General features: G+C 70.1%; 106 protein-coding genes and 1 pseudogene (2 of these 107 only partly in view). 62 read left to right on the top strand and 45 right to left on the bottom strand.

Features of this window, described 5'->3' with window-relative positions; genetic code table 11:
* Positions 1 to 432, bottom strand: the beginning of a protein-coding gene (locus OG963_RS18225) for a LacI family DNA-binding transcriptional regulator (RefSeq protein ID WP_093772843.1). Its footprint begins 639 nt before the window's first position; only the first 432 of its 1,071 coding nucleotides appear in the window; its start codon is at positions 430 to 432; its stop codon lies off the left edge, out of view.
* 146 nt (positions 433 to 578) lie between these two features.
* On the opposite strand from OG963_RS18225, the gene OG963_RS18220 reads away from it, so the two are divergent.
* The 3 genes from OG963_RS18220 (at position 579) to OG963_RS18210 (ending at position 3,147) form a co-directional block, all read left to right on the top strand.
* Entirely contained in the window at positions 579 to 1,049 is a 471-nt protein-coding gene (locus tag OG963_RS18220) for a MarR family winged helix-turn-helix transcriptional regulator (RefSeq protein WP_030915187.1), read from the top strand.
* Between the two features lie 86 nt (positions 1,050 to 1,135).
* Positions 1,136 to 2,554, top strand: a complete 1,419-nt coding sequence (locus OG963_RS18215) for an MFS transporter (protein WP_256223433.1) — start codon at positions 1,136 to 1,138, stop codon at positions 2,552 to 2,554.
* A 41-nt stretch (positions 2,555 to 2,595) separates the two neighbouring features.
* Positions 2,596 to 3,147: an isochorismatase family protein gene (locus tag OG963_RS18210; RefSeq protein ID WP_030915192.1), complete on the top strand. Its 552-nt coding sequence runs from the start codon at positions 2,596 to 2,598 to the stop codon at positions 3,145 to 3,147.
* A 37-nt stretch (positions 3,148 to 3,184) separates the two neighbouring features.
* Here OG963_RS18210 and OG963_RS18205 read toward each other — a convergent pair whose 3' ends face one another.
* Genes OG963_RS18205 through OG963_RS18190 form a run of 4 tightly spaced genes read right to left on the bottom strand, consistent with a single transcriptional unit; the run spans position 3,185 to position 7,026 of the window.
* The gene (locus tag OG963_RS18205) at positions 3,185 to 3,961 is read right to left on the bottom strand and encodes a succinate dehydrogenase/fumarate reductase iron-sulfur subunit (RefSeq protein WP_093772841.1); all 777 of its coding nucleotides are present in this window, start codon (positions 3,959 to 3,961) and stop codon (positions 3,185 to 3,187) included.
* Positions 3,958 to 5,871: a fumarate reductase/succinate dehydrogenase flavoprotein subunit gene (locus OG963_RS18200; protein WP_093772839.1), complete on the bottom strand. Its 1,914-nt coding sequence runs from the start codon at positions 5,869 to 5,871 to the stop codon at positions 3,958 to 3,960. Before OG963_RS18200 ends, OG963_RS18205 begins: the two co-directional genes overlap by 4 nt.
* Positions 5,872 to 6,750, bottom strand: coding sequence for a hypothetical protein (locus OG963_RS18195; protein WP_030915201.1), 879 nt, complete (start codon positions 6,748 to 6,750; stop codon positions 5,872 to 5,874).
* Between the two features lie 9 nt (positions 6,751 to 6,759).
* Positions 6,760 to 7,026, bottom strand: coding sequence for a hypothetical protein (locus OG963_RS18190; RefSeq protein WP_030915204.1), 267 nt, complete (start codon positions 7,024 to 7,026; stop codon positions 6,760 to 6,762).
* Positions 7,027 to 7,308: 282 nt separating this feature from the next.
* Between OG963_RS18190 and OG963_RS18185 the strand changes: the two genes are divergently transcribed.
* The 8 genes from OG963_RS18185 (at position 7,309) to OG963_RS18150 (ending at position 18,917) form a co-directional block, all read left to right on the top strand.
* A complete protein-coding gene (locus OG963_RS18185) occupies positions 7,309 to 9,645 on the top strand; it encodes an ABC transporter family substrate-binding protein (RefSeq protein ID WP_371799241.1) in 2,337 nt (778 codons plus the stop codon).
* 290 nt (positions 9,646 to 9,935) lie between these two features.
* Positions 9,936 to 10,619 carry a hypothetical protein gene (locus OG963_RS18180; RefSeq protein ID WP_319330252.1) on the top strand — a complete coding sequence of 228 codons (684 nt, stop codon included), beginning with the start codon at positions 9,936 to 9,938 and terminating at the stop codon, positions 10,617 to 10,619.
* A gap of 138 nt (positions 10,620 to 10,757) precedes the next feature.
* On the top strand, positions 10,758 to 12,629 hold the full coding sequence (gene typA, locus OG963_RS18175) for a translational GTPase TypA (RefSeq protein ID WP_093772835.1): 1,872 nt from the start codon (positions 10,758 to 10,760) through the stop codon (positions 12,627 to 12,629).
* A 406-nt stretch (positions 12,630 to 13,035) separates the two neighbouring features.
* Entirely contained in the window at positions 13,036 to 14,676 is a 1,641-nt protein-coding gene (locus OG963_RS18170) for an ABC transporter substrate-binding protein (protein ID WP_030915215.1), read from the top strand.
* Positions 14,677 to 14,842: 166 nt separating this feature from the next.
* Positions 14,843 to 15,775: an ABC transporter permease gene (locus OG963_RS18165; RefSeq protein ID WP_030915217.1), complete on the top strand. Its 933-nt coding sequence runs from the start codon at positions 14,843 to 14,845 to the stop codon at positions 15,773 to 15,775.
* Positions 15,768 to 16,712 carry an ABC transporter permease gene (locus OG963_RS18160; protein ID WP_030915220.1) on the top strand — a complete coding sequence of 315 codons (945 nt, stop codon included), beginning with the start codon at positions 15,768 to 15,770 and terminating at the stop codon, positions 16,710 to 16,712. The genes OG963_RS18165 and OG963_RS18160 overlap by 8 nt, the downstream gene beginning before the upstream one ends.
* A gap of 11 nt (positions 16,713 to 16,723) precedes the next feature.
* Positions 16,724 to 17,782, top strand: coding sequence for an ABC transporter ATP-binding protein (locus tag OG963_RS18155; RefSeq protein ID WP_030915222.1), 1,059 nt, complete (start codon positions 16,724 to 16,726; stop codon positions 17,780 to 17,782).
* The gene (locus OG963_RS18150; RefSeq protein ID WP_093929450.1) at positions 17,775 to 18,917 is read left to right on the top strand and encodes an ABC transporter ATP-binding protein; all 1,143 of its coding nucleotides are present in this window, start codon (positions 17,775 to 17,777) and stop codon (positions 18,915 to 18,917) included. The genes OG963_RS18155 and OG963_RS18150 overlap by 8 nt, the downstream gene beginning before the upstream one ends.
* A 199-nt stretch (positions 18,918 to 19,116) precedes the next feature.
* Here the strand turns inward: OG963_RS18150 and OG963_RS18145 are convergent, their stop codons facing one another.
* The 5 genes from OG963_RS18145 to OG963_RS18125 all read right to left on the bottom strand — a co-directional run bounded on the left by OG963_RS18145 (position 19,117) and on the right by OG963_RS18125 (position 25,220).
* Positions 19,117 to 20,205 (bottom strand): ABC transporter ATP-binding protein, encoded by a 1,089-nt coding sequence (locus OG963_RS18145; RefSeq protein WP_093772831.1) that lies wholly within the window; start codon positions 20,203 to 20,205, stop codon positions 19,117 to 19,119.
* 26 nt (positions 20,206 to 20,231) lie between these two features.
* Positions 20,232 to 21,197 (bottom strand): ABC transporter ATP-binding protein, encoded by a 966-nt coding sequence (locus OG963_RS18140; protein ID WP_234322008.1) that lies wholly within the window; start codon positions 21,195 to 21,197, stop codon positions 20,232 to 20,234.
* Between the two features lie 71 nt (positions 21,198 to 21,268).
* Complete coding sequence (locus tag OG963_RS18135) at positions 21,269 to 22,249, bottom strand: ABC transporter permease (protein ID WP_030915235.1); 981 nt, start codon at positions 22,247 to 22,249, stop codon at positions 21,269 to 21,271.
* 83 nt (positions 22,250 to 22,332) lie between these two features.
* Complete coding sequence (locus OG963_RS18130) at positions 22,333 to 24,117, bottom strand: ABC transporter substrate-binding protein (RefSeq protein WP_030915238.1); 1,785 nt, start codon at positions 24,115 to 24,117, stop codon at positions 22,333 to 22,335.
* A gap of 74 nt (positions 24,118 to 24,191) precedes the next feature.
* Positions 24,192 to 25,220, bottom strand: coding sequence for an ABC transporter permease (locus tag OG963_RS18125; protein WP_176902143.1), 1,029 nt, complete (start codon positions 25,218 to 25,220; stop codon positions 24,192 to 24,194).
* Positions 25,221 to 25,660: 440 nt separating this feature from the next.
* Between OG963_RS18125 and OG963_RS18120 the strand changes: the two genes are divergently transcribed.
* The 5 genes from OG963_RS18120 to OG963_RS18100 all read left to right on the top strand — a co-directional run bounded on the left by OG963_RS18120 (position 25,661) and on the right by OG963_RS18100 (position 31,415).
* Complete coding sequence (locus tag OG963_RS18120) at positions 25,661 to 27,301, top strand: ABC transporter substrate-binding protein (RefSeq protein ID WP_093772829.1); 1,641 nt, start codon at positions 25,661 to 25,663, stop codon at positions 27,299 to 27,301.
* Positions 27,302 to 27,395: 94 nt separating this feature from the next.
* Positions 27,396 to 28,319 (top strand): ABC transporter permease, encoded by a 924-nt coding sequence (locus OG963_RS18115; RefSeq protein WP_030915247.1) that lies wholly within the window; start codon positions 27,396 to 27,398, stop codon positions 28,317 to 28,319.
* On the top strand, positions 28,312 to 29,286 hold the full coding sequence (locus OG963_RS18110; protein ID WP_030915250.1) for an ABC transporter permease: 975 nt from the start codon (positions 28,312 to 28,314) through the stop codon (positions 29,284 to 29,286). The genes OG963_RS18115 and OG963_RS18110 overlap by 8 nt, the downstream gene beginning before the upstream one ends.
* A gap of 13 nt (positions 29,287 to 29,299) precedes the next feature.
* Complete coding sequence (locus OG963_RS18105) at positions 29,300 to 30,277, top strand: ABC transporter ATP-binding protein (RefSeq protein WP_030915253.1); 978 nt, start codon at positions 29,300 to 29,302, stop codon at positions 30,275 to 30,277.
* A complete protein-coding gene (locus OG963_RS18100; RefSeq protein WP_371799240.1) occupies positions 30,267 to 31,415 on the top strand; it encodes an ABC transporter ATP-binding protein in 1,149 nt (382 codons plus the stop codon). The genes OG963_RS18105 and OG963_RS18100 overlap by 11 nt, the downstream gene beginning before the upstream one ends.
* Before the next feature lie 162 nt (positions 31,416 to 31,577).
* Here OG963_RS18100 and OG963_RS18095 read toward each other — a convergent pair whose 3' ends face one another.
* Complete coding sequence (locus OG963_RS18095; protein ID WP_371799239.1) at positions 31,578 to 33,710, bottom strand: prolyl oligopeptidase family serine peptidase; 2,133 nt, start codon at positions 33,708 to 33,710, stop codon at positions 31,578 to 31,580.
* 204 nt (positions 33,711 to 33,914) lie between these two features.
* On the opposite strand from OG963_RS18095, the gene OG963_RS18090 reads away from it, so the two are divergent.
* The 10 genes from OG963_RS18090 (at position 33,915) to OG963_RS18045 (ending at position 42,525) form a co-directional block, all read left to right on the top strand.
* Positions 33,915 to 34,109, top strand: coding sequence for a hypothetical protein (locus tag OG963_RS18090; RefSeq protein WP_030915260.1), 195 nt, complete (start codon positions 33,915 to 33,917; stop codon positions 34,107 to 34,109).
* Between the two features lie 63 nt (positions 34,110 to 34,172).
* A complete protein-coding gene (mshB, locus tag OG963_RS18085) occupies positions 34,173 to 35,126 on the top strand; it encodes an N-acetyl-1-D-myo-inositol-2-amino-2-deoxy-alpha-D-glucopyranoside deacetylase (protein WP_093929446.1) in 954 nt (317 codons plus the stop codon).
* Complete coding sequence (locus OG963_RS18080; protein WP_319328717.1) at positions 35,123 to 35,569, top strand: DUF6113 family protein; 447 nt, start codon at positions 35,123 to 35,125, stop codon at positions 35,567 to 35,569. Before mshB ends, OG963_RS18080 begins: the two co-directional genes overlap by 4 nt.
* A gap of 430 nt (positions 35,570 to 35,999) precedes the next feature.
* A complete protein-coding gene (locus OG963_RS18075) occupies positions 36,000 to 37,868 on the top strand; it encodes a hypothetical protein (protein WP_093772819.1) in 1,869 nt (622 codons plus the stop codon).
* 182 nt (positions 37,869 to 38,050) lie between these two features.
* A complete protein-coding gene (locus OG963_RS18070; RefSeq protein ID WP_093772817.1) occupies positions 38,051 to 38,986 on the top strand; it encodes an ABC transporter ATP-binding protein in 936 nt (311 codons plus the stop codon).
* The gene (locus OG963_RS18065) at positions 38,983 to 39,738 is read left to right on the top strand and encodes an ABC transporter permease (protein ID WP_037821734.1); all 756 of its coding nucleotides are present in this window, start codon (positions 38,983 to 38,985) and stop codon (positions 39,736 to 39,738) included. The genes OG963_RS18070 and OG963_RS18065 overlap by 4 nt, the downstream gene beginning before the upstream one ends.
* Entirely contained in the window at positions 39,735 to 40,913 is a 1,179-nt protein-coding gene (locus OG963_RS18060) for a sensor histidine kinase (protein WP_319328722.1), read from the top strand. Before OG963_RS18065 ends, OG963_RS18060 begins: the two co-directional genes overlap by 4 nt.
* Positions 40,910 to 41,521: a response regulator transcription factor gene (locus OG963_RS18055; RefSeq protein WP_030915281.1), complete on the top strand. Its 612-nt coding sequence runs from the start codon at positions 40,910 to 40,912 to the stop codon at positions 41,519 to 41,521. The genes OG963_RS18060 and OG963_RS18055 overlap by 4 nt, the downstream gene beginning before the upstream one ends.
* A 93-nt stretch (positions 41,522 to 41,614) precedes the next feature.
* Positions 41,615 to 42,016, top strand: a complete 402-nt coding sequence (locus OG963_RS18050) for a VOC family protein (protein ID WP_371799238.1) — start codon at positions 41,615 to 41,617, stop codon at positions 42,014 to 42,016.
* Positions 42,013 to 42,525: a DUF664 domain-containing protein gene (locus tag OG963_RS18045; RefSeq protein WP_371799237.1), complete on the top strand. Its 513-nt coding sequence runs from the start codon at positions 42,013 to 42,015 to the stop codon at positions 42,523 to 42,525. The genes OG963_RS18050 and OG963_RS18045 overlap by 4 nt, the downstream gene beginning before the upstream one ends.
* 79 nt (positions 42,526 to 42,604) lie before the next feature.
* Here the strand turns inward: OG963_RS18045 and OG963_RS18040 are convergent, their stop codons facing one another.
* On the bottom strand, positions 42,605 to 43,141 hold the full coding sequence (locus OG963_RS18040) for a hypothetical protein (protein ID WP_093772811.1): 537 nt from the start codon (positions 43,139 to 43,141) through the stop codon (positions 42,605 to 42,607).
* A complete protein-coding gene (locus OG963_RS18035; protein WP_093929443.1) occupies positions 43,138 to 44,409 on the bottom strand; it encodes a hypothetical protein in 1,272 nt (423 codons plus the stop codon). Before OG963_RS18035 ends, OG963_RS18040 begins: the two co-directional genes overlap by 4 nt.
* 188 nt (positions 44,410 to 44,597) lie before the next feature.
* On the opposite strand from OG963_RS18035, the gene OG963_RS18030 reads away from it, so the two are divergent.
* The 3 genes from OG963_RS18030 to OG963_RS18020 all read left to right on the top strand — a co-directional run bounded on the left by OG963_RS18030 (position 44,598) and on the right by OG963_RS18020 (position 46,618).
* On the top strand, positions 44,598 to 44,981 hold the full coding sequence (locus OG963_RS18030; protein WP_093772807.1) for a hypothetical protein: 384 nt from the start codon (positions 44,598 to 44,600) through the stop codon (positions 44,979 to 44,981).
* A 143-nt stretch (positions 44,982 to 45,124) separates the two neighbouring features.
* Complete coding sequence (gene bla / locus OG963_RS18025; RefSeq protein WP_256328053.1) at positions 45,125 to 46,087, top strand: class A beta-lactamase; 963 nt, start codon at positions 45,125 to 45,127, stop codon at positions 46,085 to 46,087.
* A 75-nt stretch (positions 46,088 to 46,162) separates the two neighbouring features.
* Positions 46,163 to 46,618 carry a GNAT family N-acetyltransferase gene (locus OG963_RS18020; RefSeq protein ID WP_093772805.1) on the top strand — a complete coding sequence of 152 codons (456 nt, stop codon included), beginning with the start codon at positions 46,163 to 46,165 and terminating at the stop codon, positions 46,616 to 46,618.
* Position 46,619: 1 nt separating this feature from the next.
* Here the strand turns inward: OG963_RS18020 and OG963_RS18015 are convergent, their stop codons facing one another.
* Positions 46,620 to 47,339, bottom strand: a complete 720-nt coding sequence (locus tag OG963_RS18015; RefSeq protein WP_093772803.1) for a class F sortase — start codon at positions 47,337 to 47,339, stop codon at positions 46,620 to 46,622.
* Between the two features lie 146 nt (positions 47,340 to 47,485).
* Complete coding sequence (locus tag OG963_RS18010) at positions 47,486 to 48,556, bottom strand: hypothetical protein (RefSeq protein WP_371799236.1); 1,071 nt, start codon at positions 48,554 to 48,556, stop codon at positions 47,486 to 47,488.
* Between the two features lie 579 nt (positions 48,557 to 49,135).
* On the opposite strand from OG963_RS18010, the gene OG963_RS18005 reads away from it, so the two are divergent.
* Positions 49,136 to 51,187, top strand: coding sequence for a translation factor GTPase family protein (locus OG963_RS18005; protein WP_093772799.1), 2,052 nt, complete (start codon positions 49,136 to 49,138; stop codon positions 51,185 to 51,187).
* A gap of 125 nt (positions 51,188 to 51,312) precedes the next feature.
* Entirely contained in the window at positions 51,313 to 53,682 is a 2,370-nt protein-coding gene (locus tag OG963_RS18000) for an ATP-binding domain-containing protein (RefSeq protein ID WP_371799235.1), read from the top strand.
* A gap of 55 nt (positions 53,683 to 53,737) precedes the next feature.
* Here OG963_RS18000 and OG963_RS17995 read toward each other — a convergent pair whose 3' ends face one another.
* From OG963_RS17995 to OG963_RS17940, 12 genes and pseudogenes are all read right to left on the bottom strand, one after another.
* On the bottom strand, positions 53,738 to 55,435 hold the full coding sequence (locus OG963_RS17995) for an IclR family transcriptional regulator C-terminal domain-containing protein (protein WP_371799234.1): 1,698 nt from the start codon (positions 55,433 to 55,435) through the stop codon (positions 53,738 to 53,740).
* A gap of 188 nt (positions 55,436 to 55,623) precedes the next feature.
* Complete coding sequence (locus OG963_RS17990; RefSeq protein WP_093772793.1) at positions 55,624 to 56,802, bottom strand: 4-hydroxybenzoate 3-monooxygenase; 1,179 nt, start codon at positions 56,800 to 56,802, stop codon at positions 55,624 to 55,626.
* Positions 56,803 to 56,807: 5 nt separating this feature from the next.
* The gene (pcaD, locus tag OG963_RS17985; protein ID WP_093772791.1) at positions 56,808 to 57,980 is read right to left on the bottom strand and encodes a 3-oxoadipate enol-lactonase; all 1,173 of its coding nucleotides are present in this window, start codon (positions 57,978 to 57,980) and stop codon (positions 56,808 to 56,810) included.
* A 222-nt stretch (positions 57,981 to 58,202) separates the two neighbouring features.
* A complete protein-coding gene (gene pcaB / locus OG963_RS17980) occupies positions 58,203 to 59,621 on the bottom strand; it encodes a 3-carboxy-cis,cis-muconate cycloisomerase (RefSeq protein ID WP_371799233.1) in 1,419 nt (472 codons plus the stop codon).
* A complete protein-coding gene (pcaG, locus tag OG963_RS17975) occupies positions 59,608 to 60,174 on the bottom strand; it encodes a protocatechuate 3,4-dioxygenase subunit alpha (protein WP_093772787.1) in 567 nt (188 codons plus the stop codon). Before pcaG ends, pcaB begins: the two co-directional genes overlap by 14 nt.
* A complete protein-coding gene (pcaH, locus tag OG963_RS17970) occupies positions 60,174 to 60,944 on the bottom strand; it encodes a protocatechuate 3,4-dioxygenase subunit beta (RefSeq protein ID WP_093929435.1) in 771 nt (256 codons plus the stop codon). The genes pcaG and pcaH overlap by 1 nt, the downstream gene beginning before the upstream one ends.
* A gap of 58 nt (positions 60,945 to 61,002) precedes the next feature.
* Positions 61,003 to 61,218 (bottom strand): annotated as a pseudogene (locus tag OG963_RS17965) (3-oxoadipyl-CoA thiolase); the annotation flags it as partial.
* Positions 61,215 to 61,871, bottom strand: a complete 657-nt coding sequence (locus OG963_RS17960) for a CoA transferase subunit B (RefSeq protein WP_319328753.1) — start codon at positions 61,869 to 61,871, stop codon at positions 61,215 to 61,217. The pseudogene OG963_RS17965 and the gene OG963_RS17960, both read right to left, overlap by 4 nt.
* Positions 61,871 to 62,635, bottom strand: a complete 765-nt coding sequence (locus tag OG963_RS17955) for a CoA transferase subunit A (RefSeq protein ID WP_093772781.1) — start codon at positions 62,633 to 62,635, stop codon at positions 61,871 to 61,873. Before OG963_RS17955 ends, OG963_RS17960 begins: the two co-directional genes overlap by 1 nt.
* Before the next feature lie 213 nt (positions 62,636 to 62,848).
* Positions 62,849 to 64,189 (bottom strand): aromatic acid/H+ symport family MFS transporter, encoded by a 1,341-nt coding sequence (locus OG963_RS17950; protein ID WP_256328048.1) that lies wholly within the window; start codon positions 64,187 to 64,189, stop codon positions 62,849 to 62,851.
* Positions 64,190 to 64,596: 407 nt separating this feature from the next.
* Positions 64,597 to 65,472: a transglutaminase-like domain-containing protein gene (locus tag OG963_RS17945; RefSeq protein ID WP_093772779.1), complete on the bottom strand. Its 876-nt coding sequence runs from the start codon at positions 65,470 to 65,472 to the stop codon at positions 64,597 to 64,599.
* Positions 65,473 to 65,498: 26 nt separating this feature from the next.
* Positions 65,499 to 66,500 carry a GNAT family N-acetyltransferase gene (locus OG963_RS17940; protein WP_362269900.1) on the bottom strand — a complete coding sequence of 334 codons (1,002 nt, stop codon included), beginning with the start codon at positions 66,498 to 66,500 and terminating at the stop codon, positions 65,499 to 65,501.
* A gap of 117 nt (positions 66,501 to 66,617) precedes the next feature.
* On the opposite strand from OG963_RS17940, the gene fdxA reads away from it, so the two are divergent.
* Both fdxA and dapC read left to right on the top strand, forming a co-directional pair.
* Complete coding sequence (gene fdxA / locus OG963_RS17935; RefSeq protein WP_018956287.1) at positions 66,618 to 66,938, top strand: ferredoxin; 321 nt, start codon at positions 66,618 to 66,620, stop codon at positions 66,936 to 66,938.
* A 150-nt stretch (positions 66,939 to 67,088) separates the two neighbouring features.
* Positions 67,089 to 68,186 (top strand): succinyldiaminopimelate transaminase, encoded by a 1,098-nt coding sequence (gene dapC, locus OG963_RS17930; protein WP_093772775.1) that lies wholly within the window; start codon positions 67,089 to 67,091, stop codon positions 68,184 to 68,186.
* Positions 68,187 to 68,305: 119 nt separating this feature from the next.
* Here the strand turns inward: dapC and OG963_RS17925 are convergent, their stop codons facing one another.
* Positions 68,306 to 68,791, bottom strand: coding sequence for an ATP-binding protein (locus tag OG963_RS17925; protein WP_093772773.1), 486 nt, complete (start codon positions 68,789 to 68,791; stop codon positions 68,306 to 68,308).
* A gap of 285 nt (positions 68,792 to 69,076) precedes the next feature.
* Complete coding sequence (locus tag OG963_RS17920) at positions 69,077 to 70,036, bottom strand: hypothetical protein (RefSeq protein ID WP_256328047.1); 960 nt, start codon at positions 70,034 to 70,036, stop codon at positions 69,077 to 69,079.
* Positions 70,037 to 70,097: 61 nt separating this feature from the next.
* Between OG963_RS17920 and dapE the strand changes: the two genes are divergently transcribed.
* Both dapE and OG963_RS17910 read left to right on the top strand, forming a co-directional pair.
* Positions 70,098 to 71,177 carry a succinyl-diaminopimelate desuccinylase gene (gene dapE / locus OG963_RS17915; protein WP_093772771.1) on the top strand — a complete coding sequence of 360 codons (1,080 nt, stop codon included), beginning with the start codon at positions 70,098 to 70,100 and terminating at the stop codon, positions 71,175 to 71,177.
* Between the two features lie 85 nt (positions 71,178 to 71,262).
* On the top strand, positions 71,263 to 72,012 hold the full coding sequence (locus tag OG963_RS17910) for a TIGR00730 family Rossman fold protein (protein WP_030915368.1): 750 nt from the start codon (positions 71,263 to 71,265) through the stop codon (positions 72,010 to 72,012).
* A gap of 132 nt (positions 72,013 to 72,144) precedes the next feature.
* On the opposite strand, the gene folP is transcribed toward OG963_RS17910, so the two are convergent.
* On the bottom strand, positions 72,145 to 73,017 hold the full coding sequence (gene folP, locus OG963_RS17905) for a dihydropteroate synthase (RefSeq protein WP_030915371.1): 873 nt from the start codon (positions 73,015 to 73,017) through the stop codon (positions 72,145 to 72,147).
* Between the two features lie 104 nt (positions 73,018 to 73,121).
* On the opposite strand from folP, the gene OG963_RS17900 reads away from it, so the two are divergent.
* Together OG963_RS17900 and OG963_RS17895 are read left to right on the top strand one after the other, a co-directional pair.
* On the top strand, positions 73,122 to 73,637 hold the full coding sequence (locus OG963_RS17900) for a hypothetical protein (RefSeq protein WP_319328767.1): 516 nt from the start codon (positions 73,122 to 73,124) through the stop codon (positions 73,635 to 73,637).
* A complete protein-coding gene (locus OG963_RS17895; protein WP_030915377.1) occupies positions 73,634 to 74,224 on the top strand; it encodes a DNA-3-methyladenine glycosylase I in 591 nt (196 codons plus the stop codon). Before OG963_RS17900 ends, OG963_RS17895 begins: the two co-directional genes overlap by 4 nt.
* A gap of 7 nt (positions 74,225 to 74,231) precedes the next feature.
* Here the strand turns inward: OG963_RS17895 and OG963_RS17890 are convergent, their stop codons facing one another.
* Positions 74,232 to 75,044, bottom strand: coding sequence for an enoyl-CoA hydratase-related protein (locus tag OG963_RS17890; protein WP_319328772.1), 813 nt, complete (start codon positions 75,042 to 75,044; stop codon positions 74,232 to 74,234).
* Between the two features lie 312 nt (positions 75,045 to 75,356).
* On the opposite strand from OG963_RS17890, the gene OG963_RS17885 reads away from it, so the two are divergent.
* Complete coding sequence (locus OG963_RS17885; protein WP_003966491.1) at positions 75,357 to 75,524, top strand: DUF3117 domain-containing protein; 168 nt, start codon at positions 75,357 to 75,359, stop codon at positions 75,522 to 75,524.
* A gap of 116 nt (positions 75,525 to 75,640) precedes the next feature.
* Here OG963_RS17885 and OG963_RS17880 read toward each other — a convergent pair whose 3' ends face one another.
* On the bottom strand, positions 75,641 to 76,306 hold the full coding sequence (locus OG963_RS17880; RefSeq protein ID WP_030915381.1) for an O-methyltransferase: 666 nt from the start codon (positions 76,304 to 76,306) through the stop codon (positions 75,641 to 75,643).
* Positions 76,307 to 76,487: 181 nt separating this feature from the next.
* On the opposite strand from OG963_RS17880, the gene sigE reads away from it, so the two are divergent.
* The 5 genes from sigE to OG963_RS17855 all read left to right on the top strand — a co-directional run bounded on the left by sigE (position 76,488) and on the right by OG963_RS17855 (position 81,488).
* The gene (sigE, locus tag OG963_RS17875) at positions 76,488 to 77,249 is read left to right on the top strand and encodes an RNA polymerase sigma factor SigE (protein WP_176902140.1); all 762 of its coding nucleotides are present in this window, start codon (positions 76,488 to 76,490) and stop codon (positions 77,247 to 77,249) included.
* A complete protein-coding gene (locus tag OG963_RS17870) occupies positions 77,246 to 78,238 on the top strand; it encodes a zf-HC2 domain-containing protein (RefSeq protein ID WP_371799232.1) in 993 nt (330 codons plus the stop codon). The genes sigE and OG963_RS17870 overlap by 4 nt, the downstream gene beginning before the upstream one ends.
* A 110-nt stretch (positions 78,239 to 78,348) precedes the next feature.
* Complete coding sequence (locus OG963_RS17865) at positions 78,349 to 80,127, top strand: trypsin-like peptidase domain-containing protein (protein ID WP_371799231.1); 1,779 nt, start codon at positions 78,349 to 78,351, stop codon at positions 80,125 to 80,127.
* A gap of 106 nt (positions 80,128 to 80,233) precedes the next feature.
* Positions 80,234 to 80,710, top strand: coding sequence for a sec-independent translocase (locus OG963_RS17860; RefSeq protein WP_030915392.1), 477 nt, complete (start codon positions 80,234 to 80,236; stop codon positions 80,708 to 80,710).
* A gap of 118 nt (positions 80,711 to 80,828) precedes the next feature.
* Positions 80,829 to 81,488: a hypothetical protein gene (locus OG963_RS17855; RefSeq protein ID WP_030915395.1), complete on the top strand. Its 660-nt coding sequence runs from the start codon at positions 80,829 to 80,831 to the stop codon at positions 81,486 to 81,488.
* A 109-nt stretch (positions 81,489 to 81,597) separates the two neighbouring features.
* Here OG963_RS17855 and OG963_RS17850 read toward each other — a convergent pair whose 3' ends face one another.
* Genes OG963_RS17850 through OG963_RS17840 form a run of 3 tightly spaced genes read right to left on the bottom strand, consistent with a single transcriptional unit; the run spans position 81,598 to position 84,611 of the window.
* A complete protein-coding gene (locus OG963_RS17850; RefSeq protein ID WP_030915398.1) occupies positions 81,598 to 82,731 on the bottom strand; it encodes an Mrp/NBP35 family ATP-binding protein in 1,134 nt (377 codons plus the stop codon).
* 43 nt (positions 82,732 to 82,774) lie between these two features.
* Complete coding sequence (locus tag OG963_RS17845) at positions 82,775 to 83,347, bottom strand: DUF1003 domain-containing protein (RefSeq protein ID WP_093772765.1); 573 nt, start codon at positions 83,345 to 83,347, stop codon at positions 82,775 to 82,777.
* Positions 83,337 to 84,611, bottom strand: coding sequence for a magnesium transporter MgtE N-terminal domain-containing protein (locus tag OG963_RS17840; RefSeq protein WP_030915403.1), 1,275 nt, complete (start codon positions 84,609 to 84,611; stop codon positions 83,337 to 83,339). Before OG963_RS17840 ends, OG963_RS17845 begins: the two co-directional genes overlap by 11 nt.
* 201 nt (positions 84,612 to 84,812) lie before the next feature.
* On the opposite strand from OG963_RS17840, the gene OG963_RS17835 reads away from it, so the two are divergent.
* Complete coding sequence (locus OG963_RS17835; protein WP_093772763.1) at positions 84,813 to 85,583, top strand: hypothetical protein; 771 nt, start codon at positions 84,813 to 84,815, stop codon at positions 85,581 to 85,583.
* Between the two features lie 16 nt (positions 85,584 to 85,599).
* On the opposite strand, the gene OG963_RS17830 is transcribed toward OG963_RS17835, so the two are convergent.
* Positions 85,600 to 86,124 (bottom strand): hypothetical protein, encoded by a 525-nt coding sequence (locus OG963_RS17830; RefSeq protein ID WP_093772761.1) that lies wholly within the window; start codon positions 86,122 to 86,124, stop codon positions 85,600 to 85,602.
* A gap of 13 nt (positions 86,125 to 86,137) precedes the next feature.
* Positions 86,138 to 87,253 (bottom strand): magnesium and cobalt transport protein CorA, encoded by a 1,116-nt coding sequence (locus tag OG963_RS17825; RefSeq protein WP_030915411.1) that lies wholly within the window; start codon positions 87,251 to 87,253, stop codon positions 86,138 to 86,140.
* Positions 87,254 to 87,661: 408 nt separating this feature from the next.
* Here OG963_RS17825 and OG963_RS17820 point away from each other — a divergent pair, with 408 nt between their 5' ends.
* Entirely contained in the window at positions 87,662 to 88,246 is a 585-nt protein-coding gene (locus tag OG963_RS17820) for a suppressor of fused domain protein (RefSeq protein ID WP_030915414.1), read from the top strand.
* An 88-nt stretch (positions 88,247 to 88,334) separates the two neighbouring features.
* On the opposite strand, the gene OG963_RS17815 is transcribed toward OG963_RS17820, so the two are convergent.
* Positions 88,335 to 89,567, bottom strand: a complete 1,233-nt coding sequence (locus OG963_RS17815) for an MFS transporter (protein ID WP_371799230.1) — start codon at positions 89,565 to 89,567, stop codon at positions 88,335 to 88,337.
* 157 nt (positions 89,568 to 89,724) lie between these two features.
* On the opposite strand from OG963_RS17815, the gene OG963_RS17810 reads away from it, so the two are divergent.
* From OG963_RS17810 to OG963_RS17800, 3 genes are all read left to right on the top strand, one after another.
* A complete protein-coding gene (locus OG963_RS17810) occupies positions 89,725 to 90,369 on the top strand; it encodes a DUF6758 family protein (RefSeq protein ID WP_093772757.1) in 645 nt (214 codons plus the stop codon).
* Between the two features lie 128 nt (positions 90,370 to 90,497).
* Positions 90,498 to 91,364, top strand: coding sequence for a PHP domain-containing protein (locus tag OG963_RS17805; RefSeq protein ID WP_030915424.1), 867 nt, complete (start codon positions 90,498 to 90,500; stop codon positions 91,362 to 91,364).
* 143 nt (positions 91,365 to 91,507) lie between these two features.
* A complete protein-coding gene (locus OG963_RS17800) occupies positions 91,508 to 92,113 on the top strand; it encodes a MarC family protein (RefSeq protein ID WP_078852621.1) in 606 nt (201 codons plus the stop codon).
* 77 nt (positions 92,114 to 92,190) lie between these two features.
* On the opposite strand, the gene OG963_RS17795 is transcribed toward OG963_RS17800, so the two are convergent.
* Positions 92,191 to 92,343, bottom strand: a complete 153-nt coding sequence (locus tag OG963_RS17795; protein WP_093772755.1) for a hypothetical protein — start codon at positions 92,341 to 92,343, stop codon at positions 92,191 to 92,193.
* A 210-nt stretch (positions 92,344 to 92,553) separates the two neighbouring features.
* Here OG963_RS17795 and OG963_RS17790 point away from each other — a divergent pair, with 210 nt between their 5' ends.
* The gene (locus OG963_RS17790) at positions 92,554 to 93,450 is read left to right on the top strand and encodes an NYN domain-containing protein (RefSeq protein WP_030969626.1); all 897 of its coding nucleotides are present in this window, start codon (positions 92,554 to 92,556) and stop codon (positions 93,448 to 93,450) included.
* Between the two features lies 1 nt (position 93,451).
* Here the strand turns inward: OG963_RS17790 and OG963_RS17785 are convergent, their stop codons facing one another.
* Positions 93,452 to 94,300: an alpha/beta fold hydrolase gene (locus tag OG963_RS17785; protein WP_093772753.1), complete on the bottom strand. Its 849-nt coding sequence runs from the start codon at positions 94,298 to 94,300 to the stop codon at positions 93,452 to 93,454.
* Between the two features lie 139 nt (positions 94,301 to 94,439).
* A complete protein-coding gene (locus OG963_RS17780) occupies positions 94,440 to 96,281 on the bottom strand; it encodes a DEAD/DEAH box helicase (RefSeq protein ID WP_093772751.1) in 1,842 nt (613 codons plus the stop codon).
* A 474-nt stretch (positions 96,282 to 96,755) separates the two neighbouring features.
* On the opposite strand from OG963_RS17780, the gene OG963_RS17775 reads away from it, so the two are divergent.
* The gene (locus OG963_RS17775) at positions 96,756 to 97,490 is read left to right on the top strand and encodes a ferritin-like fold-containing protein (RefSeq protein ID WP_030915437.1); all 735 of its coding nucleotides are present in this window, start codon (positions 96,756 to 96,758) and stop codon (positions 97,488 to 97,490) included.
* 60 nt (positions 97,491 to 97,550) lie between these two features.
* Here the strand turns inward: OG963_RS17775 and OG963_RS17770 are convergent, their stop codons facing one another.
* From OG963_RS17770 to OG963_RS17755, 4 genes are all read right to left on the bottom strand, one after another.
* Positions 97,551 to 97,820, bottom strand: coding sequence for a hypothetical protein (locus OG963_RS17770; protein WP_093772749.1), 270 nt, complete (start codon positions 97,818 to 97,820; stop codon positions 97,551 to 97,553).
* A gap of 232 nt (positions 97,821 to 98,052) precedes the next feature.
* Positions 98,053 to 98,280: a DUF3107 domain-containing protein gene (locus tag OG963_RS17765; RefSeq protein ID WP_030915442.1), complete on the bottom strand. Its 228-nt coding sequence runs from the start codon at positions 98,278 to 98,280 to the stop codon at positions 98,053 to 98,055.
* Between the two features lie 124 nt (positions 98,281 to 98,404).
* On the bottom strand, positions 98,405 to 99,046 hold the full coding sequence (locus OG963_RS17760; protein WP_030915445.1) for a TetR/AcrR family transcriptional regulator: 642 nt from the start codon (positions 99,044 to 99,046) through the stop codon (positions 98,405 to 98,407).
* Positions 99,047 to 99,214: 168 nt separating this feature from the next.
* Positions 99,215 to 99,430, bottom strand: a complete 216-nt coding sequence (locus OG963_RS17755) for a hypothetical protein (protein WP_030915448.1) — start codon at positions 99,428 to 99,430, stop codon at positions 99,215 to 99,217.
* A gap of 110 nt (positions 99,431 to 99,540) precedes the next feature.
* Between OG963_RS17755 and OG963_RS17750 the strand changes: the two genes are divergently transcribed.
* The 12 genes from OG963_RS17750 to moeZ form a co-directional block, all read left to right on the top strand.
* Positions 99,541 to 100,506, top strand: coding sequence for an alpha/beta fold hydrolase (locus tag OG963_RS17750; RefSeq protein WP_093772745.1), 966 nt, complete (start codon positions 99,541 to 99,543; stop codon positions 100,504 to 100,506).
* 8 nt (positions 100,507 to 100,514) lie between these two features.
* On the top strand, positions 100,515 to 101,915 hold the full coding sequence (locus OG963_RS17745) for a DUF3152 domain-containing protein (RefSeq protein ID WP_093772743.1): 1,401 nt from the start codon (positions 100,515 to 100,517) through the stop codon (positions 101,913 to 101,915).
* Positions 101,916 to 102,082: 167 nt separating this feature from the next.
* Positions 102,083 to 102,178: an Ms4533A family Cys-rich leader peptide gene (locus OG963_RS17740; RefSeq protein ID WP_319328797.1), complete on the top strand. Its 96-nt coding sequence runs from the start codon at positions 102,083 to 102,085 to the stop codon at positions 102,176 to 102,178.
* Between the two features lie 230 nt (positions 102,179 to 102,408).
* The gene (locus OG963_RS17735; protein WP_093772741.1) at positions 102,409 to 104,133 is read left to right on the top strand and encodes an ABC transporter substrate-binding protein; all 1,725 of its coding nucleotides are present in this window, start codon (positions 102,409 to 102,411) and stop codon (positions 104,131 to 104,133) included.
* 2 nt (positions 104,134 to 104,135) lie between these two features.
* A complete protein-coding gene (locus tag OG963_RS17730; protein ID WP_093772739.1) occupies positions 104,136 to 105,119 on the top strand; it encodes an ABC transporter permease in 984 nt (327 codons plus the stop codon).
* The gene (locus OG963_RS17725) at positions 105,116 to 106,105 is read left to right on the top strand and encodes an ABC transporter permease (RefSeq protein ID WP_030915463.1); all 990 of its coding nucleotides are present in this window, start codon (positions 105,116 to 105,118) and stop codon (positions 106,103 to 106,105) included. The genes OG963_RS17730 and OG963_RS17725 overlap by 4 nt, the downstream gene beginning before the upstream one ends.
* Positions 106,102 to 107,790: an ABC transporter ATP-binding protein gene (locus tag OG963_RS17720; RefSeq protein WP_319736606.1), complete on the top strand. Its 1,689-nt coding sequence runs from the start codon at positions 106,102 to 106,104 to the stop codon at positions 107,788 to 107,790. Before OG963_RS17725 ends, OG963_RS17720 begins: the two co-directional genes overlap by 4 nt.
* 190 nt (positions 107,791 to 107,980) lie before the next feature.
* Positions 107,981 to 109,762: a DUF3492 domain-containing protein gene (locus OG963_RS17715; protein ID WP_093773375.1), complete on the top strand. Its 1,782-nt coding sequence runs from the start codon at positions 107,981 to 107,983 to the stop codon at positions 109,760 to 109,762.
* 334 nt (positions 109,763 to 110,096) lie between these two features.
* Entirely contained in the window at positions 110,097 to 111,533 is a 1,437-nt protein-coding gene (locus tag OG963_RS17710; RefSeq protein ID WP_371800304.1) for a hypothetical protein, read from the top strand.
* 145 nt (positions 111,534 to 111,678) lie between these two features.
* Positions 111,679 to 112,644, top strand: coding sequence for an NAD(P)-dependent oxidoreductase (locus OG963_RS17705; protein WP_030915473.1), 966 nt, complete (start codon positions 111,679 to 111,681; stop codon positions 112,642 to 112,644).
* Positions 112,632 to 113,486, top strand: coding sequence for a spherulation-specific family 4 protein (locus OG963_RS17700; RefSeq protein ID WP_093772735.1), 855 nt, complete (start codon positions 112,632 to 112,634; stop codon positions 113,484 to 113,486). Before OG963_RS17705 ends, OG963_RS17700 begins: the two co-directional genes overlap by 13 nt.
* An 84-nt stretch (positions 113,487 to 113,570) precedes the next feature.
* Positions 113,571 to 113,772, top strand: partial view of an adenylyltransferase/sulfurtransferase MoeZ gene (moeZ, locus tag OG963_RS17695; RefSeq protein WP_093772733.1) — the 5' end (the start) only. Its footprint extends 977 nt past the window's final position; only the first 202 of its 1,179 coding nucleotides appear in the window; it begins with the start codon at positions 113,571 to 113,573; its stop codon lies beyond the right edge, outside the window.

Raw genomic sequence — 113,772 nt, 5'->3', positions numbered from 1 at the left:
CGGCACGGTCTGCGCCAGCACCGCGAAGCCGTCGACGCGGCCGGCCACCTTCGCGACAAGGCTCTCGGGTCCGCCCTCCAGCGACGCGGCGATCAGCAGCGCGTACCCGTGTCGCCGTGCCGCGCGTTCCATGCCGCGGATGATCTGGTCGGAGTAGAGCATCACCGCGTCGTCGGCGTCGCTGTCGGCCTCCGCGTCGGCCTCGGCGTCGGGGTCGGCGTAGTCGGGGAAGCAGAGCCCGAGCACCCCGGTGGTGCGGCTGGCCAGGCCCCGCGCGTTCCCGCTGGGTACGTATCCGAGCTCGCGGGCCGCGTCGAGAACCCGCTCGCGGGTCTGGGCACGCACGGAGTCGGGGTTGCGGTAGACCCGCGAGACCGTCGCAATCGAGACGCCCGACCGCTCTGCGACGTCGTACACCGTTGGGGCACTCACCCGAACCGACCCGTCCGCTTGTTCTTCCGTACCTGCACATTTTGAAAGCGCATTCACCCTAGATCGCGCGCCGCGCCGCGAGCAAGGCCACCGAGAATAGACAGGCAACCTTGCAAGATGGCCTGTACATCTTTTACGGTGGGCCCATGCAGGAGTCATCGTCCGAAACCACCGCCGCAGAGCCGGGCGGCGAGCCCGGCGCGGAGCAGGTCGCGACGCAGCTGGCGTCCGTCGTCAGCCGGCTGCTGCGCCGGCTGCGCACCACATCGTCGGACAGCCTGCTCACCCCGACCCAGCGTTCGGTGCTCGCCCGTCTCGACCAGGACGGCCCGACCACCACGGCCGCGCTGGCCCGTGCCGAGTACGTGCGGCCCCAGTCCATGCGGCTGACCCTCGGGGCGCTGGAGAGTCAGGGTCTCGTCGAGCGGGCGCCGGATCCTGCCGACGGCCGGAAGTCGGTCATGTCCATCACGGACGTCGGCCGGACCACGCTCGGCGCGGTCCGGGCCGCCAAGCACAACTGGCTCGCCGAAGCGATCGCCGCCGAACTCGACGGGGCCGAGCGCCGTACCGTCGCCGAGGCCACGGCTCTCCTGGACCGCCTGGTCGAGCGGTGACCGCCCCGGAGCCGATGGCGGCGGAGGCGGCCGCGGTGAGAGTGAAAGTTCGAGTGACATGCGACCGGTCGGCCCCGGAAGCGACCGTGGCGGACACCTCCGCCGCCGGCCGCCTCCCGGCCACTTCCTCCGGCCGTCCCGCAGTCACCGGCCCCGGTTTCAGCGCGCGCCTCACCGCGCCGCTGCTCCTCGGCTCCCTGCTCAACCCGCTCAACACCACCATGATCTCCACCGCCCTGGTGGCGATCGCCCACACCTTCGGCATCGGGGCCGCCGACACCGCCTGGCTCATCTCGGTCCTCTACCTCGCCAGCGCCGTCGCCCAGCCCGTTCTCGGCAAGCTCGCCGACGCCCTCGGCCCCCGGCGCGTCTTCCTCGCCGGTCTGGTCGTCGTGATCGCCTCCGGTCTGGTCGGGACGTTCGCGCCGGGTTTCGGCTGGCTCATCGCATCCCGGTTGCTGCTCGGCATCGGTACGTCGGCCGCCTACCCGGCCGCCATGGCGGTGCTGCGCGACGAGTCCCGGCGGATCGGCCGCGCCACCCCACGTCCCGTCCTGGCCCGGCTCTCCTTCGCCGCGCTCGGCAGCGCCGCCATCGGGCCCACGCTCGGCGGGCTGCTCGTCATGGTCGTCGGCTGGCGGGGCATCTTCGCCGTCAACGTGCCCGTCGCCCTCATCGCACTCGGCTCCGCGCTGCTCTGGATCCCGGCGGATCCGCCGCGCACGCGTGAGGCCGACGGCCGCGTGCCCCGCGTCGACCTGGATCCGCTCGGCATCGGCCTCTTCTCCACCGCCTTGACCGTGCTGGTCTTCTTCCTGCTCGATCTCGCCCACCCGATGTGGTGGCTGCTCGCGCCCTTCGCCGCGCTGACCGGTGTGCTGGTGTGGTGGCAGCTGCGCCGCCCACGGCCGTTCATCGACCTGCGGATGCTCGCGAGCAACGCAGCGCTCGCCCGGACGTATCTGCGGCACGGACTGAGCTACCTGTTGATCTACTGCGTGATGTACGGATTCACGCAGTGGTTGGAAGAGGCACGCGGCTACTCCTCCGGCCACACCGGACTGCTGATGCTGCCGATGTCACTCGCCGCACTGGTCTGTTCGCTGCTCGGGGCCCGGACGAAGGGCATCCGCGGCCCACTCGCGCTGGCCTGTGTGCTGCTCACCGTCGGGTCCGGGGTGCTGATGTTCCTCTCCGGTTCCGCGCCGCTCGCCGTAGTGCTGCTCGCCGGGGCCTGCTTCGGCATCCCGCAGGGGCTGATCGGTACGAGCAACCAGGCCGCCGTCCAGGCGTACGCGCCGCCCGAGAGCATCGGGTCCGCCGCCGGACTCCAGCGCACCGCCCAGTACATCGGGGCCATCACCGCGTCCAGCCTGATCGCCCTCGCCTACGGCCGGTCGGCGAGCGACAGCGGGCTCCATCTCATGGCAGCGGTCTCGGTCGTACTCGGCCTGCTGCTGATCGTCCTGACCGTCACCGACCGCGCCCTGCGCACCCGCACCTGACCACCACAGGCACCATCCATCCCCCTCAGAGGAGCGCCATCATGACCGCCACCACCCTGGACCCGAAGACCGCCCTGGTCGTCGTCGATCTTCAGAAGGGCATCGTCGCCCTCCCTACCGCCCACCCCGCCGCCGACATCATCGCGAACTCCGCGACCCTCGCCGACGCGTTCCGCGCCAAGGGTCTCCCGGTCGTTCTGGTCCGGGTCACCGGCGGCGCCCCCGGCCGCACCGAGGGCGCCCCGCGTTCCGGGCAGCCGGCCGCCGATTGGGCCGACATCGTCCCCGAGCTCGGCCCGCGCGACGGCGACATCGTGGTCACCAAGCAGCAGTGGGGCGCCTTCTACGGCACCGACCTCGACCTTCAGCTGCGCCGCCGCGGTGTCACCCAGGTCGTGGTGACGGGCATCGCCACCAGCATCGGCGTGGAGTCCACCGCCCGGGCCGCGAACGAGCACGGCTACAACGTCACCGTCGTCACGGACGCGGTCACCGACATGGACGGCGGCGCCCACGACAACAGCATCGAGAAGATCTTCCCGCGGCTCGGCGAGACGGACACCACCGAGGCGGTCGTCAAGCTGCTCGGCTGAGCCCCCGTCGAGCGGGCCGGGCTCGGCGCGAGCGCGGTCAGGGGGCGTCCCGGCGTCGGCCGATCTTGTTCCCCAGCCACACCAGTGGGTCGTACTTGCGGTCCACCGCGCGCTCCTTCAGCGGGATCAGCGCGTTGTCCGTGATCTTGATGTGCTCGGGACACACCTCCGTACAGCACTTGGTGATGTTGCAGTAGCCCAGCCCGTGCTCCTCCTGCGCCGTCGCCTTCCGGTCGAGTCCCGACTCGGCAGCGGCGTCCAGGGGGTGCATGTCCAGCTCGGCGACCCGCATCAGGAAGCGCGGTCCGGCGAACGCCGTCTTGTTCTCCTCGTGATCGCGGACCACGTGGCAGGTGTCCTGGCACAGGAAGCACTCGATGCACTTGCGGAACTCCTGCGAGCGGTCCACATCGACCTGCTGCATCCGGTAGTCGCCCGCCTTCACCCCTTCCGGCGGTACGAAGGCGGGCACTTCCCGCGCCTTGATGTAGTTGAACGTCACGTCCGTCACCAGATCGCGGACCACCGGGAACGCCCGCAGCGGAGTGACGGTGATCGTCTCCTCCCGGCCGAACACCGACATGCGGGTCATGCACATCAGCCGCGGCCGTCCGTTGATCTCCGCACTGCACGAACCGCACTTGCCCGCCTTGCAGTTCCAGCGCACCGCCAGATCGCCCGCCTGGGTGGCCTGGATCCGGTGGATGATGTCGAGGACGACCTCCCCGTCGTTCACCTCGACCGTGAAGTCCTCCAGGCCGCCGCCGTCGGGGTCCCCGCGCCACACCCTGAACCGTGCGTCGTAGCTGCTCACTCGTACAGCTCCTCTTCGGCGAGGTACTTGACCAGCTCCTCCTTCTCGAAGAGGGAGAGCAGATCCGGGCGGATGGGTTCGGTCGTCTTCCGTACGAGCTCGATCTGACCGCCCGGTCTCACGGCGGCGTCGTCGGCCAGCCGGCACAGCAGATTGGCCGGCCGCCAGGAGCGCTCCATCGTCGGACAGTCCTCGCGGGTGTGACCGCCGCGGCTCTCCGTGCGCTCCAGGGCCGCCCGGGCGATGCACTCGCTGACCAGCAGCATGTTCCGCAGGTCCAGCGAGAGGTGCCAGCCGGGGTTGAACTGCCGGTGCCCCTCGACGCCGGCGCGGTGCGCCCGTACCCGCAGGGCGGCCAGCTTCTCCAGGGCCTGTTCCATCTCGGGTGCCCGCCGGATGATGCCGACCAGGTCGTTCATCGTCTGCTGGAGTTCCTGGTGGAGGGTGTACGGATTCTCTGCCGTCGCCCCGTCCGCCAGGCTCTCCGCACTGAACGGACGCAGGGCCTCCGCCGCTGCCTCGTCGATCTGCTCGTCATCCACCTCGGGGGCGGCCGACAGTCCGGCGGCGTACCCGGCGGCGTGCAGTCCGGCCCGCCGGCCGAAGACCAGCAGGTCGGAGAGGGAGTTCCCGCCGAGCCGGTTGGAGCCGTGCATGCCGCCCGCGACCTCGCCCGCGGCGAACAGGCCGGGCACGGCGACAGCCGCCGCGGTGTCCGAGTCGACGGCGATTCCGCCCATCACGTAGTGGCAGGTCGGGCCGACCTCCATCGCCTCCGCCGTGATGTCGACATCCGCCAGCTCCTTGAACTGGTGGTACATCGAGGGCAGCCGCCGCCGGATCGTCTCTGCCGGCATCCGGGTCGACACATCCAGGAACACGCCGCCGTGCGGTGAGCCACGGCCCGCCTTCACCTCTGAGTTGATGGCGCGGGCGACCTCGTCGCGCGGCAGCAGCTCGGGCGGGCGGCGGTTGTGGTCCGGGTCCTCGTACCAGCGGTCACCCTCCTCCTCCGACTGCGCGTACTTCTCCTTGAACACATCGGGTACGTAGTCGAACATGAACCGCTTGCCCTCGGAATTGCGCAGTACGCCGCCGTCGCCGCGCACCGACTCGGTGACGAGGATGCCCTTCACCGACGGGGGCCAGACCATGCCGGTCGGGTGGAACTGCACGAACTCCATGTTCAGCAGGGGTGCGCCCGCCAGCAGCGCGAGGGCGTGGCCGTCGCCGGTGTACTCCCAGGAGTTCGACGTCACCTTGAAGGACTTGCCGATCCCGCCGGTGGCGAGGACGACCGCGGGGGCTTCGAGGACGAAGAAGCGACCGGACTCCCGCTCGTAGCAGAAGGTCCCGCTGACCCTCTCGCCGTCCTTCAGCACTCGGGTGACGGTGCACTCCTGGAAGACCTTCAGCCGGGCTTCGTAGTCACCGTGTTCGCGGTAGTCCTCCTGCTGCAGCGAGACGATCTTCTGCTGGAGGGTGCGGATCAGTTCCAGGCCGGTACGGTCCCCGACGTGTGCGAGCCGCGGGTACTCGTGGCCGCCGAAGTTGCGCTGGGAGATCTTTCCGTCCGGCGTACGGTCGAAGAGCGCACCCCAGGTCTCCAGCTCCCAGACCCGGTCCGGCGCCTCCTTGGCGTGCAGCTCCGCCATCCGCCACTGGTTGAGGAACTTCCCGCCGCGCATGGTGTCGCGGAAGTGCACCTGCCAGTTGTCCCCGGAGTTCACGTTGCCCATGGAGGCGGCGATTCCGCCCTCCGCCATGACGGTGTGCGCCTTGCCGAAGAGCGATTTGCAGATCACCGCGGTACGGGCGCCGCGCTCCCGTGCCTCGATGGCGGCGCGCAGACCGGCGCCTCCGGCACCGACCACGACGACGTCCCACTGCTGCCGTTCGAGCTCTGTCATTCAGAAAAACCTCGGATCGTCGAAGGCGCCGGAGGCGACGAGATACACGTAGAAGTCGGCGAGCGCCACGCTGATCAGGGAGGACCAGGCCAGCAGCATGTGATGGGCGTTGAGCCGGCCCACCCAGCCCCACAGCCGGTAGCGCACGGGGTGTTTGGAGAAGTGCCGCAGGCGGCCGCCGATGATGTGCCGGCAGGAGTGGCAGGACAGGGTGTACGCCCAGATCAGCGCGATGTTGACCAGGAAGATCAGGGAGCCGAGGCCCATGTGGCCCCAGGCGTAGTGCTCGTCACGGAAGGAGAGCACGGTGTCGTACGTGAGGATCCCGGCGACCGGCAGCGCGGCGTAGAAGAAGTACCGGTGGATGTTCTGCATGATCAGCGGGAAGCGGGTCTCGCCGGTGTACGTCGTGTGCGGCTCGGCGACCGCGCAGGCCGGAGGTGAGGCCCAGAAGCCCCGGTAGTAGGCCTTGCGGTAGTAGTAGCAGGTCAGCCGGAAGCCGAGCGGGAAGATCAGGATCAGCAGGGCGGGGGAGAGGCCCCACCAGCTGCCGAAGATCTCCCAGTTCGGGCCGTGCCGCATGGGGGCGCAGTTCTCCGCCAGGCAGGGCGAGTAGAACGGCGACACATAGGGGGCGGCGTAGTAGTCCGCGTTCGAGAAGGCCCGCCACGTCGAGTAGACGATGAAGGCGAGGAGCCCGCCCGCGGTCACCGCGGGCGCCAGCCACCAGCGGTCGGTCCGCAGATGCCGGGCGGCGATGGCGGCACGCGAGGCGCCGTGCACACCGGACGGCCGGGCGCGTGCGCCGCGCCGGGCCGGCCCCTTCAGTTCTGGTGGTTCCGTACCTGGTTCCGCACTTGGTTCCGTTCCGGTGGCCAAGGAACTCTCCTAGGGGGCGTGCCTGCCTCGGACGCCCAGACCCTCGTCGTCCGAGTCCGTCCACAGGGTGGCGTCGTACGGCGCCTCGGTGATCGTGATGACGTCGGTGACCGTGACGGCGTCGTCGGCGGGTTCGGTGCCACCGGCGGCTCCGGGCGGCCGCGGACCGGCTTCGGCCGTGCGCAGTTGCGCAAGGCTCCGCTCCAGCCGTCCGACGGTGCGGGCCAGGTCGTCGAGACAGTGCTGAACAGCTGTCAACTCGTCGTGCAGTGACATGACTTGCTCTCACCTCCGCGGTCGCGGGTGGCAATGCTCATGCGCATGCGAGTGTCGCGCGTCACATCTCCTTTGGGAAGAGAGCGGGCCGTTCCGTCTTGATCGGACGCTCCGCCGCCCGGGTGAGGTTCAGGGTCGGTGCGCCGTGTCTGCGCCGACTCTCGCGCGTGGGCACCTTCAGTGGATGAGCGGAATCAGTGTGATCAACTGCAAATGCCACTAAAAGCACAATCCGGCCCACCCGCGTGCGGGTGGGCTGGGCCGGCCCCGGAGGTATCAGCCATGTCCCAAGTCGGCGTCCCGCGCGGGACAGTCCGAAAGCGTCGCGTGTTCGCGCTCCTCGCGACGGGTGTGCTCACGATCCCCGCATTGGCCGGGTGCACCAGTTCGGACAGGGTGACCACCGTCGCCATCGTGGTGCCACAGGATGTCGCCGCCGCCGGCCGGGATGCGGTCGCCGACGGAGGCACGGTCAACTGGGCGATCGACGCGATGCCCACCACCTTGAACGCCTTCCAGGCGGACGCCGACGCCACGACCACGCGCATCACCGGGGCCCTGCTGCCGACGCTCTTCCCGCTGGACACCAAGGGCACCCCCCACATGAACTCCGACTACCTGGAATCGGCGAAGATCATCGAGCGCGAACCCAAGCAGGTCGTGCTCTACCGGCTCAACCAGCAGGCCGTCTGGAGCGACGGCCGGGAGATCGGGGCCCCCGACTTCGTCGCCCAGTGGCGCGCGCTGAGTGGCAAGGACTCGGCGTTCTGGACCGCCCGCAACGCCGGCTACGACCGGATCGAGCGGATCGAGCGCGGCAAGACCGACACGGAGGTCCGGGTCACCTTCGCCAAGCCGTACGGGGACTGGCGCTCCCTCTTCTCCCCGCTGTACCCGAAGCAGGTCACCAGCTCCCCGGCCGCCTTCAACGACCGAGCGCGCACCACCCTCGCGGCCACTTCAGGACCGTTCCGGCTGCGCAGCGTGAACAAGGGCGCGGGCACCGTCACCCTGACCCGCAACCCGCACTGGTGGGGCAGCCCGGCCAAGCTCGACTCGCTGGTCTTCCGGGCGGTCAAGCCGCAGGACCGGGTCCAGGCGCTGGTCGACGGCAAGGTCGACGTCGCCGACATCGACGCCGCGGCGGCGCACCGGGTCGTGGCAGCGGGGCGCGACAAGGGAGGGAACGGCCAGCCGCTCACCCACGGCCCGGGCTCCGAGATCGGCCCCGCCGCCGCACTGCGCTCCTGGGCCCTGGCGCACGGCTCCGACGAGAAGGCCGCGGCGGCCGCCCGGGCGAGCCGGGAGAAGACCCGGAAAGCCGCGGAGGTGTACGCCACCGAGCAGGACGGGCTGCGTGACTACGTCGTACGCAAGTCGCTGGAGCCCGCCTACACGCAGCTGGCGCTGAACGGAGAGTCCGGGCCGCTCGCCGACGAACGGGTACGCCGCGCGGTGGCCCGCGCCCTCAACCGTCAGGAGCTCGTCGACATCGTACTGGGGCCGCTCGGCCTGCCCGCCGCGCCGCTCGGCAGCCACCTGGCGCTGGCCGGGCAGCCCGGATACGAGGACAACAGCGACGCACTCGGCGAGCAGGACACCAAGAAGGCGCAGGCGCTGCTGGCCGACGCCGGCTGGACCCGGGGCGGCGCGGTGAAGAAGTCCGACGGCACGAAGGCGGGCAGCAAGGGCGAGAAGGTGAAGGGAGGCGAGCACGGCAAGGCGCAACCGACCGACAAGGCCACGAAGGCCGGCAAGAGCGACGACAACAAGCCCGGCGACGACAACAAGCCGCGCGAGGACGAGGACATCAGCCCAGGCCATGTCCTCGCGCCCGCCCCGGCCGCCGCCGTCCAGAGCGCCGCCCTGCTGCGCCAGGCCGATGCCTTCACGACCGCCCGTGCGGTCGCCGACACCGGCACCGCCGAGAGCGCCCGCGGCAAGGTCACCGGACAGAACCGCGGGCCGGGCGGTGCCGCCGGTGCCTATGCCCCCATGGGCACCGCGGCGCCGCAGGCTCCGGCCAAGGCCGCCGACTCCGTCCGCGACACGCTGGGCAAGGACGGCAAGTCGCTGACCTTGCGTTTCGTCCTGCCGTCCGGTCCCGGCTCGGAGTCTCTGCGGGCTGTCGGGGAGAAGATCTCGAGCATGCTCGATTCGATCGGCATCGGCACGGAGATCATCAAGGTGGCGGACGCCGGCTACTTCAAGGACCACGTCGCCTCGGGGGACTACGACCTGGCGCTGTACTCCTGGCCCGCCACCGCCTACCCGGCCACCGACGACCGGCCCATCTTCGCCAAGCCGGTGCCCGCCACCGACGGTTCGCTGCTCGTCGAGCAGAACTACACCCGCGTCGGCACGGACCACATCGACCAGCTCTTCGACGAGGCGCTCTCCGAGCTCGACGAAGGCGCCGCCCGGGACCTGCTGAAGCAGGCCGACGCCCGCATCTGGGCCACCGCTGCGTCGATCCCGCTCTATCAGCGTCCGCAGCTGGTGGCCACCGACCGGAAGCTCGTGAACGTAGGTGCCTTCGGCTTCGGAGTGCCCCACTACCAGGACATCGGTTTCAAGAAGCCGCAAGCGGCCGGTTCCCCCGCGAATCGTAAGAAGTAGCAGGTCAGAACCTCAATTGAAGCTCAGAACTGGCTCAAGTCCCTTGCCCGCCACGGTCCCGGCGGGCAAGGTCATGAGCACCTGTTGACCCGGGTAGCCGCTCCATCCCCCCACCTCTGAGAGCCCCCCACCCCGGAGCCCCAACTCCTAGCCCGCACCTCAGAGCCCCGCAGCTTCGGAGCCCCACCTCTGAAGCTGCTCAAGTCCAGAGTCCGTTCACCCCGTCCCGGGGACCATGGCCATGACCACCGGTGAAATTCACCGGAAGACATGACCACGGGGGCGGAAACATGAAGAGGACACTGGCGGCCGTAGTTGCCGCTGCCGTCATGGCGACGGGCGTGAGCGCCTGTACGTCGAGTGACGGAACCACCCGCGAGAAGCCGCGGCCGGAGGGGTCGGCGACGGCCGCAAGGACCGGCAAGGGCAACGTTCCCGTCACGGAATCACGGCCCCGGCCCTGCAAAGGTGGTACGTACACCTGGTTCAACACCCAGCGTCGGTGGGTGCTCAACGGGGTCACCGAGCCCCAGCACTTCACCGGCGCCAAGGGCGCCGAGTTCACCGTGCCGATGCGCCGCCTCCGGACGGACATGGCGTCCGTCCGGACCGAAGGGACCGGCGGGACCTCGCAGGACGACGCCGTGCTGCTCGCGCTCGGCGTTCACCTCGGTCTCGCGGAGAAGGGGGACGAGACGTCGGGGCTGGCCGAACCGGGGGAGTATGCGCCGGTCGACAAGGCCGGTGGTGAATACAGCGGGGCAGCCGGTCACCTCGTGGAGTTCAGCTCGCTACAGCTGATCGAGACCGATTTCCGCCACTCCTGCGGTCGTGGCAGGCAGCGGCAACATACCGTCGGGCACGTGGTGAACTGGACCTCCTCGGGAGGCGGAGACATCGCATGTGAGACGCCGCTGCCCGAGCAGGCATCGGCAGCGGCCCGCGAAGCCGTGCGCCTGTCATGTCACGGCTAACACCTGCCCGGGAAGCCGCAACGGCGTCAGCCCCGTACCATGGGGAGTAGCCGTGGCGTGTCCGCCCGGCGGGCGTACGAGGACTTGAGACCGACTAAGACGCCTGATCCCACGATCCGAGAGAAGCGCAAGCCACCCATGCCCACGCGCCACGACATCCGTAACGTAGCCATCGTCGCCCACGTCGACCACGGCAAGACCACGCTGGTCGATGCCATGCTCAAGCAGGCCGGCGCCTTCGCCGCGCACGCCGCCGAGCACCTCGACGACCGCATGATGGACTCGAACGACCTGGAGCGTGAGAAGGGCATCACGATCCTCGCCAAGAACACGGCGGTGAAGTATCACCCCAAGGACGGCGGGGACCCGATCACGATCAACATCATCGACACCCCCGGCCACGCCGACTTCGGCGGCGAGGTCGAGCGCGGTTTGTCGATGGTGGACGCGGTCGTGCTGCTCGTCGACGCTTCCGAGGGCCCGCTCCCGCAGACCCGCTTCGTGCTGCGCAAGGCGCTCGCCGCGAAGATGCCGGTGATCCTCTGCATCAACAAGACGGACCGCCCCGACTCCCGGATCGCCGAGGTCGTCGACGAGACGTACGACCTGTTCCTGGACCTGGACGCGGACGAGGACCAGATCGAGTTCCCGATCGTCTACGCCTGCGCCCGTGACGGCGTCGCCTCGCTGACCAAGCCCGAGGACGGCACCGTCCCGGCCGACAGCGAGAACCTGGAGCCGTTCTTCAGCACGATCCTGTCGCACGTCCCGGCCCCGGAGTACGACGACGAGGCGCCGCTGCAGGCCCACGTCACCAACCTGGACGCCGACAACTTCCTCGGCCGTATCGCGCTCTGCCGTGTCGAGCAGGGCGAGCTGCGCAAGGGCCAGACCGTCACCTGGATCAAGCGTGACGGCACGATGTCCAACGTTCGCATCACCGAGCTCATGATGACCGAGGCGCTCACCCGCAAGCCGGCCGAGAAGGCGGGCCCGGGCGACATCTGCGCGATCGCCGGTATCCCGGACATCATGATCGGCGAGACGCTGGCCGACCCCGAGAACCCGATCGCGCTGCCGCTGATCACGGTCGACGAGCCGGCCATCTCGATGACCATCGGGACGAACACCTCGCCGCTCGTCGGCAAGGGCGGCAAGGGCCACAAGGTCACTGCCCGCCAGGTGAAGGACCGCCTCGACCGCGAGCTGATCGGTAACGTCTCGCTCCGCGTCCTGGACACCGAGCGCCCCGACGCCTGGGAGGTCCAGGGCCGCGGTGAGCTCGCGCTGGCCATCCTCGTCGAGCAGATGCGCCGTGAGGGCTTCGAGCTCACGGTCGGCAAGCCGGAGGTCGTCACCAAGCAGGTCGACGGCAAGACGCACGAGCCGATCGAGCGCATGACGATCGACTCCCCCGAGGAGCACCTCGGTGCGATCACGCAGCTGATGGCGACCCGCAAGGGCCGCATGGAGACGATGACGAACCACGGTTCGGGCTGGGTCCGCATGGAGTGGATCGTCCCGTCCCGCGGTCTGATCGGCTTCCGTACGGAGTTCCTGACGCAGACCCGTGGTACGGGCATCGCGCACTCCATCTTCGAGGGCCACGAGCCGTGGTTCGGCGAGCTGCGCACCCGCCACAACGGTTCGCTGGTCGCGGACCGCTCGGGTTCGGTGACCCCGTTCGCGATGGTCAACCTGCAGGAGCGCGGTGTCATCTTCACCGAGGCCGGCACCGAGGTCTACGAGGGCATGATCGTCGGCGAGAACTCCCGCGCCGACGACATGGACGTGAACATCACCAAGGAGAAGAAGCTCACCAACATGCGTGCGGCCTCCGCCGACACCACGGAGAACGTGGTGCCCGCCCGGAAGCTGTCGCTCGAGCAGTCCCTGGAGTTCTGCCGCGAGGACGAGTGCATCGAGGTGACCCCGGAGACCGTGCGTATCCGTAAGGTCGTCCTGGACCAGAAGGAGCGCGGCCGCACCGCGTCGCGCGCCAAGCGCTGATCTCGCACGACCCATTGACACCAGGCCCGGGCCCCCGCAGACACTGTGGGGGCCCGGGTTTTTCGTCAACCCGTTTTCCTGTCCGAGGTGTCCGGATATCGTGCGTCGCTCTCCGGAACATGTGTTAACGGTCCGTTTCGCGGGTGTCTGTCTGGGATCGCTTTGTCCGGATTTCGGTCAACCATGCCTGGTCGATGTTGTCAAACCGAGACCCTTTAAGTGTGGTTTACAGCCCGGGCGTACTTAATAGTTGGCTCCATTGAGCTCGGGTCAATGGGTCACGCACTGTGGGGAGTGCCGACTCACGAGCACACTCGAGGCACTGAAACGATCACCGTCAGGGGTGTCGGTGTATCACGCCAGTGCCTTTCTTGTAGTCAAAAGTGGACTCATGAGGAGGAAACCCATGCGTGGTGCCAAGAGCGCCAAGTGGGTCGCGGGAGCGGCCATCATCGCCCTGGCTGCGACCGCCTGTGGTGGCGGCAGCGACAGTGGCAAGGGTAAGGACGATGGCGCCAAGGGTGCTGTCAACGCCAACGGCATCTTCTCCGTCGAGGTCGGCGAGCCGCAGAACCCGCTGCAGCCGGCGAACACGATGGAGTCGAACGGCAGCATCGTCACCGACGCGATCTTCTCGCAGCTGGTCGACTACGACCCGGCCGGCAAGCTCGTGATGGTCAACGCCGAGTCTGTCGACACCAAGGACAGCAAGCTCTGGACCGTCAAGCTCAAGAAGGACTGGAAGTTCCACGACGGAACGCCGGTCACCGCCGAGTCCTACGTCAAGGCGTGGAACTGGGCCGCGAACATCAAGAACGCCCAGACCAACGCGTCCTGGTTCGCGGACATCAAGGGCTTCGGCGACGTCCACCCCGAGGACGAGAAGGCCAAGCCCAAGGGCGACGCCATGTCGGGCCTGAAGGTCGTCGACGACTACACCTTCACCATCGAGCTCAACGCCCCGCTGCCGTACTTCGCGTACAAGCTCGGCTACACGGTCTTCTCGCCGCTGCCCGAGTCCTTCTACGCGGACCCGAAGGCCGCCGGTGAGAAGCCGGTCGGCAACGGCGCGTACAAGTTCGTCAGCTGGGACCACAAGAAGCAGATCAAGGTCGTCCGCTACGACGACTACAAGGGTCCGGACAAGGCGAAGAACGGTGGTGTGATCTTCAAGAACTACACCACCCTCGAGACCGCCTACGAGGACCTGAAGTCCGGCAACGTCGACGTGCTGCGCCAGATCGCGCCGAAGGACCTCCCGGTCTACCGGTCCGACCTCGGTGACCGCGCGGTGGACAAGCCGTACTCCGCGATCCAGACGCTCGGTGTCGCCATGTACACCAAGCAGTGGAAGAACACCGACCCGAAGGTCCTGCAGGGCCTGTCGATGGCGATCGACCGCGACACCATCACCAAGACGGTGCTCCAGGGCACCCGCGAGCCGGCCACGGGCTGGGTCGCCAAGGGTGTTCTCGGCTACCAGCCGAACGTCGCGGGTGACGTCACCACGTACAACCCGACGAAGGCCAAGGCTCTCATCAAGGAGGGCGGCGGTGTTCCGGGTAACAAGATCTACATCCAGTTCAACGCCGACGGCGGTCACAAGGAATGGGTCGAGGCTGTCTGCAACAGCATCACCCAGGCGACCGGCGTCGCGTGCGCCGGCGACTCGAAGGCCGACTTCCAGGCCGACCTGGACGCCCGTGACGCCAAGCAGGTCAAGTCGTTCTACCGCGGCGGCTGGGTGCTCGACTACCCGGTGAACGCGAACTTCATCAGCGACCTGTTCCGTACGGGGGCGGCCGGTAACAACGGCTTCTTCTCCAACAAGGACCTCGACAAGAAGATCAAGGCCGCGGACTCCGCCGCCACGCTCGACGAGTCGGTCAAGGGGTACCAGGAGATCGAGAAGGAGCTGGTCAACTTCATGCCGACCATCCCGCTCTGGTACTACAAGGTCAACGCCGGTTACTCGGAGAAGGTCCAGAACGTCCAGTACGCCCAGGACGGCGACCCGATCCTGACTGAAGTTCAGGTCAAGAAGTAACCACCGACGTAGTCCGCGGGCCGGTGCGGGACCGACACTGACATCGGTCCCGGACCAGCCTGCACGCCGTGGCCGGGGGGCCCTTTCCCGTCACCGACGACCCCACAGGGGCTCGGTGACGGGGGAGGGCCCGTCGGCTGCCGCTTGCCACTTACATGGAGGCACCATGGGGCGCTATGTCGCACGACGACTGCTCCAGATGATCCCGGTCTTCATCGGGACAACCCTGCTCATCTTCCTGATGGTCTACACACTGCCCGGCGACCCCGTGCGGGGACTCTTCGGAGACAAGGGTGCTGACCCTGCCACCCTGGCCGCCATGCGGCACCAACTGGGGCTGGATCAGCCGATCCTGCAGCAGTACTGGAATTACATGACAGGCATCGTCCTGCATTTTGATTTCGGCACTCAGATAGCCAGCGGTCGTCCGGTCACGGACGTACTCGGTGACGCGTTCCCCGTCACCCTGCGACTGGCCGCCATGGCGTTCCTCATCGAGATCGTTCTCGGTATCGGCCTCGGCATGGTCGCCGGGCTGCGTGCAGGCCGTCTCGCGGACAACGCGGTCCTGGTCGTGACGCTGCTGATCATCTCGATCCCGGTCTTCGTCCTCGGCTTCATCGTCAAGTCGGTGTTCGCGTTCCAGCTCGGCTGGATCGCCCCGAACGTCTCGAACGAGGCGACGTGGAGCGAGCTGATAGCACCGGCCGTCGTGCTCGGATCGCTCTCCCTCGCCTACGTGGCGCGACTGACGCGTACGACGATGGCCGAGAACCTGCGGTCGGACTACATGCGTACTGCCGTGGCCAAGGGACTTCCCAAGCGCCGCATCGTCGGTGTGCACCTGATGCGCAACTCGCTGATCCCCGTCGTCACCTTCCTCGGTACGGACCTGGGTGCCCTGATGGGCGGCGCGGTCGTGACCGAGGGCCTGTTCAACGTGAAGGGCATCGGCGGCACCATCTACGAGTCGATCGTCCGTCGCGAGGGCACCACCCTGGTGGGCCTGGTCACCGTCCTGGTGCTGGTCTACCTCTTCATGAGCCTGCTCGTCGACCTGCTGTACGCGGTCCTGGACCCGAGGATCCGTTATGCCTGACGTGATCAAGACCGCACCCGCGACCGAAGACCCGAAGACCGCAGTGGCGGAGCCGGTGGCCGTCAAGGCCGAGAAGGCCCGCAGCCTCTGGGGCGACGCGTGGGTCGACCTCCGCTCCAACTGGTACTTCGTCATCTCGTCCGTCCTCATCGTGATCCTGCTCGTGATGACGGCGTTCCCGGGGCTGTTCACCGGCGTCTCGCCCACCTTCAGTGACCTGGCGCACCACTTCCTCGGCAAGCCCGAGCTCGGCAAGGTCGGTTCGGCCGAGTGGCTGGGTTACGACGGCCAGGGCCGCAGTGTCTACGCGCGTGTAATCTACGGCGCCCGGGCCTCGGTGACCGTCGGTATCTCCGTCACCCTGCTGGTGACCGTGTTCGGTGGCCTGATCGGCATGGTGGGCGGCTACTTCGGTGGCTGGGTCGACGCGCTCCTGTCCGGGTTCACCAACATCTTCCTCGGACTGCCCTTCCTGCTCGGCGCCATGGTGGTCCTGCAGGCGTTCACCGACCGCACCGTCTGGAGCGTCACCCTCGCCCTCGCGTTCCTCGGCTGGACGCAGATCGCGCGTGTCATGCGCGGTGCCGTGATCACCATCAAGCAGGCGGACTACGTCCAGGCGGCCAGAGCTCTGGGCGCGACCACGTCCCGGATCCTGTTCAAGCACATCCTGCCGAACGCCATGGCCCCGGTGATCGTCGTCGCGACCATCTCGCTGGGTGTCTACATCTCGGCCGAGGCCACCCTGTCCTACCTGGGTCTGGGGCTCGCCGACCCGGCGATCTCATGGGGTGGCGACATCTCCGCCGGCGCCAGCCAGATCCGGGTAGCGCCGCACATCCTGCTCTACCCGTCGATCATGCTCAGCATCACCGTTCTGGCGTTCATCATGCTCGGCGAAGCCGTCCGCAACGCCCTCGATCCGAAGTCGCGATAAGGAGGGCGTACGTGACTACCATCGACAAGACCGCCGAAGTCCCGTCCCCGCGCTCGGGTGACGACCACGTCGGCCCGCTGCTCGAAGTCCGTGACCTGCACGTGGAGTTCCACACGCGTGACGGTGTGGTCAAGGCCGTCAACGGCGTGAACTACAGCGTGAACGCAGGGGAGACGCTCGCCGTTCTCGGTGAGTCCGGCTCCGGCAAGTCCGTGACGGCGCAGGCCATCATGGGCATCCTCGACATGCCGCCGGGCAAGATCCCCCAGGGGGAGATCCTCTTCCGCGGCCAGGACATGCTGAAGATGTCCTACGAGGAGCGCCGGCAGATCCGTGGCCAGAAGATCGCGATGATCTTCCAGGACGCGCTCTCCTCGCTGAACCCGGTCCTCACCGTCGGCTACCAGCTCGGCGAGATGTTCCGGGTCCACCAGGGCATGTCCAAGAAGGACGCGCAGGCCAAGGCCATCGACCTGATGGACCAGGTCAAGATCCCGGCCGCCAAGGCCCGCGTCTCGGACTACCCGCACCAGTTCTCCGGCGGTATGCGTCAGCGCATCATGATCGCCATGGCGCTGGCCCTGGAGCCGGACCTGATCATCGCGGACGAGCCGACCACCGCGCTCGACGTGACCGTGCAGGCCCAGGTGATGGACCTCCTCGCGGAGCTCCAGCGCGAGTACAACATGGGTCTCATCCTGATCACCCACGACCTCGGCGTCGTCGCCGACGTCGCGGACAAGATCGCCGTGATGTACGCGGGCCGGATCGTCGAGACCTCCCCGGTCCACGAGATCTACAAGCGCCCGGCACACCCGTACACCAAGGGTCTGCTGGAGTCGATCCCGCGGCTGGACCAGAAGGGCCAGGAGCTCTTCGCGATCAAGGGCCTGCCGCCCAACCTGCTCCGTGTGCCCACGGGTTGTGCCTTCAACCCGCGCTGCACCATGGCACAGGACATCTGCCGTACGGACATCCCGGCCCTGCGCCCGGTGACCGAGCAGGACGGCACCGAGCTGGTCGGCCGCGGCAGCGCCTGCCACTTCTGGAAGGAGACGATCCATGGCTGACATCAACAAGGAGCCCGTGGACGCCACCCCGAACGTCACCGAAGTGGAGACGGTCGACGCGGCCACCGAGGCGGAGGCCGTTGCCGCCATCGAGGCGCCGGTGTCGCAGGGCGAGCCGATCCTCCAGGTCCGCAACCTGGTCAAGCACTTCCCGCTGACCCAGGGCATCCTGTTCAAGAAGCAGGTCGGTGCGGTCAAGGCCGTGGACGGAATCTCGTTCGACCTGTACCAGGGCGAGACGCTCGGCATCGTGGGTGAGTCCGGCTGTGGCAAGTCCACGGTCGCCAAGCTCCTGATGACGCTGGAGCGGGCCACCGCCGGTGAGGTCTTCTACAAGGGTCAGGACATCACCAAGCTGTCCGGCCGCGCGCTGAAGGCCGTGCGCCGGAACATCCAGATGGTGTTCCAGGACCCGTACACCTCGCTCAACCCGCGGATGACGGTCGGCGACATCATCGGGGAGACCTTCGAGATCCACCCCGAGGTGGCCCCCAAGGGCGACCGGCGCCGCAAGGTGCAGGACCTCCTGGATGTCGTGGGTCTCAACCCGGAGTACATCAACCGCTACCCGCACCAGTTCTCCGGCGGTCAGCGCCAGCGCATCGGCATCGCCCGCGGCCTCGCGCTCAACCCGGAGATCATCATCTGCGACGAGCCGGTCTCCGCGCTCGACGTGTCGGTGCAGGCCCAGGTCATCAACCTGATGGAGAAGCTGCAGGACGAGTTCAACCTCTCCTACCTCTTCATCGCGCACGACCTGTCGATCGTCCGGCACATCTCGGACCGGGTCGGCGTCATGTACCTCGGCAAGATGGCCGAGATCGGTACGGACACGCAGATCTACGACCACCCGACGCACCCCTACACCCAGGCGCTGCTGTCGGCGGTCCCGGTTCCGGACCCGGAGGCCCGTGAGGGCCGCGAGCGGATCATCCTCACCGGTGACGTCCCCTCGCCGGCGAACCCGCCGTCCGGCTGCCGCTTCCGCACCCGCTGCTGGAAGGCCCAGGACAAGTGCGCGACGGAGGTGCCGCTGCTGGCGATCCCCGAGCGCTTCAAGTCCTCGGACACCCAGGCCGCGCACGAGTCGGCGTGCCACTTCGCCGAGGAGAAGGACGTCGTGCACGCGGCGTAGTTCTGCTCGTAGGCGCAGTCACGAAGGCGCCCGGAACCGATCGGTTCCGGGCGCCTTTCCCATGTCCCGGGGACCGGGCTCGCAGGTGGCTCGGGTCAATGGGCCGACGTGCTCGGTTCCTCGGGCCGAAGAGGCCGGGCGGACGACGGACCGATCGGATCCGTCTCCGCCCGGCCGTCTCCGGGCGAGGGCAGGGGTGTCAGCCCCCGGCCTTGGGGTTCTCGGTGTTCTTCCCGGCCGGGCTCGGCGTGCCCTGGGCCGTACGCGCCCGCGGGACGGACGACACGGTGCCGGGGCCCTCCGGGTGGTGGCAGGCCGTCAGATGGCCGTCCCGGCTGCCCTCGATGCGAACCAGCGGCGGCGTCTCGCTCGCGCACTTGTCGGTCGCCTTCCAGCAGCGGGTGCGGAACCGGCAGCCCGACGGCGGGTCGACCGGAGACGGCACGTCGCCGGTCAGCCGGATCCGCTCACGGGCCGGTACGTCGTCGGCGGTCGCCTCGGGTACGGCGGAGAGCAGCGCCTTCGTGTACGGGTGGCGCGGGTTGCCGTACAGATCGTCCCGGTCGGCGATCTCCACGATCCGGCCGAGATACATCACCGCGACGCGCTGCGAGAAGTGACGCACGACGGCGAGGTCGTGCGCGATGAACAGGAACGCGATGCCCAGTTCCTTCTGCAGCTTCTGCAGCAGGTTCACCACCTGCGCCTGGATCGACACGTCCAGCGCCGAGACCGGCTCGTCGGCGACGATCAGCTTCGGCTCCAGGGCGAGCGCCCGGGCCACCCCGATGCGCTGGCGTTGACCGCCGGAGAACTCGTGCGGGAAGCGGTTGTAGTGTTCCGGGTTGAGCCCCACGGTCTCCAGCAGTTCGCGTACGCGCGCCTCGCGGCCGCCGGCCGGGTCGATGCCGTTGATCTCCATCGGTCCGGCGACGATCTTGCCGACGGTCTGCCGCGGGTTCAGCGAGGCGTACGGGTCCTGGAAGATCATCTGGATCTCGGAGCGGACCGGCGCCAGCTCGCGCCGCGAGGCATGGGTGATGTCCTGCCCGCGGTACGAGATCTTGCCGCCGGTCGGCTCCAGCAGTCGGGTGACCAGCCGGCCCGTCGTCGACTTGCCGCAGCCGGACTCGCCGACCAGGCCCAGGCTCTCGCCCTCGGAGACCGTGAAGTCCAGTCCGTCCACGGCCTGAACCGCGCCGACGGTCCGCCGGATCGGGAAGCCGCCCCTGATCGGGAAGTGCTTGGTGAGTCCGGCGACGTCCAGGAGGGGATCGGTGCTGCTCATAGTGGGGAAGTCCCGTCTCTTGTACGTCAGTTGGGCCGGGTGCCGGCGAAGTCGGCGAAGAACTCGGTGCGCTGCTCCGCGGTGAGGTGGCAGGCGGCCCCGCGCCCGGCCACCAGCTCCAGCGGGGGCTGGTCGGTCGCGCAGCGCCCGCCGCCGACCTGCTCGGTGAACGAGCACCGTGGGTGGAACCGGCAGCCGGTCGGCGGGTTGAGGAGGCTCGGAGGGGTGCCGGGGATCGGCGACAGCGGTACGTCCACCGGTCCCTCGAGGGTCGGCATCGACCCCAGCAGGCCCCAGGTGTACGGGTGCTGGGGCGCCCGCAACACCTCCTTCTTGGTGCCGCGCTCCACACACCGCCCGCCGTACATCACCAGCACGTCGTCCGCGATGTCGGCGATGACGCCGAGGTCGTGGGTGATGAAGATGATCGACGTGCCGGTCTCCTGCTGGAGCTCCTTGAGCAGGTCGATGATCTGGGCCTGCACGGTGACGTCCAGCGCGGTGGTGGGCTCGTCGGCGATCAGCAGCTCCGGGTCGCAGACCAGCGCCATGGCGATCATCGCGCGCTGGCGCATACCGCCGGAGAACTGGTGCGGATAGTCGTCGACCCGCAGATCGGGCTGCGGGATGCCCACCTTGGTGAGCATCTCGATCGCCCGGGCCCGGCTCTCCCGCTTGGAGGCGCCGGTGTGCTTGCGGTACGTCTCGGAGATCTGCATCCCGATGGTGTGGTACGGCGACAGGGAGGCCAGTGCGTCCTGGAAGATCATGGCCATCTTGTTGCCGCGCAGCCGCTCCAGCTCCCGCTCCGAGGCGGTGAGCAGGTCCTGCCCGTCGAGCAGGATCTCCCCCTCGATCTCGGTGTGCTCGGGGTGGTGCAGGCCGAGGATCGTCAGGTTGGTGACGGACTTGCCGGAACCGGACTCGCCGACGATGCCGAGCGTGCGGCCCCGTTCGACGTCGAACGACAGCCCGTCGACGGCCCTGACCATGCCGTCATCGGTGGAGAAGTGCACGCGCAGATCGCGTACGGAGAGGAAGGGGGTGCTCACTGGATCTCTCCCTAGGCGAGGCGGACGCGTGGATCGATGAGGGCGTAGACGGCGTCGACGATGATGTTGAAGACGACGATCGCTGCTGCCGCGACCAGGACGACGCCGAGCAGCAGCGGCAGGTCGTTGTCGAGGACGGCCTTGATGGAGAGTGCGCCGATACCGTGCAGTCCGAAGGTCTTCTCGGTGATGATCGCGCCGCCGAGGAGCAGGCCGAGGTCCAGTCCGAAGATGGTGACGATCGGCCCCATGGCGCCGCGCCAGGCGAACCGGAAGAAGACGGTACGCCGGGACAGGCCCTTGGCGCGTGCCGTGCGCACATAGTCCTCGCTCAGCGTCTCGACGAGCTGGGAGCGGGCCATGCGTGTGTAGTTGGCGGTGAAGATGAGCGCCAGGACGAACCACGGCAGCAGCAGTCCCTGGAACCAGCCGGCCGGGTCCTCGGTGAAGGGGACGTCCTTGGGCCGGCTGAGGATGTGCCACTGGTCCGCCAGGTAGTACATGGCGACGACACCGACGATGTAGATCTGCATCGACGAGAAGATGAGGGAGGCCGAGGAGGCCACCTTGTCGACCGCTTTGCCCTGCCGGACCGCGGCCAGCATGCCGGTGCCCACACCGAAGATCACGAAGATGACGGCGCTGCCCACCGAGAGGGAGAGGGTCGTCGGGAAGCGGTCGATGATCGTGCCCAGGACCGGCTCACGGTTGTGGAAGGAGTACCCGAGGCACGGCGCGGGGCAGTGTCCGAAGGCGGTGTAGTCCCGGCCGACGAAGACGGCTCGCAGCCAGTGCCAGTACTGCACGGGCAGCGGGTCGGAGATGCCGAGGTTGCGCTTTACCAGTGCCAGCGTCTCGGGCGTGCACACCTTGCCGCAGGCAACGCGGGCCGGGTCGCGGGGTGCGACGTAGAAGAGGACGAAAGTGATGGCACTGATGATCAGCAGGATGACCAGTGCGCCGATTGCCCGGCGGATGAGGAAGCGGAACATGGCGATGGGTTTCCCTGGCAGACGCCGACGAGGGGGAGGGGAGCGGGGCGCCGCAGGGGCGCCCCGCCTCGGGAGTGTGGACGTCAGGCCTTCACGAACAGCTTGTAGAAGACGGCCGAGGACCACAGCGGGTGGAACATGGCGCCGCCGACCTTCGAGCCGTACAGGTAGAAGCGGCGCTGGAACGTCTCGGGGATGATCGGCGCCTCCTCCGTCATGATCCGCTTGTCCAGCGCTGCCCAGGCCTTGCCGGCCGCGGCCGGGTCGGCGATGGTGACGTTCTTCTTGATGGCCGCGTCGACCCAGTCGACCTTCAGCTGCGAGATGTTGTTGGAGCCGTTGGCGATGGTGCCGCCGTCGAACAGCGGCTGCACCAGCGTGTAGCCGGTCGGCCAGTCCGGGGACCAGCCGAACCACATCACGTCGAACTTGTTGTCGATCTGCTGGACCTGGTCGTAGTAGCTGGTCGAGTCCAACGGCTTGATGACCGGGTCGAAGCCCGCCGCCTTGAGGGCGTTCTCGATGACGACCTTGGTCTTGTCGTAGGTGTTGCTCTGCGGGAAGGCGTAGACGACCTTCTGGCCCTCCTTGCCTGCCTCCTTCAGCAGCTTCTTGGCCGCCTCGGGGTCGCCCTGCGGCTTCTTCAGCTTGCCGTAGACGTCGTCGTGGGCGTAGCCGAGGATGTCCGGGCTGAGGATGGACGTCGCGTAGTCACCGGCCGACGGGCCACCGTAGATCTTGCGGATCTGCTCCAGCGGCCAGGCGTGGATGAGTGCCTGACGCACCTTCAGGTCGGTGATCCGCTTGGTGTTGATGGCGTAGTAGTAGATGCCGGTCAACAGGCCGTTGAAGGTGCGCTTCTTCAGCTCGGGGTCGGTCAGCACCTTCTGGATGCGCTCGGCCGGGACACCGCTGTACGCCATGACCGCGTACTGGTCGTCGCCGTCGTCGGCGATCATACGGTCCGTCGCCGGGAGCGATTCCGGACCGAACTCGTAGACGAAGCTGTCCGGGTAGGCGTTACGGATCGAGTCCGTGTTCGGGTCCCAGTGCGGGTTGCGCACCAGCGTCATCGACTTGTCGACGGCGTGGCTCTTGACGCGGTACGGACCGCAGGAGACCGGGTCCTTGTCGTACCTCTCCTTGCTGTCGCCCTTGACCGGGACGGCACCGTAGGAACTCATCGCAAGGGTGAAGTTGAAGTCCGGACGGGCCTCGGCGAGCTTGAAGGTGATGGTCTTCGCCGCGGTGTCGGTGACGACCGAGTCGAGGTGCTTGCCGCTGAACGGGCCCTTGTACTTCGACCGGAAGTCGGTGCTGCCGGTCAGTGCGGTCTGGGCGTACCCGGCACCCTCGGTGGTGAAGCTGGCGAAGCCGCGCTCGATGCCGTGGCGCACGTCCTCGACGGTGAGCTCCTTGCCGTCCTCCCACTTCAGACCGTCCTTCAGCGTGAAGGTCCAGGTCTTTCCGCCGTCGCCGATGGTGCCGGCGTCGGTGGCGAGGTCACCGACGAGCTTCATCGAGCCGTCCGGCGCGATCCTGTAGCCGGTCAGGCAGCGGATGAAGAGGTCACCGACCGCGGAGTTCCAGGAGAAGTAGATGCGCTGCGGGTCGAGGTGGGAGAAGTCGTCCGGGGCGATGCCGCGGATCGTGCCACCCTTCTTCGCCCCCTCGACCTCGGGTGCGGGACCGGTGGAGTCCTCCTTGGTGCCGACGACGACGGCACCGGTGTACTTGTCGGCACCGCCGTGCCCGCCACCCTTGTCGCCCTTGCCGGCCGTGCTGCCGCTGCTGCAGGCGGAGAGGACCATCGAGCCACCGGCCGCGACCGACGTGGCGATGACGAAGTTTCTGCGGGAAAGGGACATGGCTTCCTGCCCTGGTCGATGGAGAGAAACGATGGATCCGGCGGGCCCCGTCGCCCGGTCGGAGGACGTACGGTTCAGCGCTTGGTCTTCGGGTCCAGTGCGTCACGCACCGAGTCGCCCAGGAGGTTGAAGGCGATCACGAAGATCACCATCGTGACGCCGGGGAAGAGCATGAACGTGATGTCGCTCTGGTAGACGTCCGATCCACGCTGGATCATCACGCCCCAGTCGGGTGTCGGGGAGGTGAGCCCGACACCGAGGAAGGCGAGGCCCGCCTCGGCCGTGACGTATGCGGGCAGCGCGAGCGTCGCCTGGATGAGGATCGGCGTCCAGAGGTTGGGGAGCAGTTCCTTGAAGATGATCCGCGCCGGCGATGCGCCGGTGACCTTGGCCGCCTCGATGAACTCGCGCTCGCGCAGGGCGAGTACCTCACCGCGCAGCAGACGCGCGATGGACGCCCAGCCGAAGGCGGTCATCACCGAGATGAGACTGACGACGGTCAGCCAGACCGGGGTGTTCTCCTCCGGCGAGACCAGGATCGAGATCATCACCGGCCAGAAGGCGATGAAGAAGAGCGTGGAGGGGAAAGCCAGCAGGATGTCGATGACCCGGCCGACGAGGTAGTCGGTCTTCCCGCCGAGATAGCCCGCCGTGATGCCGACGGCGATTCCGATGGCCGTCACCAGCAGCGTCGTGGCCGCCGCGATGAGCAGCGAGTTACGCATGGCGTAGAGCAGGAACGTGAAGACGTCCCGGCCGAGTCCGGGCTCGACACCGAACCAGAAGTCGCTGCTGATACCGCCGTTGGGCAGGACCGGGGAGCCGAAGTCGTCGAGCAGACTCGTGTCGTTCTGGCCGTACGTCGTGTACGGATCCTTGCCGTACAGCTTGGCGATCAGCGGGGCGCAGAGGGCCACCACGAAGAAGGCGATGACCACGTAGGCCGAAATCATGCCGGTGCGGTCGCGCTTGAAGCGCCGCCAGGCCAACTTTCCCGGTGAACGGCCCTCGCCGCCCTTGGGAGCCGAAGGATCCGGCGTCGACAGCGACTTCGCATCCACCACCTCAAGAGGAGCGGTTGTGTGCGGGGTTGGAATCGTCATGGTGCTCCTGGCCCGAGGGTCGAAGGACTCCGCAGGGCAACACCTACGGGCTACTCGGACTTTTTCAACGCAATTCACGGAGGGTCAATGAATGTCCGGTCGACTTGAGGTGCTCTTTGGAAGTTTGACGGATGCATGACCAGTGGTTGCCCTTCGATTTGCTGTTCCTTGACCTAATCGAAAGGATGTTCGGCACATGCGAGGAGGAACCCGGCAATGAGTCCGATATGCGGGCGGCGGCGTCTCGGAATTCGTACATCCGCCCAATCGGATGCTCGGGTGATGCGCGTTCGATGCGTGGCCGTTATCAGTCCGCTGCTCACCGGAATGCGCCCGCGGCGATCCCGCGGCGCTCGGATGGGTGGTGTAAATGTGCGGAAGGTATGCGATCAGGTGATATTTGACTCCACGTGAGACGGAGCTCGATGAGGAGGCATTCCATGCGCGGAGCCACACAGGCCAAGTGGGCCGCATGTGCCGTGACCGTCGCCCTGGCGGCGACGGCCTGCGGTGGCGGCGGCGGGGGCGGTGGCGGTGGTGGCGGTGGTGGCGCCAATGGGATCGTCAGCTCCTCGTGGGGTGACCCGCAGAACCCGCTGGAGCCCGCCAATACCAACGAGGTGCAGGGCGGCAAGGTCCTCGACATGGTCTTCCGGGGGCTGAAGAAGTACGACCCGAAGACCGGTGCGGCGACGAACATGCTCGCCCAGAAGATCGCCACCACCGATTCGCAGAACTTCACCATCACGGTGAAGGACGGCTGGACCTTCAGCAACGGCGAGAAGGTCACCGCGAAGTCCTTCGTGGACGCCTGGAATTACGGCGCCCTGCTGAAGAACAATCAGAAGAACGCCTACTTCTTCGGATACATCGACGGTTACGACAAGGTCCACCCCGACACGGGCAGTGCCAGCGCGGCGAAGCTCTCCGGCCTCAAGATCGTCGACCCGATGACCTTCACGGTGAAGCTGTCGCAGAAGTTCTCGCTCTGGCCGGACACCCTCGGCTACCCGGCCTTCGCCCCGTTGCCGCAGACCTTCTTCACCGACCATGCGGGCTGGCTCGCCAAGCCCGTCGGCAACGGTCCGTACACCATCGACAAGTACACCAAGGGCTCCTCGATGAGCCTGCGCAAGTGGGACAAGTACCCCGGTGACGACAAGGCGCAGAACGGCGGCATCGACCTCAAGGTCTACACCGACAACAACACCGCGTACACCGATCTGATCGCGGGCAACCTCGACCTCGTCGACGACGTACCGGCCTCGCAGCTGAAGAACGTCAAGGCGGACCTCGGCGACCGGTACATCAACACCCCGGCCGGCATCATCCAGACCCTCGCCTTCCCCTTCTACGACAAGAAGTGGGACACCCCCGGCGGCATCAAGGTCCGCCAGGGCCTTTCGATGGCGATCAACCGCGACCAGATCACCGACCAGATCTTCCAGAAGACCCGCACCCCCGCCTCCGACTGGACGTCCCCGGTCCTCGGCGCGGACGGCGGCTTCAAGGAGGGGCTGTGCGGGGCCCCGTGCGAATACGACGCGGCGAACGCCAAGAAGCTGATCCAGGAGGGCGGCGGCATCCCCGGCGGCCAGCTGAAGATCTCGTACAACGCGGACACCGGCTCGCACAAGGAGTGGGTCGACGCCGTCTGCAACAGCATCAACAAGGCGATGGGGAACAACAAGGCCTGCGTCGGCTCCCCGGTCGGCACCTTCGCCGACTTCCGCAGCCAGGTCTCCCAGCAGAAGCTCACGGGCGCCTGGCGCGCGGGCTGGCAGATGGACTACCCGCTGATCCAGAACTTCCTGCAGCCCCTCTACTACACCAACGCCTCGTCCAACGACGGCAAGTGGAGCAACAAGAAGTTCGACTCCCTGGTCGACAAGGCCAACGCCGAGTCGGACAAGGCCAAGGCCGTCTCCACCTTCCAGGACGCGGAGAAGGTCCTCGCCGAGCAGATGCCGGTCATCCCGCTCTGGTACCAGAACGGCAGTGCCGGCTACTCGGAGCGGATCACCGACGTCGCGCTGAACCAGTTCAGCGTTCCGGTGTACGAGCAGATCAAGGTCAAGTAACCCCGCAGGGCCGGATGGCCGGTGCGCTGTGCCGCACCGGCCATCCGGCTTCCCCATCCCCGCGACACCGACCCCCGCGACCTCCGGAGTCTTCATGGGACGTTATGTGATCCGGCGGCTGCTGCAGATGATTCCGGTCTTCTTCGGCACCACGCTGCTGATCTTCCTCATGGTGAACGTGATGGGCGACCCCATCGCGGGTCTCTGCGGCGACCGCCAGTGCGATCCGGCGACCGCCGCCCAGCTCCGCTCGGAATTCGGCCTCGATAAGCCGGTCTGGCAGCAGTACGCCACCTACATGGGCAATGTCTTCACCGGCGACTTCGGCACCGCGTTCAACGGCCAGAAGGTCACCGAGCTGATGGGCACCGCCTTCCCCATCACCATCCGGCTCACCATCGTCGCGATCGTCTTCGAGGTCGTCATCGGCATCACCCTCGGCGTCATCACCGGTCTGCGCCGCGGCCGGCCCGTCGACACCACGGTGCTGATCCTGACCCTGGTCGTCATCTCCATCCCGACCTTCGTCACCGGTCTGCTGCTCCAGCTCCTCCTCGGCGTGGAGTGGGGCGTCATCAAACCGTCCGTCTCCCCGGAGGCGCCGTTCAACGAGCTCATCGTCCCCGGACTCGTCCTCGCCTCGGTGTCCCTGGCGTACGTCACCCGGCTCACCCGGACCTCGATCGCCGAGAACGCCCGCGCCGACTACGTCCGTACCGCCACCGCCAAGGGCCTCCCCAGGCGCCGGGTCGTCCTCCGGCACCTGCTGCGCAACTCGCTGATCCCCGTCGTGACCTTCATCGGTACGGACGTGGGCGCCCTGATGGGCGGGGCGATCGTCACGGAGCGCATCTTCAACATCCACGGCGTCGGCTACCAGCTCTACCAGGGCATCCTGCGCCAGAACTCCCAGACCGTCGTCGGGTTCGTCACCGTCCTGGTCCTCGTCTTCCTCGCGGCCAACCTGATCGTCGACCTCTTGTACGCCGTACTCGACCCGAGGATCCGCTATGCCTGAGCAGACGCCGGACGAAGCGATCTCCCCGGGCGGGGCAGGAGCCGCGATGGATCTCGCGCTGGCGCAAGGGGAGACGCTGGAGAAGACGCCGGGCGGCCCCGAGGGCACCGGACCTGCCGAGAAGCCCCGCAGTCTCTGGTCCGACGCCTGGCGCGACCTGCGCCGCAACCCGGTCTTCATCATCTCCGCCCTGATCATCCTCTTCCTGGTGATCATCTCGATCTGGCCGTCGCTGATCGCGGACCAGGACCCTCTCAACTGTGACCTGGGCAAGGCTCAGGAGGGCTCCCAGCCCGGCCACCCGTTCGGCTTCGACGGTCAGGGCTGCGACGTCTACACCCGTACCGTCTACGGGGCCAGGACATCGGTCACCGTGGGCGTCTGCGCGACCGTCGGGGTCTCGATCCTCGGCGGCATCCTGGGCGGGCTGGCCGGTTTCTTCGGCGGCTGGTGGGACTCGTTCCTGTCCCGTATCACCGACATCTTCTTCGGAATCCCGGTCGTCCTCGGCGGCCTGGTCTTCCTCTCCGTGGTGACCAGCTCGACCGTCTGGCCGGTGATCGGATTCATCGTGCTGCTGGGCTGGCCGCAGATCGCCCGTATCGCCCGTGGCTCGGTCATCACCGCCAAGCAGAACGACTACGTCCAGGCGGCCCGCGCGCTCGGCGCCTCCAACTCCCGGATGATGCTCCGCCACATCGCCCCCAATGCGGTCGCCCCCGTGATCGTCGTCGCGACCATCGCCCTGGGCACGTACATCTCTCTGGAGGCGACGCTCTCGTTCCTCGGCGTCGGTCTGAAACCGCCGGCGGTCTCCTGGGGCATCGACATCTCGGCCGCCTCCCAGTACATCCGCAACGCCCCGCACATGCTGCTCTGGCCCGCCGGAGCACTGGCGATCACCGTGCTCGCGTTCATCATGCTCGGCGACGCGGTGCGCGACGCCCTCGACCCCAAGCTGCGCTGAGGAGCCCGTTGCCATGTTGCTCGAAGTGCGCGATCTGCACGTGGAGTTCCACACCAGAGACGGGGTGGCCAAAGCCGTCAACGGGGTCAACTACTCGGTGGCCGAGGGCGAGACGCTCGCCGTCCTCGGCGAGTCCGGCTCCGGCAAGTCGGTCACGGCACAGGCGATCATGGGCATTCTGGACATGCCGCCGGGGAAGATCAGCAGCGGCGAGATCATCTTCAAGGGCCGCGATCTGCTGAAGCTCAAGGCCGACGAGCGCCGGAAGATCCGCGGCCAGGAGATGGCCATGATCTTCCAGGACGCCCTGTCGTCCCTCAACCCCGTGCTCAGCGTGGGGGACCAGCTCGGCGAGATGTTCGTCGTGCACCGGGGGATGTCCCGCAAGGACGCCAGGCTGAAGGCCATCGAGCTGATGGACCGGGTCCGCATCCCCGCCGCGAAGGAACGCGTCGGGAACTACCCGCACCAGTTCTCCGGCGGTATGCGTCAGCGCATCATGATCGCCATGGCGATGGCACTGGAACCGTCGCTGATCATCGCGGACGAACCCACCACCGCCCTCGATGTGACCGTCCAGGCCCAGGTGATGGACCTGCTCGCCGAGCTCCAGCGCGAGCTCAACATGGGACTCATCCTGATCACCCACGACCTGGGCGTGGTCGCGGACGTCGCCGACTACATCGCCGTGATGTACGCGGGCCGGATCGTGGAGTCGGCCCCGGTCCACGAGATCTACAAGGCTCCCGCGCATCCGTACACCAAGGGCCTCCTCCAGTCGATCCCACGGCTGGACCAGAAGGGCCAGGAGCTGTACGCGATCAAGGGGCTGCCGCCCAACCTGCTGCACATCCCGCCCGGCTGCGCGTTCAACCCGCGTTGCCCGCTGGCCCAGGACATCTGCCGTGGCGAGGTACCGCCTCTGTTCGAGGTGGCCCAGCACCGTGAGAGCGCCTGCTACTTCTGGAAGGAGACGCTCGATGAACGCTGAGCAGGGGAGCATCCGCGCGGGCGGCGAACCCATTCTGGAGGTCCGCGACCTCGTCAAGCACTATCCGCTGACCCAGGGCATCCTGTTCAAGAAGCAGGTCGGTGCGGTCAAGGCGGTCGACGGCGTCTCCTTCCGGCTGGCCGCGGGCGAGACCCTCGGCATCGTGGGGGAGTCGGGCTGCGGCAAGTCGACCGTCGCCAGGATGCTCGTCCATCTGGAACAGCCGACGGCCGGCTCGATCGAGTACAAGGGCGAGGACATCACCAAGCTGTCCGGCCGCGCGCTGAAGGCCGTGCGCCGGAACATCCAGATGGTGTTCCAGGACCCGTACACCTCGCTCAACCCGCGGATGACGGTCGGCGACATCATCGGGGAGCCGTACGAGATCCACCCCGAGGTGGCCCCCAAGGGTGACCGGCGCCGCAAGGTGCAGGACCTCCTGGATGTCGTCGGCCTCAACCCGGAGTACATCAACCGCTATCCGCACCAGTTCTCCGGCGGTCAGCGCCAGCGCATCGGCATCGCCCGCGGCCTCGCGCTCAACCCGGAGATCATCGTCGCCGACGAACCGGTCTCCGCGCTCGACGTCTCCGTGCAGGCCCAGGTCATCAACCTGCTCGACCGGCTGCAGGCGGAGTTCAAGCTGAGTTACGTCTTCATCGCGCACGACCTGTCCATCGTCCGGCACATCTCGGACCGGGTCGGCGTGATGTATCTGGGCCGATTCGCGGAGATCGGTACGGACGAGCAGATCTACGACCACCCCACGCACCCGTACACCCAGGCGCTGCTGTCGGCGGTCCCGGTGCCCGACCCGATGGCGCGCGAGCACCGGGAGCGGATCATCCTGCACGGTGACGTGCCGTCGCCGGCCAACCCGCCGTCCGGCTGCCGCTTCCGCACCCGCTGCTGGAAGGCCCAGGAGCGGTGCGAGCTGGAGGTGCCGCTGCTCGCGGTCCCCGCGGTCTTCCGGCTGACGGACACCCCGGCCCACCACGACTCGGCGTGCCACTTCGCGGAGGAGAAGCAGGTGGTGCCTCCCGGCGGGGAGCCCGCCGAGGAGCCGGAAGGACCGGAGGACAGGCCCGAGGGGCCCGAAGCGCCGGGGGAGCCGGGCGCCGGCCCCCGCATTCGTTAACGCATGGGCAACTCGACTGTCGCACGTCCGATATACGAACGCGCCAGCATGAACCGCGTACGGCCGTGCGGGTGCCGTGAACCGGCCGGGAGGGCCTTCAAGTCCCCCCGGCCGGTTGCCCGTCGATCACGGTCCCCGCGCTGTCGGACCGAGCGGCCGGAGCTACTCGATCAGCCCCAGCGACCGCTTCAGGAAGTCCACCTGCAGCAGGAGCAGATTCTCCGCGACCTGCTCCTGCGGAGTCATGTGCGTCACCCCGCTGAGCGGCAGCACCTCGTGCGGCCGCCCGGCCGAGAGCAGCGCCGACGAAAGCCGCAGGGAGTGCGCGACCACCACGTTGTCGTCCGCCAGGCCGTGGATGATCATCATCGGCCGGACCTGGTCCGCGGCCTCGGACAACCCTTCGTCGGTGAGCAGCGAGTTGTGCGCGTACACCTCGGGCTGTGTCGTCGGGTCACCGAGATAGCGCTCGGTGTAGTGGGTGTCGTACAGCCGCTGGTCGGTCACCGGAGCACCCACGACCGCCGCGTGGAAGACGTCGGGCCGCCGCAGTACGGCCATGCCCGCGAGGTATCCGCCGTACGACCAGCCGCGGATCGCCACCTTGGAGAGATCCAGCGGGAACCTTTCGGCGAGTGCGTGCACCGCCTCCACCTGGTCGTCCAGGGTGAGGACCAGGTTGTCCCTGATCGCCTTCTCCCAGGCGGGGGAGCGCCCCGGGGAGCCGCGGCCGTCCGCGACGACCACCGCGAAGCCCTGGTCGGCGAACCATTGCGAGGTGAGGTGCGGATTGTGCGCGGCGACGACCCGACGGCCGTGCGGTCCACCGTACGGATCCATCAGGACGGGAAGCGGACCGTCCGACTCCTGATAGTCGGTGGGGAGCAGCACGGCGCACGGAATCCGGTGTGCGCCCCCCTCGGTGAGCTGCACCCGCGGCGACAGAACCGGCTCCTCCGCATACGTCGCGACGGTGGCGATCTGCTTGCCGTCCCGCAGCACCCGCACCGCTGCGCCGGGCCGCTCCAGCGAGGTGGAGACCAGCACGGTCACCCCGCCCGCCCGGACCGCCGAGTGCACTCCCGCCCCCTCGGAGACCCGCTCCACGCCCAGCTCGTTGACCCGGTACACATGGCTCTCGCCGATCTCCGGCTCCGCGGCCTCCTCGCCCGCCGACGCCGTCACCAGGACATCCGATTCACCGATGTCCAGGACCGCCAGGATCTGCAACTGCGCCCCGGTCAGCGGCCGGTCGCCGACCGAGAGCACCCGCGCCCCGCCCTCGTCCACGATCCGCACCAGCCGCCCGTCCGGCGCCCACGCGGGCACCCCGGCGAAGAGGTCCAGCCACACCGGGTCCTCGTCGACATGGACCGTCCGCGTCGTACCGCTCTCCGGGTCCACCGCGAGGAAGAGCTGACTGCGCTGGTCGCGGGCCTGGACAAGGATCAGCGGGGCACCCTGGGACGACCAGTGCACCTGTGCCAGATACGGATAGCGCGACCGGTCCCACACCACTTCGGTGCGGGCGCCGTCCAGCCCCAGCACCAGCAGCCGCACGTCGGCGTTGGGAGTCCCCGCCGCCGGGTACGCGACCTCGGCGGGCTTGCGGTCCGGGTGTGCCGGGTCGGCGATCCACCACCGCTTCACCGCGCTGTCGTCGACCCGGGCGACCAGCAGCCGGTCCGACTCCGGCGACCACCAGAACCCGCGCGAGCGCTGCATCTCCTCGGCCGCGATGAACTCCGCGAGACCGTACGAGATGTGCGCCTCCTCCGGCTCCGCGAGCGCCCGGTCCCCGTCGCCCTCCGCCCCCACGACCCGCAGCGCGCCCTTCGACACGTACGCGACATGGCGCCCGTCGGGCGACGGCCGGGGGTCGAGGACCGGACCGGGTACCGGCAGCGCGCGCGTCGAACCGGCCCGCAGCTCCGCGACGTACACCTTCCCGGAGAGCGCGAACGCCGCCAACTCGGCCGCCGAGTCCACCGCGTAGCCGACGATCCCAGAGGACCCCTCACGGCTCCGCTCGCGCCTCGCCCGCTCCTGCGCCGAGAGCTTCTCCGCCGAACCGCCCAGCAGCGTCCCGGGGTCGGCGACGACCCGCTCCTGCGGCGTGCCGTCGGCGGCCAGGTCCAGCACCCACAGCTTGTTGGACCGGTCCGTGCCGGAGGCCGACCGCAGGAAGATCACCCGCTCCCCGTCCGGCGAGACGGTGAACGCACGGGGAGCGCCGAGGGTGAACCGCTGAGTCCTGGCGTGCTGTCGGGGAAACGAAAGCTTCTGCAAGGTCATAACCCCGAACCCTAGGGCCTGATGGGGCTCCGGCACCCGGTCCCGGCAGGGCACCCGACCACCCGGTCGTGCGCCCCTCGTGCTGCTGTGCCCCGATCAATGCGGTGGCACGGATAGTTATGATCCGTAGCGCTCGGTGGGTAAGAACCTGCTGGCTCCATGCGTGCTGCCTGTCCCCGACCGTACTGATGGAGGTGAACCGCCGTGGCACTCTCGATTTCGGCGGTGGTGCTGCTGGCGATCGTCGTCTTCCTGCTGATCCGGAAATCCGGACTGAAGGGCGGACATGCGGTGGTCTGCATGCTGCTCGGTTTCTATCTCGCCAGTTCGTCCATCGCGCCCACCATCTCGGAACTGACCACGAATGTGGCCGGCATGATCGGGGGCATCAAGTTCTGACCCGGGGCCCGGGCCGCCCGCCACGGTCGGACCGTGGGCCGGTCGGCTCGTAGGGTGGGTCCCATGACGGACCTTCCCGCCCGTCGTCTGCTCCTGGTGCACGCGCACCCCGACGACGAGTCGATCAACAACGGCGCCACCATGGCCCTGTACGCGGCCCAGGGCGCCCAGGTCACCCTGGTGACCTGCACGCTCGGCGAGGAGGGCGAGGTCATCCCGCCCGAGCTCGCGCACCTCGTGGCCGACCGGGACGACACCCTGGGCACCCATCGCATCGGTGAACTGGCCGCCGCGATGAAGGAGCTCGGGGTCACCGACCACCGGTTCCTCGGCGGACCCGGCCGGTTCCGTGACTCCGGAATGATGGGCGCCGAGCAGAACCACCGGCCCGGCGCCTTCTGGGACACGGACGTCGACGACGCCGCCGCGTACCTCGTGGAGGTGATCCGCTCGGTACGGCCCCAGGTCCTCGTCACGTACGACCCCGACGGCGGCTACGGGCACCCCGACCACATCCAGGCGCACCGCGTCGCGATGCGCGCAGCGGATCTCGCGGCCGATCCCGCCTACCGCACCGGGCCCGACGCCCCGCAGGGACCCCCTGGCGCCTCGCCGCACACCATCGACAAGATCTACTGGAACCGGGTGCCGCGCACTGTCGCCGAGCAGGCCTTCGCACGGCTGCGCGCCACGGCCCCCGACGCCTTCCCGGGGATCGCCGCGATCGACGACGTACCGGGTGTGGTGAACGACACGCAGATCACCACGGAGATCGACGGCGCGGCCCACGTGGCGGCCAAGACGGCGGCGATGCGGGCACATAGCACCCAGATCGCCGTTGATGGTCCTTTCTTCGCCCTTTCGAACGATCTGGGACAGCCTGTCTTCACCACCGAGTACTACGAGTTGGTACGCGGGGCCTCCGGGGCGCCCGAGGGTGTACGGGAACACGATCTCTTCGCGGGCGTACCGGGCGTACCGGGCGCACCGGAAGCACAGTCGGGAGCACGTCCATGAGCAACGGCAGGCAGCGCCCGCCCCGCACCGGTACCCCGCCCGGAGAGCCCGCCCCCACCGGCCTCGCCGCACCCCTGAACCCCGGCCGCATCGGCGCCTACCTGGGCCTCGCGGTCCTCGGTGTGCTCGTCGGAATCGCCGGAGCGTTCGTCCAAGCCGCCTGGTTCCCCGGTGGTTTGCTGCTGGCCCTGGTGGCCGCCGCCGGAGTGTTCTACGGCGGCCGGCTGCTCACCGGCACCCAGATCGGGGCCCTGGCGCCTGCCGCGGGCTGGCTGGTTTCGGTCGTGGTTCTGCTCGGCGGACGGCCGGAGGGCGACTACCTCTTCGGCGACGAACTGGGCCTCACCCTCTTCATGCTGGGCGGGATGGCGATCGCTGTGATGTGTGCCACCATGTCGCGGTCACCCCAACAAGGCGCCGACAGCGGTCGACCTGGCAAGTAATGTGCCACGTCCGATCCCGTAATGCCCCCTGTTCGTCCGGGGGGTGCGCCGTCGTCTCCCCCGGTCGCGGGGTGTCCGGCGGCGGCGGCCAGTATGGTGGTTCGCGCGCCGAGCCGTCCCCTGGCCTGCGGCATGGGGGAAGTACGGGCGGCGGAGCCAATCGGGAGAACCTGCTTTGAGTCGTGAAACTGACAGTTCGTCCTCCGGGCCCCAGGGGCGCGGGGGAGCCGCGTACCCGTCGGGTACGCCGCCGTACGGATCACGCCAGTATCCGTCGCTGCACCCTTCGCAGGACGCCCCTGAGGAGTCCCCGGAGTCTGCGGATGCGCCTCAGCCCGAAGAGCCGAGGACCGAGACGACACTGACGACGCGCATCCGGATCAACATCCCCGGCTCGCGCCCCATCCCGCCGGTCGTCATGCGTACGCCGATGAGCGACGCCGAGGCGGACGCCTCGCGTGAGCGCACAGGCAGCACCCCGCGTCCGGGCGGCCCTGCGTCCAACGGCGCACCGGGTGCACAGGGTGAACCGGCCGACGAGGCGCGGGACGGCGCGGCGGCCGCGGAACCGGCCGCCGACAAGCCCTCCAGAGAGAAGAGTGGCAGCGACTGGTTCGCCCCGCGCAAGGCCCCGACGAACACGTCGGTGGCCGGCGGCGCGGGCGTACCGGCCGGCGGTGGTCCGGGCGTGGGCACGGGTGCCGGTACGGATGTGGACGCCGGCAGATCCGGCGGACCCGCCGGACCGCCCGCGCCGCGCGTCGACCTTCCGTACTTCTCGGAGGGTCCGCAGCGTGCGGGCGACCAGGGGGCGCCCCGCCCCGGTGCCCGCGACGAGTTCGGTGGGGACGAGATTCCCGGGCCGCGCTCCACGCCGAACCTCGGTGTGCGTACGCCGGGCCCGGCCGGTGCCACCACCGGTCCGGTCACCGGCACCTCGCCGCTCACCCCGAATTTCGGTGGGGCGGACGGGTTCGCCGGCCGTCCCGGTGGCCAACCCGGCGTGTCCGGTCCCGGTGCTCCCGGTGGCGTACCCCCGCGGATGTCCGACGACACGGCCGTCCTGACGCCGCAGTTCGCGGCGCCGGGCTCCGGTGCCGGGGGCAACGTCTCCGGGGACACGCTCACCAGTGGCATCCCCGTCGTCCCACCGGAGCACCGCTCGCCGTCCGCCCCGTCGCTGTTCGCGCGGCCGGGCGCTCCCGGCGGTCCAGGCGTGCCGGGTCCCGGCCCGACGGCCGGTCTCCAGGACAGCCCGATGGGTACCGGACCGGGTGGGCCGGGTGGACCGGTTCGCCCCGCCGCCCCGGCACCCGCCCCCGCCGCCCGCCCCGCCCCGGCCCCCGTGAAGAAGGGCCGCTCCAAGCTGGTCCTGCTCTGCGTGGGAGTCGTCGGTCTGGCCGGAGTCGCGTACGGTGCGGGCCTGCTGATGAACCACTCCGAGGTTCCCAAGGGCACCACCGTCCTCGGCGTCGACATCGGCGGCGGCACGAAGGAGCAGGCCGTCGCCAAGCTGGACGCGGCGCTCGGCGAGCGCGCCAAGACGCCCCTCCAGCTGTCCGTGGACGGCAAGAACACGCAGCTCGCCCCGGACAAGGCCGGTCTCTCGCTGGACAGCCAGGAGACCGTGCGCGGAGCCGCGGGCAGCGACTACAACCCGGTGTCCGTGATCGGCTCCCTCTTCGGCGGCGAGCGGAAGGCCGACCCGGTGATCCCGGTCGACGAGGAGAAGCTCGGCGTCGCGCTGACCGATCTGGCGGGCGCCTCCGGCTCCGCCCGCGACGGCACGATCAAGTTCGAGCCGGGCAAGGCCGTCGAGGTCCCCGGCAAGGTGGGCAAGGGGCTGGACGTCAACCGGTCGATGATCTCGGTCCGGGACGCGTACCGCGCCCAGGTGCAGACCGGCAAGCCGGCCACGGTCGAACTGCCGGTCGCCACCCGCGAGCCCACCATCAACCAGGCCGAACTGGACCGGGCCATGAACGACTTCGCGAAGCCCGCGATGTCCGGCCTGATCACCATCAAGGCCGGGCCCAAGCAGATCCAGTTCGGCCCCGCGAAGTCGCTGCCGCAGATCCTGTCCATGAAGGCGGTCAACGGTCGGCTGGTCGAGGTCTACAACAAGACCGCGATCGACACCCTCTGCGACGGTGTCTTCGACGGCATCATGATCACCAAGGGTGACGGCAAGAAGCACCAGCTCAGTGCGGACGACGTGGCGCATGCCATGCAGACCGCACTGCTCGGCAAGACCACTGCCGAGCGCACCGCCACCATCGCCCTCGACGGCAACGGATAGCACCACCCGTACCGCCGCAGTACGCACGGCACCGCCCCCGGCCGGACCTCCGGCCGGGGGCGGTGCCGTGCGTACTGCGGCGGCGCAAGGGCGGTGTCATGCGTCCGGCATGACATCTGTCATCCCCGATTCACGACCCGTGACCCTGCCGGGCGGACACCCCGCTCCGCCAGGCTGGGCGCATGACAACGACAGCCACCGAAGCCACCACCGCGCAAGCGGCCGTGGTCAGCTTCGACCAGGTCAGCAAGGCATACGGGGACGTGCGCGCCGTCGACGGACTCTCCCTCGACCTGCACCCCGGCGAGACCGTGGCGCTCCTCGGCCCCAACGGCGCCGGAAAGTCCTCCACCCTCGATCTGCTCCTCGGTCTGCGCACAGCGGACTCCGGCACGGTCCGGCTCTTCGGTACGTCCCCGCAGGAGGCGATCGCCCGGGGCCGGGTCGGCGCGATGCTGCAGAGCGGCGGCCTGATGGAGGACGTCACGGTCGAGGAGATCGTCCGGCTCGTCTGCCATCTGCACCCCCGCCCGTACCCGGTCTCCGACGTCCTGGCCCGCGCGGGCATCGCGTCGATCGCCGACCGGATGGTCAACAAGCTCTCCGGCGGCCAGGAGCAGCGCGTACGGTTCGCGCTCGCCACCGCCGGGGCCAACGACCTGATCGTCCTCGACGAACCGACCACCGGCATGGACGTCACCGCCCGCCAGGCCTTCTGGGCCACCATGCGCGAGCAGGCCGAGCAGGGCCGTACCGTCCTGTTCGCCACGCACTACCTCGAAGAGGCCGACGCGATCGCGGACCGCGTCCTCGTCCTCCACAAGGGCCGGCTCCTCGCCGACGGCACCGCGGCCGAGATCAAGGCGAAGGCCGGGGCCCGCCGGATCTCCTTCGAGCTGGAAGCCCCGATCGACGAAGCGGCACTGCGCGACCTGCCGTTCCTGTCCACGTTCGACATCAGCGGCAACAGGGTCCGTATCCAGTCGCACAACGCCGACGCGACCGTCCACGCGGTCTACGCGCTCGGCCTCTACCCGCGCGAACTCGAAGTCGCAGGACTCGGCCTGGAGCAGGCCTTCGTCGCCATCACCGAGGCCGAGGAGGCCAGGACCGCATGATGAATTTCTTCTCGTGGACACTGATCAGGCTCGAAGTGACCCGCACGCTGCGGAACAAGAAGTTCATGTTCTTCTCGATCATCTATCCGTCGGTGATCTACCTGCTGATCTCCGGCACGCAGAACACCACCGACAAGGTCCCGCACACCGACCTGACCCTGCAGGCCTTCTTCATGGTCTCGATGGCCTCGTTCGGCGCGCTGACCGCCGTGCTGATGGGCAACAGCGAGCGCATCGCCAAGGAGCGTGAGAAGGGCTGGGTCCGCCAGCTGCGCCTGACCGCACTGCCCAGCCGCGGCTACGTCCTGGCGAAGATCGCCAGCGCCGCGATGGTCACCCTGCCGTGCATCGTGGTCGTCTTCCTGGTCGCCGCTGCCGTCAAGCACGTGCGGATGGACGCCTGGCAGTGGTTCGCGCTGGTCGGGGTCATCTGGGCCGGTTCGCTGGTCTTCGCCGCGCTCGGGGTCGCCATCGGCTACATCGCCAGCGGCGACGCGGTCCGCCCGATCACCATGATCATCTACTTTGCGCTGTCGATCCTCGGCGGCCTGTGGATGCCGAGCGCGACCTTCCCGCAGTGGCTCCAGAACATCTCCGAGTGGCTGCCCACCCACGCGTACGCTTCACTCGGCCAGGCCGTCGAGATGGGCGGCTCGCCGCACGCCAAGGACGTCGGCATCCTCTTCGTCTACTTCCTGCTCTTCGCGGGTGGCGCGGCCTGGCTCTACCGGAAGGACACCCTCAAGGCGTGAACGACGACGCGACGTTCGTAGGGATCGGGCGCCCGCCGACCAACCGCCGCCAGGTGGGCGTCAAGCTGCTCTGGATCGGCATCTGGCTCGCGTTCATGAGCGCCCCGGTCAAGGACCTCCTCGACGGCAACCACACGCCGTGGGCCACCGCGCTCGGCGCCCTCGGCCTGGCGGTCTTCGTCGGGACGTACCTGGTCCTCGTCTTCCGCCACACGTCGAAGGCGCTGGACCGTCGCCGGGTCGGCACGACGATCGCCTTCCTCGGCGCCCTGGCCGTCGCCCTCTCCCTGACGCTGGGCACCCCGTGGCTGGTCCTCTTCGTGTACGTCTCCGTCACCGTCGGGGCCACCTTGCCCCTGCGGACCGCCGGCTGGCTGATCCCCGCCGTCACCGCCGTACTCGTCGGCATCGGCCTGACCGGCGACCACCCGCGCGAGATCATCACCGCCCTGGTCTTCCCCGCGCTTCTCGGCGGGTTCGCGATGACCGGCGTACGGCAGATGATCCGTACGACCATCGAGCTGCGCGAGGCCCGCGCCACCGTCGCCCAGCTCGCCGCCAACGAGGAACGGCTTCGGCTCGCCCGCGATCTGCACGACCTGCTCGGCCACTCGCTCTCCCTGATCACGCTCAAGAGCGAGCTGGCCGGACGGATGCTCCCCGACCACCCCGACCAGGCGGCGCTCCAGGTCGCCGACATCGAACAGGTCAGCCGGCAGGCCCTGGTGGACGTGCGCAGCGCCGTCACCGGCTACCGGCGGCCGACGCTCCCCGGCGAACTGGCCGGAGCCCGTACCGCACTCGCCGCCGCCGGCATCACCGCCGACGTCCCGACCGATGCCCCCGACGAACTCCCCGAGAAGCCCGAGGAAGTCCTCGCCTGGGCGCTGCGCGAAGCCGTCACCAACGTCGTACGCCACAGCGGTGCCCGCCGCTGCACGGTCACCCTCGCCCCACGCCAGACGCTGGGCGGCCGGATCCTGGAACTCACGGTTGCGGACGACGGCCGGGGCGGCTCCGGTACGAAGCCGGGCAACGGCCTCACCGGTATCACCGAACGGCTCGCCACGGTCGACGGCACGATGACCACCCGGCCCACCAACTCCGCATCCGGTAAAGGCTTCACCCTCACCCTCAGTGTTCCGCTCGGATCCGGCCTAGGATCCGGGGAATGAGCATGATCAGACTTCTCCTCGCCGAGGACCAGTCCATGGTGCGCGAGGCCCTCGCGGCGCTGCTCGGTCTGGAACCCGACATCGAGGTGGTGGCCCAGGTCGCCCGCGGTGACGAGGTGCTCGCCGCGGCCCGCGAGCACGCCGTCGACGTCGCGCTCCTCGACATTGAGATGCCGGGAATGACGGGGATTGAGGCGGCAGGACTTCTGCGGAGCGAACTCCCGGCCGTGAAGGTCGTCGTCGTCACGACGTTCGGCCGCCCCGGCTATCTGCGTCGCGCGATGGAGTCGGGCGCGGACGCCTTCCTGGTGAAGGACGCCCCCGCCGCCCAACTCGCCGAAGCGGTACGCAAGGTGCTCGCCGGAGAACGCGTCATCGACCCGACGCTGGCGGCGGCGGCGCTCGCCGACGGGGCGAGCCCACTGACCGAACGCGAACGCGATGTCCTGCGCACGGCGGCCGACGGCTCCACCAACGCGGAGATCGCCACCGCGCTCCATCTCTCGCAGGGCACGGTCCGCAACTACCTGTCCACGGCGATCCAGAAGATGGCGGCGCGGAACAGGGCGGAGGCGGTACGGATCGCGAGCGAGAAGGGCTGGCTGTAGCGGCCCGGAATCATGCCCCGCGGGTGGGGACGGGCGGCCCGGTCCGACCGCCCCCTGTACACGGCACCGCCGATTCGGAGATCCTCGGTAACCGTGACCGACAAGACAAGCGATCCCGCGTGGCCCAGGGGCATCAGCGCCCTCACCCTCTTCGTCGAGGACCTGGACACCACAAAACGTTTCTACCGGGAGGTCTTCGGGCTGCCGGTGATCTTCGAGGACGACAACTCCGCCGTATTCCGCTTCGGGGACACCCTCATCAACCTGCTGAGGACCACCGAGGCGCACGAGCTGATCGAGCCCGCACGCGTCGCGTCGCCCGACGCCGGATCCCGCTTCCAGCTCACCCTTGCCGTGGATGACGTGGACGCGATGTGCGAGGAGCTGACCGCACGAGGCGTGACGCTGCTGAACGGGCCGATGGACCGCCCCTGGGGAATCCGGACCGCCAGCTTCCGTGATCCCGGTGGCCACATCTGGGAGATCGCGAAGTGACCGGGGAAGCGCCACCGAACGGCGAGATCGGGGCACTGCTCAGGGCCCTGGACGGGCAGCGACGCCACATCCTGGGAATTCTCGAGGGGCTGGACCAGGATGCGCTGCGGCAGGCCGTGCTGCCGTCCGGATGGAACTGCCTGGGACTCGTGCAGCACCTTGTGCTGGACGTCGAACGGTTCTGGTTCCGCGCGGTCGTCGCCGGTGAGAAGGACGTCATCCGAGCCCTGGACGACAGCGACGACGCCTGGCAGGTGGGCCCCGATGTGACGGCCGCCGACGTCCTCGGACGGTACCGCCACGAGACGGAACTCGCGGATGCCGTCATCGCCGCCACAGCTGCGGAGACCGGCCTGGCCTGGTGGCCGCACCACCTCTTCGGCGAACCGCACCTGCACAACCTTCGGGACGTTCTGCTGCACGTCATCACCGAGACCGCGTGTCACGCCGGCCATCTCGACGCGGCACGGGAACTCATCGACGGCCGACGCTGGATGGTTCTGACCTGAGGGCTGTCCGGGTCATGCCGGCTCGCGGGGTCCGAACGAAGAACCCCAGGACAGCGTGGTCCGTCGGCCGACCGGGCCCTCAGCGGAGGGCGCGCACCATGACGGCGAACAGCGGGCTGTCGGGGAAGGGCCGCTGGTCGCCTATGTGGGCGTATCCCCACGTCTCGTAGAGCGCCTTGACCCTGGAGTGTTCCCGCTCGCACAGCAGCGTGACCCGTTGCTCCGTGCGGCGGCTGAGAAGTTCCTCATGAATGGCGTGCGCGGCGCCCGTGTCCCGCCACGGCTTGCGCACCATCAACTCGAACAGGGCGAGCGTGCGTGACCCGGTCTCTCTCGCGAAACCTTCGGGCAGGGGGGTGGTCATGTGCGTCCACCAGCGGGCGTCCTCGGGTAAGGGTGCGGCGTAGGCGTAGCCGACGGGTTCGGTTCCGGCATAGCCGATCACCGCTTCCCAGCCGGTGCCTCTGGAGTGATTCGTCAGTCGTTGGTCGAAACGCTCAAGACTGGTGAACGGCACGTGGAGTTGACCGGCGTACACCTCCGCATACACGTCCAGGAGGACGTGGCGGATGCCCGGCAGCTCGCCGTCCGTGCAGTGCCGCAGATCGAGGGTCATCCGGCGGTCTCCTTCACGGCCGTGCGCAGCAGCCATTCGCGTGCGAGGGGGGAGGGGTGCGTGGTCAGCCGACGGCGGAAGTCGTCGAGGAGGCTGCTGATGCGATGGCTTCCGGGCGCGCTTCCCGCTGTGGTGAGCGCGCGGTCGGCTGTCGCGGACGCCGCCTCGATGTCGTCCTGATCGAGCTGGGCGAGAGCGAGTTGGGCGGTGTAGTAGACCCGGTTCCGGGTGAGCTCGGGGCTGAGCCGGGCCAGTGCCTGATGCGTGCTGGCTTCGGCCTGCTCGGGCCGGCCGAGCCGCTGGTGGACGATCCCGGCCAGGCCGTGCAGCTCCGCCCCGTCGTAGTAGGCGAGCCAGGTGGGGCGATGGGCCGGATCGGTGCGGGCGAGCGCGTCCTCCGCATGGCCCAGGGCGCGCAGTGCGGGCTGTTTGTCACGAATACGCGCGTGGGACAGGGCGATCCGGACGTGGGCGTGGGACGCGTACAGCGGATCGCGCCGGGCCATGCCCGAGTCCCGCGCCGCCTGCGCTGCGTGAAGAGCCTCGATGGGTCGTCCGCGTTGCCCCGCAAGCATGGCGACGTTGTTCCATGCCCGGTGAACGGCTTCGGGATCTCCGGACAGTCCCGCCAGAGTGACAGCACGCTCGAGATGCTGCGCGGCCCGCTGCTGGTGGTGCGAGTCGAGAGCGGCCCAGGCCGCGGTGCTCGCCGCGTTCGCGGCCGTGGCATAGAGCAGGGAACGTACGCGGGCCGAGGCGCGACCGCTGTTGAGCAGGGACAGGGAGTGGTTCATCCAGCCAAGGAATTGGGCTTCGATACGACTCGTGCCGCCGAGCTTGTTCTCCTCCTGATACAGAGCGTCCAGGGCCTGGTCGATACGTCGGACGTCGCTGAACCCGACGCTGTTCCGCGCTGCGGGCAGGACGACGCCTGCGGCTGCCACCGCGGCCCTGGTGGTGAAGGCTCGTCGCTCCACGGAATCCTCCGGTGTCGCTCGGACGGCAGCCGAGGAGGAGCTCTGCCGGGGGACGAAGCCGAGCTCTTCGGCCGTGCAGCCGAATTCTGCCTCCAGAGCCTGCCGTTGACGGCTGTGCGGCCAACGGGTCCTTCCCGTCAGGTAGTTCCGGATATGCCGGTCCTGAAGGGTTCCGGGCCGGCCGGTCAGCCGCTCGATGTGCTCATTGAGCCGGGCTGCGAGTTCGTGCTGCATCAGACCCGCAGCATTCATACGATCGGCCAGTACGGCGTTGCCGGTCTTTCCCGTCATGAACTCACGGTAGCGACAACCGGCACCGGCAGTGGGGCGATCGGGCGCCGGAAATTTCCGGTCGTCCGTAAGCGCACCGCACTCCGAATTGCCTTCTGCGGAGGTTGATATGGGGATCTCCTTGGAGCACCATTCCTCGGAGACCTGAAGGCAATCGGGTGCGCTCCCGGCCGCCGGTAGGAGGACCCGTGACCGGGAACGAACCTCACGCCGCTCCTCGGCACGCGGTCGCCGGCACCGGCATCGATGTCGACGCGATCGCACGGGCCGTCGACCATGCGCTGACGAAACGCCCGACACGTCCCCGACGCGACGTCATCGACACGGGGACCAATGAACTGATCGGACATCTGCGGACCTTGATGGCCGTCGAAGACTACGGCTACGACCAGGAAGGCCGTGGCGGCGTCCGCGCGCTGTTCCGCGTCGCGTACCGGAACCTCGATCTCGCCGTACGGCCGGACGGTGCCACGTCCGACGCCGTTGCCTTCACGTACTGGCGGATGATCGCGAGCCTGACCGCGGCGTTCCGCGACCTGTACGTCGCCCTCCCGGAGGAACCGGCGCCCTGATCCGGTCGGCGATGCAGTGGCACTGCTTCGAACGGTCGACGGCCATGGGTGTCGGGCAGCGTCCGATGCGGTCGTCGCAACCAGTGGGGTGGGAGGTGATGTCCTGTCAGATGTCCTGCCGTACGAAGGAAAGGCACCCGACTGTGCGATCCAACGGAGCCCGCGCGACCCGCCGGACGATCCTGGCCACCGGGGCGGGGGCGGCCCTGGCCGCTGTGTCCCTGTCGCCCCCCGCGCACGCCGCCGCGAGCGTGCACAGCTCCTCGACAGCGTCCGGCGCGGCGGACCGGACCGCCCGGGAGTTGCGCGCCCTGGAACGGGAGCACTCCGCCCGGCTCGGCGCCTACGCCCATGACACCGCCACGGGCCGCACGGTGGTGTACCGACCGGACGAGCGCTTCCCGATGTGCTCCCTGTTCAAGACCATCGGCGTGGCGGCGGTCCTTCGCGATCTGGACCGCAGAGGCGAGTTCCTGGCCCGCCGTATCCGCTACACCGCGCAGTACGTCGAGGCCTCGGGCAACTCGCCGATCACCGGCAGGCCCGACAACCTGTCCGGCGGGATGACGGTCGCCGAGCTGTGCGCGTACTCCATCACGCACAGCGACAACACCGCGGCCAACCTCCTCCTCCGAGAACTGGGCGGCCCCGGCGCCGTCACCCGCTTCTGCCGCTCCATCGGCGACCCGGTCACCCGCCTCGACCGCTGGGAACCCGAGCTGAATTCGGCGGAGCCATGGCGTGGGACGGACACCACCACGCCTCGTGCCGTCGGACGTACCTACGCGCGCCTCGTCCTGGGAGACGCACTCGTTCCCTGCGACCGCCGGCTGCTCACCGGCTGGCTGCTCGCCAACACCACCAGCGGAGAACGCTTCCGCGCCGGGCTTCCCGCCGACTGGACCGTCGCGGACAAGACCGCCGGCGGCAGCTACGGGGGCAACAACAACGCCGGCATCGCCTGGCCCCCCGGCCGCCCGCCGGTCGTCCTGGCAGTGATGACCACCAAGCCCGATCGGGACGCCCCCGCTGACAACCCCCTGGTCGCCAGGACGGCCGGCGTTCTGGCCGCAGCCCTGAGCCGACCGCCGACGACGGCACGGTGAGGCGGCTCTGCCACCGGCCTGAACAGGACGGATTTCGGTTTCGCGTGATCCGTGGCGCTGGCACACTCATGCGTCATGACGACTGGACACAGCGAGGACGCGTTCCTGCGCGTAGGTGCGGAGGACCCGGCGCTCTCCACCCGCCTGAGCGAAGAACTGACCGCGTTCAACAACGATGCGACCGGCGCCCACGACGACCGCGGCCTCTCCGTCCGGGTCACCGATGAGGCGGGCGAACTGGTGGCCGGGCTGGTCGGCTGGACCTGGGGCGGTTGTGCCGGGATATCGGAAGTGTGGGTGCGGGCCGACCGGCGCCACGAAGGCTGGGGGGCACGCCTGGTGCGCGCCGCCGAGGACGAGGCTGTGGCGCGCGGCTGCTCATCGATGATCGTCTCGTCGATGTCCTTCCAGGCGCCCGGCTTCTACCGTCGGCAGGGCTATCTGGAGACCGGCAGCGGCGGAGGGATCCCGGGCGGTCACACCCGTCATCACTTCTTCAAGGAGTTGGGACGGACGGAGGCGGCCCGCTGAATCAGGGGCGCTTCGTCGAGTCGAGATGGGCGAACACCACCACGTTGTCCTTGTAGTCCTTGGCCTTCCTGTCGTAGGTGCCGCCGCACGTGATCAGTCGCAGCTGCGCGTCCGGAGTGTCGGCGTACACCAGGTCGTTGGGGAAGTTCGCCTTGCTGAACTTCTCGACGGAGTCGACCTTGAACGTGGCGACGCTGCCGTCCGCCCGGGTGATGTCGACCGTGGCTCCTTGCTTCACGAACTGGAGCTGAAGGAACACCGCCGGTCCGGTCGTCGTGTCGACGTGGCCGGCGACGATCGCCGAGCCGCGCTCACCGGGCGTCACTCCGCCCTTGTACCAGCCGACCAGGTTGGTGTCGTTCGGTGGCGGGGGGTTGAGCTGCCCGTTCGCGCCGATGGACAGCGGTGTGAAGGGTGCGTTGACCGCGATCGACGGGATCTGGAGCTTCGTCGGCTTGGAACGCGGCATGAACAGCCCCGTCGGGCTGGGGGAGGCCGCGGCCGACGGAGCCGGAGGGGCGGGAGGGGCGGCGGCGGGAGCGGGAGCCGCCATCGACGGGATGGCCGGCGGCTTGTTGTCCTCCGCGGTGCCGAACGAGTTGAAGATCATGAGCAGGCCCAGTCCGGCTGCTGCTGCGGGCCAGAGCAGGGTGCGGCCGAAGGTGGAAGGGCCGGTGCCGGATGCGGAGGGGGTCGAATCGGACGACTGCGGGGCGGCCATCGGAGCGTGCCTTTCTTCCGTGCGTCATCAGTCGGTCGGGCGGTCGTTCGGTCAGCTGGTGCGGCGGGAAACGCAGCCGCCGCGGCCGCCGCCCCGAGGGACGGCGACCGCGACAGATGCGGCGATCCGCTGGCCGTTCAGTTCGTTCAGGCCACCGCACCACCCGTGGACTGACGGCGGCGCATCTTGTACGCACCGACGCCGAGCCCACCGATCAGCAGTGCCGAACCGGCGGCCAGACCGCTGCCGGCGGTCGTGGCCGTTCCGCCACCACCGGTGCGGACGCCGCCGCGCGGCCTGTCGCCGTTGTCGCCCCTGCTGCCCTCGTCGCCGCCGTCGTCGCCGTAACCACCGTCGTCGCCGTAACCGCCCTCGTCGCCGTAGCCGCCCTCCTCACCACGACTGTCGCCGCGGCCACCCTTGCCGCCGTGGCCGCCGTGGCCGTCGTCGGACACGACCATGGCCATGGCGCCGCCACCGGTGCGGACGCCGCCGCTGGGCTTGCTGCCGTTGCCACGGCTGCCCTGGTCGCCGCTGCCCTTCTTGTCACCGCCGTGGTTCGCGAGGTAGCCGCTGCCTTCCTCGCCGCCCTCCTCGCTGCCGTACTCGCCACCGTCCTCACTGCCGTCCTCGTCGCCGGCCTCGTCACCGTGCTTGTTGAGGTAGCCACTCTCGTCCTCGTCGACGAAGCCGGTGCCGGCGTCCTCCTCACCGCGCTGGGACTTCCCGCCGTGGTCGGACTTGTTGCCGTGGCCCTCGTCGCCGTCCGCCTTCATGGCCAGCGCACCGCCACCGGTGCGGACGCCGCCGCTGGGCCTCTCTCCGTCCTGGCGGTTGCCGCCGTCCTCGCCACGGCCGCCACGGCCGCCTTCGTCGTCGCCGCCACGGCCGCCTTCGTCGTCGCCGCCGCGGCCGCCTTCGTCGCTGCCACGGCCGCCTTCGTCGCTGCCACGGCCGCCTTCGTCGCTGCCACGGCCGCCTTCGTCGCTGCCACGGCCGCCTTCGTCGCCGCCGCGACCGCCTTCGTCGCTGCCACGGCCGCCTTCGTCGCTGCCACGACCGCCTTCGTCGCCGCCACGGCCGCCGTTCTCGTGGTTGCTGTGGGAGGAGCCGCCGCCGTCGCGGTCGGCCACGGTCATCGCGAATGCGGCTGGTGTCGTGATCGCCAGGACCGCACTGATGGCGGCCGAAGCGAACAAGGTGCGGGCAGAGCGCATCTGAACACGTTCCTTTCGGCGCAACTGCGGGAGTGACTGGCTGTCGACTCGGTGTGACGCAGTAGCGACGTGTTCCACCGTCAATCGAAAAACGACTCCGCGCCAATAGGCGGCTCCGCGTCGGAGCCAATGCGTGGTCTCTTCGGGTGGCGAAAAGCGAATAATCACCCATTGGACTGTATGCAACGCCGCGCCGAGGTTTGGGGTTCACCGACCCACTCGTTTGCTGACTGCTCCTCACGGTGACGGGGCGTCCGATGGAGTCGGAAGCGCTCCTGCGTAACACTTGAACTCCCATGGCTCAGAGGTGAGTTGGAGGATGTGTGGCCTCGACTCCGCCCCTGGCTGGACCGTCACCACGGCGTCCGGCTCTGCGATCCGCGCAGAAAATCGGGGCATCCGGTGGTTCCCGCTGGAAATTCGGTCATAAATGAGTTGTCCGCCGGGGTGGCTTCCTGCTGTACTCCCGGCATCGGCAGACCGGCCATCGGTCAATCGAGACCCAGGAGACGATCATGCGCGGAACTCTCGTGTTCATTCAGACGGAAATTGCCACCGATCTTGAGGACATGAAGCTTCGTGCACTTGCTGAACCTGGGAATTCTGGCGCATGTCGACGCCGGTAAGACGAGCCTGACCGAGCGGCTGCTCCACGCCGCCGGAGTCATCGACGAGATCGGCAGCGTCGACGACGGGAACACCCAGACCGATTCTCTCGCGCTCGAACGGCAGCGCGGCATCACGATCAAGTCGGCCGTCGTCTCTTTTCCCATCGACGACATCACGGTCAATCTGATCGACACACCCGGTCACCCGGACTTCATTGCCGAGGTGGAGCGGGTGCTGAGCGTGCTCGACGGCGCGGTGCTGGTCGTGTCCGCCGTGGAGGGCGTGCAGGCGCAGACCCGCGTGCTGATGCGGACCCTGCAACGGCTGCGGATTCCCACGCTCATCTTCGTGAACAAGATCGACCGCGGCGGTGCGCAGTACGCTTCCGTCCTGCGGACCGTCTCCGAGAAGCTGACCCGGGACGTGGTCGCGATGGGGGCGGTCGACGGGACGGGGTCGCGGAGCGCCCGCTGCACGCCGTACTCGGACTCCGACCCCGGCTTCACCTCCCGGCTGACCGAGCTGCTCGCCGACCGCGACGACGCTCTCCTCGCCGCGTACGTCGACGGCGGCGCGCCGCTCCCGTACAGCACGCTCCGCAGCGCGCTGGTCGCACAGACCGGGCAGGCGCTCGTCCATCCGGTCTTCTTCGGCTCGGCCATCACCGGGGCGGGCGTGGACGCGCTGATCGGCGGGATCAGGGAGCTGCTGCCCGTGTCCGAGGGTGACGTCGACGGGCCGGTCTCGGGCACCGTGTTCAAGGTCGAGCGCGGTTCGAGCGGCGAGAAGATCGCGTACGTCCGGATGTTCTCAGGAACGGTACGGACCCGCGACCGGCTCCCGTTCGGCAGGGACGGAGGATGCGGTGGCAGCGACGCGCCGGGCGAGCGAGGTGGGCGCGAGGACGGCAAGGTCACCGCCATCAGCGTCTTCGACCAGGGCTCCACCGTCCGTGCCGCGTCGGTCCGTGCGGGGCAGATCGGGAAGCTCAGGGGGCTCGGCGACATTCGGATCGGCGATTCGGTCGGGGTGCCGGGAACCGCCACGACCGGTCGCTTCTTCGCTCCGCCGACACTCGAATCGGTCGTCGTTCCCAGCGCTCCGGCCGGCCGGGGTGAACTCCATCTCGCACTCGCCCAGCTCGCCGAACAGGACCCGCTGATCAATCTGCGTCAGGACGACATCCGGAAGGAAGTCTCCGTGTCGCTCTACGGCGAGGTGCAGAAGGAAGTCATCCAGGCGACGCTGGCCGACGAATTCGGGATCGACGTCACCTTCCGGGAGACCACCACCATCTGTGTGGAACGGCCGGTCGGCAGCGGATCCGCGTTCGAGGTCGGGGACACGGAGCACAATCCCTTCCTGGCGACCATCGGGCTGCGCGTCGATCCGGCCCCGATCGGCAGCGGAGTGGAATACCGGCTGGAGGTGGAGCTCGGATCCATGCCGTTCTCATTGATGAGGGCGGTCGAGGAAACGGTCCGTTCGGCGCTGCGGCAGGGAATTCACGGATGGCAGGTGACCGATTGCATTGTCACGATGACACATTCCGGTTACTGGCCCCGGCAGAGCCATTCGCATGCCGTATTCGACAAATCCATGTCGAGCACGGCCGGGGATTTCCGTAATCTGACACCGCTGGTCCTGATGGCCGCGTTGCAACAGGCCGGCACCACGGTGTACGAGCCGATGCACCGGTTCCGGCTGGAGCTTCCGGCGGACACGCTCGGCCCGGCCCTGCCGGTACTCGCCCGCCTGCGCGCGGTGCCGCGGACACCGGACGTGCAGGGGGCGTCGTGCGTACTGCAGGGTGAGATTCCGGCGGCCCGGGTCCATGAACTGCACCAACAGCTTCCGGCGCTCACGCGCGGCGAAGGCGTCCTGGAGACGGCCTTCGACTCGTACCGGGCGGTCGTCGGTACGGCTCCGGACCGTCCGCGTACCGACCACAACCCCCTCAACCGCAAGGAGTACCTGCTGCACACGGTGCGCAGGATCGCCGGACAGGGGGATCCCCGGTAGCCGGTGCCGGGGCGGGAGAGGATCCGGGTCCGGCGTACCCCCGGACCTGCGCGGCTCCCCTTCCGTCCCGATGTAGGGCACCCTGGGCTGCCGCCCGCCACCGCCCGCAGGGAGTCAGTGCACCGTTGTCCACAGCTGAGATCGCACACGAGCAGGACCATCTCGACATGCTTCACGCCCGCGTGGAAGCCCTCCGCGACGATGCCCGGAACCGGCTGACCGGCGTCCTCCGGGAGACCGGCGGGACCCGCCAGGGGCGGCTGGAGCGTGAGGCGGCCGCCGCCCGGTACGCCGGGCAGGTCGCGCGGTACGACGCCGCCGAGAACGGGCTCTGCTTCGGGCGGCTCGATCTGCGGGACGGCGATCGGCACTACATCGGGCGCGTCGGACTGCCCGCCGAGTCCGCGGACGACGATCCGCTGCTGCTGGACTGGCGCGCACCCGCCGCCCGCCCCTTCTACGTCGCCACGCCCGCCGCCCCGCACGGCGTCCGCAGGCGCCGCCACATCACCACCCGTGGAAACCGGGTGGTCCGCCTCGACGACGAGGTTCTCGACCGCGACGGGGTGCCGGTCGGCGAGCTGACCGGCGAGGCCGCGCTGCTCGCCTCGCTCGACGCAGGGCGCACCGGCCGCATGCACGACATCGTTGCCACGCTCCAGGCCGAGCAGGACGCGATCATCCGCTCCGACCACCGAGGGGTCCTGGTGGTGCAGGGTGGCCCGGGCACCGGCAAGACCGCGGTCGCGCTCCACCGGGCCGCGTATCTCCTCTACACGCACCGGCAACTGGCCTCCCGTGGCGTGCTGGTCGTCGGACCGAACCCCACCTTCATCGGGTACATCGGCCAGGTGCTGCCCGGTCTCGGCGAGAACAGCGTGCTGCTGTCCACCGTCGGCGAGCTGTTCCCCGGAGTCCGTGCCGACCGGACCGAACCGTCGGAGACCGCCGAGGTCAAGGGGCGTACGGAGATGGCGGCCGTGATCGCGGCGGCGGTCCGGGACCGCCAGGTACCGGCGGGCACCGGGCTGGAGGTCGAGTTCGACGGCGATGTGGTCCGCCTCGACCACGAGGAGTGCCTACGCGCCGCCGACGCCGCCCGCGCGACCAGGCTGCCGCACAACAGGGCCGCCCCCGTCTTCCGGCGCGAGATCGTCGCCGCGCTGGCCCGGCGGTCCGTCGAGGACACCCGCACCCTCGCCGACCGGCTGGAGGCGGACATCGCCGAGGTGCTGGCCGAGGCCGATCTCGACCGTGCCGTACGCGCCGACCTGGACGCCCTGCCGGGGCTGCTCGGCGAGGAGGACTCGGCCGCCGCCCAGGAACGGACGGAGGCGCAGGACATCGCCGACGTACGGCGGATGCTCGCCACCGACGCCGACGTCCGGGCCGCGCTCGACGCCCTCTGGCCTCCGCTCACCGCACAGCAGTTGCTGACCGACCTGTACGGCGACCGTGCGCGGCTTGTGTCGGCGGCACGTGAACTGACCGATGAGGAAAGGGAGTCGCTGTATCGCGCGCCGGGGGGCGGCTGGACCGCCGCCGACGTGCCGCTGCTCGACGAGGCCGCCGAACTGCTCGGTCAGGACGACCGTGCGGCCGAGGCCGCCGCCGCGGCCGAGCGGGCGGAGGGCGTCGCGTACGCGCAGGGCGTCCTCGACCTCGCGGCAGGTGACGGTGAGGACGAGGAGAGCCTCATGGGCATGCTCGACGCCGAGACGCTCGCCGACCGTCACGAGGAACGCATGGTCCGCACCGTCGCCGAACGCGCCTTCGCCGACCGGGGCTGGGTCTTCGGGCACATCATCGTCGACGAGGCGCAGGAACTGTCCCAGATGGCCTGGCGGCTGCTGATGAGGCGCTGCCCGACCCGCTCCATGACCCTGGTCGGTGACGTCGCGCAGACCGGCGACGCGGCGGGTGCCTCTTCGTGGGCGTCCGCGCTCGCCCCGCACGTCGGCGACCGGTGGCGGCAGGTGTCGCTCACGGTCAACTACCGCACCCCCGCCGAGATCATGGCATCCACCTCGGAGGTTCTCGCGGCGCTCGGCCCGGGGCTCCAGCTGCCGCGCTCGGTACGGGAGACGGGGGCGGAGCCGTGGCGCATGCGAACCGAGCCCGGCCTGCTGGCCCGCACCCTCGCCGACCGGGCGGCGAAGGAGGCCGCCGCACTGGAGGACGGCCGGCTCGCGGTACTCGTCCCTGACGCCCGCCGTGACGAACTGGGCGCAGCGGTGGCCGAGTCGGTCCCGGACGCTGTCTACGGGGACGAGCCCGACCTGGAGAGCCGGGTGGTGGTGCTGGGGGTACGGCAGGCGAAGGGACTGGAGTTCGACGCGGTGCTCATCGCCGATCCGACGGAGATCCTGGCCCGGTCGGCACGCGGTCTGAACGACCTGTACGTCGCACTGACCCGGGCGACACAACGCCTCGGGATCATCCACGGGGGCCCGGCCCCGGCGGTGCTGGAGGGGACGGTCACGGAACTCACCTGAGGGTGGGCGACACACCGGCGACACACCCCGTAGGAGGGGCCGCGGTCCGGCGCCGTCAGGGGATCGCGAGCCGGACCCGCTCCGTGACGACCGCCAGGTCCTCCTCGATCGCGGCCGCCGCCGCCGTGAGCGCGGGCAGCACCGCTTGCCGCACGTCGTCCAGGGTGCCCCGGCTGGCGTGGGTGGAGACGTTCACGGCGGCGACCACCCGGCCGGTGCGGTCGTGCACCGGCACCGCGATCGACCGCAGCCCCTCCTCCAGCTCCTGGTCGACCAGGGCGTGACCGTCCCGTCGTGCCTGGGCCACGGCCTCGACGAGATCGGCGGCGTCGACCCGGGTGAACGGCGTCAGCGGTCGCACCGAGGCGCGGGCCAGCCGCTCGGCCGCCTCCCGCTCGGGCAGACCGGCAAGCAGCACCCGGCCCATGGAGGTGGCGTACGCCGGGAAGCGGGTGCCGACCGTGATGTTGACACTCATGATGCGTACGGTGTGCACCCGGGCGACGTACATGATGTCGTCGTCGGCAGCCAGCACCGCGACGGACGCCGAGTCGTGCACCTGCTCCACCAGCCGGGCCAGATGGGGCTGCGCGATCTCCGCGAAGCTCAGCCGGGAGAGCCGGGCATAGCCCAGTTCCAGCACGGTGGGCAGCAGCGTGAAACGTCGTCCCTCACCGGCAGGTGCCGCGTACCCCAGCTGCTGGAGGGAGAGCAGCGCCCGGCGGGCGGTGGCGCGGGCCAGGCCGGTGGCCTCCGCGGCGCCGGACAGGGTGAGCCCACCGGGTGCTGATCCCAGGGCGGTGAGCACGGACAGCCCCCGGGTCAGCGACTGCAGGAATTCCGGACCCAGCTCCGCCTTGGCGGCGCGCGAGGTGTCAGGGCCGCCGGGCCCGGGCGGCGTGGCCACCGGTGCGGGGGACGCCAGTGCCGCCTGCATCCGCGCCCCGTACTCCCGCAGCCGGGGCAGGGCGTGCTCGGCCAGCGACCGGGCACTGTGCCTGCTGGTGTGACTGACCACGCTCAGCGCGCACACCGTGCTGCCGTCGGGTGCGTGCACGGGGACCGCGACGGCGACCAGTCCGGGCTCGATCAGCTGGTCGTCGGCGGCCCAGCCGGCGTCACGGGCGTCGGCCACCCGTTGCCGGAAGGCCGACTCCACCTCGTCGGGGGCCGGTGGCCCCGAGCGGGGTGGAACGGCGGGAAAGCCGGTGTCACGGGGGTCGTCGTGCAGCCGGGTGAGCCAGTCGGCCTGCTGCTCGGGGCTCCACCCGGAGGCGAAGAGGGCGCCCGGGGCGCACCGCTCGGCGGGCAGCAGGTCACCGATCTGGAAGGCCAGCGCCATGGTGCGCCGCCGGGTGGACTGGCTGATGAACCGCACCCCGGCGCCGTCCGGCACCGCGAGGGAGACCGACTCGTCCAGTTCGTCGGCCAACGCGACGGCGAGCGGTTCCAGGGCGTCGGGGAGACCGCAGCAGGTGAGATAGGCATTGCCCAGCTCCATCAGGCGCGGCGCCAGCAGCACGTCGCGGTCGTCCTCGATGCGCAGATATCCCAGGTGGGTGAGGGTGGTGACGATGCGGTCGACGGTGGAGCGTGCCAGTCCGGTGGCGCGGACCAGATCGCCGGGGCGCATCCGCGGTCCGGGGTGGGCGGCCAGGGCGCGCAGCACGGCCAGACCGCGCTCCAACGGTCCGACCGGCTCGCCGCCGGGTGCTGCGGCGTCCGCCTCGGCTGCGGTCGCGGCATGCGGCATGCGGTCCTCCTCGTCGAGCCTCCGGGTGTGCGGAAACCGTACCCGTCGGGTCCTGCGGCCGCGCGGGGCGGCCGAGCACCGCGCACCCGCTCCACCTGCGCCGACGGGGTGACGGGCGGCCGCGCCCGGGCAACGTCTGCGGCGCGCGGCGCCCCTCGGCCCCGCAACGCCGCTGCGTCAGCAGGAGCTCAACCGATGTGCAGGCCCGCGTAGTTCTCGGCGAGCTCCGCGGCCGCGTGGCGGGACGACGACACGCGGTCCAGCTGGGAGACCTGGAGCCGGGTCTCGAATGCGCTCTGGCCCGGGTCGGTGTGCAGGGTCGTCGTCATGAAGTACGAGAAGTGCTCCGCGCGCCACACCCGGCGCAGACAGGTGTCCGAGTACGTGTCGAGCAGCTCGGTGGAGCCGCTGTCCTTCAGGTGGGCGAAGGCCCGGGCGAGCACGGCGACGTCGGAGACCGCGAGGTTGAGTCCCTTGGCACCGGTGGGCGGCACGATGTGCGCGGCGTCGCCGGCCAGGAAGATCCGGCCCCAGCGCATGGGCTCGGTGACGAAGCTGCGCATCGGCAGCACGGCCTTGGAGGTGATCGGACCGCGTTCGAGCCGCCAGTCGCCGTCGGTCGCGAAGCGGGCGTCGAGCTCGTCCCATATCCGGTCGTCCGGCCAGTCGGCCGGGTCGGTGCCGTTCGGCACCTGCAGATAGAGCCGGCTGACCGTGGCGGAGCGCATGCTGTGCAGGGCGAAGCCGCGCGGCGAGTGAGCGTAGATCAGCTCGTCGCAGGACGGCGGGACATCGGCAAGGATGCCGAACCAGGAGTAGGGATAGACCCGCTCGAAGGCGCTCATGACGCCGTCCGGGACCGCCTTGCGGGTCACGCCGTGGAACCCGTCGCAGCCCACGACGTAGTCGCACCCGAGCGTCCTGTCCTGGCCCTGGTGGGTGTAGTGGATGACGGGCCGGTCCGTGTCGGCTCCGACGACCTCGTTCACCTGGGCCTCGAACAACAGCGGTGCGCCGTCCGCAAGCTGAAGGGCGATCAGGTCCTTGACGACCTCCGTCTGGGCGTACACCCACACCTTGCGGCCGCCGGTGAGCGACGGGAAGTCGATGCGCTGCGCCCGGCGGTCCCAGCGCAGCTCGATGCCGTCGTGGACCAGACCCTCGCGGTCCAGTCGCTCGCCCGCGCCGGACTCCCGCAGCACGTCCACCGTGCTCTGCTCGAGGATGCCGGCGCGTTGGCGCTGCTCGACGTAGGTGCGGTCCCGGCTCTCCAGAACGACGCAGTCGATGCCGGAGTTGTGCAGGAGCCGGGCGAGCAGCAGCCCCGCGGGGCCGCCGCCGACGATGCCGACGGTGGTGTGGTCCATGGCGGTCAGTTCTCCTCTTCGAGAATGCGGTTCGCGATGGCGAAAGCGGCGTTCGCCGCGGGCACGCCGCAGTAGACGGCCGACTGGAGCAGGACCTCCTGGATCTCCTCGGGGGTGAGACCGTTGCGGCGCGCGGCCCGTACATGCATGGCCAGTTCCTCGTGGTGGCCGTGGGCCACCAGCGCGGTGAGGGTGATGCAGCTGCGGATTCTGCGGCTCAGCCCGGGCCGGGTCCAGATCTCGCCCCATGCGTAGCGGGTGATGAAGTCCTGGAAGACGGCGGTGAAGTCGGTGGTGCGGGTGATCGCCCGGTCGACGTGCTCGTCGCCGAGCACGGCGCGGCGCACGGACATGCCGGCGTCGTGCCGGGAGGCGTCGTCGGCAGGTGATGCGGCATCGGCCGCGAAGTGTCCCAGCAGGGCGGCCAGCACGGGAACCGGACGCTCGACGTTGGCGAGGTGCGCGGCGTGGGCCACCTCGGTCAGGGCCGCGCCGGGGATGCCGTCGGCCAGCTCGCGGGCGTGTGCGACGGGCGTGGCCAGGTCCTCGCGGCCCGCAACGACCAGGGTCGGCGCGGTGATACGGGACAGCTCGGCGCGCAGGTCGAGGCCGGCGAGTGCGTCGCAGAGCCCGGCGTAGGCCCCGGGATCGGCCGCGGACAGGTCGTCGACCGCCGCCCGCGCGGCCGGGGAAGCCGCGAAGGACGGGGTGAACCAGCGGGCGGGGGCGGTCTCCGCGACCGGGCCGGTGCCCTCGGTGCGCACCAGCGCCGCGCGGTCGGACCAGCCCCCCGGCGGTCCGAAGTGGGCCGAGGAGCAGAGGATGGCGAGCGAGGTGACCCGCTCGGGGTGGTGCACGGCGAGCCAGGTGCCGACCGCGCCGCCGAGCGAGATGCCCGCGTAGCCGAACTCCTCGACGCCGAGCGCGTCGGCCAGGCGGAGGACCAGCTGCCCGAGGTCGGCGACGGTGCCGCCGTCGGGCAGCAGGCCGGCCGGGGAGCCGCCGTGGCCGGGCAGGTCCCAGCGCACCACCCGGTGGGTCCGGGACAGCGACGGGGTCTGGGGGTCCCACACGGCCAGCGAGGTGCCGAGCGAAGGGCCCAGGATCAGCGGCGGGGCGGAGTCCCGGCCGTCCACACGGTGGTGCAGCAGACGCTGCGCGGGGGCAGAAGTGCTCATGCGGTCTCCTCGTGCTGGTGGTGCGGGGCCGCCCGGTGGGCGGTGGGGCGCGGACGGCAGACGGCCGCCGGCCGGTGCGGTGGGGCAGAGGGCTGTCCGGCGCCGTCGATGTCCGACGCTGTATCAGATCGGGCCCCGGGTGGCACCGATGCCGCGTCAGGTCGAGACCTGAACAGCGCCGACGCCTTGTCAGCTCGGGTGCCGGGAGGTGCCGGTGCGACGTCAGGTCGGGTTCTCGGCGGCGTCGGAGCGGCGCAGGGCGCGGTCCACGAGGGCGCCCGCGGAGCCCGCGTACCGCGTCGGGTCGGTCAGTTCGCGCAGCCGGTCCCGCGAGAGGGCACCGACGATGCCGGGCTCCTGCCGGAGTGCTTCGTCGAGTCCCATGCCCTGCTCCACGACGCGGCGGGACGCCCGCGACAGCGCCTGCCTGGCCTCGCCCCGGCCGATCAGGGCCGCCAGCACCGCGGCGAGCCGCTCGCTGATGACGAGGCCGTCGGTGGCGTCGAGGTTGCCGCGCATCCGGTTCGGGTGGACGCGCAGGCCTTCGGTCAGTTCGGCGGCGTCGCGGGCCGCTCCGCCGACCAGGCGCAGGGCCTGTCGCAGGGGCTGCCACTCGGCGTGCCAGGCGCCGGCCGGGCGCTCGTCCTCGGCGGCGAGCCCGGCGTAGAGCACGGCCGCGAGGGCGGGGAGCTGCCGGGCCGCGGCGGCGATCAGCGTGGCGCGGACCGGATTGGCCTTGTGCGGCATGGCGGAGGAGCCGCCGCCGCTGCTCTCGCCGAGTTCGCCGATCTCCGTACGGGACATCAGCAGAACGTCCGCCGCGAGTTTGCCGAGTGCCCCGGCGGTGAAGGCGAGGGCGCCGGCCAGGTCGGCGACGGGGGTGCGCAGGGTGTGCCAGGGCAGCGTGGGCTCGGCCAGTCCGGTCTCGGCGGCGTAGCCGGCGAGCAGCCGCAGGCCCAGGTCCGGGCCGGAATCCGGGCCGGCGGTCGAGCCGTCGGCCTCGGCGAAGGCGTGAAAGGCCGCCAGGGTGCCGACCGCTCCGCCGAGTTGTGCGGGCAGCCCTGCCCGGACGGCCGCGAGGCGTTCGTGGGCGTCGAGCACCAGCGAGCGCCAGCCGGCGGCCTTGAGGCCGAAGGTGGTGGGTACGGCGTGCTGGGTGAGCGTGCGTCCGGCGATCGGTGTGTCGCGGTGCTCGGCGGCGAGCCGCGCCAGGGCGCGGCCCGCGCGTACGAGGTCGGCGAGGACGGGTTCCAGGGCGCGGGCGGCGACCAGCATGGCGGCCGTGTCCAGGATGTCCTGACTGGTGGCCCCGCGGTGCACATGGGCGGCGGCCTGCCGGTCGTGCTCGGAGACGGCCGCGGTCAGGTCGGCGACGAGCGGGATGACGGGGTTGCCGCCGGAGCGGGCGCGCAGCGCGAGATCCCGGACGTCGTAGCGGGCGGTCTCGGCGGCCGCCGCCGTGACGGCCTGCGCCGCCGCGGCAGGGGCGAGGCCCAGCGCGGCCTGCGCCCGGGTCAGCGCGGCTTCGGCGTCCAGCATCGCGCGGACGTACGCGGCGTCACCGGTGGCGGCCTCCACCGGTGACCCGGCCTGTCCCGGCGAGAGCAGGCCGAGGTCCTCGGCGACGTCAGTCGAAGGCAAGGAAGACCGTCTCCTCGTGCTCGCCGTCACCCTGGAGCCGGATGTCGAAGCGGTGCAGCCGCTCGCCGTGCGGGACGGCGAGGAGCGTGGCGCGGCGCTCGGGCTCCAGGCCGGCCAGCAGCGGGTCGGCCGCGGTGTCGGTCAGGCCGGGCAGGTAGATACGGGTGTGCAGATGGTGCAGCAGACCACGGGCGAACACGATCACAGAGAGGTAGGGGACGCCGCCGGGCGGCAGCGTACGCAGTTCGTAGTGGCCGGCCGCGTCGGTCCCGACGCGGCCGAAGCCGGTGAAGCCGACGTCGCTCCGGCCGATGACCGCTCCGGTGACGGGATCGCGGCGCAGTGAGCCGGGCGCGCCGCGGCGTGAGCCGTCGGGTGCGGGCTGCCAGATCTCGATGAGGGCGTCGGGGACGGGAGCCCCGGCGCCGTCGTAGACGTGGCCGTGGACGGTGAGGACGTCGGGGTGTCCGGCGGGGGCGATGTCGCCGCCCTTCGTGAAGGGCAGCGCGTAACCGTAGAACGGGCCCACGGTCTGCGACGGGGTGGTGGACATCAGCGGCCCTCCTCGATCCAGGTGGCGGCCGGACCGTCGAGGACGATGTCCCAGCGATAGCCGAGCGACCATTCAGGGGTGGACAGGTCGTGGTCGTACGTCGCGACGAGCCGTCGGCGCGCGGAGTCGTCGGTGACGGACTGGAGGATGGGGTCGTAGGCGAAGAGCGGGTCCCCCGGGAAGTACATCTGGGTGATCAGCCGCTGGGTGAAGGCGTTGCCGAACAGCGAGAAGTGGATGTGGGCAGGACGCCAGGCGTTGACGTGATTGCGCCAGGGGTAGGCGCCCGGCTTGACGGTGACGAACTCGTACGCGCCCTGATCATCGGTCAGGCAGCGCCCCACACCGGTGAAGTTGGGATCGAGCGGGGCGGGATGGTCGTCGCGCTGGTGGGCGTATCGGCCCGAGGCGTTGGCCTGCCAGACCTCGACCAGCTGGCCGCGCACCGGGCGGCCGTCCCGGTCCAGCACCCGGCCGGTGACCTTGATCCGCTCGCCGAGCGGCTCGCCCTGGTGCTGCCGGGTCAGGTCGTGGTCGAGGGCGGTGACATCGGTGACGCCGAAGACCGGGCCGGAGAGCTCCACGGCCTCGGGGTCGTGCAGCGTGACCAGCGGCTTGCCGGGGTGGCGCAGGACGCTGCTGCGGTACGGGGCGTAACCGCGGTCGGGGTGGCTCCTCGGGGGAGTGCCGGCGGCCACGGCCTCGGCGTAGGCGTCGCGCCGCTCGGTTATCTCCTCGGAGATCCGGCCTTGGGTCAGAGGGGTGGTCATACGGGGTTTCCTACCTTTCCAGGACCAGGGCGAGGCCCTGCCCGACTCCGATGCACAGGGCGGCGCTGCGGTTCTCCTCGCCGGTGCCGTCGGCATGGCCGAAGAGGACGTCGTCGATCCGAGCCGGGTCGAGGTCCGGTGTACGGGTCGGTGGGGACCGCAGTACTCCGGCAGCGAGGCCGTCGGGGCGCACCCCGGACGGGGCGCCTCCGTACTTGCCGACCGGGGTGGGGACGCCGTCGACGATGCAGACATCGCGCGGCTGACGGTTCATCGCGCGCTCCCTTCGACGGCCGCGGCGATCCGGACCGGGGCGGCGGTCAGGCGCCGGATCTCCTCGGCGGTGACGCCCGGGGCGCTCTCCACCAGGACGAGTCCGTCGTCGGTGACGTCCAGGACGCCGAGGTCGGTGATGACGCGGTCGACACAGGTCCGTCCGGTGAGCGGCAGCGTGCACTCCTCGACGATCTTCGGGCTGCCGTCCTTGGCGGTGTGCGTCATCGTCACGATCACCCGTCGGGCCCCGTGCACCAGGTCCATGGCCCCGCCGATGCCGGTGACCAGCTTGCCGGGTACGGCCCAGTTGGCGAGGTCGCCGCGGGCGGAGACCTGCATGGCGCCCAGCACGGCGGTGTCGATGTGGCCGCCGCGGATCATCCCGAAGGAGAGTGCCGAGTCGAAGAAGGAGGCGCCGGGCAGGACGGTGACGGTCTCCTTGCCGGCGTTGATCAGATCCGGGTCGACCTCGTCCTCGTAGGGGAACGGGCCGGTGCCGAGGATGCCGTTCTCCGACTCCAGGACGACCTGGACACCGTCGGGGAGGTGGTTGGGGATCAGTGTGGGCAGTCCGATGCCGAGGTTCACGTACTCACCGTCGCCCAGCTCGCGGGCCGCGCGGGCGGCCATCTCGTCCCGGGTCCAGGCCATCAGGCCGACACCTTCCTGGTCGTGCGCTTCTCGATCTTCTTGTCCACGGCCTGCGGGGGAGTGAGAGCCACCACCCGCTGGACGAAGATGCCCGGCAGGTGAACCTGGTCCGGGTCGATCTCGCCCGGCTCGACCAGCTCCTCGACCTCGGCGATCGTGGTCCGGCCCGCCATGGCTGCCGGCGGATTGAAGTTGCGGGACGACTTGTTGAAGACCAGGTTGCCGTGCCGGTCCCCCCTGGCGGCCCGGACCAGTGCGAAGTCGGTGGTGATACCCCGTTCCAGCACGTACTCGACGCCGTCGAACTCGCGGGTCTCCTTGCGCGGCGACGCGACCGCGACCCCGCCCGCGCCGTCGTAGCGCCAGGGCAGTCCGCCGTCGGCGACCTGGGTGCCGACGCCCGCCGGTGTGAAGAAGGCGGGGATGCCGCAGCCTCCGGCGCGCAGCCGCTCGGCGAGCGTGCCCTGAGGGATCAGTTCGACCTCCAGCTCGCCGGCGAGGTACTGCCGGGCGAACTCCTTGTTCGCGCCGATGTAGCTGCCCGTGACCCGCGCGATCCGGCCCGCGGAGAGCAGGACCGCGAGACCGGAGTCCATCGCCCCGCAGTTGTTGGAGACGACACCCAGTCCGCCGACCCCGGTGTCGTACACCGCCTGGATCAGCGTGTTCGGTACACCGCTGAGGCCGAAGCCACCGACCGCGAACGACGCACCGTCGTGGACGTCCGCCACGGCCTGTGCGGCCGAGGCGACCACCTTGTCCATGCGACCGCCAATCCATTGTGTTCGTCAGATGAACTTAAGTTCACAGCGCCCTGATTCTGATCCCCCGGCACCCGGTTCGTCAACGGCTCTACGGCAGGGTTTCGGGGTGCACCCGTCGCATGCAGCGGACGCGCCCGCGGAACGCCCGGCGTCGGCCGGGGTTCCGCGGGCGCGTCCGATGACGTCACTCGCGAGGTGGGGCGGGGCAGGCTGTCACTCGGTCGCACCGGCCGGTGCCGAGGTCTGTTGTGCGGTCGCCCCGCGCCGGCTGCGACGAGCCAGTGGCACCAGGCAGATCGCGGCCGCGCCCAGCACGGCGGCGGCGGCGAAGGTGGTGAATCCGAGGCCGGCGTCGCCGCCCTCGACGACGGCGCCGCCGAGCCAGGGCCCGACGACCGCGCCGGTTCGGCCGATGCCGGTGACCCAGCCCAGCCCGGTGGCCCGCTGGGCGGGCGCGTACACGGTCGAGGTGGCCGAATACACCATGGCCTGGGCGCTGAAGAGCCAGATGCCGGTGATGAAGACGACCGTGTAGGCGACGCCGAGCGGCAGGTGGGCCCTGAGCAGGAAGGTGCCGCAGGCGGTGAGGACGAACCAGATCGCGGAGATGCGCACGGCACCGAAACGGTCGGCGGCGCGGCCGGCCACGAGCATGCCGACGATGCCGCCGGCGTTGATGATCATCAGGAAGGTGACGGAGGAGGAGAGGGAGTAGCCGGAGGCCCGCATCAGCTGAGGCAGCCAGGTGGAGACGCCGTAGACGAGCAGCAGACCGGCGAAGGAGGCGACCCACAGCAGCGGGGTCGCGATCCGCGAGCCGGGCGCGAACAGCGACGCGACTGCGGCGAAACGCCCCCTGGCCCCGGCCTCGGGCGCCTCGGCCGTGGTCGGCGAGGGCAGGCCGTAACGGGCGGCGACCGCCTGGGCGTCGGAGGTGCGCCCCTTGGCGAGCAGTACCCCCGGCGACTCGGGCAGCCACTTCAGTACCAGCGGCACCGCGATCAGGGCGGGCAGCACGCCGGCCCAGAAGACGGCGCGCCAGCCGAAGTCCGGTGCGAGGGCGAGACCGAGGCCGGTGGCCACCATGCCTCCGGCGTGGTACGAGGTCATCATCAGCCCGATGGAGAGCGCGGCCCGGCGCGGCGGGGCGAATTCGGTGACGACTGCCAGGGCGATCGGCATCAGCCCGCCCAGGCCCAGGCCGGCCAGGAACCGCCCGGCGCCGAAGACGGTCACGGACGGCGCGAGCGCGCACAGTGCGGAGCCGACGGAGAACAGCGAGACGCTCCAGACCACGACGGGCCGGCGACCGAGCCAGTCGGTGAGCGTGCCTGCGGTCAGGGCGCCGATCAGCATGCCGAAGGTGGTCCAGCTGCCGACGGTGCCGGCGGTCGAGGCGGTGAAACCGAGGGAGGAGTCGTCGAGCAGGTGCGGCATCACGGCGCCGTAGATGTTGACGTCCATGCCGTCGAAGAACACGGCCAGCCAGCACAGGGCCATGACGGCGCCGACGGTGCGGAACGAGCGCTCAGGCGGGGTGTGGGGGGTGGTCACTGATACTCACTTCTCTCACGTCGTCGCGGTACCTGCGCTGCATGCGCTGCACGCCGAAGGGGGGCGGCACGGTCTCCCTGTCGCTGAGGCCGGTGCGGGCCCCCTGGGGTCTCGCGTTCGCTGGGTGAACAATGGTTCGCGAGGTGACGTGAGTTTCGGGAAAATCAACGGCCTTGTCAATGGTTCGGGCAGTGAGTGAATGTGCCGCGCCGAACGAGGGCGCGCGAGAAGCCCGGAAGGGATCCTCAGGGGCCGGGGGTTGAAGGTCCGCGCGCTCGTACGCTGTCCGGCGGGTGCGCAACTCGGCGCGCGCCGGGGGAGACTTCGGTCCGCCGGAAGCCGGTGGTGAACACGGCGGCCTGCGTACGGACCGTCCCTGCCCCTGCTCGTCGCAGTCGGGACGGCGTTCAGTTCAGCAACGCCCTCGCCGCGCGCGCCCGCCCCCTGATCGCCTCCGCGGCTGTCGGTTCCACCACCCCGACCAACTCCGCGTACTCCTCCATCTCGGCCGCCCCGCGAAGGAACTCTCCACTCTGCACGAGCAGTTGGGCCCGCTCGTAGCGCAGCCTCGCCGGATGGGACGGCAGCAGCAGGGAAAGTTCCACCGCCCAGAGCGCCACCCGCGTGCTCTCCGGGCGGACCGCCGCCCACGCCCTGATGTTGTTCAGGATCCGCAGAACGATCTCCAGTGGGCGGGCCGGTACCAGCATCGACGGTTCCAGCTGTGCTCCGGTCGCCCCCGTCACCAGCAGCTCCGCGTCCTGCCCGGTCATCGGCCGGCCGCCGGCGAACGGGTCGGCCAGTACCTGTTCGGCCGGATCGCCGAACCCGACGACGAAATGACCCGGCAGGGCCACCCCGTACACCGGGGCGCCCGCCCGCCGCGCCACCTCGATCCACACCACCGACAGAAGGATCGGCAGTCCGCGCCGGCGCCGCAGCACATGGTGCAGCTGTGACGACTCCAGCCGCTGGTAGTCCGCCGAGGAGCCCGCGAACCCGCACCGCTCACCGAGCAGTTCGGCCAGCGCCGAGGCCCAGGCCTGCCCGCCCCGTACCCCGTACGGAAGCAGGCCCGCCAGCCGGTCCAGCTCGATCTGTGCGGCGTCGATCCCGTCCGCGTCCAGTGCCGGGTCGGCCTCCGCGGCCAGCAGCAGGCAGAGCAGCGCCAGGTCCGGCCGTTCGGCGCGCGCCTCCTCGGCGAACTGCCGGCGGAGCTCGTCCCTCCCGGAGCCCGGCGGGTTCTCGGGGTCGGGCGGATCCGGCGGGTTCGGGGGGTTCATGGGGGACACGTACGTACCTTCCCGGGTTACGCCGACCGGAAGTGGTGATAGAGGTGATGCGTCTCGAACCCCATCCGGTCGTAGAGCGTACGCGCCCCCTCGTTGTCCTCCTCCACCTGCAGCCACGCCGCCGACGCACCCTCGTCCAGCGCCTGGCGGGCCAGCGCGGTCATCACGGCGGTGGCGAGACCCCGGCGCCGGTACGCGGCACCGACCTCGACGGCCATGAAGCCCGCCCAGCGGCCGTCCACCACGCACCGCCCGATCGCGGCTGGCGGCTCGCCCTCCGCGTCACCCGGCACCGTCGCGAACCACACCGAGGGCCCGCTGTCCAGCACCTTCAGCACGTGAGGGCCGGGGGTGTCGAACCGCTGGTAGCGCGAGAGCCACCCCTCGTCGATCTCCCGGCTCAGCCGCACCGGCGCGACGTCCGCGTCCAGGTCGCCGATCGGGGCCAGCGCCGCGATCCGTACCTGCGCCGTCACCTCGCGCCGCCACCCGTGGCGCTCCAGCTCCGCGCACAGCTCCTCCTGCGTGCCCTCGGCGCCGGTGGAGGTCTGGATGTACGCGGGCAGGCCCCGGTCGTCGTACCACCGCTTCACCCGTGCGAGCGCCTCGTCGAGCGGGGTCCCCGGGTCGCCGAGCGGCAGCGCGGAATTGGCGCGCCGGGTGAAACCGGCCGCGGAGCGCAGCAGCCAGTCGCCGAGCGATTCGCTCTCCACGGGCTGCCAGGCGCGGGCGCAGACGGGGGCGAGCTCCGCGAACGTGGCCGCCGGACCCCGGCGCCGGGCCGGTGCGGACGGCACGACCTTGCCCGCCACCAGCGACGATTCCGCGATATGGACGGTCACACCGTTCTTCGGTGTGACCGACAGCACACCGGCGTCCCATGATGTGAGAACGCCTACCGCGTCGGTGAACTTCGCCCCCGCCGCGTCGCCCTCGGAGCGGCGTCGGACTGATACCCGTTTGCCCACGTCAGCTGGTGTAATTCGGACCTCAAGACGTCCGCCCATGGTGAATTCCACAGCTCTGTCCGCCCCTCCTGTTCGGTTCGTGCCCAGGAACGGAGATACTAGGCGTGGGCATCGACGACGCCGCGCTCCCGCGCGAGAGCCAACGCCCTACCGAGGAGGAACGACAGCGTGACCTACGTCATCGCGCAGCCTTGTGTCGACGTAAAGGACAAGGCCTGCATCGAAGAGTGCCCCGTCGACTGCATCTACGAGGGCCAGCGGTCCTTGTACATCCACCCGGACGAATGCGTCGACTGTGGAGCCTGTGAGCCGGTGTGCCCGGTCGAGGCGATCTTCTACGAGGACGACACCCCGGAGGAGTGGAAGGACTACTACAAGGCGAATGTCGAGTTCTTCGACGATCTCGGGTCGCCCGGTGGTGCCTCCAAGCTGGGCCTGATCGAGCGCGACCACGCGTTCATCGCAGCACTGCCGCCGCAGAACCAGTAGGCAGCGACCGGCACGTGCGCCGCCTCGGTCCCGTACGGCTCGTCACCGTGCGGGGCCGAGGTGTTTTCCGGCCCGGGCCACCCGCAGTCGCCGTACCACCCGCATCACCCGAACCACCCTCGTAACCCTCGTACGAGAAAGCAGAGATCCGTGTCCGCAGCAGTCTCCTCCCGCCTCCCGGTCTTCCCCTGGGACAAGCTCGCGCCCTACAAGTCGACCGCTGCGGCCCACCCGGACGGCATCGTCGACCTGTCCGTCGGCACCCCCGTCGACCCCGTGCCCGATCTGATCCAGCAGGCGCTGGTCGCCGCCGCGGACAGCCCGGGCTATCCGACGGTGTGGGGAACGACCGAACTCCGCGACGCCCTCACCGGCTGGGTGGAACGGCGCCTCGGCGCGATCTCCGTGGCGCACGAGAACGTGCTGCCGGTCGTCGGCTCCAAGGAGCTCGTGGCCTGGCTGCCGACCCAGCTCGGCCTCGGCGCGGGCGACAAGGTGGCGTACCCGCGGCTCGCCTACCCGACGTACGAGGTGGGCGCCCGGCTCTGTGGCGCCGAGCCCGTCGTGTACGACGACCCGACCGAGCTCGACCCGGCCGGCCTCAAGCTGATCTGGCTCAATTCGCCGTCCAACCCGACCGGCCGCGTCCTGTCCAAGGACGAGCTGACCCGGATCGTCGCCTGGGCGCGCGAGCACGACGTGCTGGTCTTCAGCGACGAGTGCTACCTGGAGCTGGGCTGGGAGGCCGAACCGGTCTCCGTGCTCCACCCCGACGTCTGCGGCGGTACGTACGAGGGCATCGTCGCCGTCCACTCGCTCTCCAAGCGGTCCAACCTCGCCGGATACCGCGCGGCCTTCATCGCGGGCGACGCGGCCGTCCTCGCTGAGCTGCTGCTGATCCGCAAGCACGGCGGAATGATGACACCGGCCCCGGTCCAGGCGGCCACCGTCGCGGCGCTGGGGGACGACACGCACGTCGCCGAGCAGCGGACCCGGTACGCGGACCGGCGCGCGGCACTGCGAGCGGCGCTGGAGGCCCACGGCTTCCGGATCGAGCACAGCGAGGCGAGCCTCTACCTGTGGGCGACGCGCGACGAACCGTGCTGGGAGACCGTCGCGTATCTCGCGGAGCTCGGCATCCTGGTGGCGCCGGGCGACTTCTACGGACCGGCGGGCGAGCGCTTCGTACGCGTGGCGTTCACGGCGACGGACGAGCGCGTCGAGGCAGCGGTCAAGCGGCTGTCCTGAACCGGACGGCGGGCGGGACCGGCATCGCATGATCCGCGCCGCATGATCCGAACGACATGCGAGAGGGCCTCGGGAGCCGCACCCCCCGAGGCCCTCTCGCATGTGCTGAGCCGGCCGGATCAGGCGATCGGCAGACCCTGGGTGGGCAGGCCCTGCGTCGGCAGCCCGTGGGTGGGCAGGCCCTGGGTGGGCAGCCCGTGCGTCGGCAGGCCGCCGGTGAGGCTGTCGGTGGGCAGGCCACCCTTGGACGCGGCACCGGTGGCACCACCGACCAGCTCACCGGCGCTGCCCGCGGCCTCACCGGCGGCTTTCTGCGCGGCGGGGGCGGCCGTGCCGCCCGTCTTGACGACGGTCTTGCCGGCGGCCGGAAGGGTCGTCCCGACGATCTTGCCGCCGGTGGTGCCCGCGGCTTCGGTGCCCTGCTGGGACACGCCGTCGACGGCCTTGTCGAGGCCTGCGCCGTCGACCGTGGTCAGACCGCCGAGCTCGGGGGTCTGCGGGAGCTCCGCGGCACCTGCGGCGCCGGCCGCACCGACCACGGGGGCTGCACCCGCCGCGATCAGCAGCGCGGCACGGGCGATCCGACGGGTCAGGGGGAGGGACATGATGCTCCTTCGACGGTGTGGATTCTGTCTGTCCGTTGACCGGACGCAGTGACAACCGCCGTGGGGGAGGGAGAGGTTGCGGTGTGCCGAGGTAAAGAGTCGGTAATGCGTCACATAATCGGCAATGGAGGAACCCGGGCAAACATTGCATTCGCCGAGTGTTCGATGAACCGTCACTTCTCTTTGTTCCCAAGGGATTTGGGTAACAGGCAAGCGGTTTCGAAAGTTGTCTGGCGACCACCCGTTCGGGAAAGGCGGGATGGCCCGTACGGGCGACCTTCCGTACTAGCGAACGAGCTGTATACGGACCTCTGCGGTGCCTGATTCCGCACGCTCCGTCCGCCAGCCCGACCCGGCCTTCCACACCCGGCCCGCATACTCGACCTCGTCGATGTCCAGTGCCTCGGCCTGCGCCACCGCCCAGTGCGCCAGCTCCCAGCCGCGCTGCGCCGTGCCGCCGTCCCCGGCGGTCCGGGCGGACTTCTTCACCGGCACCGAGACCGTGCCCGCCGCCGATGCCCCGCCGTGCGTCCCGGCCGCCGGCTTCCCGTCCTTCGCCTCGTCCGCGGCGGGCAGCACGCCCTTGCCGAAGGTCCGCACCAGTGCCGCGCGCACCTTCGCCGCGTCGGCCGCCGCGGCCGCCGTCCGCGTCGGCGTGCAGTTCAGCGCCGTGGGCGTACGGCCGGTCAGCGCGGCGGCCAGCAGCGCGGCATCCGGCTCGTGCTTGGCGTACGCCTGCGGGTAGCCGCTGCGCTGCACGCGCTGCGCGGCGACGGTCAGCGGAAGCCGCGAATAGCCGGGGACCTCGGCCAGATGCTGATAGAACTCGCCGGCCGAGTAGACCGGGTCGAGGATCTGCTTCTCGGTGCCCCAGCCCTGCGAGGGACGCTGCTGGAACAGCCCGAGCGAGTCACGGTCGCCGTGCTCGATATTGCGCAGCCCGGATTCCTGCAACGCCGTCGCCAGCGCGATCGTCACCGCACGCTCCGGCATCCCGCGGGAGGTGCCGACCGCGGAGATCGTCGCGGCGTTCGCGGCCTGCTCCGGACTCATCCGGTACGTACGCCCCTGGCCCGCCGAACCGTCGGCGGACTGCACCGTGCACCGCTCGCCCCCCTTGTTGCCGGTGACGTACTGCACGGTCAGGTAGCCGGCCACGGCGAGAAGCACGCTAAGGGCTGCCGCGATTCGGAAGGGGCGGCTGCGGCGGGTGTGTCGGCGGGTGGAGGAGGCGGTCCGGGGCACGGCCCCACCGTACTGGAGGGGCCGAGCGGGCCCGAGACCGAAGTCCCTTAGGGTCGGTTCCATGCCCGAAAGCACCCTTGACCTCACCCTGGACGGCCCCGCGCTCACCGCCCGGCTCGTCGACTTCCCGTCGGTCAGCGGGGACGAGAAGGAGCTGGCCGACGCGATCGAGACGGCTCTGCGCGCCCTCCCGCACCTGGCCGTCGACCGGTACGGCAACAACGTCGTCGCCAGGACGCAGCTGGGCCGCACCGAACGCGTGGTGCTCGCCGGACACATCGACACCGTCCCGATCGCCGACAACGTTCCGTCCCGGCTCGACGAGAACGGCGTGCTCTGGGGATGCGGCACCTCCGACATGAAGTCCGGCGTCGCCGTCCAGCTGCGGATCGCGGCCACCGTGCCCGAGCCCAACCGCGACCTGACCTTCGTCTTCTACGACAACGAAGAGGTCGCCGCACACCTGAACGGGCTCGGCCATGTCGCCGACGCCCACCCGGACTGGCTGGAGGGCGACTTCGCCGTCCTCCTCGAACCGTCCGACGGCCAGGTGGAGGGCGGTTGCCAGGGCACCTTGCGGGTGTTTCTCCGTACGGAAGGGGAGCGCGCGCACTCCGCGCGCAGCTGGATGGGCTCCAACGCCATCCACGCCGCCGCCCCGATCCTCGGCCGCCTCGCCGCGTACGAACCGCGCCGGCCGGTCATCGACGGGCTGGAGTACCACGAGGGCCTCAACGCCGTACGGATCGAGGCCGGCGTCGCCAACAACGTCATCCCGGACGCCTGCACCGTCGTCGTCAACTACCGGTACGCCCCCGACCGCAGCGCCGAAGAGGCCCTGGCGCACGTCCACGAGGTCTTCGCGGACTGCGGCGTCGTCGAGTTCACGGTCGACGACCACTCCGGCGCGGCGATGCCCGGTCTCTCCCACCCGGCGGCCGAGGCGTTCATGGCGGCGGTCGGTGGTACCGCCCAGCCCAAGTTCGGGTGGACGGACGTCTCCCGCTTCGGCGCGCTGGGCGTCCCCGCGGTGAACTACGGACCCGGCGACGCGCTCCTCGCGCACAAGCGCAACGAGCACGTGGCCGTCGACCGGATCACCCACTGCGAGGAGCGGCTCCGCTCCTGGCTCACCGGCTGACCCGCAGCATTCCCCTGTGTGTAACCTCCGTAGATCTACCCTGACCTGACACACAACGTCGGTATGTCGTCGGAGGGAGCAGGTCATGGGCAACCCCGAGGAAGCGCACGTCCCCGAGGAGCAGCGGCTCGGACCGGTACTGCGCCGCAGGGAACAGGTACAGCCCGGCACCACCGATCAGCGGCTGCTGGACACCGAGGGCGACTCCGAGTGGGTGCACACCGACCCATGGAGGGTGATGCGTATCCAGTCGGAGTTCGTCGAAGGATTCGGCGCCCTCGCCGAGCTGCCCAGTGCCATCAGCGTCTTCGGGTCGGCCCGCAGCCCGGTCGGAGGACCTGACTACGAGGCGGGCGTACAGATCGGCAAGGCGCTGGTCGAGGCGGGCTTCGCGGTGATCACCGGTGGCGGGCCCGGAGCGATGGAAGCGGCGAACAAGGGCGCACGCGAGGCGAAGGGCGTCTCGGTCGGCCTCGGCATCGAGCTGCCCTTCGAGTCCGGACTCAACCCGCACGTCGACATCGGCGTCAACTTCCGTTACTTCTTCGTCCGCAAGACGATGTTCGTGAAGTACGCGCAGGGCTTCGTCGTCCTGCCCGGCGGCCTCGGCACCCTGGACGAACTCTTCGAGGCGCTCACCCTCGTGCAGACCGGCAAGGTGACACGCTTCCCGATCGTGCTCTTCGGCACCGCGTACTGGTCCGGGCTCGTCGACTGGCTGCGGGACACGGTGGTGGCGCAGGGGAAGGCGTCCGAGCGGGATCTGCTGCTCTTCCACGTCACGGACAGCGTGGAAGAGGCGGTCACCCTGGTGACGAAGGAAGTCGGCCGGTAGGACGGCATCCGGGAGCCGGACGGGCTTGCCCGGGCCCCCGTCGCGATCGAGGTGCGGGGGCCGGGGCGGAGCCCCGGTTCCGGGAGGGGACGGGCACGGGACAAGGCCCCGCCCCGCTGCGTCACGCCCCGGCTAGGCCAGCCCCCTCCGCGCCACCGCCGGCGCCCGATGCCCGGCGATCGACGCCACCATGTCCAGTACCTGCCGCGTCTCCGCCACCTCGTGCACCCGATACACCCGTGCCCCCAGCCAGGCCGACACAGCGGTCGTCGCCAGCGTCCCGACCAGCCGTTCCTTCACCGGCCGGTCGAGCGTCTCCCCGACGAAGTCCTTGTTGGACAGCGATACGAGGACGGGCCAGCCGGTCTCCGTCATCTCACCGAGCCGACGCGTCGCCTCCAGCGAGTGCCGGGTGTTCTTCCCGAAGTCATGACCGGGGTCGATCATGATGCCGTCCGGCCTGACCCCGAGCTCCACGGCCCGCTCGGCCAGTCCTTCCGTCACCCGCAGGATGTCCGCCATCACGTCCTCGTACACGACCCGGTGCGGCCGGGTCCGCGGTTCGGCGCCGCCCGCGTGGGTGCACACCAGCCCCGCCCCGTACCGCGCGGCGACCTCGGCGAGCTTCGGGTCGACCCCGCCCCACGCGTCGTTCAGCACATCCGCACCGGCCTCGCAGACCGCCTCGCCGACATCGTGGCGCCAGGTGTCGACGCTGATGACGACATCCGGGTGGCGGCGCCGCACCTCGGCGACGAAACCGACCGTGCGTCGGGCCTCCTCCTGGGCCGTCACCTCCTCGCCGGGACCGGCCTTCACCCCGCCGACGTCGATGATGGCGGCGCCGTCCGCGACGGCCTGCTCGACCCGGGCGAGCGCGGGCTCGTCGCGGAAGGTCGCACCCTGGTCGTAGAAGGAGTCCGGAGTACGGTTCACGATCGCCATGATCACCGGCTCGTGCGCCCCGAATTCGCGCCGCCCCAGCCTGAGCGCACCGCTTCGCATCCCGTGTTTCTCCTCTGGTAGATCGCCCCGTGGGTCGCCTGCGACCCTAACTGTCGGCACCGCATGGCACGATCGGAGCCGGACAGGTTTTCGCTCCCGGGGAGATGCGCGTGTTCTGGTTCTTGCTGCTGGCGATGGTGGTGGTCGTGGCCGCGGTCACCCTCGCGGTGGTCGGCGGAGGGAAGAGTGCCGTCCTGCAGGACGTGGCCCCCGAGCAGCTGACCGACCCGCTGCCCGCGAACCGGCCGGTCGGCCGTGCGGACGTAGAAGCGATGCGGCTGCCCGTGGTGGCCCGCGGCTACCGGATGACGGACGTCGACGACGCCCTCGGCCGGCTCGGCGCCGAGCTCGCCGAACGGGACGCGCGGATCGCCGAGCTGGAGTCGGCGCTCGCCGGCGCGCAGGCGACGGCGGTGGGCGGCAAGGGGCTCTTCAAGGAACCGCAGAACCGGCCGCGCCTGGAGCGGTCCCCGTGGGAACCGCCGCACCCGCCGATCCCCGAGCGTTCCCCGTGGGAACCGCCGCACCCGTCGGCACCGTCCGACCCCCCGCCCGGAGATTCCGGGCCGCAGTCCGGGCCGCAGTCCGGGACCCGGTCCGGCGAGGAGCCGCAGCGATGAGCGTCGCCGGCGTCGAAGCCGCAGCCGACGGCAGGCTGCGCTGCTCCTGGGCACTGTCCACAGACGACTACCTCGTCTACCACGACACCGAATGGGGCCGCCCCGTCCACGGCGACGACGCCCTCTTCGAACGGCTCTGCCTGGAGGCGTTCCAGTCCGGACTGTCCTGGCTGACGATCCTGCGCCGCCGGGAAGGGTTCCGCAGCGCCTTCGCCGGATTCAAGATCCACGCGGTCGCGGGGTTCACCGACGCCGACAAGGAACGTCTCCTCGCCGACGCCGGGATCATCCGCAACCGCGCGAAGATCGATGCGACCCTCGCCAACGCCAAGGTGCTGGCCGACTGGCCGGACGGGGAGTTGGACGCACTGATCTGGTCGTACGCCCCCGACCCGGCCACCCGCCCCGCCCCGCGCACCCTCGGGGACGTCGCGGCGGTCACCCCGGAGTCCACGGCTCTCGCCAAGGACCTCAAGAAGCGCGGCCTGCGCTTCATCGGCCCCACGACGGCCTACGCCCTGATGCAGGCGTGCGGCCTGGTCGACGACCACCTGGCCGACTGCGTGGCCCGGGGTACCGCGGCGTAGCGGAGAGCTACTTCCCCAGGTACTTCGGCTTCGCCTTGTCCAGGAAGGCCTGCACCGCGATCGTGTGGTCCTCCGACGCGCCCGCCATGGTCTGGAGCTCGTCCTCCTTCTCCAGCGTCTCGCTCAGCGTGTGGCCGGCGCCGTAGGCCAGGGACGCCTTGAGCGCGGCGTACGCCACCGTCGGACCGTCCGCCAGCCTGCGGGCCACCGCCAGCGCCTCCGCGGCGAGGTCGTCGGCGGGCACCACCTTGTTCGCGATGCCCAGCTCGTAGGCGTCCTGCGCGGAGATCGAACGCGGGAAGAGCAGCAGATCGGCCGCGCGGCTCTGACCGATCAGCCGGGGCAGCGTCCACGAGACACCCGAGTCGGCGGTCAGGGCGACCCCGGCGAACGAGGTGTTGAAGGATGCGCTGTCGGCCACCACCCGGTAGTCGCACGCGAGCGCGAAGCCGAAGCCCGCGCCGGCCGCCACACCGTTGACCCCGGCGACGACGGGCTTCTCCATCTCGGTGATCGCCCGGACGACCGGGTTGTAGTGCTCCTGCACGGTGCTCAGCGCATTGCCCGTGCCGGACTCGCGTGTGGCGGTGAGCGTGGCGACGTGTTCCTTGAGGTCCTGGCCGACGCAGAAGGCGCGCCCGGTCGCGGTGAGCAGAACGGCCCGTACAGCGCTGTCGGCGGCGGCCGACTGCAGCGCGTCACGGAGCGCGACCTTGGCCGCCGTGTTCATGGCGTTCATCGCGTCGGGCCGGTTGATCGTGATCGTCGCGAGACCGTCGGTCACTTCGTAGAGCACCGTGTCGGCCACGTTGTCCGCCATTTGCTGTCCCCTTTGCGCCTCGGGCAATGCCTGTCGAGCCAAGCATGGCCGACAGCACGGAGGGCGAACATGTGACCTGCGTCTAACAATTGCGCCCCGATGCAGGGGTGAAGGCGACGGAGTATCGCAGCCGGATCGCCGAATTGAGTGGTTTTGAGAGAGCGCGTTGCGCAAGCGATGCAGACCGATGTTGGTCATCGGGGTCTCTGATGCGGGATAATGGCCTGGAAGCAATGTGTTCGATGCCGGTGACACAGCGCCTGTCATGGGGCCGCCGGTTGATATGAGCTGGTTTCAGGAAGGGGAACGAGCATGGCGGCCATGAAGCCGCGGACGGGCGACGGCCCGCTCGAGGTGACAAAGGAGGGGCGGGGCATCGTCATGCGCGTTCCGCTCGAAGGCGGCGGTCGGCTTGTCGTGGAGCTGACGCCGGACGAGGCCGATGCGCTCGGCGACGCCCTCAAGAAGGTCGTTGGCTGACGCGGAGGCGCCCACACTTCACCGCTGCCCCGCCACGGAGCCCGTGCCGGGGCAGTGGTGCGTCCGGGACTCGTCGCAGTCCGGGTGCGGGACGAGGGGCGAGAACCGGCGGACGGTCAGCCGCGCCGGACCGCGCACAGCAGGCCGTCGCCCACCGGCAGCAACGTGGCCATCAGCTCCTGGCTCTCCCGCACCGCCCGCAACAGCTCCCGCAGCCTCAGCACCTCCGCGGGCTGTGCCGCCGAGTCGACCGTGCGGCCGTCCGCGAAGACACCCTCGAAGCAGACCAGACCGCCAGGTCGCAGCAGGCGCAACGATTCAGCGAGGCAGTCCAGGCTCTCCAGCCGGTCGCCGTCGCAGAACACCAGGTCGTATCCGCCGTCCGCGAGTCGCGGAAGTACGTCGAGGGCGCGCCCCGGGATGAACCGGGCCCGATTGGCGGCGAACCCCGCGGCCCGGAACGCCTCGCGGGCGAACTGCTGACGCTCCGGCTCCGGATCCACCGTGGTCAGCACGCCGTCGGGTCGCATCCCGTGCAGCAGATAGATGCCGGAGACGCCGGTTCCGGTGCCGATCTCGGCCACCGCCTTGGCGTCCGTCGTGGCAGCGAGCAGGCGCAGCGCTGCGCCGGTGCCCGGTGACACCGAGCGGAGCCCTGCGTCCCGGGCCCGGTCCCGGGCCCAGCGCAGTGCTTCGTCCTCGGCGACAAAGGCGTCGGCGAACGCCCAGCTCGTCTGCCGGTTGGCGGTAATGACCCTCTCCTGTCCCCGTAGTTGGCGCAACGGTGACTGTATCCGCTGTACCCGGGAACCCGCAGATGGGACCGGGCGTTATCAAGGGGCAGGGGAAAGCGCGTGGACAGGGCCCGCAGATCGGGCCCGGGAATCCGCGGCAGGTGGTCCCGGGAAGGTCCCCGGCCCCAGCAGGAAAAAGGCTTATCCGGAGCTAACGGGCGAGGTGGCTATGGTAGGGGCTCCACTGGACACCACCAGAGCCGACAGGGGAGGTGCGGCTGCGCCTGTGGATCGGGGAGGAGTGCTGCGGCGCTTCCTCAGGTCGGCGGGTGAGCCGAAATCCGTGACCAACATTGCTGACCGTTCTTCCAACGACTCCGCACCGACCGCGACCTTCGCCTCAGATGCGGACTCCCAGGCTTGGATGCCGCCCTCATGGGAAGAGATCGTCAGCACGCACAGCGGTCGTGTCTACCGCCTTGCCTACCGTCTGACGGGCAACCAGCATGATGCCGAGGACCTCACCCAGGAGGTCTTCGTCCGGGTGTTCCGTTCGCTGTCGACCTATACGCCCGGCACCTTCGAGGGCTGGCTGCACCGCATCACGACCAACCTGTTCCTGGACATGGTCCGTCGTAAGCAGCGGATCCGTTTCGACTCGCTCGGCGACGACGCCGCCGAGCGGCTGCCGAGCCGTGAACCGTCCCCGCAGCAGGTTTTCAACGACACCCACTTCGACGCGGACGTGCAGCAGGCGCTGGACACCCTTGCGCCCGAGTTCCGCGCCGCGGTCGTGCTCTGTGACATCGAGGGACTCTCGTACGAGGAGATCGCCGCGACACTCGGCGTGAAGCTCGGCACCGTGCGCAGCCGCATCCACCGCGGACGCTCGCACCTGCGCAAGGCGCTGCAGCACCGCTCTCCGGAGGCCCGTGCCGAGCAGCGCTCGCTGGCGGGCGCGATGGTGACGGGGGAGGGCGGATCGGCGTGAGTGGCACGGGTCCGACCCCTGCGGAACAGCATCTGGGGGACCGGCTTGCCGCGCTTGTCGACGGTGAGCTCAAGCATGACGTCCGTGACCGGGTGCTCGCCCATCTCGCGACCTGCGCCAAGTGCAAGGCCGAGGCTGCCGCCCAGCGGCGGCTGAAGAGCGTCTTCGCGCAGTCCGCCCCGCCTTCGCCGTCCGAGGGGTTCCTCGCCCGGCTGCAGGGCCTTCCCGGGGGGCCTGGTGGTGACGACGACAGCCAAGGAAGACCATTCGGCGGCTCCGGACGCTTCGCCGACGGACTCTTCCCCGAGATCCGGCCTTCCGGCAGCCGCACCGATTCACCCTCGGGGAGCTCGCCGCTCGACCGCTTCGGCTATATCCCGACACCGCACGGCTCGGCCGCGGTGCTTCCGGGTGCCGCATCGCGTTCCGCGTTCCCCATCCATGAGGTGGGCCGGGACGCGGACCGTTCGCCGTGGCGCGGACGCAGGTTCGCCTTCGCTGCGGCCAGCGCCGTCTCGCTGGCTGCCATCGCGCTCGGCGGTGCCCTGCCGACGGACGCCGGTCCCGACGCCCCGGTCCGCGCCGAGGGCGCCGGCAACAACGTGACCCCCCTCGATGCGGACGCACGCGCCGAGCGCGGCAGCGTGACCAGTCGCCGTGGTGGTGGCATCGGCACGTCGGCCGCGCCCCACAGCAGCCGCACGGTCGCCGCCGCCACGCCGTTCCAGCAGCCGAGCGGCCGTGTACCCGCAATGTTGGGCGCGGGTCTCGTGACACCCAACCCCTTCATGGTCCCGGTGCTGACCAATGTGTCCGCGCCGCCGCTGATACGTCCGACTGCCACCAGCCCCCTGTTCACCCGGGCGCTGGGCAGCGGACTGACCCCCACGTCCCCCGCGCCCTCGCCGACCACGTCCTGGACGCCTACATCGGCCTCGGCCCTGCCGAGCTCCGCCGATCACGGTCTGCCGCTTTCCCCCCGGCGCTGACCGGGGTCTGCGCAGCCATTCGCAAACCTGGTTGAATCCCGGGAGGAATTCCCGGAGGGACGTCCCTCGCGGGCATGCTGAGGGCCAGTTGCGGCAGTTGCGGGGAGAACATGGACGACGGAAAGCCCACCGGGCCCAAGGCTAAGTGGTGGAGCCGTCCCACGCCGGGGCACACCACCACGTCGGCGCCGGAGAGTGCGGCGGCCGCGGTGGATGCACCGGTCGAGGACGTGCGGGCCGCGGACACACCCGCACGGCCCGAACCGGTGGCGCCCGCGCAGCCCGTGGCACCCGAGCCCGTGACACCCGCGCAGCCCGCAGCACCCGAGCCCATAGCACCCGAGCCCGTGGCGCAGGCGCCCGCGGCCCCGGCCTCGACTCCCCCGGCCCCGGCGGCCGCACCGGCGGTCCCGGCAACCGCCCCCGCCCCGGCGGCGAAGCCACTGCACGAGCCCGATGAGTACAGCACCCCGCCGTACGGCGGCCCCGGGCCCTGGGCGCCCGCGCCCCCCGTGCAGCGCCCGGTCCCGACGCCGGCCCACGGCACCCCGGTGCCCGCGCCGTTCGCGGCCACGAACGGCGCGGACGTACCCACCGGCCCCGCGCCCACCCAGGGACCCGTCCCCGTCCCCGCCCAGGCCCCCGTCCCCGGCCCGGCCTTCACGCCCCCGCCCCCGCCGCCCCAGTCCACGCACTGGCTGCAGTACGACCCCTGGGGTGGGTACCGGCAGCCACTGACCCAGGCCGGTCAGCCGCTCGGCTCAGACGGCGGACGAGGGAGGAACCGGCGCGGTTCGCTGCTCGTCGGCGCGCTGCTGCTCGCCCTCGTGGCGGGCGGCATCGGCGGTGGCATCGGGGCCTACGTCGAGCGCAACGGCGGCCTGACCACGGTCGAGCTCCCGCAGACCGCGAAGAACAGCGGCGGCCGCGCCCCCGACAGTGTCGCGGGCATCGCGGCCAGCGCCCTGCCCAGCGTGGTCACCCTCCACGTCAGCGGCACCACCGAATCGGGCACCGGCACCGGCTTCGTCCTCGACAACGAGGGCCACATCCTCACCAACAACCATGTGGTCGCCCCGGCCGGCCCCTCCGGCGACATCACGGTGACGTTCAGCGGCGGCGAGACCGCGAGCGCCGAGGTCGTCGGCAAGGACAGCGGTTACGACCTCGCCGTGGTCAAGGTCAAGGGCGTCTCCGGGCTCAAGCCGCTGCCGCTGGGCAACTCGGACAACGTGCAGGTCGGCGACCCGGTCGTGGCCATCGGCGCCCCCTTCGACCTGTCCAACACCGTCACCTCCGGCATCATCAGCGCCAAGGACCGGCCGATCACGGCGGGCGGCGAGAAGGGCGACGGCAGCGACATCAGCTACGTGGACGCGCTGCAGACCGACGCCCCCATCAACCCGGGCAACTCCGGCGGACCGCTGGTCGACACCGACGCCCATGTCATAGGCATCAACAGCGCCATCCGCGCCGCCGACAGCGGTGCGACGACCGAGGGCGGCCAGGCGGGGTCCATCGGCCTCGGATTCGCCATCCCGATCAATCAGGGCAAGCGGGTAGCCGAGGAGCTGATCAACACCGGAAAGGCCACCCACCCGGTGATCGGCGTCACCTTGGACATGAAGTACACCGGTGACGGCGCCAAGGTCGGCGCGAAGGGCGCCGAGGGCAAGCCCGCGGTGACACCGGGCGGTCCCGGTGCAAAGGCCGGCATCAAGCCGGGCGACATCATCACCGAGGTGGACGGCCAGCGGGTGCACAGCGGCGAGGAGCTGATCGTGAAGATCCGCGCACACCGCCCGGGCGACCGTTTGGACCTCGGCCTGACCCGCGGTGGTAAAGACCTGTCCATGACTTTGACCCTCGGGTCCGCAACAGGCACGTGACGGCACCGGGACGCTACCGCCCGGACAGTTCCGCCGGGTACCGTGGGCCGGGGCCGGACCTCATCCGACCTGGTCCATGGTCTCGGAGAACACGAGGAGCAACTAGGTGTTCAATGACATAGGCGCACTCGAGCTGGTGACGCTCGTGATCCTCGGCGTGCTCGTCTTCGGCCCGGACAAGCTGCCCAAGGTCATCCAGGACGCCTCGCGCTTCATCCGGAAGATCCGTGAGTTCTCCGAGAGCGCCAAGGAAGACATCCGTACGGAGCTCGGCCCGGAGTTCAAGGACTTCGAGTTCGAGGATCTCAACCCGAAGACGTTCGTCCGCAAGCAGCTCATGGACGGCAACGACGATCTCGGGCTGAAGGAGATCCGCGAGAGCTTCGACCTGCGCAAGGAGATGGCGGAGGTCACCGACGCGGTGAACGGGCGCGAGACCACGGCTGTGGAGTCGGCGGGCGGCGTGTCGGGCAGCGCTGCGATCACCGCGGCGAACGGCTCCCCGGGCGCTCCCGACCTGCTCAAGAAGCGTGAACAGCCCGCGAAGGACGACCGCCCGCCGTTCGACGCCGACGCCACCTGACACCGGTCAATCCCGACTCGTCCGGACGGTATGGCTATTCTCCATCTGTCCGGTTGCGAGGCTGCCCGAGGGGGGCGGGCCACTCCGGACCTTAGGGATCGAGGAGGCGGCCGGGCAGATGGAGACGACAAGTCGGGCAGGCGCGGAAGGTGCGTCCAGCGCAGTCACCGAAGAGGAGGTGCCGGCGGCCCGGCGTACGGTCGACGGCTATCTGCAGGCGTCGTTCCCCTGGTACGGACTGGACGAGGCCTTCACCGGTCCGCGCTGGCTGATGCAGGTCGGTACGGCGGCGGACGGCACGGTGCAGCACGGATCGACCGGGCACGGTGACGAGCCGCTGGTCCGGGGCGACTCGGGTGGTGACAAGCAGCGGTTCGCGGTCGTGGTGACCGTGGGCAGCAGTCCCGTGCGGCGCAGCGGCGACGGTACGGGAGTCCTGGACGCGACCACGGTGTCGTCCGCCGCCTGGCTGGCGGGCTCGGGCCTGCTGTCGTTCACCTGGCCCCCGCAGCTGGACCACACGCTGCGCGACGACTGGCTGGACCAGCAGACGGAGACGGCGTTCGAACTCGCCGACGATCTGGACGGTCCCGCGTGGCAGGTGCTGTCCCTGCCGGTGGACGGGGTTCCGGTGCCGTTCCACTACCGCGAGTCCGAGTACGGGTGGGTGCTGGCGGGGTCGGCGCACGACGGGGTGCACATCGGGGCGTACGGGCGCGGGATGAGCGCGTACGGACTCGGGTTCTCGGTGGTCGCAGACATCGCCACCTACGCGTAGCGGCTCGACGGGTGCGGTGAGCCGCGACCGGACGCGTCCGGTTCGCCGCCCCTTCCCCGATCGCCGGACGGACTGCTCCCGTCGCGGCGATCGAGGACTCGGGCGGTTTTCAGAACTTGTTGCGCGGGGTGATCCCCAGAGACATGCCCGACAGGCCCCGCTGACGGCCGCCCAGCCGCTCCGCGATCGCGCGCAGCGCCTTGCCGGCCGGGGAGTCCGGGTCCGAGAGGACCACGGGCTTGCCCTCGTCGCCGCCCTCGCGCAGACGTACGTCGATCGGGATGGAGCCGAGCACCGGCACCTCCGCGCCGACCGTCCTCGTCAGGCCCTCGGCCACCTTCCGGCCGCCGCCCGTGCCGAACACGTCGACCATTTCGTCGCAGTGCGGGCACGGCATGCCGGACATGTTCTCGACGACGCCGACGATCTTCTGGTGGGTCTGCACCGCGATCGAGCCCGCCCGCTCGGCCACCTCGGCCGCGGCCTGCTGCGGGGTCGTGACGACCAGGATCTCCGCGTTCGGCACGAGCTGTGCCACGGAGATCGCGATGTCACCGGTGCCCGGCGGCAGGTCGAGCAGCAGGACGTCGAGGTCGCCCCAGTAGACATCGGCGAGGAACTGCTGCAGCGCTCGGTGCAGCATCGGGCCACGCCACACCACCGGGGCGTTGCCCGGGGTGAACATGCCGATGGAGATGACCTTCACGCCGTATGCCGACGGCGGCATGATCATGTTCTCGACCTGGGTCGGCTTGCCGTCCGCGCCGAGCATCCGCGGCACGCTGTGCCCGTAGATGTCCGCGTCGACGACGCCGACCTTGAGTCCGTCGGCGGCCATCGCCGCCGCGAGGTTCACCGTCACGGACGATTTGCCGACGCCGCCCTTGCCGGACGCCACCGCGTACACCCGGGTCAGCGAGCCGGGCTTGGCGAACGGCACCTCGCGCTCCGCCGTGCCGCCGCGCAGCGACGACGCGAGTTCCTTGCGCTGTTCGTCGCTCATCACGTCGAGTGTCACGTCGACGCGCGTGACGCCTTCGACCTTCGCCACCGCTTCGGTCACGTTCTTGGTGATGGTCTCGCGCATCGGGCAGCCGGACACCGTGAGATACACCGTGACAGCGACCGCACCGTCAGCGGCGATCTCGACCGACTTGACCATGCCGAGTTCGGTGATCGGTCGGTGGATCTCCGGGTCGTTCACTGTCGCCAGTGCTTCGCGCACCGCGTCTTCGGTAGCCATACGACGATGTTACGGCGCCCGCACCCGCCGCCGGGATGGGCCGTCAGCGGTCTTCGTCACTCTCGGCAGAAAATAGTGCGCGCCGGTCGTCCATGTCCTTCACCATGTCCTGGAGTTCCGAGCGGATCCAGTCGCGGGTGGCGACCTCGCCGAGCCCCATCCGCAGGGACGCGATCTCCCGGGTGAGGTACTCGGTGTCCGCGATGGAGCGCTCGTTCTGCTTGCGGTCCTGCTCGTGGGTGACCCGGTCGCGGTCGTCCTGCCGGTTCTGCGCGAGCAGGATCAGCGGGGCCGCGTACGAGGCCTGGAGCGACAGCATCAGCGTCAGGAAGATGAACGGGTACTCGTCGAAGCGCAGCTTCACCGGGGCGAAGATGTTCCACAGCACCCAGACGATGATGATCAGCGTCATCCAGACGATGAACCGCCCGGTGCCGAGGAAGCGGGCGATCCGCTCGGAGAACCGGCCGAACGCCTCGGGGTCGTACTCCGGCAGAAGCCGCGGCCGCAGGTCCTTGGGCTGGTCCAGTCGGCCCCTGGCGGTGCGCGTCATCGCCGACGACCCCGTCGACGAGGGCCCGGGGCCCGACGCCCGGGAGCGGTCCTCACCCGCCATGGGCCACCCACTCCTCGCTGTGGAAGTCGGTCTCCCGCCAGTCCTCGGGCAGCAGATGGTCGAGCACGTCGTCGACGGTCACCGCACCGAGCAGCGACCCGCTCTCGTCCACGACGGGTACCGAGACCAGGTTGTACGCCGCCAGGTAACTGGTCACCACCGACAGCGGGGTGTCCGGGGTCAGTGGCACGAGGTCGCTGTCGACGATCGAGCTGACCAGGGTGAAAGGCGGGTCGCGCAGCAGCCGCTGGAAGTGCACCGCGCCCAGGTACTTTCCGGTCGGCGTCTCGTCCGGCGGCCGGCACACGTACACCTGCGCGGCGAGCGCCGGTGACAGGTCGGAGCGGCGGACCCGGGCGAGCGCGTCGGCGACCGTGGCGTCCGGCCGCAGCACGATCGGCTCGGTGGTCATCAGACCGCCCGCGGTCCTCTCCTCGTACGACATCAGCCGCCGCACGTCCGCCGCGTCGTCCGGCCGCATCAGCATCAGCAGCCGCTCCTTGTCCTCCTCCGGCAGTTCGGAGAGCAGGTCGGCCGCGTCATCCGGGTCCATCGCCTCCAGGACGTCGGCGGCGCGCTCCTCCTTGAGCTTGCCGATGATCTCCACCTGGTCGTCCTCGGGCAGCTCCTCCAGCACGTCGGCGAGCCGGTCGTCGTCGAGCGCGGCGGCCACCTCGGCGCGCCGCTTCGGCGACAGATGGTGCAGCGCGTTGGCCACGTCGGTCGGGCGCAGCCGCTCGAACGTGGCGACGAGCGACTCCGCGCCCTGCCCGTGCTCCTCCAGCGAGAAGCCGCGCACCGCCGACCAGTCCACCGTGAGGGTCTCGCCCTTGCGGCGCAGCGCCCCGCCCCTGCCCTTGCGCACGTAGTACTTGACGATCTCCCAGTCGCGGCGGGCCGGGAGCTGCTGGATCGCGACGTCGAGGATGGTGACCTCCTCGTCGGTCTCCACCAGCCGGACCCGGCGGTCCAGGAACTCGCCGAGGATCAGGCGCTCGGTGGGGCGCTGCTCGAAGCGCCGCATGTTCACCACGCCGGTGGTGATGACCTGGCCCGAGTCGATGCCCGTCACCCGGGTCATCGGGAGGAAGATCCGGCGCCGGCTGACCACCTCGACGACGAAGCCGAGCAGCCGTGGTGGACGGCCGCCGACCCGCAGCATCGCGACGAGATCGCGGACGCGGCCCACCTGGTCGCCGTTGGGGTCGAAGACGGGTACGCCGGAGAGGTGCGAGACGAAGACCCGGGAGGCGCCTGCGGCCACGGTGCGTGCCTCCTTCCGTCCCGTCGAGACGGCTACGGTCCGTTCAGTCGGTTATGCGCTGTTATGACGGGATCAGGCTAGCCCGTACCGCTCCGGGTCGGCCCGGTGGAGCCGTCCGTACGGCTCTGCGCCGGACGGCGTACCGGGCACCGGTACGCTGCCGTCAGCCACCCCCACACGCAGATGAGAGGCAGTGCGCCCGTGACCTCTTTTGTCCCGCCCGTCGCTCCCCGCCGCCGGACCGCTGTTGCCGTCCTGCTCTGTGCGGGCCTGATCGCAGCCCTGACGGCGTGCGGCAGCGAGGATCCGGACAAGGGGACCAACGGCGTCGGCAGACTCTCGGCGGCGGAGATCGAGAACCGGGCGCAGAAGGCGGCGGACTCCGCGGACGCGGTGCGGCTGGCCGGCACGCTGGTCAGCAAGGGCGGCACGTACAAGATCGACATGCGGCTCAAGGAGGACGGCGGCACCGGTTCGCTCACCTCGAAGAACAGCACGTTCGAGCTGCTGCGGATCGGTGACGAGGTCTACCTGAAGGCCGACTCCGGCTTCTGGAGCCACGACGAGAAGGGCAGCACGGACGGCAAGGGCGACGCAGGTGCCGCGGCCGGGGACAAGCTCCAGAACAAGTACGTGAAGGTCCCCCAGGGCGATCCCACGTACAAGCAGCTGCGCGGCTTCACGGACATGAAGACCCTGCTCGACGGGATGCTCACACTGCACGGCAAGGTCAACAAGGGTGACCACGGCAAGGTGGGTTCCGTCCGTACCGTCCAGATCCTCGGCGGGAAGGGCGAGGGCGGTGCGCTCGATGTCTCGCTGAAGGGCACGCCGTATCCGCTGCGGTTCGCCCGTGGCGGTGGCGGAGGCATTCTCACGCTCGCCGACTGGGGCCTGGACTTCGAGCTGAAGGCCCCGGCCAAGGGCGACACCGTCGACTACGGGCAGCAGCTCCCCAAGTCCACCTCGTAGTGCCGTCCGCCCGCCGTCAGCTCTTGCGGCGGCGCTTCAGCAGCAGTCGCGGGAGCGCGTCGGGCACGGGGCGGCGGGTGGTCGCCGGGGTCGGCAGCGGCGCCGCCGCGTGCGAGATGTCCGGCAGGTCCGTGCGGGAGGCGCCGGGCGTCAGCCGCAGCACCCGGCACTCGCGTGCCCACCGCTCGGTCATCTGCTCGGCGTCCGGTGCGTTCAGCCGCTTGCCCTTGAGCTCGGCGACCGCCGCCTCCCACTCCTCGGAATGCGGCGCGAGCTCCGTCACGGCGGCCGTCCAGGCGACCAGTCGGCCGCCCTTGTCCTTGCTGCGTACGGTCACCTCGGCGACGGACCCGTCGGTGAGACCGGCCGGCAGCGGCTGCTCGCCGGGGCCGTCCCCGACGAGATGGGCCGCCCCCTCGTGCCATGTGTGCCACAGCGCCCGCGCGGGCCCGGTGCCGCGCACCCAGATGAGGCCGGACTTCTTGGTGGCCTCCTCGACGAGGGCCGGTCCGAGCAGCGAGTCAGCGGCAGCAGCAGTCATGGGCCGAACTCTATTAGAGCCACCCGTTGCGCTTGAGCGAGCGGTGGATGGAGAAGCAGACGACCCCGATGACGCCCATCACCATCGGATAGCCGTACGTCCACCGCAGTTCCGGCATGTGGTCGAAGTTCATGCCGTAGACGCCGCAGATCATGGTCGGCACGGCGATGATGGCCGCCCAGGACGTGATCTTGCGCATGTCCTCGTTCTGGGCGACGGTCGCCTGCGCCAGGTTGGCCTGCAGGATCGAGTTCAGCAGTTCGTCGAAGCCGATCACCTCTTCGTGCACCCGCGCCAGGTGGTCGGCGACGTCCCGGAAGTACTTCTGGATGTCCGGGTCGACCAGCCGCATCGGCCGCTCGCTGAGCAGCTGCATCGGCCGAAGCAGCGGCGAGACGGCCCGCTTGAACTCCAGCACCTCACGCTTCAGCTGGTAGATCCGGCCGGCGTCCGAACCGCGCGGGCTGCCCTTCGCGGGAGTGGAGAAGACCTCGATCTCCACCTCGTCGATGTCGTCCTGGACGGCGTCCGCCACCGCGATGTAGCCGTCCACGACATGGTCGGCGATGGAGTGCAGTACGGCCGACGGCCCTTTGGCGAGCAGCTCGGGGTCGTCCTGCAGCCGGTGCCGCAGCGCACGCAGCGAGCCGTGCCCGCCGTGCCGGACGGTGATGACGAAGTCCCGGCCGGTGAAGCACATCACCTCACCGGTCTCGACGACCTCGCTGGTCGCGGTGAGCTCGGCGTGCTCGACGTAGTGGATGGTCTTGAAGACGGTGAACAGCGTGTCGTCGTACCGCTCCAGCTTCGGCCGCTGGTGGGCGTGGACGGCGTCCTCGACGGCGAGCGGGTGGAGCCCGAACTCCCGGGCGATCCCGGCGAATTCGGCCTCGGTCGGCTCGTGGAGGCCGATCCAGGCGAAGCCGCCCTTCTCCCGTACCCGGAGCATCGCCTCGTGCGGTGTCAGGCAGCTTCCGCTCTCCTGGCGCCGGCCGTCGCGGTAGACCGCGCAGTCGACGACCGCGCTGGAGGCGGACGGGTCACGGGTGGTGTCGTAATTGCTGTGCAGGACGTTGGTCTTGCGCAGGGACGGGCGCACGGCGGCGCGCAGGTCACGGATCATCGACATGGCTGGCTCCTTCACGGAGGGCCGTCGTCGGGCGCCTGGAACAGCCCGGAATGGGGACGTGTGCTCACATCCGCAAAGCGGGCGGCACCGCGGCGGCACGATGACGGCGTTCGCTACAGACAGGCAAAAAAGGAGTGCTCTTCCGTCGTGCGCAATGCCCCGGGCCTTGACCGAGAAGGCTTCAGATCACCGAAGAAAGGTGTCGGGCGGAAGAGCGATCGGTACTGCACGATCGACTTCGATCCATTGCAGCCCCACCTCCTCCAGCCGGTCCCCCGTGGGGGATGACGTGTCGTCGGAACTGAGAGCGACGCTTCTGCGTGCTGTCCGACCAGCGGCCAAGACTATCAGCCGACACAGGGCCAATCCCTTACTTTGCCCGTTCGATACGCGTTCTATGCTCGCCACATGGGAGAAATTCTTGCTCTGGTCGAGGCCCGTCTCCGGACGGCTCTGGGTGAACCGGACGCACGCGCCGCGGTGACGTTCCTCGGTACGGACCGGATCGAGGTGCTCCGTTTCGTCGACGGCGATGTGGTGCGCTACGCGACGCTCGGCATGTCCGCCCAGCCGATGGCGGACCCGACCGCTGCCCTGGCGGACCCGGTGAAGGGACCACGCGCCGAGCTGGTCCTCTCCGTGCGGGCCGGTCTCGCCGACACCGACAAGGTCCTCCGCGGGCTGGCGGTGCTGGCGGCCTCGCCGCAGGTCGAGGGGCTGATCGTGGCGCCGGGCGCCTCCCTGGACCTCGGTGAACCGCTGTGGCCCGGGGCGCCGTTCAGCTCCGTGCTGGTCGCCGAGTCGGGCGGTCTGGTCGAGGACCTCGAACTGGACGAGCCGATGGAGCCGGTGCGGTTCCTGCCGCTGCTGCCGATGACGCACAACGAGGCGGCGTGGAAGCGGGTCCGCGGGGCGCAGGAGCTGCAGGAGCGGTGGCTGTCGCACGGGACGGATCTGCGTGATCCGCTGCGTACCTCCGTAACCCTGGACTGAGACGTACGTCATACGGGATGCGGGGGAGCCCCGCCGCGCGGCCAGGAGGGGGAGCCGGGGGCGGGGCGGAACAGGGTCGACCCGGAGGTCAGTTGGCGAAGACCGTGACGCCGTCCTCGGTGGCGTGCTTCGGCTCCAGCCCCTCCGCCTCATGCGTCAGGGCCGTACGCCGGATCCGGACGACGAGCGCGCCGGCCACGGCCGCGAGCGCGGCGACCACGAACGGGACGTGGATGTTGCTCCACTCCTCGATCTTCGGGGCGAGATACGGGGCGGCGGCCGCGGCGAACCAGCGGACGAAGTTGTAGCCCGCGCTCGCCACCGGGCGCGGCGCGTCCGAGACGCCGAGCGCCAGCTCCGTGTAGACGGTGTTGTTCATGCCGATGAAGGCACCGGAGACGATCGTGCAGACGATCGCCGCGGTGTGATTGCCGTAGCCGAGGACGAGCAGGTCGACGGCGAGCAGGACCAGCGAGGCGCCGAGCACCTTGAGCGAGCCGAAGCGCTTCTGCAGCCGGGGTGCGACGAGCACCGAGAAGACGGCGAGCAACAGACCCCAGGCGAAGAAGACCGCGCCCGACTTGTACGGCGTCATGTTCAGCACGAACGGGGTGAACGCCAGGATCGTGAAGAACGCGTAGTTGTAGAAGAACGCCGAGGCCGCGACCGAGGCGAGGCCGCCGTGACCCAGCGCCCTGACCGGATCGAGCAGTGAGGTCCTGCGGGCCGGCTTCGGCTGTTCCTTCAGGAACGCCGTGATGCAGATGAAGCCGATCGCCATCAGCGCCGCGGTGCCGAAGAACGGGTAGCGCCAACTGGCGTCACCGAGCAGCGCGCCGAGCAGCGGTCCGCAGGCCATGCCGAGGCCGAGCGCCGACTCGTACAGCAGGATCGCCGCGGAGCTGCCGCCGGCCGCCGCGCCGACGATCACGGCGAGAGCCGTCGAGACGAAGAGTGCGTTGCCGAGCCCCCAGCCGGCCCGGAAGCCGACGAGTTCGGCGACGGACGACGACGTGCCGGAGAGTCCGGCGAAGACGACGACGAGCGCGAGGCCGGTCAGCAGTGTCTTACGGCCGCCGATCCTGCTGGAGACGAAACCGGTGACCAGCATCGCGACCGCGGTGATCAGGAAGTACGAGGTGAAGAGCAGGGACACCTGGCTGGGCGTGGCCTCGAGTCCCTTGGCGATGGACGGCAGGATCGGGTCGACCAGCCCGATCCCCATGAACGCGACGACCGAGGCGCCGGCCGTGGCCCAGACGGCCTTGGGCTGGCGCAGGATGCTGCCCGTTCCCTGATCGAATGGATCCGCTGCCGGCATGGGTGTTCTCGCTCTCCAGTAGATCGATGCGTCATGCACACAATAAGTTAGAGAACCTAATGAATGCAAACTACATCTATTTATCCTGGCGAGAGCCACGCTGCGGACGGGTGATCGTCCTTGACGCGGCGACAGCCGGGGAGGACCGTTGGGCGCTATGAGGGGCGAACCCAGTTGCCCGAAGTGCGGTGGCCGGGTCAGGGCGCCCGGTCTTTTCGCCGACACCTGGCAGTGCGCCGTGCACGGCGCCGTGTATCCGCTGCAGCCGGTGATCCCACCCAGCGTCGAGGCGCTCGGCGTGGTGGTGCACCGTGCCCGGGTGCCGGTGTGGATGCCCTGGCCGCTGCCGGTCGGCTGGCTGTTCACCGGCGTGGCGTACGCGGGGGACGACCGCAGCGGCGGCCGCGCCACCGTCGTCGCCTGTTCGGGCCCCGGTCCGCTCGGCGGGGTGGGCGAGATGCTGCTCGTCGCCGAGGAGCTCGGGGTCGGCCTCGGCGCGCGCTACGCCGGGATCGACGGCCCCGACCCGGGCCCCTACCTCCATGTCGACGGCCCTCCCAATGCCAAGGTGCTGGCCGCCGGACGGCCCACCCCGCTCTGGCAGGTCAAGAGCGCACCCGAGGACCGGGCGGTCTTCGCGGGCGAGGCGCGTGGGCTCTGGCTGTGGGCGGTCGTCTGGCCCGAGCAGTCCGCGCTGCTCATGTACGACGAGCTGATACTGACCGATCTGCGCGACGCCGGCGGAGAGGTCGACCTCGTGCCCTGCGGGGCGCTCAGCCCGCGACTGCTCAGCCAGCCCTGAGGTCGCGGCACGCACCCGGCCGCGCTGCTGCGTCGGCCGCTGTCCTGCCGTCCTGACCGGACGGTGTTCGAATGCCGGTTATCCTTGGGCTTCCCCCCTGTCCGGCTGAGAGCACTGGAGTACGCGTCGTGCACATCGACCTGCACACCCACTCCACCGCGTCGGACGGCACGGACACCCCCGCCGAGCTGGTGCGGAACGCCGCCGCGGCAGGGCTCGATGTCGTCGCTCTCACCGACCACGACACCGTCCGCGGCCACGCCGAGGCGACGGCCGCGCTCCCCGAGGGCCTCACTCTCGTCACCGGTGCCGAGCTCTCCTGCCGCATCGACGGCGTGGGCCTGCACATGCTCGCGTACCTCTTCGACCCCGACGAGCCCGAGTTGGCACGCGAACGCGAGCTGGTCCGCGACGACCGGGTGCCGCGTGCGCAGACGATGGTGCGCAAGCTCCAGGCGCTCGGCGTTCCCGTCGAGTGGGAGCAGGTCGCCCGGATCGCCGGCGACGGATCGGTCGGCAGGCCGCACATCGCCACCGCGCTCGTCGAGCTCGGTGTCGTCGAGACCGTCTCCGACGCCTTCACCCCCGAGTGGCTCGCCAACGGTGGACGCGCGTACGCCGAGAAGCACGAACTCGACCCTTTCGACGCCATCCGGCTGGTCAAGGCCGCCGGTGGCGTCACCGTCTTCGCCCACCCGCTCGCCGTCAAGCGCGGTGAGGTGGTGCCCGAGGCATCGATAGCCAGGTTCGCCGCGGCAGGCCTCGACGGCATCGAGGTCGACCACATGGACCATGACGAGCCGACCAGGGCCCGGCTGCGTGGGCTCGCCAAGGAACTGGGGCTGCTGGCCACCGGTTCCAGCGACTACCACGGCAGCCGGAAGACCGTACGGCTCGGCGAATACACCACCGACCCGGAGATCTACGGCGAGATCACCCGGCGCGCCACGGGAGCCTTCCCGGTGCCGGGTGCCGGCGGACCCCGCCCCGCGTAGCTCCCCGCCCGCGCGCCTCGCGCACTTCATCGCCCACGTACGTCGCGTACGTCACCCCCCTCTTTCTTCGCGTGCCCGGCCGGACCCGGCCGTGGGCTGCGTGTGTCCTGTTTCGACCCGCTCTCTTCTCGCAAGGCCTCACTGTGTTCGACGTTGCTGTCTTCGGATCCCTTTTTCTCACGCTTTTTGTGATTATGGATCCGCCCGGGATCACCCCGATCTTTCTCGCCCTCACCGCCGGACGGCCCGCCAAGATCCAGCGCCGGATGGCGTTCCAGGCGGTCGCGGTCGCCTTCGGTGTGATCGCCGTCTTCGGCGTGCTCGGTCAGCAGATCCTCGACTATCTGCATGTCTCCGTCCCTGCCCTGATGATCGCGGGCGGACTTCTTCTGCTGCTGATCGCGCTCGATCTGCTGACCGGCAAGACCGACGAGCCGACGCAGACGAAGGACGTCAACGTGGCACTCGTACCGCTGGGCATGCCACTGCTCGCCGGACCCGGGGCGATCGTGTCGGTGATCCTGGCGGTGCAGCACGCCGACAGCTTCGCCATGCAGATCTCCGTCTGGACGGCGATCGTCGCCATGCACGTCGTGCTCTGGCTGGCCATGCGCTACTCGCTGCTGATCATCCGTGTGATCAAGGACGGTGGTGTCGTGCTGGTGACGCGGCTCGCCGGCATGATGCTCTCCGCCATCGCCGTCCAGCAGATCATCAACGGGATCACCCAGGTCATCCAGGGCTCCTGACGGCGCCCCCGCATGCCACAGCGCCCCCGTACGGACAGTCCGTACGGGGGCGCTTCGTCTTTGTGCGTCGTCAGGTGTTACGAAGCCGAGGTCTCGGCCGGGCGGATATAGATGCGCTGGCCTGTCGCGGCGGCCTGCTGCACGATCCGGTTGACGGAGGCGGCGTCCACGACGGTGCTGTCCACGGCGGTACCGTCGACATCGTCGAGTCGCATGATCTCGAAGCGCATATGGCTTCCCTTCGTCTGATCCTCCTGCTGGAGAACTACTGGGAGGACGGATGATCCGTCCGCAAGGATGTGGAGCACCAGGCATCGGTGTCTCGCGCTCCACAGGGTGTACAACGGCATGCTCTCTGCAAACATTCCCTACGCTAAGGAAATTTTTTGGATGTCTAAGTACCAGTGGGTAACGGGTCGTGCGCGGACGATGAGGTCCGCATGAGCGAGGCAGAGATCGCAGAGATCGGCGAGCGCCTGGACCGCACCAACGAGCTGCTCAAACGCATGCTCGCCGAGGTGTCGAAGACTCCCTCGACCCACGCGATCTTCGTGGACGCGGGCTATGTGTACGCGGCGGCCGGGCTGCTCGTCACCGGCACCGAGGACCGGCGCTCCTTCGACCTCGACGCGGAAGGGCTGATCGAGGCGTTCATCGACAAGGCCCGCACGATCTTCGCGGACAGCAGACTCCTGCGCGTGTACTGGTACGACGGGGCCAGGCGCCGGATCCACACCGTCGAGCAGCAGTCCATCGCCGAACTCCCCGACGTCAAGGTCAGACTCGGCAACCTCAACGCCAACAACCAGCAGAAGGGGGTCGACTCACTCATCCGCACCGACCTCGAGTCGCTCGCCCGGCACCGCGCCATCAGTGATGCGGCGCTCGTCGGCGGCGACGAGGACCTGGTGTCGGCGGTCGAGGCGGCGCAGGGGTACGGGGCCCGGGTCCACCTGTGGGGCATCGAGGCCGGAGAAGGCCGCAACCAGGCCGAACCGCTGCTCTGGGAAGTGGACAGCCAGCGCACCTTCGACCTCGACTTCTGCCGCCCGTACGTCACCAGACGCCCCGTCACCACGTACGAGGACGACACTCCGGCCCCCTCGCGCGACGACGTCCGTTTCGTCGGCGCGCAGATCGCCGCGGCCTGGCTCGCCGCCCGCGGTCGCGAGTCCCTCGCCGATCTGCTGCCCGGACACCCCTACCTGCCGGGCTCCGTCGACCAGGATCTGCTGGTCGAGGCCGAACGACTCCTCCAGCACTCGCTGCGCGGCCACGCCCACCTGAGGCGGGCGCTGCGCGACGGCTTCTGGCAGCACCTGCAGGCGCAGTACTGAGCTATACGCCGTCCCAGAAGGAGACGAGCGCGGCAGCGGTCGGCTCCGGGCGGTCCGTGTTGGGGGAGTGTTCGGCGCCCGCGATCGTGGTGCGGTGCGCGCCGAGGCGCTGCGCCATCGTGTCGAGCAGGGGCACCGGCCAGGTGTCGTCGCGCTCGCCGGACAGTACATGGACGGGCAGCGGTACGGCGGCGAGTTCGGCCACCCGGTCCGGCTCGGTCACCAGCTGCCGGCCGGTGGCGATCAGCTGGGCGGCCCGGTGCCGCAGCCAGCGCCGGCGCAGACCCTCGCCGTCCATGGCCGCGTCCTCCGGCGGGTCGAGGGCGCGCATCGCCTCCCACACCTCGGCCATGCTCAGCGTCGTGAGCGCGTCGCCGAGCATCTTCACCTTGAGCTGCTGGGCCTCGGTGACCTGGGCGGGGCCGGAGGACATCAGCGTCAGTGAACGGAACGGCGAGGCGTCGAGCAGCACGGCAGCGCGCGCGATCTGGCCGCCGAGCGAATGCCCGAGCAGATGCACGGCGCCGTCGTCACCGGCGTCCAGCGCGGCGGCCTGGGCGAGTACGTCAAGAGCCAACTCGCCCTGGGCGTATGTCTCTTGACGGTCCGTCCCCTCGGTCTCGTACTGTCCGCGCCCATCGACGGCGACGATGCGGTACCCGGCGGCGGAGAGCGGTTCGAGGAGCGCGATGAAGTCCTCCTTGCTGCCCATGTAACCGGGCAACAGGAGGGCGGTGCCACGCGGTTCGGCGGGTGGCAGGGCCTCCAGCACGGCAAAGTCCCCGCGCGCGGTGCGCAGCGGGTGGACGCGGGCGCAGGGAGGCGGGGTGAAGGTGTGCGGCCGACTCATGGAAAGAGGCTATGTCCTCGAACGCCGCACGGGCTGAATCGGGTGCCCTCAAACGCCGGACGGGCTTGAGGTAGCCCTCAAGCCCGTCCGGCAGTTCAAGCGTCCGGGGTGCAGCCCCGGATCGACCGACCTGGTGCGATCAGCCCTCGGTGGTGGCCGCCCGCGTCCGACGACGCCGCGGCTTGGCCTCGACCTCGGCGACCGGGGCCTCCGCCACGGTCTCCGCCTTCGGCTTGGCCGCAGCCCGCGTCCGCCGGCGCGGCTTGCTCTCCGGCACCGGTTCGGCGATCGGCGCGATCTGGAAGTCGACCTCGTCGGCCGCCGGCTTGGCGACGACCCGGGTGCGACGACGCGGCTTGGTCACCGCCTTGACCTCCGGCATCGGCTCGGCGATCGGCGCGATCTGGAAGTCGACCTCGTCCGCCGCCTTGGCGACGACGCGAGCCCGGCGACGACGCGGTTTGGCCTCGGCCACCGGCTCCGCCTCGACCGTCACGGGTGCCTCGGCAACGGTGGCCGGAGCCTCCGCCACGGCCACCGCGGCCTCGGCCGCGACATCCGCGGCTCCGGCACGGGTACGACGACGGCGACGCGGCGTGCGCGGCTCGGCAGGCGCGTCAGTGACCGCCACGGCCTCCGAGGTCGGTGCCGGCACCGCGGCGGCTGCGGCGCCGTCCGCGACCGAGGACCCGCCCCGGGTACGACGACGCTGACGCGGTGTACGCGGCGCCCGCTCCTCGGCTGCCGCAGGCGCCGAGGACGCGGCGGACGACTTACGGCCACGGCCGCCCGTCTCGCCCAGGTCCTCGATCTCCTCGGCCCGAAGACCCGCACGGGTCCGCTCGGTGCGCGGGAGCACGCCCTTGGTGCCGGCCGGGATGTCGAGCTCCTCGAAGAGGTGCGGTGACGTGGAGTACGTCTCGACCGGGTCGGGGAACTTCAGGTCGAGCGCCTTGTTGATCAGCTGCCAGCGCGGGATGTCGTCCCAGTCGACCAGCGTGATCGCGATGCCCTTGGCACCGGCACGGCCGGTCCGGCCGATGCGGTGGAGGTACGTCTTCTCGTCCTCCGGCGACTGGTAGTTGATGACGTGCGTGACGCCCTCGACGTCGATACCGCGGGCTGCGACGTCGGTGCAGACGAGCACGTCCACCTTGCCGTTGCGGAACGCGCGCAGCGCCTGCTCACGGGCGCCCTGGCCGAGGTCGCCGTGGACCGCGCCGGACGCGAAACCGCGCTTCTCCAGCTGCTCGGCAATGTCGGCGGCCGTGCGCTTCGTACGGCAGAAGATCATCGCGAGTCCGCGGCCGTTGGCCTGCAGGATGCGCGAGACCATCTCGGGCTTGTCCATCGAGTGGGCCCGGAAGACGTGCTGCGAGATGTTCGCGACGGTCGCGCCCTCGCCGTCGGGCGAGGTGGCACGGATGTGCGTCGGCTGCGACATGTAACGCCGCGCGAGGCCGATGACCGCACCCGGCATGGTCGCCGAGAACAGCATGGTCTGGCGCTTGGGCGGAAGCATCGTGATGATCTTCTCGACGTCGGGCAGGAAGCCCAGGTCGAGCATCTCGTCGGCCTCGTCGAGAACGAGCGAGCGCACGTGCGACAGGTCGAGCTTGCGCTGTCCTGCCAGGTCGAGCAGTCGCCCCGGGGTGCCGACGATCACGTCGACGCCCTTCTTCAGGGCCTCGACCTGGGGTTCGTACGCACGGCCGCCGTAGATGGCGAGAACGCGGACGTTACGCACCTTGCCGGCCGTCAGCAGGTCGTTGGTGACCTGCTGGCAGAGCTCACGGGTGGGGACGACGACCAGTGCCTGCGGGGCCTCGGTCAGCTGCTCGGGCTGGGCCCGGCCTGCCTCGACGTCCGCGGGGACGGTGACGCGCTCCAGCAGCGGAAGACCGAAACCGAGCGTCTTGCCGGTACCGGTCTTGGCCTGTCCGATCACGTCGGAGCCGGAGAGTGCGACGGGGAGCGTCATCTCCTGGATGGGGAACGGGGACACGATGCCGACGGCCTCAAGGGCCTCGGCCGTCTCGGGAAGAATCCCGAGGTCTCGGAACGTAGTCAGGGTGCTGCCTCTTCTGTGAGACGCGGTCCGAGGCGAACGCTGGGGGTCGTACCGTGCCGGGGTTGGTCATCCGGCCGTGGATGGGCCGGGTGGCGCGGGACCACTGCCGTCGCTCGAGCGCTCGTGCCGCTGAGGGGGCCCCTCATCTGCGGTCGTACGTGTCGTACGCCCCGCGTGGAGGGCTGTCGGGTCGGAGCCGATCGGGCCACCGACCGGGCATCCTCATTCATTTCGCGCCACCGGCACATACAAAATGCTCTCTCGGCGCAATATCACTGTACCCCGGATTCGCGCATGTGTGTTGGGCGAATTCATCGGAACGGTGTGATGTCGGTGGCTGACCAGGCCCTTCCACCCTCTGCCGGGCGGGCTATTCTGCGGTCCATGGAGACGCCTGACAACGCCACTGAAGCCCCCGCACCCACCGGAATCGCCGCCCAGGACTGGGCCACCGCATCGGCGGAACCGCAGTACCGCGCCGCGGTCGTGGATCTGCTGGGGGCGCTCGCATACGGAGAGCTGGCGGCCTTCGAGCGGCTCGCCGAGGACGCCAAACTCGCGCCGACGCTGGCCGACAAGGCGGAGCTGGCGAAGATGGCGTCCGCCGAATTCCATCACTTCGAGCGGTTGACGGACCGGCTGACGGCGATCGACACGGAGCCGACCGCCGCCATGGAGCCTTTTGCGAAGGCGCTCGACGACTTCCACCGCCAGACCGCCCCGTCGGACTGGCTCGAGGGCCTGGTCAAGGCGTATGTGGGTGACTCGATCGCGAGTGACTTCTACCGTGAGGTGGCCGCCCGCCTCGACTCGGACACCCGTTCGCTCGTCCTCGCCGTGCTCGACGACACGGGCCACGGCAACTTCGCCGTCGAGAAGGTGCGCGCCGCCATCGAGGCCGACCCGCGCGTCGGCGGCCGTCTCGCCCTCTGGGCCCGCCGGCTGATGGGCGAGGCGCTCTCGCAGGCCCAGCGGGTGGTCGCCGACCGCGACGCGCTGTCGACGATGCTGGTCGGCGGGGTGGCCGACGGGTTCGACCTGGCGGAGGTCGGCCGGATGTTCTCGCGGATCACCGAGGCGCACACCAAGCGGATGGCCGCGCTCGGACTGGCTGCCTGACCCAGGGCGCTGTCGGCCCCGGACCGGTCGGGCGGTCCGGTCGGCCGGTCCCGTACGAGGTCAGGCCGCCGCTGATCGGCTCAGGCGGCGGCTTCCCGGACGGAGCAGCAGGGAGAGCGTCACCGCCCCGATCAGCACCGCGCCGATCAGGGTGGCCAGGACATGGCCCGGCCCCAGCACCGAGTGCGTCAGATACGCGCCGAACAGGGCACCCAAAGTGCCGGTGGCGAAGACGGTACGACGGGCCGGGAGCCGACCCGACAGCGAACGGAGCGCCGCCCAGGCGAGGGCGAGTCCGAGCACGGCGGAACCGAGGGATTCCCAGATCACAGACGTTCACCTCGCGGGTTGCGGAGGGGGATATCCCCTGCTCGTGGAGCTGTGGGGGCAAATCGGTCGTAGGCGGTCCTACCCGTGGGCCATGGAATGCAACCCTCCTGCGAGATTTTTCGCACAGGTGTCGCACAGGTTCCGGTGGCCGTGAGCAGCGCGAAACGACGAAGCGGCCCGGCGGGGGGACCCCCGCCGGGCCGCTTCTCACTGCCTCGCGTCGAGCGTGCTCCTACAGTGCGCCGAACCCGACCCGCCGCGTGCTCGGCTCGCCGATCTCCACGTAGGCGACCCGGTCGGCCGGCACCAGGACCTTGCGGCCCTTGTCGTCCGTGAGGCTGAGCAGCTGCGCCTTGCCGGTGAGAGCCTCGGCGACCGCGCTCTCGACCTCCTCGGCGGAAAGCCCGCTCTCCAGAACGATCTCCCGGGGTGCGTGCTGCACGCCGATCTTGACCTCCACGGCTATGTCCCTCCGACGGTCAGTCCTCTGCGCGTGAGCCGCGCCGTACGACTCACACATTAGCCCGGTGAGGGGAGCTGCCAGGGGTCGGCGGGCCACGCCCGCAGCGAACAAGGCCGGACGGTCAGTGCTGATCGATGCCGTGCAGGGGGAACCCGGCGATGCCGCGCCAGGCCAGCGAGGTGAGGAGCTGCACCGCCGTGTCGCGCGGGATCGCCGACTGACTGGACAGCCAGTACCGGGCGACCACCTGGGAGACACCGCCCAGGCCCACCGCGAGCAGCATCGACTCGTCCTTGGACAGCCCTGTGTCACCCGCGATGACGTCGGAGATCGCCTCCGCGCACTGCAGCGAGACCCGGTCGACCCGCTCGCGTACCGCCGGTTCGTTCGTCAGGTCCGACTCGAAGACCAGTCGGAAGGCGCCGCCCTCGTCCTCGACGTACGCGAAGTAGGCGTCCATCGTCGCGGCGACACGCAGCTTGTTGTCCGTCGTCGACGCCAGTGCCGTGCGGACCGCCTGCAGCAGCGACTCGCAGTGCTGGTCGAGCAGGGCCAGATAGAGCTCCAGCTTGCCCGGGAAGTGCTGGTAGAGCACCGGCTTGCTGACACCGGCCCGCTCCGCGATGTCGTCCATCGCGGCGGAGTGGTAACCCTGCGCGACGAAGACCTCCTGCGCGGCGCCCAGCAGCTGGTTGCGTCGGGCGCGGCGAGGCAGGCGAGTACCCCGCGGGCGCGCCGCCTCTGTCTGCTCGATGGCTGTCACGCCGCCTCCCAAAATTGTGATCGAACGCAGTCGTTGCGTACGCGCTGCGCCGTTCGGCCATCGTACTTTTGAGTAACCCGGGTGCGCGCGGCGCGGACGCAGAATTTCACGGACCGGACCGCTGCGGTAGCCACAGATTCTTCGAACCGCACGGCAAAACGGGACGTATCAGCGGTAGTCGTCCTCGTCCTGCGCGACGACGCGGTGCTGCTCGGCCGCATCTGCCTCATTTGCGGTGGCCCGGTCGATGTCCGTCAACGGATCGTCGCTCTTCTGCTGGAGGTCGGCATGCTGCTCGACGGCATCCGCCTCTGGCGTCTCCTGGTCCGTTTCGTCCGGCTGAACGTCTTCGAAGGTCTCCGGGTCGCTGGGGTCGACCGTCATGGTGACTCCCTTCCTTAGCTTCGAGCGTAGGAGCTACCCCTTCATGGCGCTATGCGATCTGTGACGGCGAACACACGAACCACGGTGTGATCGTCTCGTAACATTGCCGCATGTCTTCGACCGAGCTGCCGGGAGCCCGCTCCGCTGCCGCCGCGGTGGCCCCCACGGTGAGCCCCGTCCGGGTCGCCGAGGGGGAGAAGCTGCGCTCCGTGGCGCTGCCCGGGCTGACGCTGAACGTGCGCACCCGCCCGCCGGAGCGGTCCGGACTGCCGCCCGCGCTCTATGTGCACGGGCTCGGCGGTTCCTCGCAGAACTGGTCGGTTCTGATGGCGTTGCTCCAGGACGTGGTGGACGGCGAGGCGGTCGACCTGCCGGGCTTCGGGGACTCCCCGCCGCCGGACGACGGCAACTACTCGGTCACCGGGCACGCCCGTGCGGTGATCCGGCTCCTCGACGCGGAGGAGCACGGACCCGTTCATCTCTTCGGCAATTCACTCGGTGGCGCAGTGGCCACCCGGGTCGCGGCCGTCCGCCCGGATCTGGTGCGCACGCTCACCCTGGTCTCGCCCGCATTGCCCGAGCTCCGGGTGCAGTGGCCCGCCGTACCGACCGCACTGCTCGCAGTTCCGGGTGTCGCATCCCTGTTCATCCGGCTCAGCAAGGACTGGACCGCGGAAGAACGCACCCGCGGAGTCATGGCACTCTGTTACGGCGATCCGGCACGTGTCTCCGAGGAAGGCTTCCGCGATGCGGTGGCCGAAATGGAGCGACGGCTGGAGCTGCCGTACTTCTGGGACGCGATGACGCGCTCGGCACGTGGCATCGTCGATGCCTACACGCTGGGCGGGCAGCACGGGCTGTGGCGCCAGGCCGAGCGCGTGCTCGCGCCTACTCAGCTCGTGTACGGCGGACGGGACCAGCTCGTCTCGTACCGGATGGCACGCAGGGCGTCCGCGGCCTTTCGCGATTCGCGGCTGCTGACACTGCCCGATGCCGGGCATGTGGCGATGATGGAGTACCCGGAGACGGTCGCCCAGGCGTTCCGGGAATTGCTCGACGAACGCGGCGGGAGCTGATCCGGGGCGTGGGACGACACAGCCGAAAGGGCCCTCCACCCAAGGGACCCGAGAGCGATGCCGCCGCGAAGGCGGTGGGCGGTCGTGAGGGGGTGCGGCCGGAGCCCGGCAACGGACGGCGCAGGAGAGCCGCCGACGCGCCGCCCGGCACGGACGGGCACACCCCGTTCCAGGGGGTTCCGCAGGTGCGCGGCGGCCATCCCGAACCGCGTGAACCGGGTGGTGGCTGGGGGGCCGGAACGCGGCAGCGGTACGGCGACTGGCAGATCCCGGCCCGGGCCGATGCCGGTGGCCAAGGACGGCGACCGGGGGCACCTCGGCCGGCCGCCCCGCAGCAGTCGACGGTTCAGCGGTCGCCGATGCCGCAGCGCCCTCAGCCGATGTCCCAGCAGCAGGCGACCGGTGAGCGGCCGCTGATACCGGGGCCGCGGCGGGAGTTCGTCGACGCCTTCGACGTACCCCCCGCATCGCTCACGCCACCCGCACCGCGCTCCCCGTCCGCCCCGCCGGCCGATCCGTTCGGCCCGGTCGTCGAGTGGGACGAGCGGCCCCCCGGGGATGTGGTGCCGGGCACCGCCCCGGACCCCAAGGAGGGCAAGGGCACCAAGGGCCGTACCTTCACCGGTATCGCGGCAGCCGCGGTGACCACCGTGCTCGCGGTCGTCGTCGCGGGGCAGGTCACCCATGACGGCGGTGGGGCGCGGGTCGGTGCCGCCGCGCCGACGGGCGTGGACCGGGACAGTGGCCACGACATCTCCTCCCGCTCGGACGACCGGCCGACGCCCGAACCGGCCGCGGTCAAGGCCCTTTCGTACGGGGAGAAGATGGCCAAGGGCTATCCGCTCGCCCCGGACCTCCAGGGTTCCGGACACTTCCAGGTCGTCCCGGGCGAGGCGAAGGCTCCGGGCCGCGGGCACAAGTACCGCTATCGGATCGATGTCGAGAAGGGTCTCGGTCTCGATGCCGGTCTTTTCGCCGAGGCCGTTCAGAAAACCCTCAATGACGACCGGAGTTGGGCGCACGACGGTGCCATGACTTTTGAGCGGATCTCTTCGGGTGACCCCGATTTCGTGATCACGCTGGCCAGCCCGGGGACCACCGGCGACTGGTGCAAGAAGTCGGGCCTCGATACGACCGAGGACAATGTCTCGTGTGATTCCGCGGCGACCGAGCGCGTGATGATCAACGCCTATCGCTGGGCGCAGGGGTCGTCGACGTTCGGCCCCGGGAAGCTCTTCGCCTACCGCCAGATGCTGATCAACCATGAGGTCGGCCACCGGCTGGGGCACGACCATGTGACATGCCGCACCCCGGGTGCGCTGGCCCCGGTGATGCAGCAGCAGACCAAGTCCCTGGACATCGATGGGATCAAGTGCCGCCCCAACCCCTGGGTCTACCCGGCCCGTTGAGCCGGAGTGGGGCCTCGGTCCGCTTCTGCCCGGTCACCCCTTGATCGACCGCCGCTGAGGCCCGCGACCGGGCCGGGCAGGCGGCCGTCCGAAACGCTGTCCAGTATTTGAGACCAATATCTCATTCAACGTTGACATCGCCGATGCGGTCGCGCATATTTCTCGGCATGTCACGCAGCCTTGTCACCTCCGAACGCGCCGCCATCGTGCTGGCGCTCATCGGCGTGACCGGGCACAGCGTCGCCGACATTCACTGTTGCTGACACCTGCCTGAGCGCGCGTCGGCCCCTTTCTCCGAGCTCTGGTCTCGGTTCCGAACGGCCCTTCCCGACTGCCGCGCCCCGGCGTTCTCACGTCCGCAGGCGCGGCAGTTTCGGTGTTCCGGTCCCCTTTTCGCTTTCCGACCGGTCGTTCCACCCCAACCTCGCTGCAGCCTGCACGGACCCACCATCCGGTTTTCACCGCAAGCAGCACTCCGAGAGGTCATCTTCCGATGCGTCAACCGTCCGTCATATCGCGCCGCGTGGCAGCGGCCGTCGTGGTTCTCGTCGTGGGTTCGGGCGCCGCCGCGTGCGGGCCCCAGGACAACAAGGGCAGCGACGGCAGCTCCGGCGCAACGGGCAAGCCCGCCAAGGGCGGCACGCTCACCGTCCTGAACAGAGCCGCGCAGGAGGACTTCGACCCCGCGCGGCTCTACACCTCCGGCGGCGGCAACGTCCCGTCCCTGGTCTTCCGCACGCTGACCACCCGCAACCGGGAGGCCGGCGCGGCCGGCGCGAAGGTCGTCCCCGACCTGGCGACCGACCTGGGCACGCCCAGCAAGGACGCCACCGTCTGGACGTACACGCTCAAGGACGGCCTGAAGTACGAGGACGGCACCGCAATCACGAGCGCGGACATCAAGTACGGCATCGAGCGCTCCTTCGCCGCCGAACTCTCCGGCGGTGCGCCCTATCTGCGCGACTGGCTGATCGGCGGCGCCGACTACCGGGGTCCCTACAAGGACAAGAAGGGCCTCGCCTCGATCGAGACGCCCGACGCGAAGACGATCGTCTTCCATCTCAACAAGCCGGAGGGCGAGTTCCCCTACCTGGCGACGCAGACCCAGACGACTCCCGTACCGAAGGCCAAGGACACCGGCACGAAGTACGAGAACCACCCCATCTCCTCGGGTCCGTACAAGGTCGTCAAGAACGAGGGCGACGGCGAGCGCCTCGTCCTGGAGCGCAACAAGTTCTGGTCGGCCGCGACCGACGAGGAGCGCAAGGCGTACCCGGACCGGATCGACGTGCGCTCCGGGCTCGACTCGGCCGTCATCAACCAGCGGCTCTCCGCCTCCCGCGGCGCCGACGCCGCCGCCGTCACCACCGACACCAACCTCGGCCCGGCCGAGCTCGCCAAGGTCACCGGCGACAAGAAGCTCGCCGCCCGTGTCGGCACCGGCCACTTCGGCTACACGAACTACATCGCCTTCAACCCGAAGGTGAAGCCGTTCGACAACCCGAAGGTGCGTCAGGCGATCTCGTACGCCGTCGACCGCACCTCGGTCGTCAACGCGGCCGGTGGCTCCTCGCTCGCCGAGCCCGCCACCACCTTCCTGCCGGAGCAGGCGTCCTTCGGCCACACCGCGTACGACGCCTTCCCGGCCGGCAGCACGGGCAACGCGGCCAAGGCCAAGGAGCTGCTGAAGGAGGCCGGTTACGCCAAGGGCCTGACCATCACCCTCACGCACTCCAACGACAAGAACTTCGCCACCAGCCCGGAGATCGCCACCGCGATCCAGGAGGCGCTGAAGAAGGCCGGGATCACGGTCAAGCTCCAGGGGCTGGAGTCCAACGCGTACTCGGACAAGATCTACAACGTGAAGAGCGAGCCCGGCTTCTTCCTCACCGGCTGGGGCGCCGACTGGCCGTCCGGCGGTCCGTTCCTCGCACCGATCTTCGACGGACGCCAGATCGTCAAGAACGGCTACAACTTCAACGCCTCCCAGCTCGACGACGCCTCCGTCAACAAGGAGATCGACGAGATCAACAAGCTGACCGACCTGAGCGCGGCCGCGAAGCGCTGGGGCGCACTCGACAAGAAGGTCGGTGAGCAGGCGGTGACCGTGCCGCTGTTCCACCCCGTCTACAAGCGCCTGTACGGCGAGTCCGTCAAGAACGTCGTCATCAGCGACTGGACCGGTGTACTCGACATCTCGCAGGTCGCGGTCAAGTAGCCATGGCCGAAGCTCTGCTGGTCAAGGAGGCGGGGGCCGTGCAGGCCCCCGCCTCCGGGGCCTCCTCGTTCTGGCGGCGGCTGCGCGCACGGCGCTCCGCCACCGTGGCGGCCGTGATCGTCGCCCTGCTGGTCCTGGTCGCGCTCGCCGCCCCGCTGCTGGCGGGCATCGAGGGCCAGGACCCCACCACCTACCACGCTAACCTCGTCGACTCCGCGACCGGCGGCGTACCGCTGGGTTCGTTCGGCGGGATCAGTGCCGACCACTGGCTCGGCGTGGAGCCGCTCACCGGCCGCGATCTCTTCGCCCGCGTCGTGTACGGGGCCCGGGTCTCGCTCGGCGTCGCGCTGGCCGCGACTCTGCTCCAGGTGATCATCGGTGTGACCGTCGGGCTCGCCGCCGGACTCGGCAACCGCCTCGTCGACCAGGCGCTCAGTCGCGTCACCGACGTCGTCGTCGCCCTGCCCGTCATGGTGATCGCGCTCGGCGCGCTCGCCGTCGTCCCCGCAGACTTCCCGCGTCCGGTGCTGATCGCCGCGATCGTCGGCCTGGTCGGCTGGTCCGGCATCTCCAAGATCGTGCGTGCCCAGACCCTCGCGCTGAAGTCGCTCGACCATGTGGCGGCCGCCCGGCTCAGCGGCTGGGGCGGCATGCGGATCGCCCGGCGCGAGCTGCTGCCCGCGCTTGCCGCTCCCGTCATCACCTACGCCGTGCTGCTCTTCCCCGGCAACATCGTCGTCGAAGCGGCGCTGTCCTTCCTCGGCGTCGGCATCAAACCGCCCACGCCGTCCTGGGGACAGATGCTCAGCGACGCCGACACCTGGTACCAGGCGGCGCCCACCTATCTGCTGATCCCCGCCCTGCTGATCTTCATCACCGTGCTGGCGCTGACCGTCCTCGGCGAAGGCGTCCGCAACGCACTCGACCCGCGCGTCGCCTCCCGGCTGCGGATCGGCACCGGACGCAAGAAGGAGGCCGGAGCATGAGCCGGTTCCTGCTGCGGCGCATCGGCGGGGCGCTCTTCGTGCTCCTCGCCCTCAGCGTCGTCGTCTACGCCGCCTTCTACGTCGCCCCGGGCAACGTGGCACAGATCGCCTGCGGTCCGCGCTGCTCGCCCGCCCAGGTCGCACAGGTCAGCGACCAACTGCGGCTCGGCGACCCGCTGTACCTGCAGTACGCGCACTTCCTCCAGGGGATCTTCGCCGGCCGTGACTACTCGACCGGCACCGGAATCCTGCACTGCCAGGCACCCTGCCTCGGACGCTCTTACCAGAACGACGAGCAGGTCACCCAGATGATCCTGACCAAGCTCCCGGCCACCGCCTCACTCGCCATCGGCGCCTTCGTGCTGTGGATCGTGCTCGGCGTCGGCACCGGACTGCTCTCGGTCTGGCGGCGCGGCCGCGCCACCGAGCGGCTCCTCACCGGACTGACCCTGGCCGGCATGGCCACGCCCGTCTTCGTCATCGGTCTGCTGCTGATCATCGTCTTCTGCTCGGCACTGCAGCTGCTGCCCTTCCCCGACTACGTACCGCTCACCGAGAACCCGGAACAGTGGGCCTGGAACCTGCTGCTGCCCTGGGTCTCCCTGGCCCTGGTCTCCGCCGCTCCGTACGCCCGGATGACCCGGGCGTCGATGCTGGAGACGCTCGCCGAGGACCACGTGCGCACCTTCCGGGCGTACGGGGTGAGCGAGCGGAAGCTCGTCGGGCGGCACGCGCTGCGCGGCGCGCTCGGCCCCGTGATCGCGCTCGGCGCACTGGACATCGGCTCGATGTTCGGCGGCGCCGTCCTCACCGAGTCGCTCTTCAACATCCCCGGCGTCGGACGCGAACTCGTCGACGCCGTGAAGAACGTCGACCTTCCGGTCGTCGTCGGTCTGGTGCTGGTCACCGGCTTCTTCGTCGTCCTTGCCAATGCCGTCGCGGACATCCTGCAGGCGATGGCCGACCGTCGGGTGGTGCTGGCATGAGTCTGGTCGAGGTCTCCGATCTGACCATCTCCTTCGACGGCGCGGACGGTGCACGGGCCGTGGACGGGCTGTCCTTCACGCTGGAGGAGGGTGCCGCGCTCGGCGTCGTCGGCGAGTCGGGCTCCGGCAAGAGCGCGTCGGCGTACGCCCTGCTCGGGCTCCACCGGGGGACGGGCGCCAGGGTCGGCGGCTCGATCCGGGTTGCCGGCGTGGACGTACAGGCGGCCGACGACGCGGAACTGCGGGCGCTGCGCGGGGCGAAGGCCGCGATGGTCTTCCAGGACCCGCTGTCCTCGCTGGACCCGTACTACGCGGTCGGTGACCAGATCGCCGAGGTGTACCGGGTCCACACGCGCGCCTCCGGGCGGGCGGCGCGGGCGCGGGCCGTCGACGTGCTCGACCGGGTCGGGATCCCCGACGCGGTGCGGCGGTCACGGTCCCGGCCGCACGAGTTCTCCGGCGGGATGCGGCAGCGTGCGCTGATCGCGATGGCGCTGGCCTGCGAGCCGCGGCTGTTGATCGCCGACGAGCCGACGACCGCTCTGGACGTCACCGTCCAGGCCCAGATCCTGGACCTGCTGCACTCCCTGCGCCGGGAGACCGGCATGGGGCTCCTGCTGGTCACCCACGATGTGGGCGTCGCGGCGGAGAGCGTCGACGAGGTGCTGGTCATGCAGTCGGGCCGGGAGGTGGAGCGCGGGCCGGTCGCCGAGGTGCTCGGCGCTCCCCGGCAGCCGTACACGCGCGAACTGCTGGCCGCCGTACCGCGGGTGGACGCGAAGCGCCCGGAGCCGGTTCCGGCGGCTCGTGTCGCGGACGACGGCGATCCGAGGCCCGACTCCGCCGTGTCCCGCGTCGCGCGGACGGGCGAGCCGCTGCTCGAAGCCATCGATCTGCGACGCGAATTCGGACGGGGCCGCAGCCGGGTCACCGCCGTGGACGGCGTATCGCTCACCGTCCACCCCGGCGAGACGCTCGGCATCGTCGGCGAGAGCGGCAGCGGCAAGACGACCCTCGGCCGGATGCTCGTACGCCTCCTCGACCCGACCGCGGGCCGGCTCCACTACCGGGGCACGGAGATCGGATCGCTGTCGGACAAGGCGCTGCGCCCGCACCGGCGCGAGCTCCAGATGGTCTTCCAGGACCCCGTCGCCTCACTCAACCCGCGCCGTTCGATCGGTGAATCCGTCGCCGATCCGCTGCGCGCGGCGGGCGCGCTCGACGACCCCCGGATCCGGGCGCGCGTCCAGGAGCTGCTGGAACGCGTCGGCCTCGACCCCGACCGGTACGACCGCTACCCGCACGAGTTCAGCGGCGGACAGCGCCAGCGCGTCGGCATCGCCCGCGCGCTCGCCGCCGACCCCAGGCTGATCGTCTGCGACGAACCGGTCTCCGCGCTCGACGTCACCACCCAGGCACAGGTCACCGCACTCCTCGCCGAGCTCCAGCGCGAACTCGGCCTCGGACTGGTCTTCATCGCCCATGACCTCGCGGTCGTGCGGCAGGTCAGCGACCGGGTCGCGGTGATGCGGCAGGGCCGGATCGTCGAACAGGGCAGTGTCGACGAGGTGTACGGAGCGCCCCAGGATCCGTACACCAGGCAGCTGCTGGCCGCCGTGCCAGCCCTCGATCCGGCGCTCGCGGCGGTGCGCCGCACGGCCCGCAAGGAGCTGGCCGCAGCCTGACCCTGCGTAACCGTTCACCCTCATAGCGCGACGGAACGCTACCGGGGTGGGAAAGTTACGACGGTTCACCCCTTTCGGTGGCGCGATGGACAACCGTCCATCGCGCCACCGGCGTATCCGCTTACGGTCGTCCCGCTGCGAGTCGCCATTTCAACGGCGGCCGCCCACAAGGGAGATCGGGGGTGTGCTCGTGCGGATCGGACTCCTCACCGACGGTGGTTATCCGTATGCGACCGGTGAGTCCAGACTCTGGTGCGACCGTCTGGTGCGCGGACTGACGCACGAGTTCGATCTCTACGCGCTCAGCCGCTCCGCCGAGCAGGAGGCGCAGGGCTGGGTACAGCTCCCGCCCCAGGTCAGCCGGGTGCGGACGGCGCCGCTGTGGATGGCCGACGAGGACATCCTGGGCGGCCACGCCCCCAAGGGGCTGCTCGCCCGGCTGCTGACCGGCGGGGGCGGGCGATCGTACGGACGTCGCGAACGGCGCCGCTTCACGGCGCACTTCACGGCGCTCGCGACATCCATCTGCACGGCGGACACGACGCGCGACGACGCGGACGGCGTACGGCGCGCGGGTGCCTCCGACTTTGCCGACGCGCAGTTCACGGACGGGCTGTACGGACTCGCCGAACTGGCCCGTGAACACGGCGGATTACCCGCGGCGCTCCGCTCCGAAACCGCCGTCCGCGTACTCGAAGCCGCCTGTCGCGCCCCCGGCACCGGTCGCACCGTCCAGACCGCGACCGTTCCTGACCTCCTCGCCTTCGCTGCGGAGCTGGACCGGGTCCTGCGTCCGCTCTCCCTGGACTGGTACGACGAGGAGAGCCTCGGCGCGGTCGACCTCTGCCACGCCACGTCCGGCGGAGCCGCCGCTCTGCCCGGTCTGCTGGCCAAACGCTTCTTCGGGGTGCCGCTGCTGGTCACCGAGCACGGTGTGCAGCTGCGGGCGCACTACCTCGCCGCGACCGGCACGCCGCTGAGTGCGCCGGTACGCGCCCTCCTCGCCAATTTCCTCGGACGGCTCGCCACCGAGGTGTACCGGCAGGCCGCGCTCATCACCCCGGGCAATACGCATGCCCGCCGCTGGCAGGAACGGTGCGGCGCCGACCGGGCCAAGGTGCGCACCGTCTACCCCGGGATGGAGGCGGCCCGCTTCGCCGCGCTCGGGGAGAGCGGCGACGACGGCGGACCCGACACGCTGGTCTGGGTCGGCAGGATCGAACCCTCCAAGGACCTGGTCGCGCTGCTGCACGCATTCGTCGAGGTGCGGAAGGCCGAACCGGACGCGCGGCTGCGCATCATCGGCGCACCGGCGCCGTGCGCGGAAGGCGCCACATACCTCGCCCAGTGCCGGGCGCTCGCCGCCCAGCTCTTCCCCGACGAGGCCGCCGACGCGCACGCCATCGGTGACAACCCGGTCTCCTTCGAGGACATCGGCGACGCCGAACTGCCGGACCTGGCGGAGGCGTATGCGGCGGGCGGGATCGTGGTCCTCTCCAGCGTGGTCGAAGGCTTCCCGATCAGCCTGGTCGAGGCGATGTTCTGCGGACGAGCCACGGTGTCGACCGACGTCGGCGCCGTCGTCGAAGTCATCGGCGGTACAGGCTTGGTGGTGCCCCCGCGCAACCCCCGGGCGCTCGCCGACGCTTGCATCACGCTGCTGCGCGACCCCGAGCGCCGTGCACGCCTCGGCGCGGCGGCTCGGGCCCGGGCACTCGAACTCTTCACCGTCGAACAGAACCTCGCGGCATTTCGCGGCATTTACCTGGAGCTGATCTCGCACGCTCCGGTGCGCAGAGACACGCACGCGCTGAACGCGGACGGCGCCCCACGCCCGTTCGCGACACCGCCGGAGGCCCATGTGCTGGGCAACTGGACGGCCCCCGTCCCGCTCACCACCGGGCGCACCCCGAGCTGGGCCGCCGAGGGCGTGTGCGCGGGCGCCCGGCGAACGGGGGACGGCGATGTGTGAGCAGGAGACGGACACGAGGGCGGGCCGGCGGGGTACACCCGTCGACCGGCCCCGCGGACTTGGCGAAGAACACGGAGGAACCCCCATGGGCGGCCGCCCGACCGAGGCACCTGATGCCTCGGGCACACCGATGCCCGACACGAGCTGGGACTCCCACCCGGAGGCACTGGTCTCCGAGACACGGGGCGCGGAGATCTCCGCACCGGCTCGGGGCCTGCCCGCATCCGGGCCGGGGCGGGCACCGGTGGTGCCGGGCCTCACCGGGAAGCGGCGTACGTCGGTGGTGCCCGGCCTCTCCGGAAAGGGGTGGCCGGCGTCGGTCATGGGGCATTTCATGGGGCGGGACGGGAGTTCGGACCGGAGCGAAGGCCCGCACGCCTCGGAGGCGGACCCGCCGACGCCCCAGGCGCCGGACACCGCCGGCAGTCCGGAAGCAGACCATTCTTGGACCGCGGAGCCGGATCCGGCCGCAGATCCGCACGGGGCCCCGGACCCGGATCGGAACCCACCCCCGCCCGCCGAATCCGTCCACCCGCCTCAGGCGACCGGTACCCAGGACCGCCTGCGCACCGACGGGCCGGAGCCCGAGCCGAAAGCGGCTGAGGTCAAGGCCACGGCCCACGCCGAGCCCGACCACGTCTCCCGCGCTCCCGAGATCGCACACACCCCCGCCGTCTCCGCGCGCAAGCCCAGCGCGGCCCGGCGTGGGCCCGTCGACCCCGTGAAAACGCTCATGCACCGGCACCGCGAGCTCTGCGAACGCGCGGTCGATCCCCTGGAGATCGCCGCCGGGCTCGAAGCCCACGGGGTCACCGACCGCACCGCCGCCCGCTACCGGCACCGCGACGTCTTCTCGCTCGCCGAGGAGCTCTACGCGCGGGTACCCGCCGTCGCGGGCGAGCCCGGTCGGACGGCGCACGCACCGATGCGCGACATCGAGACGCGCGCCGCCTGGTCGCTCCGCGCGCTGCTCCCCGGCGCCGCCTGCACCGCGACCGCCGTCGTCCTGAAACTCACCGACGGGGTGCTCGGTGGCGGTGCGCGGCTCACCGTGGCCCTTGTCGGGGCGCTGGTCGCGCTCCTCGGCCTCGGCCTGTGCCTGCGGAGCGGCCCCCTGCACGCCCCCGAAGGGCGCGCGTCGGCCGCGTCCGCGGTCTACGGGTACTGGCTTCTCGGGTACGTCCTGTACGGCGAAGCCCTTCTGGACCAGGTCCTCAGCGGCGGTCCCGAAGGGCCCTGGGCGATCACCCCCGCACCCCTCCTGGGGCTCGCGCTCGCCGTCGCCCCGGCCGCCTGGTGCGCGCACCTCTTCTCCGTGCACGCACAGCGCAAACTCGCCGGCAGCCGCGCGCTGGAGGAGTTCGCAGCAGGTGTGCGCCCCCTGCTCTTCGGGACCGTCGGGCTCTTCCTGTGCGTCCTCATCGGGCTGCTCCACCTCGCCGACCTCGGATACGGAGGCGGCGGCGCCCCGATGGCGGCCGCCGCCCTCGGAGTCCTGCTCCTGCTGGCCCGGCTGCTGACCGTCCATGGCTTCCCCGAGCCCGCCACCACCGGACTCGCCGCAGCCTGCGCCGTAGAAGCGGTCGCGCCCGCCCTGGTCCTGGCCGGACGGCTGCCCGGCCTGCACTTCGCCGCCCAGCCCGTCTACACCGTCGTAGCGGCGGCCGGCACCGGCGCCGTACCCGCCATCGCCTGCGGCGCAGCCGCGCTCGGGCTGCTGATCCACGCCACCGTCGCCCTCTCCAGGGCCTCCGCCCACACCCGCCCGTAACCCCGCACGACCCCGCACGAACCCCGCGGAGCCGACGCCGCGGGTGCCTGTCCCGTAACGCTCGCAACCTCCCCAAGGAGACACCGGACATGACCCCCCAATCCCCCGCACCGGCAGCCCGCCGTCGGCACGAAGGGGGCACACGATGAGGGTTCTGCTGCTCGGAGCCAATGGATTCCTCGGCCGGTTCGTGGCCGACCGGCTGCTCGCCGACCCCGCCGTGCACCTGACCGCGCTCGGCCGCGGCGACGACGCCGACGTACGGTTCGACCTGGCCGGTGGCAGCCCAGGAGCACTCACCCGCTTCCTGGACGCCGTCCACCCCGGGGTCGTCGTCAACTGCGCGGGCGCCACCCGCGGCGGCGCCCGCGATCTGACCCGGCACAACACCGTCGCCGTCGCCACCGTCTGCGAGGCGATGCGCCGCAGCGGCTGCAGCGCCCGCCTCGTCCAGGTCGGCTGCTCCTCGGAGTACGGACCCTCGCAGCCCGGCTCGTCGACCGCGGAGGACGCCGTGCCGCGCCCCGGCGGCCCGTACGGCGTCTCCAAGCTCGCCGCCACCGAGCTCGTCCTCGGCTCAGGCCTCGACGCGGTCGTGCTGCGGGTCTTCTCGCCGGTCGGCCCCGGCACCCCGGCCGGCTCACCGCTGGGCCGGCTCGCCGAGGCGATGCGCCGTGCCATGCAGTCGGGCGACGGCGAGCTGAAACTCAGTGGCCTCGGCGTGCAGCGCGACTTCGTCGACGTACGGGATGTCGCCCGCGCCGTGCACGCCGCGTCGCTCTCCGCCGCGCAGGGCGTCGTCAACATCGGTACCGGCCGGGCCGTGCGGCTGCGCGACGCGGCCGCCGTGCTCGCCAAGGTCGCGGGTTACCCGGGCGCCCTGCACGAGCTGGACACACCCCCCGCCCGGCTCCCCATCGGCGCCCCGCGCACCTCCGCCGAGTCCGTCATCGAACACCTCTCGGCGACCCCGTCCCCGTACCCGGACGGCTGCGGGGCCTGGCAGCAGGCGGACGTCCGCACCGCCCGCGACCGGCTCGGCTGGCGCCCCCGGATCAATCTGGAGGAGTCCCTCGCCGACATCTGGATGGAGGCGGCATGCCGCATCTGACCCGTGCCGGTACCGCCCGCCGGACCGGTGGCGCCGAGCAGCTCGGCTTCGGCGTCCCCGGGTACGCGCACCCGCTGCTCGCGCCCACCGAGTGGGCCGAGCTGACCCGCTCCGGCACCCCGCTGCACTGGGCGGTCCTCAACATCGACAACGGCCCCGGCGCCCGGCCCGACCCGCACTGTCTGGAGGCGGCGGGCCGGCTCCGCAACGCCCGTGAACGGGCCGTGCACGACGGGGCTGCGCAGGACGCCGTGCGGGCGGGCGGCGGCCTGCTGCTGGGCCATCTCGATCTGACCTTCGGCAACCGGCCGTTCGGCGAGCTGATCGCCGACGCGCAGTCCTTCCTCGACTGGTACCGCGTCGACGGCTTCTATCTCGACCGGTGTCCGGCCGAGCGCGCCGACCTTCCGGCGGTCCGCCGCCTCACCAGCACACTCGCCGCGCTTCTGGAGGAGGGCGAGGACCGCGCGGACAGCGGGGACGAAGAGATCGGGAGCGGGCTGCTCGTGCTGGGGCACGGGACCCACCCGTATCCCGGCTACGCCGAGACGGCCGACCAGCTGGTCACCTTCTCCGGGGCATGGACCGACTACCGCTGGTCGCAGGTGGCGGAGTGGACCGCGGACTACCCGCCGGACCGCTTCGCGCACTTCGTGCACGGCGTCCCGCGCACCCACCTCGAAGAGGCCATGCGGATCGCCCGCTGGCAGGGGGCCGGGACGATCTTCTTCACCGACCGCACGATTCGCACGGATCATGGTGGACAAACCGATCCATTCGCGGCGCTGCCCGGGTACTGGGACGAAATCGTCTCGCGGATCGGACCGGGTATCTCGGAATGAGGAGGAGCGTGGCAGTGTTACGGGTGAACAACCGTACGTAGATGAAGTACGTAGAAACCGACCACCTGCATTGTTGAGGTTCCTGTGTCGCTGCCACCCCTGGTCGAGCCAGCTGCTGAGCTCACCGTCGACGAGGTCCGCAGGTACTCCCGCCACCTGATCATCCCGGATGTCGGGATGGACGGACAGAAGCGGCTGAAGAACGCGAAGGTGCTCTGTGTGGGCGCCGGCGGTCTCGGCTCGCCGGCCCTGATGTACCTGGCCGCGGCCGGTGTCGGCACGCTCG

It is taken from the genome of Streptomyces sp. NBC_01707, assembly GCF_041438805.1.
In the GTDB taxonomy this organism is placed as follows: Bacteria; Actinomycetota; Actinomycetes; order Streptomycetales; family Streptomycetaceae; genus Streptomyces.
Note: the sequence above shows the minus strand (reverse complement) of the source record. Positions and strands in the feature narration are given on the sequence as shown.

Bases quoted from the DNA above. Each gene is read 5' to 3' on its own strand.
- OG963_RS18220 (WP_030915187.1), top strand. From the start codon at position 579: ATGCAGGAGTCATCGTCCGAAACCACCGCCGCAGAGCCGGGCGGCGAG.
- OG963_RS18210 (WP_030915192.1), top strand. From the start codon at position 2,596: ATGACCGCCACCACCCTGGACCCGAAGACCGCCCTGGTCGTCGTCGAT.
- OG963_RS18200 (WP_093772839.1), bottom strand. From the start codon at position 5,871: ATGACAGAGCTCGAACGGCAGCAGTGGGACGTCGTCGTGGTCGGTGCC.
- OG963_RS18190 (WP_030915204.1), bottom strand. From the start codon at position 7,026: ATGTCACTGCACGACGAGTTGACAGCTGTTCAGCACTGTCTCGACGAC.
- OG963_RS18185 (WP_371799241.1), top strand. From the start codon at position 7,309: ATGTCCCAAGTCGGCGTCCCGCGCGGGACAGTCCGAAAGCGTCGCGTG.
- OG963_RS18180 (WP_319330252.1), top strand. From the start codon at position 9,936: ATGAAGAGGACACTGGCGGCCGTAGTTGCCGCTGCCGTCATGGCGACG.
- typA (WP_093772835.1), top strand. From the start codon at position 10,758: ATGCCCACGCGCCACGACATCCGTAACGTAGCCATCGTCGCCCACGTC.
- OG963_RS18170 (WP_030915215.1), top strand. From the start codon at position 13,036: ATGCGTGGTGCCAAGAGCGCCAAGTGGGTCGCGGGAGCGGCCATCATC.
- OG963_RS18165 (WP_030915217.1), top strand. From the start codon at position 14,843: ATGGGGCGCTATGTCGCACGACGACTGCTCCAGATGATCCCGGTCTTC.
- OG963_RS18160 (WP_030915220.1), top strand. From the start codon at position 15,768: ATGCCTGACGTGATCAAGACCGCACCCGCGACCGAAGACCCGAAGACC.
- OG963_RS18150 (WP_093929450.1), top strand. From the start codon at position 17,775: ATGGCTGACATCAACAAGGAGCCCGTGGACGCCACCCCGAACGTCACC.
- OG963_RS18145 (WP_093772831.1), bottom strand. From the start codon at position 20,205: ATGAGCAGCACCGATCCCCTCCTGGACGTCGCCGGACTCACCAAGCAC.
- OG963_RS18140 (WP_234322008.1), bottom strand. From the start codon at position 21,197: ATGGTCAGGGCCGTCGACGGGCTGTCGTTCGACGTCGAACGGGGCCGC.
- OG963_RS18135 (WP_030915235.1), bottom strand. From the start codon at position 22,249: ATGTTCCGCTTCCTCATCCGCCGGGCAATCGGCGCACTGGTCATCCTG.
- OG963_RS18130 (WP_030915238.1), bottom strand. From the start codon at position 24,117: ATGTCCCTTTCCCGCAGAAACTTCGTCATCGCCACGTCGGTCGCGGCC.
- OG963_RS18125 (WP_176902143.1), bottom strand. From the start codon at position 25,220: ATGACGATTCCAACCCCGCACACAACCGCTCCTCTTGAGGTGGTGGAT.
- OG963_RS18120 (WP_093772829.1), top strand. From the start codon at position 25,661: ATGCGCGGAGCCACACAGGCCAAGTGGGCCGCATGTGCCGTGACCGTC.
- OG963_RS18115 (WP_030915247.1), top strand. From the start codon at position 27,396: ATGGGACGTTATGTGATCCGGCGGCTGCTGCAGATGATTCCGGTCTTC.
- OG963_RS18110 (WP_030915250.1), top strand. From the start codon at position 28,312: ATGCCTGAGCAGACGCCGGACGAAGCGATCTCCCCGGGCGGGGCAGGA.
- OG963_RS18105 (WP_030915253.1), top strand. From the start codon at position 29,300: ATGTTGCTCGAAGTGCGCGATCTGCACGTGGAGTTCCACACCAGAGAC.
- OG963_RS18100 (WP_371799240.1), top strand. From the start codon at position 30,267: ATGAACGCTGAGCAGGGGAGCATCCGCGCGGGCGGCGAACCCATTCTG.
- OG963_RS18095 (WP_371799239.1), bottom strand. From the start codon at position 33,710: ATGACCTTGCAGAAGCTTTCGTTTCCCCGACAGCACGCCAGGACTCAG.
- mshB (WP_093929446.1), top strand. From the start codon at position 34,173: ATGACGGACCTTCCCGCCCGTCGTCTGCTCCTGGTGCACGCGCACCCC.
- OG963_RS18080 (WP_319328717.1), top strand. From the start codon at position 35,123: ATGAGCAACGGCAGGCAGCGCCCGCCCCGCACCGGTACCCCGCCCGGA.
- OG963_RS18075 (WP_093772819.1), top strand. From the start codon at position 36,000: ATGAGCGACGCCGAGGCGGACGCCTCGCGTGAGCGCACAGGCAGCACC.
- OG963_RS18070 (WP_093772817.1), top strand. From the start codon at position 38,051: ATGACAACGACAGCCACCGAAGCCACCACCGCGCAAGCGGCCGTGGTC.
- OG963_RS18065 (WP_037821734.1), top strand. From the start codon at position 38,983: ATGATGAATTTCTTCTCGTGGACACTGATCAGGCTCGAAGTGACCCGC.
- OG963_RS18055 (WP_030915281.1), top strand. From the start codon at position 40,910: ATGAGCATGATCAGACTTCTCCTCGCCGAGGACCAGTCCATGGTGCGC.
- OG963_RS18040 (WP_093772811.1), bottom strand. From the start codon at position 43,141: ATGACCCTCGATCTGCGGCACTGCACGGACGGCGAGCTGCCGGGCATC.
- OG963_RS18035 (WP_093929443.1), bottom strand. From the start codon at position 44,409: ATGACGGGAAAGACCGGCAACGCCGTACTGGCCGATCGTATGAATGCT.
- OG963_RS18020 (WP_093772805.1), top strand. From the start codon at position 46,163: ATGACGACTGGACACAGCGAGGACGCGTTCCTGCGCGTAGGTGCGGAG.
- OG963_RS18015 (WP_093772803.1), bottom strand. From the start codon at position 47,339: ATGGCCGCCCCGCAGTCGTCCGATTCGACCCCCTCCGCATCCGGCACC.
- OG963_RS18010 (WP_371799236.1), bottom strand. From the start codon at position 48,556: ATGCGCTCTGCCCGCACCTTGTTCGCTTCGGCCGCCATCAGTGCGGTC.
- OG963_RS17995 (WP_371799234.1), bottom strand. From the start codon at position 55,435: ATGCCGCATGCCGCGACCGCAGCCGAGGCGGACGCCGCAGCACCCGGC.
- OG963_RS17990 (WP_093772793.1), bottom strand. From the start codon at position 56,802: ATGGACCACACCACCGTCGGCATCGTCGGCGGCGGCCCCGCGGGGCTG.
- pcaD (WP_093772791.1), bottom strand. From the start codon at position 57,980: ATGAGCACTTCTGCCCCCGCGCAGCGTCTGCTGCACCACCGTGTGGAC.
- pcaG (WP_093772787.1), bottom strand. From the start codon at position 60,174: ATGTCCACCACCCCGTCGCAGACCGTGGGCCCGTTCTACGGTTACGCG.
- pcaH (WP_093929435.1), bottom strand. From the start codon at position 60,944: ATGACCACCCCTCTGACCCAAGGCCGGATCTCCGAGGAGATAACCGAG.
- OG963_RS17960 (WP_319328753.1), bottom strand. From the start codon at position 61,871: ATGGCCTGGACCCGGGACGAGATGGCCGCCCGCGCGGCCCGCGAGCTG.
- OG963_RS17955 (WP_093772781.1), bottom strand. From the start codon at position 62,635: ATGGACAAGGTGGTCGCCTCGGCCGCACAGGCCGTGGCGGACGTCCAC.
- OG963_RS17945 (WP_093772779.1), bottom strand. From the start codon at position 65,472: ATGAACCCCCCGAACCCGCCGGATCCGCCCGACCCCGAGAACCCGCCG.
- OG963_RS17925 (WP_093772773.1), bottom strand. From the start codon at position 68,791: ATGTCCCTCCCCCTGACCCGTCGGATCGCCCGTGCCGCGCTGCTGATC.
- dapE (WP_093772771.1), top strand. From the start codon at position 70,098: ATGCCCGAAAGCACCCTTGACCTCACCCTGGACGGCCCCGCGCTCACC.
- OG963_RS17910 (WP_030915368.1), top strand. From the start codon at position 71,263: ATGGGCAACCCCGAGGAAGCGCACGTCCCCGAGGAGCAGCGGCTCGGA.
- folP (WP_030915371.1), bottom strand. From the start codon at position 73,017: ATGCGAAGCGGTGCGCTCAGGCTGGGGCGGCGCGAATTCGGGGCGCAC.
- OG963_RS17900 (WP_319328767.1), top strand. From the start codon at position 73,122: ATGCGCGTGTTCTGGTTCTTGCTGCTGGCGATGGTGGTGGTCGTGGCC.
- OG963_RS17895 (WP_030915377.1), top strand. From the start codon at position 73,634: ATGAGCGTCGCCGGCGTCGAAGCCGCAGCCGACGGCAGGCTGCGCTGC.
- OG963_RS17890 (WP_319328772.1), bottom strand. From the start codon at position 75,044: ATGGCGGACAACGTGGCCGACACGGTGCTCTACGAAGTGACCGACGGT.
- OG963_RS17885 (WP_003966491.1), top strand. From the start codon at position 75,357: ATGGCGGCCATGAAGCCGCGGACGGGCGACGGCCCGCTCGAGGTGACA.
- sigE (WP_176902140.1), top strand. From the start codon at position 76,488: ATGGTAGGGGCTCCACTGGACACCACCAGAGCCGACAGGGGAGGTGCG.
- OG963_RS17865 (WP_371799231.1), top strand. From the start codon at position 78,349: ATGGACGACGGAAAGCCCACCGGGCCCAAGGCTAAGTGGTGGAGCCGT.
- OG963_RS17855 (WP_030915395.1), top strand. From the start codon at position 80,829: ATGGAGACGACAAGTCGGGCAGGCGCGGAAGGTGCGTCCAGCGCAGTC.
- OG963_RS17850 (WP_030915398.1), bottom strand. From the start codon at position 82,731: ATGGCTACCGAAGACGCGGTGCGCGAAGCACTGGCGACAGTGAACGAC.
- OG963_RS17845 (WP_093772765.1), bottom strand. From the start codon at position 83,347: ATGGCGGGTGAGGACCGCTCCCGGGCGTCGGGCCCCGGGCCCTCGTCG.
- OG963_RS17830 (WP_093772761.1), bottom strand. From the start codon at position 86,124: ATGACTGCTGCTGCCGCTGACTCGCTGCTCGGACCGGCCCTCGTCGAG.
- OG963_RS17825 (WP_030915411.1), bottom strand. From the start codon at position 87,253: ATGTCGATGATCCGTGACCTGCGCGCCGCCGTGCGCCCGTCCCTGCGC.
- OG963_RS17820 (WP_030915414.1), top strand. From the start codon at position 87,662: ATGGGAGAAATTCTTGCTCTGGTCGAGGCCCGTCTCCGGACGGCTCTG.
- OG963_RS17815 (WP_371799230.1), bottom strand. From the start codon at position 89,567: ATGCCGGCAGCGGATCCATTCGATCAGGGAACGGGCAGCATCCTGCGC.
- OG963_RS17810 (WP_093772757.1), top strand. From the start codon at position 89,725: ATGAGGGGCGAACCCAGTTGCCCGAAGTGCGGTGGCCGGGTCAGGGCG.
- OG963_RS17795 (WP_093772755.1), bottom strand. From the start codon at position 92,343: ATGCGCTTCGAGATCATGCGACTCGACGATGTCGACGGTACCGCCGTG.
- OG963_RS17790 (WP_030969626.1), top strand. From the start codon at position 92,554: ATGAGCGAGGCAGAGATCGCAGAGATCGGCGAGCGCCTGGACCGCACC.
- OG963_RS17785 (WP_093772753.1), bottom strand. From the start codon at position 94,300: ATGAGTCGGCCGCACACCTTCACCCCGCCTCCCTGCGCCCGCGTCCAC.
- OG963_RS17780 (WP_093772751.1), bottom strand. From the start codon at position 96,281: ATGACGCTCCCCGTCGCACTCTCCGGCTCCGACGTGATCGGACAGGCC.
- OG963_RS17775 (WP_030915437.1), top strand. From the start codon at position 96,756: ATGGAGACGCCTGACAACGCCACTGAAGCCCCCGCACCCACCGGAATC.
- OG963_RS17755 (WP_030915448.1), bottom strand. From the start codon at position 99,430: ATGACGGTCGACCCCAGCGACCCGGAGACCTTCGAAGACGTTCAGCCG.
- OG963_RS17750 (WP_093772745.1), top strand. From the start codon at position 99,541: ATGTCTTCGACCGAGCTGCCGGGAGCCCGCTCCGCTGCCGCCGCGGTG.
- OG963_RS17740 (WP_319328797.1), top strand. From the start codon at position 102,083: ATGTCACGCAGCCTTGTCACCTCCGAACGCGCCGCCATCGTGCTGGCG.
- OG963_RS17735 (WP_093772741.1), top strand. From the start codon at position 102,409: ATGCGTCAACCGTCCGTCATATCGCGCCGCGTGGCAGCGGCCGTCGTG.
- OG963_RS17730 (WP_093772739.1), top strand. From the start codon at position 104,136: ATGGCCGAAGCTCTGCTGGTCAAGGAGGCGGGGGCCGTGCAGGCCCCC.
- OG963_RS17725 (WP_030915463.1), top strand. From the start codon at position 105,116: ATGAGCCGGTTCCTGCTGCGGCGCATCGGCGGGGCGCTCTTCGTGCTC.
- OG963_RS17720 (WP_319736606.1), top strand. From the start codon at position 106,102: ATGAGTCTGGTCGAGGTCTCCGATCTGACCATCTCCTTCGACGGCGCG.
- OG963_RS17710 (WP_371800304.1), top strand. From the start codon at position 110,097: ATGGGGCGGGACGGGAGTTCGGACCGGAGCGAAGGCCCGCACGCCTCG.
- OG963_RS17705 (WP_030915473.1), top strand. From the start codon at position 111,679: ATGAGGGTTCTGCTGCTCGGAGCCAATGGATTCCTCGGCCGGTTCGTG.
- OG963_RS17700 (WP_093772735.1), top strand. From the start codon at position 112,632: ATGCCGCATCTGACCCGTGCCGGTACCGCCCGCCGGACCGGTGGCGCC.